Raw genomic sequence first — 114,830 nt, 5'->3', positions numbered from 1 at the left:
ATATCCAAGTCCCTTGCTGCCGCCTAGCCATTCGCCAATCGTTGCCCCGATCACGCAGTAGACCATCGACAGCTTGAGGCCGGAGAAGTAAGAGGGCAGAGCCAGCGGAATCCGTGTCTTGAGCAGGATTTGGCGGGTGCTGGCGCCCATGGTGCGGAGCAGGTCCTCATAAGCGTGATTCTTCTGCTGTAACCCATCATAAGCGCCAACCACCACTGGGAAAAAAGCGGTCAGGAATACGACAGCCACCTTACTCCATAGCGTGTATCCGAACCACATAATAAAGACAGGAGAAAGCGCGATGAGCGGAATAGTCTGGCTGATGATAATGAAGGGATAGAGTGCCTTTTCCAGCGGACGCCACGTGTGCATGCCAAGTCCCAGCAAGGTGCCGCAGGTAACTGACAAGACGTAGCCAAGCAGTACTTCTTGCAACGTAGCGGGTAAATGCAGCCCGAACAATATTTTCCTGTTCTCAACCAGAGCGGCCCCTATCGACAGAGGACCTGGGAGAATGAAAGGTGGAAGGACTCCTATCCGCGCCAGCATCTCCCATAGACCGAGAATAAACAGCAGCAGAACAAGGAAAGGTCCGTAATTCTGCAAGTTTTTTCTAAACAGCCGGGTTATCATACAATTTGCGCTCCAGTTCAGCCCGCAGCTCTATAAACCGCGGTTCATAATTCATTTTGCTATGCCGGGGCCTAGGGAGATCCACGAGTATTTCCTCTACACTTCCTCCAGCGCGTCCAGGTAAGAGATAGATGCGGTCACTAAGCAGCACAGCCTCCTCCAGATCATGCGTAATGAAGAGAATTGTCTTGTCCAGCTCATCCAAAATCTCCAGCAACCAGCTATGCATTTCCCGTTTGGTCATGTGATCGAGTGCCCCAAAAGGTTCGTCTAGCAGCAACAGGTCGCCCCCCGTAATGAGCGTTCGGAGAAAAGCTACCCGCTGCCGCATTCCGCCTGATAGTTCATCGGGGAACGAGTTTTCAATACCGGCCAGACCTAAACGCTCCAGCAATTCAATTACCTGACTAGTAACCTCGGCTTTGCTACGGCTCCGCTTGATTTCCCAAGGAAGCAGGCAATTCTCCAGAACCGTCCTCCAGGGTAGCAGCAGATCCTGCTGAGGCATATAAGCGACCTGACCCAACCGCTTGGCGGTCGCCGAAACACCGTGAAGACGCAGATCCCCGCTGCTTGGCTCAAGCAATCCGGCAATAATTTTGAAAAGCGTGCTTTTTCCGCATCCGCTGGTTCCAACAACAGAAACGAACTCACCTTGGTGAACCGCTAAGGATATATCTGACAGTACCGGTGCATCTGCGGATTTGGCATAGGCGTAGGATAAATTGTGTACAGAGATGATTTCCGTAATCCGCGTAACCTCCTTAGCACGATAAAAAGACCCCTTCATCTCCCGGCGGAAATAAAGGGGCCTAAAATTTAAGTTTGCAAAAAGAAGTGCCATGCAATACCCGAATTTCAGTTCCACTTCCCTCCGCTGGTATGATCCAGATCAGGTTCCAAGGGTCCGAAGCTTACCGCTTTCGTCTCAGCCAATTCAGGCTCCCCTAGTGAAAAAATACTTTTATCGCTATCAAGTTTCATAATTCGGTTATAAATATACCATATTTTATAGTATTGTAAATAGCAGGGCATATTAAATTCATTTAACTAGGGTGATCTCATTGGAACTAGACAAAGCAATCTGTAGCAGTATCGGGAATTATGAACATGCGCTGACTAAGGGGAAGAAATATAAAATATTAGATGAAAAAGAAGAAATGATCAGAATCGTCGGAGACCACGGTAGGAGAGTTTGGATCAATAAGTATTACTTTTATTTTAATGACGAAGAAGTGCTTATATTGACTGACTGGAAATTCGATGATGATGTTGAAACATTGGAGTTCATTGAAATTACATTAACATTTAATGATCGGGTAAAACGTTGGTGCATCATTACGACACCTGATAAATTAAAGCAGCATTTTGCTAGACTAGCAGCACCAGAATTACCAGGGATTCATATAGGACACATGATAATAGTGCAAAGGATAGATGTTGATACTGTGAATGGATTTTTGCGACAAATGGACAACCAAGACGAATTACTTAAAGCATCATTACCACTAGGTGAAGGATCAGAAGACGAAGATATTTCCGGCTCTCTTTAAACTGTTAGTCGTGTCTGATAACAACGCTGTAATGAAAGGAGCGTCAAGATGAAAGAAAGGACTGCGAAGTCAACTTTAAAAGTATTTTTGTTTATCTCGATAGTGTTTATCATAACTTCATCGATACAGTTGTTGCTAAATATTGTGCAAGAGAGCCCAGCTTGGGTGTTAACTTTAGTGTCACTACCCATACCAATGTTTGTGTTTCTTGCGGTTGTGATAATCTTAGATTTAGCGAAGCAGGACTTTATGATATTAAAAGGTCGATTGACCACTGTAAATGGTAATAAAGTTGTTTTAAAAATATCAAATGGTAGGGTAAAAAAGTTTAATATAACTAGCAAACAAATGAGAGAACTTGAGAAGGATAAAGATATTGAAATAACGTACTATAAGAGAACAAAAACAGTAATAAATGTAACAAATGTTTAGAGGGAATAAGAGGTGTTTGACCTTCAAAAGGAGTAATAAAGTGCAAAGAGCATCTGAAGCGGAAAAGTTAAATATCCTTGATTTATTCGGAAGATTGGATGTTGAAGAGTACAAAAATTCTGGTTCTATTTTTAGATATATAGGATTATTAGATGTACACGCTAAGCGCCTATCTGAAGAGGAAGCAGCATCGATATTAAGCTCGGAGCTTATTAGCAGGAATGAAAATAAATTTGAAAATTACTTTCGGCGATGTGTACAAAGCATCCCAGGCCGGATATTTGTTAAGAAATGTCCAATTATTGGAGGACGGGATAGCCATGAGAACATTTTCAAAATAGAAGAAAGTGATGAATTGATGGATATTATAAAACAGATAGCTCGAGAAGAATGCTTTTATAATATCTATTTTGTTGAAGCGATGACAGTAGTCGTTGGAAACTTTGATTTATCATGGCCGATCTATAGTTTTTCAGAAGACTACAGAACATTTAATCAAATAGCAAGAGAGGTAAACTTATACATAAGAAATAATTAGAGCAGCAAGAAGGACTAATAACCCTAGAAAAGCTGAGCAAACTGGAAATAATGATCGTACGTCGACAAAAAAAGATGCTTGTATAAGCAATATTCTTGATGTTTTAAGATGAATACCCGGTGATACTGTAATAAACCTCCAGCTTCGCGCACATGCGCGGAACCGGAGGTTTTTTCAGCATTAGCGCTTCTGATTCAGCAGTTGCGGCTTCGCAGAACTTCAGGAGATTAAAAAAGCTGCTTACATAGAACGCATTAAAGTAACACACAAAGCTCAGAAATTATTACCGATGTGCAATTAACGGCATTTTTGTACCCTAAATCTTCCTCAGCTATAGGGTCTGCGGTAATTAAGGGCAATTTTGTATGTTAATTCTTCCACAATACGCCGTTAAGTGTGCTTTTTTTAAAAATAAGGTACAAAAATGCTCTTATGTCCCTAATTTACCTTTATTCAAGAAAAATAAGGTACAAAAATGCTGTTAGTTGAGGAGGCAGATCCATTTTTCTTTGTTAAGAAGTATGGTGCAGAGAATAGGAGAGTTGCGACCTAAACTAAGCCTTAATTTCACTAGAATAACGCCTGATCCCCAGTTTGAATCTTAATTTCACTTCATAGATCACCTTTTTTTTCTGACAAGCCCGTCAATGAACAAGGTGAGTATCCCCTGAGTAATATCCTCTTTGGTAGATTGGTGTGCCTTCTGCTGATAGAGATAAAGATCGGGGCTCAGCACGGACAGGAGCGCAGTCACGGTAAAATGCGGGTTAATATCTACGATTTCACCATTCTCGGCAGCTTGCGATAGCAATTCTGTGAAAATAACATTTACCCGCCGGAAAAAAGGGTGCTCGAATTGGGTGAGCTGCTTCTTGCCCACAAACTCAGATTTGATCAGGTGCAGTAGCTCCGCATGCTGATCAATGAAATCGACCACCTGCTCGATGCTGTTCTGAAGACGCTGAAGTGCCGGAACGTCTGCGTCAGAGCTCTGTGCTTCCCGCTCCAGTTCGGTCAAGAAACGACCCGTGCTGTCCCGCAGAAGGGCCGAGCAAATCTCACCTTTGTCAGTAAAACGGCGGTAAAGGGAGCCTTGGCCGATGCCGGCCTGCTTGGCAATGCTGTACATGCTGACATTTTCCAGGCCTGACGCTTTGAAAAGCTCTCGGGCTGCATTCAATATGCGTTCATGATAAGGATCAATTGTTTGTAGGTTTGCAGGGTCTATTGGGGCAAGCGAAGCTTTCTCTGTTTTTTTCATACGGGGCTCCTTTTGGTTGCAGCGTATATTTCTTGAAAAATAAAAGTAGGGAATTGACAATGCGGACAATTGTCCGTAGACTAATTAATGCCAATACGGACAATTGTCCGTTCACTAATTATAATTTAGTTCCATTTCAAAGGTCAATGATTCCTGAGATGGCGATAGAGGAGGAAGAGAGAATGGAACATACGGTACAACCGGATCGTGAATTTCGCATATCTGGGATCCTGATCCCTTTGATTGCGATTATTGCCGGGGTATTCATGGTAGCGCTAGACTCCACGGCTATGAACGTTGCATTACCCACACTTTTGAAGGACTTCGATACAAATCTGACTACACTGCAATGGGTAGTTACCGGCTATATGCTGGCGCAGGCTTCAGTCATCCCGCTGTCTGGCTGGCTTTCCGACCGCTTCGGGGCTAAGAGAGTGTTCTTAAGTGCTGTTGTTTTGTTTACTATAGGGTCCATTCTGTGCGCGCTGCCCAATAGTGCGGAGTGGCTGATTACCTTTCGGGTCATTCAGGGACTTGGGGGAGGTAGCGTAATTCCGATAGCCATGGCGTACGTTTACCGACTTAGCCCACCTGGCAAGGTTGGCGTTGTGATGGGTCTTATGGGCATTCCTGTTCTGTTTGCCCCGGCAATTGGCCCTGTACTGTCTGGCTGGCTTGTTGAATTCCATTCCTGGCGTTGGATTTTTCTAATCAATATACCGATTGGCATCATCTGCTTGTTGATCGGCATGCGAAAGTTACCCAAAGTGGAGCGAACTCAGGTCCCGGGGATGGATAAGTTGGGTATGATTCTTGGGCCGCTGGCTTTTGCCGCATTAACTTACGGAGTTAGCCAGGGAGCTGAGAGCTGGACGTCCAGCAAAACGCTATTCGGTCTGGGTCTTGGTGCCGTTGCCCTGATCCTGTTTGTTATCGTGGAATTAAGAGCACAAACACCGCTATTAGAACTGCGTGTGATGGGTTCCATAGACTTCAGTTTAGGCATCATCGTCCAGTGGATCGGGCAGTTCGGGCTGTACGGCGCGTTGTTCCTGATGCCGCAATTCTTGCAGCAGGCCCGTGGTTTCGGTGCTTTTGATACCGGCTTGACGATGCTACCACAGGCCATTGCTTCAGGATTGGTGATGCCGATTGCCGGGATGTTGTTCGATAAAATCGGAGTACGTTGGCTCATCGTTGGCGGTCTCGGTTTGATCTCCGGCGCGCTGTATCAGTACTCCCACGTGGATTTGACCATAACATCACGGGATGTAATCTTGCCGCTGCTGATGTGTGGTGCAGGTATGGGGCTGATGATCATGCCGATGAATACGCATCTCCTTAATAAAGCGCCACGCCATCTGGTGAACCGGGTGACTTCGTTGACCAATTCCATGCAGCAGGTGATCAATTCCCTGGCGATCTCGACACTTGTGACGATTCTGACCTCCAGAACAGCAACGCATGCACTTGAAATGAAGGAGGCGGCAGCTGCCGCGGGAGTCAGTTCTTCAGCAACTTCGCCGGAAGCGGTGAAGCTGGCAACACAGAATCTACTCGTAAAAGGCTTTGACGACACCTTCCATATTATGATGTTCGTCGCCATTGGTGGCGCAGTACTGGGTCTTCTGCTCCGCAGAGGCAGCAAAAAGGCGGAGGAAGCGCCGCATACCGAGATGATGCACGGCTAAAGGATCGAGGGAGGAGAAGCTCAAAATGACTATCGCATTATGGATTGTCCAGATTTTATTAGCACTTGTCTTTTTTTGGGCTGGTGGCCTGAAATTGTTTCAAGAGAACAAGGCAATGGAAATGATGGTCTGGGCTAGAGAGGCTTCAAGAAGCTTTTTAATATTTGTTGGAGTGGCTGAAATATTAGGCGGAATCGGTTTAATTTTACCTGGAGCACTAGGGATTTTACCAGTCTTAACCCTTCTTGCAGCCATTGGCACAGCCATTATTCTGATTTTAGCAGCATTATTACATGCAAGAAGAAAAGAAAAAGGCGTGGGGATTAATATTGTATTTTTATTATTAGCTTTATTTGTGGTCATTGGCCATATCCTTATCAAGTAGACAAATAACGAAGAACCTCTAGCTTCGCATATACCGCGAAAATAGAGGTTCTTTTTCATTATAGAAAGGGAAATACTGCGAATATTGAGCTGATTATTCAGCAGCAGCGGCTTCGCGGGACTTCAGGAAGTCGACTGCGTTGTAGACCATGATGGCGGCTTCGGCACGGGTGATTTCAGCTTTTGGATTGAACTTACCGTTGCTGTCCAGTGTGTTGATCTTGTAGACAAGCGAGCGTTGAACGGCACCTTGGTAGGAAGGGTCAAGCTGGCTGTCATCCGCGATGTCGGCAGGCTTGATATTGATCATTGGCAGATTGCCGATGGCTTCCACACCCTGAACCAGCATGCTGGTGAATTGCTCTCTGGTCAAAATTTGGGAAGGCTTCACATCTTTCGGTATGTCCACCCGATTGTAGTGCGCATTAATGAATGCTTCTGCGTACCAGGCATTGTCCTTCACGTTGGTGAACAGGCCGCTGGCTGTAGGGGCAATATTGAAATCAATCGCGGCCAGGCTGAGCTGAAGTCCTCCAGCAATGAATTGTACGCCTTGGGCTACCGTCACTTTCGAAGCAGGCAGGAAGGAGGTCTCTGTAATTCCCTTGATCAGGCCCTGATCTTTAAGGGAAATAATCTTTTCTTTGCCAGCTACGGAATCTAGATCCTTGAAGCTAGTCTCTGCGGCAAAAACTTGACTCCCGAGGGAGAAGGAGAGAAGAGTTACTGTAGCCATCGCAGCAAATGCGCTTTTTTTCAAATTCATGTTCATTCCACCTTGTCATTGGATTGGCCGCTTGGCCATTGCTTGTTCCCTTTGACGAGGCAATGATTGGAAAGGTTGCAGATCATCTAATAGGATTCACGAAAAAGCAGATTGCGGTAAGGATACTTACTAAATGGCGTCTTGAATAAGAGGGCTATACCGCTGTCTTCGATGATTACAGAGCTCAGGGCAGCACTTGTCACGAACTTTCGAACCAAACACTTCACCGTTCTCTGATCTTTACGGCGGATTGCGTAAGCCAAAGCCTTGGCATAACGGCAGCTCGTGGCCAGCTTTCGATAGAATGGCAGTAAGGCACGGGCAATGTAACGGTGGGCTTTAGTATTAAAAGTAAATTGGACCAGACCCGGTGGGATCGTAGTTCCATTCGTATAGTAGCCGACAGGCGGCGTGAAGGGAAAAGAAATAAAGTAGCCGATGGCATTCGTTCCATAATTCTGATTTCCGACCAGTGAAGGAATTCTTGCCAAGAGCTCGCCCATAAGGTTGAGATTCGCTGTAACCACCGCTTTTGACCACTGGCGGGCGAACTTTTCGTCCTTGGCGATTTTTGTATAGAACGGCAGCATGGCTCTGGCAGTTTTGCGCAAAACAAAAGCGGTGACATGAGGCCGGGATTTCTTTCGTACCAATTGCGACATCTTCACCATCCTCCTTCATATAGATTACACCCGTCTATATAAAGTATGGGGGCTGGGCTTATATCTGATTGGGCGCTTGCTCCATATGCGGAAAATTATTTTTGAACTGGATGACGTTTTGGAACACTGGACAAGGGTGTTATAATAGATTTAGACTCTTTTCAAGTGATGGTAAATTTGTTATGCTCATATCGTAACGATTACTATTTAAGGGTTGATTGTTTGGAACAGTATCGTCGTGAGAAAGTACAGGTGCTGATTCGTTTCGGAAAGGCGGGAGACTTATGAATCCAATTGAAAATATTAGCCAGCAGTTTGCAGCACACAAGTATAAATTAACGCGTCAACGCGAAGCCATAGTTCAGGTCTTGCTGGATAACGAGAAGGAACATCTCAGTGTGGAGGAAGTGTACATGCTGGTCAAGAACAGCTATCCGCATTTGGGGCTGGCAACGGTATATCGTACGCTGGAACTGTTGTCGGAGCTGCATATCGTTGAGAAAATGAACTTCGGTGACGGCGTGGCCCGTTACGATCTGCGTGATGACACGCATGCCCATATGCACCATCATATGATCTGTCATGTCTGCGGAAGGCTCGAAGAGATCAAGGACGATTGGCTCTTGGATCTGGAGAAGAGGCTGGAGCGTGAATACGGATTCACCGTTACCGATCATCGTCTGGATTTCAAGGGTACGTATGGTACCTGCAAGCATACGGGCTGCAAGCGGGACAAAGAAAAGAAGGCAGTTTAAGACAAACTTAAAGCCAGTCCAGCCTGGGTGAATCCAGACAACAACTGGCTTGATAAGTCAGGAGCGGGGGCGACCCCGCTTTTTTATGTGGATAAAAGAATAGACCTAAATGTCCTTTTTGAGATAATAATGGGTGTGTCTGCCTGCATTTTCAAGGGTGCCGAACACTTCAAATCCTAGTTTTTTGTAAAAATCTAAGGCTTGAAAGCTCAAGGTATCTACTTTTAGGAACTCGCAGTTATTCTCTTTGGCGATTCTTTCGGCTTCTAACATTAGTGTCTTGCCATAACCCGATTTTCTAAGCTCCTCGTTAACAAAAAGATATTCGATCTCCAGCCAATTCCAGCAGATTTCCCCAACCAGTCCCCCATAGATTTGATCATCTTCATCCTTCAGGAATAGACTGACCACTTGATATCTGCCTTTTAAGTCATCGGGAAAATGTAACATATTGAATTCGAACATTTTATTCTCAATATAAGACTGGTGCTCTCTATTCGTTTCACTGTGAATATGAAGATTCATTTAGCTGTCACTCCTGTTTAGTTGTTTTAAGGTGTTCTGGAGATGTTCAACTATATTTTATCCGTCATACAAGGTAGATAGAGTGAAGAAAATAACTATAATTAAAATATACTTGAAGGGACAAACTAGGCAAATGGATTTTGGAGACAAGCAGCGATTTGGTTTAAATTCTTATTTTGTAAACACAATATTATGATGATAAAGGGTGTTACTTGATGACAACTAGTAGTACGAATCCTAAGGTAGATGAATTTTTAGGTAAGGCTAAGAAGTGGAAAGAAGAATATGAGAAGCTGAGAAATATCGTTCTTGACTGCGGATTGACCGAAGAATATAAGTGGATGCATCCATGTTATACGCATGAGAATAAAAACATAGTTTTAATACATGGATTCAAAGATTACTGTGCACTGCTCTTTCATAAAGGAGCTTTGTTAAAGGATGCTAATGGCATTCTAATCCAACAAACAGAGAATGTACAAGCGGCGCGCCAGATTCGGTTCACCAATATTCAAGAAATAGTTGAACTGGAAGCGATCTTGAAAGCCTATATCAATGAAGCCATTGAAGTTGAAAAGTCTGGTCTGGAAGTGGAGTTGAAAAAGAACACGGAATACACTATTCCTGAAGAGTTGCAAAATAAATTCGATGAAATCCCTGGCTTAAAGGATGCTTTTGAAGCATTGACGCCTGGACGGCAAAGAGCATACATTCTGTATTTCTCTGATGCCAAACAAGCGAAGACCCGAACGGCTCGGGTTGAAAAATATATGCAGCACATTCTTGATGGTAAGGGATTGAATGACTAGGAAGGTGCGCCGGTAAAATAGGTTGCGCTGGGATACAGAGTGAACCGGGGAGTTGATCTTTAAAAGCAGACTGGACGGGGATGTTGACCCTGGTCAATATTGAAAATAACGACATTTTTGTACCTTAAATTCATCGGTTTACGTTGAGAAAGCAAATTAAGTGCAGAATTGTACCTTATTTTCCTGATTTCACCCCAAAAGAAGCTCTACTGGAAGAATTAACATACAAAAATGTCCTTAATTTCCTTCTTACCCTACTCTCGGCCAAATTAAGGTACAAAAATGCTCTTATTTCCGTATTCGCAAGGCGGGAGCAGACCGGTACAGAGCCAGAGAATCCTCATGTTACTCCAGGGGGGAACATGGGCACGCGGCTGCAACCGGCTTCGGTCAAGCGCTGCTGCGTAGGATGGTTCGTCTGTAAAATAGGTTAGGCTGATTTTATTTTTAGACCAATGACTCCGGTTATAGGGGTTCATTGGTCTATTTCTTAAAGTCTGTCCCAATAATACGAGACATTACAAAGTCAGAATCGAACTTCGTGATCTTTTTACCCGATTCTATATTAAAGTTATAAAACTCCACGGCACGCTCCTCTTTTTTGTTTAGTCTATCCATTAGAAGTTCTTATCCACGTTGCCTTTGGCTTGCTTTGGCCAGAGTGTATAGCTGAAGCTGATGGCAAAATCTATGATCAGCACCATCGCCCAAAAGCGGATTGTGTCTGACAGACTTTCGGTTCGGGCTGGATCACCTACGAAGAGGATCATGAGATATAGGGCTGCACAGCCAATTACGAAAGCGAGCAGGTGCTTGAACCAGCCTTTGCGTTCATTGAGGGCATGCGCGGCTCCGTGTTTTGGTTTTGATATGGGCTTTGGACCGCCCGCAAAGCGGTGGGCGAATCGGCTGTCCGCCCAGGCGATCATTGAATGCCCGAAGGCGATGGAAGTCCCGATATATACAGCGGCGAGACTATGTGCGAAGGTGGCAGTGGACCCGGACCGCAGGTCAAGAATCGTAGCCAGGATCAACGCCAGATCCACGATGGGAGTACAAATAAGGAGCGCAGCACCTATTTTTTTCTGCTTTAACACATAACGAAAGACTAAACCGGCCAGCACAAATACCCAAAATGCGATCTCGCTGCCGATGATAAAAGCAGTGATCAATCCCTACTCCTCCTTTTATAATACAAATGTACTAAATTGTGAGTAGAGTTTACCATGTTTTTGTTATTTAATACAACTGTGTTATAATCGGGTCATGCCCAAAATAGTGAATCATGATGAACGTCGGAGGCTGCTTGCAGAAGCTGCCTGGCGGATTATACGCCGGGAAGGTCTAGAAGCCGTGTCTGTGCGGAATGTTGCCAAAGAATCTGGAATGTCGCTGGGGTCGTTGCGGCATTATTTTGTCACCCAGGACGAGCTGTTGGCCTTTTCCATGAGGCTGGTGTCGGAGCGGGCAGGCGAGCGTATTCGGAGTATGACTTTTTCAGGTGATCCCCGGTGTAACGCAGAGCTGTTGATTGGTGAACTGTTGCCACTGGATGAGGAGCGGCGTGCGGAAGCAGAGGTCTGGCTTGCTTTTGTAGGCGGGTCTGTAGCGGCATCTGCCCGGGAACTGAAACTGAAGGTACACAACGAGTTATATGAGTGTTTTCGGGGACTGGTTCATTATCTCTCCGAGCATAACCTGCTGAAGAAGGGAGTAGACTTGGAGCTGGAGAGCAAACGACTCCATGCTATGGTAGATGGCTTAGTAGTCCACCATATTCTTCATCCGGAAGAATTGACCCCGGAGGAGATGATGCGGCTGGTTACGTATCATCTAGACACCCTGCTGGTTTAAGAAAAAGCTGCCATGATTTCATGACAGCTTTTTGTGTTGCTTTATATTCAGAACATTAACCCCGGGTAGGTACAAAAGATTTGATCCAGTTTCCAAAGCTGCCGGGATTCCGGCTCTGTACGAAAATCACGCCTTCTCCGCGGAAGCGGCAGACGAAGGCCTCCCCGCTGGTGATGCTGTTCAGCCAGCCGGACGCGGCTTTTTCAATTTTGTAATCCATATAATCCGGCCAGGCCACGAGGTGTCCGTTGTCTATGATTATTTCTTCGCCAGGTCCCAGATGGATGGGATGAATGGCGCCGAAGGAAGAGAGGAAGACGGTGCCCCTGCCGCTGATTTCAACGATAAAAAAGCCTTCACCGGAAAAGAGGCCCCGGGTCAGATTTTGCATCTTGGTGCTGACTTGAATACCTTGTGTCCCGGCCAGGAATCCATCCTTTTGCACGAGCAGCCGGTATGAGCCATCCAGTTCAAAGGCCTGCACATTCCCGATAGACCTTGGCGAGAGCAGCACTTCACTGTGTCCCCGTGTGGCCGTCAGCTCCTGAAAGAAGAACTTTTCTCCGCTCAGCATTCGCCCCAGCCCTTTCATAAGGCCGCCATCCACGGTCCCCCGCAGCTCCACGTTCGGTGACATCGCCACCATCGCGCCCATCTCTGCCTTGACACTTTCACCCGGGTCCAGATCCACCTTCAGCATAGCGAATGCACCTTCATGCACAACCTCGTATTTCATCTTTGTTCCTCCGATTCTATGGATTAATTGCTGCTTGCCATTTGTTCTAAGTATACCGGAAATCCTGCTGGCACTTATGGCCGCCTACGACAAAGGCTCCCAATACTCAACGTTCTTGCCCTGCCGTATGGCGTATTCTATTTCTTTCTGCGTGCTTAAACCAATATAACCCCCATGATTTATAACAAGAATACCGTAAGACATGTCTATTTTTTGAAAATGAAGATTTTCGAATAGCTTTATTTGTTCGTCTGTAAGCGTGATTCCTTCACTTTGCTCGAAAAATCCAACACTAAGCACAATATAGCCTTTCAAGGTAAGCGCTGCATTTGCTTCTTCAAATTGACGTTTGAATTTGGTGGAACCGCATAGAGTTATGATTCTAGGAGGGTCTGTATTTTTTATAGTAATTCTCTCCTCAATTTGGTATAAAATCCAATTCTAAATACTATAATATACTAAGCCGCAGTCACGAGAAAGCTGTCCCTTCGTTTGAAAAATAGCTATTACGGTTATATGAAAGATACAGTGCACTGAAATTCCTGTTCATCCAAGCTTACAATACGCCATACAGAAGAGGTGCAGCTATGAATCCAAAGAATATTAAGAAGTTTGCCGGAAGCAAGCGCAGTTCAAAACATATTGTGGCAATCCCGTTGATACTGTTTACCCTGCTTGTGACCTTGTTAGGTCAATCCGTCTATGCTCATCCGGTTCAGGGTAGCGCATTAGTAAACAGCCAGGAGAAGAGCGCTGCGCGTGAGCGGACGCCTTTGATTAAAAAGACTGTACATGCCATCTATGAAGGGCAGGCAGACGGTCATACGGTTGAAGTTTCGGTATACGGCGAGCCGATAGCTTTGCAGTTCAAGCAAGGTCTGGAGGCGAAGATTAGCTCGCTTGAGTCCGGAGATGCTGTGGTCATCACCTACACCGTACAGAAATTTGTTGATGATCCGGTGGTTCTGCTGTGCAATCTGCTGTCCATCCGGAAGCTTGAGTCCGGTGGGGTTAAGTATACAACTTTTTAAACTATTTATTACCATATTTGTAATCGGCTAGCCTGCTGTGTATTCCCTAACAGTGTGTTAAACTTAAGGAGTACAGGAAATCACATGATTATATTGAACAGGAGAGTGGCGCCGCATGGCACGCACAAAAACAAAAAAAGCATTATTGAAAGCAGAGCGCTCGGGAATCTGGACCAATGTCAACCAACGCAGAACCAATGAAGATTACAGCGCCATTTCACAGCACGAACGGGTGACCCCGACCAAACGTCAGCAATTGAACAAAATAAAACACAAGGAGCGGATCTTCCATGATGGCGCTCCTTTTTTGTTGGGTATATATGCATGAAATTTAAGAACCCTTATAGAACCAGTGTTCTACAAGGGTTTTAAGTGTTTGATCACATAAAAAGATCACGGAAAAATCACATTCCTTGCAATTATAGGTCATTTAGTATCTTTCCAAAGTGTGTTTTGATGCTCTGGTTGAAATTGCTTTCATAGTCTGAACTAACACAGCCGCTAATTCTTTTGGGATGGTTTCGGAACGAAAAAATCTCCCAGCACCTTGGAGGTGGCGCTTATCAGGGAAACATTATTTATTCGTATGCCATCGCCATTCCCCGCATTCCCCGTATTGATCTTCCGGGCGTATAACCTTATACGGGACAAAGAGGTCAAGAAGGTTATAAATGCTCGTTTTATTCAGGGTCACAGCCGACGTGATGAATATAAAACAGGGAATTATGAAGACCGCTTGAGGATTTTTTCTCGCTATATTGGTAATATGGAAAACAGGCGAGAGTGACACGCACGGCTGCAGTAATGCAGCATTAACCGGGGCGGACCTACTCTAGCTTTTTTTTGTATTCAGTTATCAGGAGTTTTCTTACACAATATGACGGAATTATAAGCTGGAAAAAGCCAACAACTTAGATTTAATAAATTATTAAAGTTCAATTATGGCTACATCTATTTACGCAATAGTGAAATTAATGTAGATATAAGTAACTATTCTTAAAAAAAGTAATTATGTGTTATTTTAAAAACATTAAAAGAAGAGGGGCTGTAGATCTGAAAAAACTTGTTGCTGTGACTCTTATTGTGGCTAATGTTATCAGTGTTCCTATTATTGCATCAGCTAAAGAAGAAAATATTAATAACGTGACTGATACTGTTTATCAAGAAAGTTCTCCTAATCATGCTATGAACTCTAATTTTGACTTTAGAAGTGAAGCTATAAACTCAAATGCATTGAAAGCTATGGAAGAGTATAAAGCTTTATATAGTGATATAGTACTGAAGAATTACTCTGAATTAAAGCCAGAGGAAATTGATCAGATGTCGGTACATCTTAATAAGTTGCTTGGTATTATGGATTCAATTAGTGATAATGGGACTCTAATTCAAGCCAAGGGGTATGATGAAAGCAATTTGTCGAAAGGGATTGAACTTGTATACAACGTAAATCTTTCAGGTCTCTCTACTTTACATGTTTTAGAGGGGGCAAATGCAGCAACACCAGCTCGTAAGGCTGGAGAAGCATACGCTTTAGCTAATGGATGGGGTGGTACAGTTTGGGATAACCCAGCGGATGCATTGAGACATTTTTCGTGGAATTTTTTGATGGGACAAAGAATTGGGTTGCTTCCGCGAGAAGTATAGCAGATACTCATGAAGCGGCACTTGTAGCAGCAAAAAGAGCTTATGCCGCGATGCCCGGTTTATCATTGACTGAACAATCAATGTATGGTGCTGGATTGATAAATGATATAATTTATTCTACTAGAGCATCGTACAGTACGTTTAACTCCACTTTTGATAATTCGTCAATTATGGATATAAACAATAATTCAGCAGGACGGAGATATTCTTTACGCTCTTATGCTAAAGATGATTATATGACGGCATTTAATGACGCTTATTGGGTTGATATTGAATGGTACGATACAGGTGTAGGAAGTGGTGACAGGGAGCGTGCATGGAGTAATTGGCAATAAATTGATGAAGAAGATAATCTTTATTGTTTCTGATGGCTGCTTGCTTGGTTTATACACATATTTAACTTCGTTGTGGGTTCAAATGAGTAGAGCGGATGCATCTTCCTCATATCCTGGTGATCTCTCTGATAGTGAGAAATTGACGTCCCTAATTATTTATCCGTTAATTTTGCTGTTATTAACAGTAGTACTCTCAACTATGTTAGAGAAGAGTAGTAATCGTTTTAAATGGTCTCTTACAATAGTAATATTGAATCTGGTAGTGTACATTTCAATACTAAATAATGCTCTTTATTCATAAAATTTTTCTGAATAAGTGAATGAAAGAGGATATTAGAAATTTTGTGGGCAGCGTATTGGCTGCGGATGCGTAGCGGACGCCACCGATCTGGTCCGGCTCCCCATAAGGTAACTATATACATACTCCAAGGTCGCTCATTATTGGGCGGCTTTTTTATTATGCAGAAAGGGTTATCCACATGGAGATAGCAGCAGAGCTTAAAGATCTCGAAATAACCTGTGAAGAGGTACCAACATCTTTGGCAAAACCTATAGACTCCTCAAGAAGGAACAGCCCTGCTCACTTATCTGCTGGATGACAGTAAGTGCTAGAATATCGGCGATTTCTGTAAGGCGCTTAAGACTACAGCCCGGACACTGATTGTCTAAGCGTGAAGTAAGCCAATGGATACGGATGTTTTCGAGAGAGGAGGATGTTTGTAGTGAACAAGAAGAACAGAGTCCGAACTCCACTTAAATATCCGCCTCAGCAGTCACAGAAGTGTAAAGGTTGTATTTGGGGTTGGAGTAACACAGGTCCGTAAGTGGAAGTCCCAAGATAAATGGGCAGCCGCATTGAAGAGTAACGTTACCAATGATTCGAAAGGTAACGTTACTAATCGTGGTGCACCCAAAGGTAACAAGAACGGCGTCGGCAACCGAGGCCGTGTTCATTCGCCAACACCATGTAACATGCATAAGATCATTTGGTGTTTTAATATCCAAGAGCAACTTTTTTGGCGTTATAAAACATTAAAAAACATCACGAAAAGCATGATCTTTATAGTTGGGTAAAATCCGCATACGAACCTGCCAAGACGCCGTCACCGCATCTAAATCTGAGATCTGCTGTGAGCCCGGTACTCTTTCGGTGACATGCCGAATCGGCTCCGGAAAATCCGGTGAAAATAAGTATAGTTGGCAAAACCACAGGTCTCCGCCACATGCTCCAGTGGCATTGGACTGAACGTAATGCGCTCCCGCGCCATTTCCAGTCTGACGTCGTTCAGGTATTTGACAATACTCGTCCCGAAGGCTTCCTTGAACAGGTGGACGGCCCTGGAGACGGAGATATCGACATGACTGGCTACATCTTCTAGTTTGAACGGCAAGGCGGCATGCTCTTCTACATATTGCTTCATACGGTACGCCAGAAACCCCTTGGGGCTAACGGCCGGCTGCTCGGTTGTCAGCCTATCAATTTCCATACATACGATTTGCAGATAGCAAGATGAAATTTCCGGTGAAAAATCCGATTGGCGGCGTTGCTCCAGCACGAGCTGGCGGAATAACCCCAGGAAGTTGTCGCTCAGCGGCACACTGACCTTATCCGGACGTTTTCTGCTGTACCACCATTCCTCAATCCAACTCCCTCCGCAATAAATGTGATAATCTCCACTTTCGATACGCGGTTTGCCCGGAGAAAATTCCTCTTCGTCGATGATGAGATTGTAGGGAGCGGTAGGCGTGAACAGCATAATATCGCCCGGCTCCACCGGAGAGATTACTCCATCGATCAAAGCACGGCACCGGCCTTCGCTCTGAAGACGAATAAGGTAATACTGAATCCCCTGGCTTAACGACATACGAAACGGTTTACGGTGAAAAGAAAATCCCGCGGATAGTACATGACAGTCAGCTGCTTGTATCATTAGTCCTCCAATGTTTTTTAAATGATAACCAAATTGTTCATGTTCAAATCATATTATTCATTTTATTATAAACGCTCTCATATTACCATGTAGCTAGGTTCAAGAGAAAGAAATTGAACACAGAAGGCTGAATTAGGGCGCTGTAGCCTGAAAAAGGGCATTTCGTATTTTTAGTTCAAAAATATGGAAATAATGTCCTCATTTTATACATGACCCTATTGTTCATGTCGTTAATTCGGATGCTCTCCATAATTTGGTATCCTGAATGAAGATTGCAGCAGAAGTTAACCCTAACCCAATTGGAGTGATTAGACTATGTTGAAGATTGGTCTTCAGCTGTACACGCTGAGAGAAGAACTGGAGCAGGATTTCGAAGGTACCGTTCGTAAAGTGGCAGCCCTGGGCTACCGTGGCGTGGAGTTTTACAATTACTTTGGACGTACGGCTGAACAAGTGAAGCAACTGCTGGATGAGACCGGACTGGTTGCATTAGGGGCACATCGCCCATACGATGCCATGATTAAGGATGCTAAAGAGGAAGTAGCTTTCAATCTGCATATCGGTAATCCGAACCTCATTGTTCCGTACCTTAATGAAGAAGACCGGAAGTGGGAAGATGTTGCGGCTAACCTGCGGGTGATCGGTGAGCAATGTAAAGAACACGGCGCTGTTCTTTCTTATCATAACCATGATTTTGAATTTACCGAGCAAGTGGGAGGCCGTACGGCTTGGGATTATCTATTTGATGAAGTTCCGGCTGATCTGCTTCAGGCTGAACTCGATACTTGTTGGGTGCATTTTGCCGGCTACGATCCGGTAGAGTACATTAACAAATATGCAGGTCGTCTGCCGATCATCCATCTCAAGGATGTGAAGAAACGTGAAGACGGTTCACCGGAAACGGTTGTACTGGGCGAAGGCGAAGTGAACCTGACTGCGATCTTGAAAGCAGCAGAGCAAGCGGGTGTGGAATGGGCCGTTGTAGAACAGGATTACTGCAGCCGTCCAGCGTTTGAAAGTGTAACTGACAGTTTGAACTGGGTAAAAGCATACGCAAATCAAGGGGGAAATATAAATGTCTAACAAGTTGAAAATTGCAATTATCGGGTGCGGAGGCATCTCGAACGGTAAACATATGCCAAGCTTGTCGCGTCAGGCTGACGCTGAAATGGTAGCTTTTTGCGATATTATTGAAGAACGTGCTCAGGAAGCTGCTACCAAGTACGGTGCTGAAGGTGCTGCTGTTTATACAGATTTCCGTGAAATGCTGAAGGACGGCGGGTTCGATGTTGTTCATGTTTGTACACCAAATGATAGCCACTCCGAAATTACGGTAGCTGCCCTGGAAGCTGGCAACCATGTTATGTGTGAAAAGCCTATGGCCAAGACTACTGCCCAAGCGCAGGAAATGCTGGATGCAGCCAAACGTACAGGCAAGAAGCTGTCTATCGCTTACCAGAATCGTTACCGCTCTGATAGCGAATATCTGAAGGCGATGTGTGAGAACGGTGAACTGGGCGATATTTATTTCGCCAAAGCGATCGCGCTGCGTCGTCGTGCGGTTCCAACATGGGGCGTATTCCTTGATGAAGAGAAACAAGGTGGCGGACCTCTTATTGACATCGGTACCCATGCCCTTGACCTTACGCTATGGATGATGGATAACTACAAACCACGCAGCGTAGTTGGCTCTACCTTCCATAAGCTGGGTGACCGTAAGAATGCCGGGAACGCTTTTGGCGAGTGGGACCCTGAAGAATTCAAGGTTGAAGACTCTGCCTTTGGTTTCATTACGATGGAGAATGGTGCAACCATTGTGCTGGAGTCCAGCTGGGCACTGAATGTTGCCGAGTACGGAGAGGCTAAGACTTTGCTGGCCGGTACAGAAGCTGGTGCGGATATGACGAATGGATTGCGTATCAATGGTGACCGTGGCGGACGTCTGTACGAGACCAAGGTAGACTTGTCCTCTGGCGGCGTTGCCTTTTACAGTGGTGGCCAAGAGGATGCATCCGATCGTGAAGCGCGTCTGTGGCTGGAAGCGATTAGAGAAGATAAAGAGCCAGTGGTGAAACCAGAGCAGGCATTTGTAGTTACGCAAATCCTGGAGGCTGTTTATGAATCGGCCCGTACTGGCCGTGCGGTATATTTTGACGGAACATCCGATAACTAATAAATATTAAAAGTAACACTACTTCAAATAAAAGCAGGTGGAAACGATGAGCGCAAACAAACATTCTCTGGTTATTGTTGGCTTCGGGGGCATGGGCAGTTATCATAGTAAATTGATCAAGGACAATAGCCGTCTGGAAGTTACGGGAACTTTCGATCTGCTGGAAGATCGCCGCAAAGCCTCCGTTGAAGCAGGCTATACCTCTTATTCGAGCTTTGATCAAGTACTGGCCGATCCGTCGGTTGAGGTGATCTTGATTGCTACACCTAACGACGTACACAAAGACATTGCTATCTCTGCATTGCGGGCAGGCAAGCATGTCATCTGTGAGAAGCCGGTGGCGATGAACAGTCAGGAATTTGAGGAAATGATCGCGGTTTCCAAGGAAACCGGACGTACACTGATGGTGAATCAGAACAGACGCTGGGATGAAGACTTCCTGGTTATTAAGGAAATGCATGCCAAGGGCACAATTGGGGAGCTGTTCCAGATCGAATCCCGTGTTCATGGAGCCAACGGTATTCCGGGCGACTGGCGTCATCTGGAAGCTCACGGCGGTGGAATGCTGCTGGACTGGGGTGTGCATTTGCTGGACCAGCTGCTCTATCTTATCGATAGTAAAATCAGTAGTGTATCCAGCCGCTTGAGCTTTATCCTCGGCGACGAGGTGGATGATGGCTTTGAAGCGTACCTGCATTTCGAGAACGGCGTAACTGCAACGGTAGAAGTGGGGACGACGAACTTCATCCAGCTGCCAAGATGGTATGTTAAAGGAATTGAAGGAACCGCCATCATCGAGGATTGGTCATTGGCTGGAAAAGTCGTGACCAGAAACCATGATTCGGTTAAAGTTGAACCTAAGCCTATTAAGGCAGGCGTAGGTCTGACCAAGACGATGGCACCTCCTTCCGAGGGTGCGACCATAACCGAAGCATTGCCGGCACCATACAAGATGTCATCTGGCTTCTACGATAACTTTGCAGATGTTATTGAAGGAACTGCAGAGCCAATCGTCACGAATACGGAAGCACTGCGTGTGTTGAAGCTGATTGAAGCGATTTTTGAATCCAGCCGGAGCAAGCAAGCGGTGACGGATTTTGATACGTATGAATCTTTGGTACTAAACTAAAATTTCTCCCAAATAGAGAGGTGGCATATCATGAAACTTGGCGTATTTATGGTTCTTTTCGGCGGCCGTAAGCTGGAAGACGCATTGGATTACGTAGCATCCAAAGGATTAAAGGCTGTGGAAATTGGTACCGGGGGTAACCCGGGTAAAAGCCACTGCGATCCGGCACTGCTGCTTGAGAACGAGACAGCTTTAAAAGAATTTAAGCACGCGGTAGAGTCACGCGGACTGACGTTCAGCGCTCTGAGCTGTCACGGCAACCCGCTGCACCCGCAAAAAGAACTGGCTCGTAAGGATCACGAGGATTTCGTGAACTCTGTGAAGCTGGCTCAAAAGCTGGGCGTTCCAGTGGTTAACACCTTCTCCGGCTGTCCTGGCGACCATGAGGATGCAAAATATCCGAACTGGCCGGTAGCACCATGGCCGAACGACTATCAGGAGATTCTGACTTGGCAGTGGGAGAACAAAGTAATCCCTTACTGGAAAGAAACGGGCGCTTTTGCTGCTCAGCATGATGTGAAGATCGGTCTGGAGCTGCACGGCGGATTCTCCGTACATACTCCGGCTACACTGCTTCGTCTTAGAGAAGCGGCAGGCGAAGTCATCGGAGCCAATCTGGACCCAAGCCATATGTGGTGGCAGGGCATCGACCCTGTACAAGCGATTCACATTCTTGGACGTCAAGGGGCGATTCATCATTTCCACGCTAAGGATACTGTCATTGATCCGGTGAACGTGAATATGCACGGACTAACCGACATGCAGCCATACACCAATATGCTTGACCGCGCTTGGCAATTCCGTTCCGTTGGATTCGGTCATGATGTGAAGACTTGGGCGGATATCATCAGCGCGCTGCGTCTTGTAGGTTACGATTATGTCGTGAGTATTGAACACGAAGACGGTCTGATGTCAGTAGAAGAAGGCTTCTCTAAAGCCGTTGACAACCTTCGTCAAGTTCTGATTGAGGAACCATTGGCTGATATGTGGTGGGTATAATCACCAATAACTGTAGTATATAGAAAGCTGTAGTATATAAAAGATAGCAAGTTTCCTTCAAGAAGCCGCCAGCTGCTGGCGGCTTTCTGCTGTAGCCGAAAGCATTTTTCCGTAGATGTCTGCAGTGTGATCGATAATAAGGGTGGTTATTTCATGGAGAGTGTAATCAAGCCTAAATTAAGTGATGTGCAGCTGGATCTGCTCGTCAAGTCAGCATTTGGTACGACGATAGTAATCACCCGGTGTACAGAGCTGACCGCAGGTATGTTCAATACAGGATATGATCTGGAATTAAACGACGGCAGAACCGTTATTCTGAAGGTTGCGCCTGCGGCAGAAGTAGAGACTTTAAGTTGTGAAAAAGATATTATGCGCACCGAAGTTGAAGCCCTCAGGCTGATCCGTGCCACTGGACTTGTGCCAGTGCCTGAGGTGTTCAGCTATGATCTGAGTCTGAATCTTATCCCTTATCCTTATTTTTTTATGGAGAAGGTTGAAGGTCATCCTTACAATGAGATCAAGGAAGGTCTCTCTCCGCAGGAGAGGGAGGCGATAGAAACACAGATTGGGCGATATAACAGACTCATTAACGAGGTCAAGGGAGAACACTTTGGCTATTTTCATCAGGAGAAGAGCAGTCTGACATCCTCATGGCGTGCAACTTTTGGAGTGATGATGGAGAATCTGCTGCAAGATGGCGAGCGAATAGGGGTGGGGCTGCCGGTTGCTTACGCAGAGATTTGGGAGAGAATAGATACACAGCTTCCGGCTCTTGATGAAGTAACTCAGCCCAGGCTCGTGCACTGGGATCTGTGGAACGGCAATGTCTTCGTAAAAGACGGGATGATTACAGCGATCATTGACTGGGAGCGGGCATTGTGGGGGGATGAACTGATGGAGTACTACTTCAGACATCACGAGAATTCTCCAGCCTTTTATCAAGGATATGGGATGACAACGGATAGTCTAAACCAACGGGCACGCAAAAAGCTCTATGATCTCTACTTTGATCTCATTATGGTCATCGAATGCTATTCACGGAAATATGAGGATCAAGGCCATGTGAAATGGACACATGATAATTTCATTCAGGGTTGGGGAAGGTTTTGCGGTGAAGATTAGGCGGATTCAGTGGTCTAGGGCGCATAGTAGTATATGGTGACCCCAGATAAGCCGGAACCCTCAGAGGTGAGGATTCCGGCCTGTTTGATGTGTTTTAAAGGGAACTTGTGCAAAGATTAGCGGACATTGGGAACACTGACAATAGGATTAGATTCAGCTTCATAATCTATGCCCTCTGTCTCGAAACCGAACAACTGGAAGAATTCACGCCGGTACCCTTGAAGATCTGACAGTTCGTAGATATTCTCTGTAGTGATCTCGTCCCAGAGCTTGGCTATGGTCTCCTGGACCGCAGGAAGCATCTCCAGGTCGTCCAAGCGGATACGGCCTTCTGTATCCACTGGTGTACCTTCCGGAGCATACAGACGTTCTGAGAGCAGTCGATACGCCTGCTGAATGCAGCCTTCGTGTAGGCCTTGTTCTTTCATAACCTTATAAAGTAAGGAAATGTACAGCGGGACGATTGGAATTGCGGAGCTGGACTGAGTGACCAATGCTTTAGTAATGGCTACATAAGCTCTTCCACCGCGCGTAGATAGACGGGCATTCAGTTCTTTGGCTGTCGCTTCCAGGTGATCCTTGGCTTTTCCGATAGAGCCGGCGCGGTAAATTTCCGGGGTCAGCTCTGATCCAATGGAAGAAAAAGCAACCGTAACGGTATGGTCTGCCAGCACGCCAGCTTCGTCAAGGGCATCGATCCACAGCTTCCAATCCTCGCCGCCCATCACTTTTACAGTAGCGTCAATTTCTTCCTCAGTAGCGGGGTCTAAGGTAACATAGTTGACTTCTCCGGTGTGAAAATTGACTGTTTTGTTGGTATATACATTGCCAATAGGTTTGATAACGGAAGTATAGCTGATACCAGTTGCCGGATCAGTTCGGCGTGCCGTGGCTACACTATATACGACAAGATCAACCTCACCCAGTTCGCTGCGGATCAGCTCGATCGTACGAGCCTTTGTCTCATCGGTAAAGGCATCCCCGGTAATACTATAGGATTGCAGGCCCGCTTCTGTGGCAAGTTTCTCAAAAGCTGCGGAGTTATACCAGCCGGTGGATGCTGTGCGGCTATCACTGGCCGTGCTGGGGCGGTAGACGCCGATTGTAGCTGCTTGTGACCCGAAAGCTGCAGCAATGCGTGAAGCAAGCCCGTATCCGGCTGAGGCTCCAATCACAAGGACTTTTTTCGGGCCGCTGATCGGCGGCTGTGAGGTGATATATTCCACTTGCTCCGCCACCTGGGCGGCGCAGCCTTCGGGATGGGCCGTTGTACAAATAAAGCCGCGCGTTCTCGGTTTGATCATCATTATGACGTTACCTCATTTCAATGATAGAATTGGGGAATAGCTATTGACATAGCTCGTTCTTATCTTAACAAGGACTTCTCCAAAGGAGAAGCTGAAATAAAAATTGAACACCTGTTAATTTCAGAAAACGCTTGACGTAGAGCTATAAAACTAGATAAAATTATACTTATTGCTCATCGTGGAATGAGATTTTTTATTATAATTTTCGGGAAATTGAGAGGGTGACGTGATAAGATGGAGCGCCTATTAGAGGTTAAAGACTTAGCGATTTCATTCAACACACGTGGTGGAGAAGTACAAGCCATCCGGGGTGTTAGCTTCCATGTAGATAAAGGTGAGACACTTGCGATTGTTGGTGAATCCGGTTCCGGTAAGAGTGTAACTTCACAAGCGGTAATGAAGCTCGTACCTGAACCACAAGGTACTTATAAGCGCGGACAAATTCTGTTTGAAGGACAGGATTTAATCGGCAAGACTCAGAAGCAAATGCAGAAGATTCGTGGTAAGGAGATCGGTATGATCTTCCAGGACCCGATGACCTCGCTGAACCCGATGATGAAGGTCGGTAAGCAGATTACAGAAGTGCTGTTCAAGCACGAGGAGATCACCAAGGAAGCCGCCGTCAAACGTGGTATTGAACTGCTCTCACTTGTGGGAATTCCTTCTCCTGAGAAACGGTTCCAGCAGTATCCACATGAATTCAGTGGCGGGATGCGTCAACGTGTCGTTATTGCGATGGCACTGGCAGCTAACCCGAAATTGCTGATTGCGGACGAGCCAACGACTGCACTCGACGTAACGATCCAGGCGCAAATTCTGGATTTGATGAAGGATTTGCAGAAGAAGATCGGTACTTCGATTATCTTTATCACCCATGATCTCGGGGTTGTTGCCAGAATGGCTGACCGGGTTGCCGTAATGTATGCTGGACAGATTGTTGAGACCGGTACTGCGGAAGAGATTTTCTATGATCCGAGACATCCGTACACTTGGGGTCTGTTGGCTTCCATGCCAAGTCTGGAGAGCAAAGGCTCCCTGCTTACCGCAATTCCAGGAACGCCTCCCGATTTGATCAAACCGCCTAAGGGCGATGCATTTGCCCTGCGTAGTACGTATGCTATGCAGATTGACATGGAGAAAGAGCCACCACTTTACAAAGTATCAGATACGCATTTCGTGAAGTCCTGGCTGCTGCACCCGATGGCGCCTGCTGTAGAACCGCCTGAAGTGGTAAAGAAGAGACAACGCGTTCTAAAGAACACGTATGAGCAGCCTGTCTTGGTCGAAGGCGTAGTCCTGTAACAATAGATGTACAAGTTAACTTTAATAGCAATGCTTAAGTCCTGCAAGGGGCTTATATAGTAATCGGGTCGCAGCAGCGGCCCGGTTTTTTTGTGTTTTATAGAAAATTATCTCAACATCAAAATCAGTGCTTGCCAAAAGGATATTGTCAAACCTGCTTCATGAAAACAATACTTTTAGCAGGTTGAAATTCAATAATAGGAGCTAACGGACTGTATATCCGTTATTTCAAATATGAAGTTGTCCTGTGATAAGGAGCGGAGTCAGATGACGTTATTTTCTACCAACAAAGGTTTCATGAGTCCGCTACTTGACGGAGCAAGCACTGATTTTGAGGTAGGCCCATCAAAATTTTATGTTTTTAGAATGAAATTCTGTGTGGTTAAGGATGCAGTTAGCTTTAGTCCTGTAGTTCTCTATAGTGGCAGCCTGTGGTACACTTTATTTATAAAATTTTTCCAATAGAATTTATTCTAGGTGAGGTGATTCTTTGAAGATTGATCACTTGGTCGTGAATGTAGACGCTTACATACAAGAAGATAAAGAGAGAATAGCCGATATCGAGTCTATAGGATTGCCTTACATGCCCAAATGGGGCAAGGGGACAAAAGGGTTCAAAGTATCCAATCTCTGGATTGGGCAGGAATACTTCGAGTTCGTCAGAATTAAAGCTAAGGACGGTGGGGGATGGGTTCAGGAATGGACTACAAAATATCTTGCCGGGCATAGAGGGCTGATTGGTTTCGCCTTGGAAGTCGAGAACATTGAAGACATCTATCATAAACTCCGCAGCCAGAGCGTTGATGCAACCCCGCCAGAGCCGCTTAGGTTCCGCTGGTTCTTCAATCTTTTAACCAAGACGATGCCTTGGCGTAACGCATACCTGCCTGAATTCACCGGCGTGCCTTTTCAATTCTTTCTCCAGCAGATGAATGATGAGAAAGCTCGAAAGTTTATGGAGCAATATATGGTGCCGAACAGTCGGGATCAAGGGGTTGAGGGGATTGCAGAGGTAATCATTCACGGTGAACTAACTGAAGATGACATTCGGATCATATGCGCATTATTCGATGATTACGAGCAGAAGGATGGTAGCATAACCATTCATTTGGGTGCGCAGCGGATTTGTTTTGTAAATGCAGGTGACTATAAAGTAGAAGTTCTTCTCGCATGCAACAATCCGTTTTATGCCGGCAAGGAGATAGATATGCATAATCTCCATATACGCAACACTTAGACACTTTAGAAAAACGTACAAATTGGGCAATTCAGGACAGCCGTGCTACAATGGCTTGTGAAGGAGAGTGGTACCATGTCTATTCAAATCAATGTTCAGAACACACCTAATCCCAATGCGGTCAAAATCAACACCAACCAAACTATCTTTGAGGGACCCTCAAGCACATCCCTAAAAAGCGGAGATGCGACAGAGCATCCTTTGGCGCAAGCGCTGCTGGCCATTGAAGGTATCGATAACATCTTTGGTATCCGTGATTTCGTAACGGTGAGTAAACTCCCGGATGCGGAGTGGGATCAAATCTTGCCTCAAGTGGAGCAAGCCTTTACAACAGTATACGAATAGGACAACAACAGCAAAACCCCCAGTTATCGCGAGTACGCGAATCTGGGGGTTTTTTATATAAGACGAATTTAAGATTCTCCCATTTAAGGCTCGCTCGTCTCTACGATCAAAGGTTCATCTGACCAGTTACTCTTCGTACTTACGAACCACAATGACGGCGTTGTGACCGCCAAATCCGAAGGAGTTCGAGATTCCGATGTTAAGATCCGCCTTGCGGGCTGTATTTGGTACACAATCTAAATCGCACACTTCATCAGGTGTTTCCTGATTAATGGTGGGAGGGATGATTCCATCCTGAAGGCTCTTGATCAGAGCGATCGCTTCCAGGCCACCCGCGGCCCCCAGAGCATGTCCAGTCATGGATTTGTTTGCCGTGATCGGGATACGGTAAGCGGCCTCGCCGAACAGCTTCTTGATCGCCATGGTCTCGGAGCGGTCGCCGACAAGGGTGCTGGTGGCATGTGCGCTAATCACGTCCACCTCCTCCGGCTGTACCCCTGCTTCGGTAAGGGCCAGCTTCATGGCTTGGTAGGCGCCGATGCCTTCTGGATGGGTCGCGACCATATGATAGGCATCCGAGCTAGCACCGTAGCCAATGACCTCGCCGTAGATGACGGCGTTTCTGCGCAGGGCGTGCGAGAGAGATTCCAGAATGACTATCGCTCCGCCTTCACCGATGACAAAGCCATCCCGGCTGCCATCAAAGGGGCGACTGGCCTTGGCCGGTTCGTCATTACGCGTGGATAGCGAAGTGGCGTTACCGAAGCTGGCAAGCGCGATTTCTGTAATAGCAGCCTCGGAGCCTCCAGAAATTACGACATCGGCGCCGCCGTAACGGATCAGGCGGAACGCCTCTCCGATCGCGGTATTGCCGATAGAGCATGCTGTGACCGGGGATAATGTAGGTCCCAGTGCCCCTAGCTTGATGCTGATCGTTGCTGCCGCCATATTAGAGATCAGCATCGGAATCAGTGTTGGGCTGACCTTTTGCGGGCCGCGTGTTTTCAGCACAGCTTCCTGCTCCATCAGGGTCTGGATGCCTCCGACCCCAGAACCGACATACACGCCGAGCCGTTCGCGGTCAATCTCTTCAAGATTAAGACCGGAATGCTTCCAGGCATCCTCTGCGGCGGCCAGCGCAAATTGAGTGAATCGATCCATTCGCCGGGCTTCCTTGCGGCCGAATCTGGCTTCTGCATCGAAGTCATGTACCACCCCCGCGATTTTGCTCTTAAATGCTGATGTATCAAAAGAAGTAATCTGCGTGATGCCAGATTGCCCCTGAACCAATCCATTCCAGAATTCCTCCACCGAATTTCCCAGGGGCGAGATTAATCCCATGCCTGTTATAACTACGCGTTCCATAATGCAACCTCCCAAATAAGTGTAGGTTTATTTTTTCATTTTCAATATCCTATTACAAGTTGTAGTTTATCCTAGTATAATCAGTGATATAATAAATTCAGCGTTAAGGAGGGGAGTAACAGTATGTCCAATCAGACGAGACTTCAGGCGCTGTCCGATTTTCTAAAGGCACGCCGGGCGGCCATTTCGCCGTCTTCCGTGGGATTACCAGAGGGATCAAGGCGGCGTACGCCGGGCCTGCGGAGAGAAGAGGTCGCGCAACTGGCAGGCGTCAGCAGTACCTGGTATACCTGGCTGGAGCAAGGGAGGGATATCAAGGTCTCTTCGTCCGTCCTGGACTGTATAGCGGCAGCACTACAGATGACCAAGGATGAACGAAAGTATCTGTTCGCGCTGGCTTTGGAGACGGGCGCCGGAAACCCGGTGCTTCCGCAAGAGGAGCCTTCGGCCATCAGCCCGTCCCTACAGAAGATTCTGCAGGAGCTGAAGTATTGCCCGACGATTATTTCGGACCGGCGTTGCGGGATTGTCGGCTGGAATGAGGCAGCGGCGCATGTATTTCTCAATTTTTCCAAGCTGCCTGTTAAAGAAAGAAACATGATCCGACTGTTGTTTGTACGCAAGGAGTTCCAGCGTCTCGCTGTGAATTGGGAGCAATTCGTGAGCGGTTACTTGTCCATTTTCCGTGCCTATTACGGTCAGTACGTTGAGGACCAATGGTACGATGATTTTATTGCGGAGATGAGAGGAACCCATCCTGATTTTAATGAGCTTTGGGAGCAGAGCCGTGTCAGCACAGCGCCGGATGTGGTGCTTGAATTCAGGCATGCCAAGGCCGGGAAAATGCTTTTTCATCTCACCTCGCTTCAAGTGCACGGCACTACGGATCTACGTTGCAGTATCTATACGCCAGCAGGAGATTCTAATACAGAAGCGAAGCTGAAGCAATTACTAGAGCAGCACGAGTTGAATTAGAGGGGATAGCCCGGATTGTTAGAGGATCAGATCCTCATACTTAAAAGCATCACCAACCAAAGTGCGGTCAGTGATGCCAAGAAGGGGAATTAAATGGGTGAGTATGGGCGGATACTCAGTAAATGCGTTAGAAATCGGAGGTAGCGATTTCAATCGTGCCGGATACGGCTCCGGCCAGATTCTCGTAATAGGATTTGCCGAAGACAGGTTGCAGAAAAAAAGATTGCTGCGGTAATAAGATTGCTATTCCGATGACCTCCTTTTCGCTTTGATAGAATATGATATGCTGGAAATCTATCAATGCCTTCTTAAATGACTTAGGAGATCAGCACATTTTAATAGGGCTAAGCGAAAGTGTCTCGTCTTCAGCTACGCAGCATCTTCTCCCCGGAGAGGCCGCTTACCGTACACCCGGTACAGCAGGAATCCAACGGTCATGCCCAGGAAGGACATGATGGAAATCGTCAAGTATAGCGTTTGACCGCCAAAGCTATTGTACATGGCTCCGCCTGCATAAGAGGCGAGAATACCCGATACGCCGAAGAACAGCAGGGCAAGTACGGTCTGACCTGTAGCCCGCCATTCCACGGGGACAATTCGGTATAGATATTGGATCGCGGCAGAATAGAAAACCGGGAATGTCAGGAGCTGTAGAATTTGCAGGTAGGCCAGCCAGTGCGGATCGGTAATCCACGCTGAGAGAAGAAAGCGAACACAATAAAAAGCAGCCGAGAAGGTGATAATAATCAGTTCCTTCCCCTTGCGCAGCCACCAGAAGCTGAGGGCGAACACCGCGATTTCACTGGATGCCGCCAAGAACCATGCCTGTCCAACCAACTCCGGGCTACCTCCCAGTTCTTTGATGTATACGCCCAGGAAGATGTCGTTCATTCGAGCGGGAACGGAGCAGATGAAGACCAGCACCAGGAACAGCAAAGTCTCTTTATTGCTTAGGAATTGCTTGAGACTGCTCAGCGTGACAGGCTTGCTGGCGACTGGCGCATCAGGCATAATCCAGCTTATAGCAAAGCTGGCTACGCCAATGGCTGCAAACAGCCAGGCGATGCTGTGCGCCCCCCAATAAGACATCACATATCCGGTAACCAGAGCGGTCACTCCATATCCCAGCGCACCATATGTACGGATGGACCCGTAACTGACCCCGGAAGCCTCAGCGATGCTGAAATTAAGGCTTTCAGTCAGCGGGTCAATCGGCATGAGGAAGAAGTATAATAACATAGCGAACAAGACAAGCAGGATGTAGCTGGTAGAATCGTATAGCAGATATCCGATAATGCTTGAGAACAGCAGCAGAAGCAGCAGCACCTTGCGGATTGTTTTTGTTTTATCGCTGATCATCCCCCACAACGGTTGAGCGATAAGCGTGACGAAGCCCCCGGTTCCGACTATAAATCCGATCTGGGCCGGGTTCAGCCCCTGTTCGCCCAAATAGACGGGAAGAAAGGGAATAAACATCGCCAGTAATGCAAAATACAAAAAATTAAAGCCTCTTAAAAGTCTTGGTGCGTTCATAGAAGTTCTGATCCCTCACGTATTCCATAGATTATGTTGACTCGTCCTTATATTGTAACATGATTTTCCAGTAGGTTATGAGTAAAACGAAAATAATGAATCTATATAAACCGAACAAAAAAAGAAACTAAAAGGGAGAAGGAACGAAGGGGGAAGTTTGGAACTGTAGGAGCGAAAGCGACCGCCTGAAAGCTTTCCGCAGGAAAGCTCGCATCGGAAGCATAGACTGTCTCCAGATTTCACCGCAACCAACGGAAAAATTGAAAGAAATCTGGAGACAACAGCGGCCGGAAGTCCAAACATTCCACCGTAGTGACGACCGAGTCTTAAGTTCGGATCTTAAGTTCGGCTTATATAAGTTAGAATCAGTGGTTGAACCCAAAACAACAGAGATGGAGAAAATAAAATTATGAAGCTAGTATCATGGAATGTGAATGGCCTGAGAGCCTGTGTGACCAAAGGTTTTAATGATTTCTTTAAAGAGATGGATGCCGATATCTTCTGTATCCAGGAAACCAAGCTGCAGGCGGGGCAAATCTCGTTGGAACAGCATGAGGAATATCACCAATATTGGAATTATGCGCAGAAGAAGGGCTATTCGGGGACGGCGGTATTCAGCAAGGTCGAGCCGCTTAGCGTGCGATATGGACTGGAGAGCGATGAAGAGGCAGAAGGGCGGATCCTTACCCTGGAATACGGGGGCTTTTATCTGGTAAATGTATATACGCCTAACGCCAAGCGAGACCTTGCCCGGATGGATTACCGGTTAGAGTGGGAGGATCGCTTCCGCAGCTATTTGCAGGGACTGGATGCCATTAAGCCGGTCATTGTGTGCGGAGACCTCAATGTCGCTCATGAGGATATCGATCTTAAAAATGCTAAGGCTAATCGGGGTAATTCCGGGTTCACGGATGAGGAACGAGGCAAGATGACAGAACTGCTAGACGCCGGTTTTATAGACACGTTCAGAACCTTTTATCCTGAGCTTGAGGGGGCTTACACCTGGTGGTCCTATATGCCAAAAGTAAGAGAACGGAATGTCGGCTGGCGCATCGACTACTTCCTGGCTTCGTCCAGATTGGCCCCACAGCTGGTATCCGCAGGCATTGAATGTCATGTGCTGGGCAGTGATCATTGTCCGATTACACTGGTTGTTGAGGAGTTATAACAAAAAGGGCGTTCCGGCAGCCATGTGCAATGGTGCGGAGCGCCCTATGTATAATTAGAAGAGTGGGGTTGGTGAACTATATTCTTCCGATTATGGCATCACGGTTATCTGTATCAGGAACCACGTTAACTTTTTCCTTCAGCGCAATGGTTTGTCCATCCACTTTTACTTCCACTGTGATGAGGACAGCTGTTTCAATAAACCGGATCGTGTATTCAAACGTATCTGCGTCTTTCCAGGTGAAGGAACTGACTACTTTAAGATCTTTTTCCTCTATTAAACTGCTTCTTCCCGCCAGCCAAGCACTCCGGCCGGCTCTAGTAATATATGAATTTTCCTTGTGGATCATTGTAATCACGGCTTCATTCCCGGTGAAGGTTACAGAAAATGATTGCCAGCCATGTGGATCCTCCAGTTTATAAATTTGTCCGTTCATCACTTCCTCATTTTCCGAACAATCGAGACCATGGGGCGGAAGAATCGCCAGCTCCCTTAATTGAACAGCAACCCGTTCTGCTTCGGCCTCATTTGAAGCTAAGGGCTCAGGTTCCATCGCTGGGAGCAGATGATCCCAGATCGTGTTCAGAACAATCTGCATATCGCCTTGAGCGCCTGTAATGGCGATTACGGCTTGTTGCTCCGGCATAACCAGACAAAACTGGCCGAAGAAGCCGTCACCACGGTAAGCTTGATGGCGACACTGCCAGAATTGATAGCCATAACCTTGGTTCCAGTCGCTATCTGGGTTATCACCATTGTCAATTTGCTTCGTGGATGCAGCTTGTATCCATTCTTTGTCCAGAAGGCGTTCTCCGTTCCATACTCCTTGTTGCAGGTATAGCAGTCCCAGCTTAGCGATGTCTTCTGTTATCAGACTAAGGCCAAATGCACCTGCACTGATTCCACGTGGACAAGTGTCCCAAACCGGGTTAACAATGCCGAGCGGAGCGAACAGTCTGGGCTTCAGATAGTCCAGCAGACTCTGACCGCTCACCTTCTGGATAATGGCGGACAATATATAGGTAGCTCCGTTATTATAAAGAAAATGAGTGCCAGGTTCTTTCTCCAAAGGGACCCCGAAAAAAGCTTTGGCCCAGTTACCATCAGGCTGTTGGCTCATGGTCTCCGTAATGTCTTGCGTATGTCCGGAGGCCATCATGAGTAAGTGCTTGATCGCCAGTCGTTCCAAATAAGGGGAGACCTCCTCTGGCAAGTCTTCCGGGAAGAATGAAATAACGAGATCATCTATCGTAAGAAGCTTCTCTTTTACAGCAAAACCTACAGCCGTTGAGGTGAAGCTCTTACTGACCGAATACAGGGCGTGTGGAAGATCTGCACTGTAGGGATTCCACCAACCCTCGGCGGCAACCTGGCCGTGCCGGAGCAACATAAAGCTATGTAGTTCCACTCCGTTGCTGCTTATAGCGGCAAGAAAACGTTCAATCGCCCTAGAGTCTATACCAAGTGCTTCAGGAAGACTTCTTGGCAGGCTTACATTTATGCTAGATGTCATTCTATTCTCTCCTCTGCTCTGATTACGTTGCTTCTTCTATTGTAATCAATTTCCATTGCTATGAACAATCCCTAATTCACAGAAACTGGGGGTATATCCTCTGTTTGGGCCCCTATTTTCTCCGGCCAGGAAATGGCATGTATGGTTCCACTGATGTTCTCATAGAACAGCATGGAGTCTTTCTTGAAGACCCTGATTATGAGATGAATAAAGAATAGAAGGTCGACCAGCAGGAACAATCCTTGTAACCGTAAATACCATGCAGAAGATAAGAGATCTACTACCTTCGGTTCAAGGAGCAGCACTTGCAGACCAAAGAATGCCCAATAAAGTACCCCGTATCGCTTAAGTAGCCCCCAGAGGGAGATTTTTGCTCCATTTAATCCTTGCAGATGAATTCGTACAACCCATTTGCCAACGGTTCGCCCGTTAGTCAGCCACGGCAGCAGGATATAGTAGAGCCCTGTTGCAATCCAATAGGCACCTGGTACGTAAAGGAAGCGAAGTGCCAGATAGAAAAGAAAGACTATGCAAATGTCCATCATAAACGCAATACTGCGCCGTAGGGAAGTCACCCGTTTATCTACAAGATTGGCCTGCGCATCCAGCTGTTCAATCTTTGGAAGCAAACCGGCTATCCAGGAGGCTGCCCGGAAGCCTAGGATCCCGCCCAGCGTATTGGCCATGAGATCATCCACATCAAAGACACGGTAAGGGTGGTCGTAGATCCCATAAATCCCTGTAATTTGTGTGACCTCGAAGAAGAGGGACAGGCTAAAGGACAACATGAGACATACCACCCAGCGGGTACGGAAATAATAATTCAAGAACATGCCGAAGGGTACGGTCAGAAGAACATTGAACAGAACCTGAAGAATGGCTGGTTCACTCAGTATGGACCAGTAGGACTTCGGAGCATCCGCAGATCCCGCACGGAAAGCTTGCATGATATCCTGAATAAACTGGAAGGGAATACTCTGGATCGAGTTGCCGGTCGGCGGCAGATTATGCCGGGAAGCCGGAAGTGGGAGGAGGACCAGATAGAAGGCATTCATCAAATAGAGCAGAAGCAGGTACAGCATTAATGCCCTAACCTTATGGATATAGCCATGTCTGCGATATTGGACGATCATAAACGGCAGCGTAAAGAATAGTGCTGCAATTGGAAACGTCATAAAAGCATAAGAAATAGGAAAGAGATACGATTGAAACATGATACACCTACCGTTTGATTATTTTGCATACTTATTTAATTGGCTCTTCAGGCATAGATATGTCATAGAGGAGCGTGATGCAATGGAGAAGAAGGTACAGCAGTACTATAAACTCAAGCAGAAGCAGAAAGAGATTGAGAAGGAACTGGCCGGACTTCGGGAAGAGATAATCGCCTATTGTAGCAGCCAGGATTCCAGTGATGCCGAGCTTGGGAGTTATAAGGTCAAGCTTGTTGTGCAGAACCGTAAGGAATATGATGATGCCAAACTCTATGAGACGCTGTCTGACCCCGAGGTGTGGCGTTTGCTGTCCAGAGCAGACCCGGCCAAAGTGGCAAGTCTTGTGAAGCTGAACGTGATCTCAGATGAGCGTATCCATCATACCTATACGTTAAAGACAGTAACTTTGCTTCAAGTGGATAAAAAATAGCTTCGAAAGGTCGCAGACTGCTGCGGCCTTTTTTCATATACTTTTCTCATATTTTTCCCACAGAAATGCCGTAACCGCCTGCTAAGATGAAGATACTTTAAAGAAAGAGGTGTTCAAGATGAACAAATGGACAAAAAAAGTAATCTCGGTGATGGCAGTAGTGAGTGTACTGGGTGGAGCGACTAGCGCGTTTGCAGCAGCAGGACCAGTTAAACCGGCTACCCCAATTGTAAAAACTGTAACGCCTGCAACAACTTCTACCAAGCCAGTTTCAAGTGTTAAAGTCACTCCGCCCCAAACGACTGCTGTCAAACCAGAAACTACCAAGACTGCTACTGCACCAAAAACCACTACACCTGAGAAATCTACACCAGCAACAACACCTGTCAAAGCTACACCAGCCAAAACTACAACAACTAAAGCAACGCCTGCAAAAGCAACAACAACTAAAGCGACTCCAGCAAAAACTACAACTGCAAAAGCAACGCCTGCAAAAGCTAAGACAACTAAAGCAGCTCCAGCTAAGGCTAAAGCAAAGACTGTGAAAACAGCTGCTGCAAAATCTAAAACTACCAAAAAAGCTCCTGTGAAGAAAACTGTTGCTAAAAAACCAGTAGCTAAGAAACCAGTAGTGAAAAAAACAGTGGCCAAAAAACCAATAGTGAAAAAACCAGTGGCGAAAGCTCCGGTAAAAAGCACACCTAAAAAGGAAACTGCTGCGAATCCGGTAATTGTTCAACCTAAAAAGAAATAAGATTAGCAACTAGGTCACAGTTGTAAAATAAATAATAGTGCAATATTAGGCAATAGACGGGACCGTAAAAGGGATACCCGTCTATTGCCATTTATGATAACCTGAAAGAACAGATTTTTGAACAACGAACGGTGAAGGGGCTAGGTATTATGAGCAAAATAGTAGTCGTGGACGACGATCTTTTCATTCTGCAATTGCTCTCCGAATATTTACGTAAGGAAACCTACGATGTAACCTCCTTTTCCAGCGGCCACAATTTGGTGGAGCATGTCCGTGCCAACACCCCGGACTGTCTCATTCTGGATATTATGATGCCTGGAATTAACGGGCTAAGTCTGTTAACGGAACTACGCAGCTTTACCGAAATGCCGATTATTATGATCTCGGCGCGGGGTGAAGAGAATGATCGTATTCAGGGGCTGGAGCTAGGTTGCAGTGATTTTCTAAGCAAGCCCTTCAATCCCCGCGAATTGGTAGGTCGTGTCAAAGCGATGCTTCGTCTGGCCAAGTCAGGAGGGTCAGGGGGCATTGCTGCTGCAGAGGAAGCTTCTGTACATGAGAATAGTGAAAGTATTTACAAATTCGGTAATGTTGAGATTCAACCGGAGTTTCGCAAAATAACTGTGGGTAACATCTCACTTAGCCTGACATCGCGGGAGTTCGAGCTGCTGATGTTTCTGGCTATGCATATTGAACGTCCCTTTGAACGTGAGCATCTGATTCAACAGGTGTGGAAATATGATTTTTTTGGCGATGTAAGAGTGGTGGATGATCTAGTGAAGCGAATCCGCAAAAAGCTGGGTGAGCTGGATTCCATGTTACAGATCGATACAGTATGGGGCTTTGGTTACAAAGCCATTGTACGGAAGGTGTAGCATGAGGACGATCCGGGCTAAAATGCTGCTCTCTCTCTTCATTGCCATGCTGGTTACAGTCGGGATCACCGTGTTACTGTTTGTACGCCTGATTGATGATATTCTAGTGAACCAGGTGAAGTCCCAATTGCATATTCAAGCACTGAAGGCAGCCAGGATTCTGCACGAAGGGGATATTGATGGCCTGAGCAGCACTGAATTTCGCTTTGTCGTGAAGGGCCTGATGATGAATGCCGACTATCTTCTGCTCGACAGTCATAACAAGATTATCGACGCCAGCGATACCAGACAGGAAGGGAATACGCTACATGATTCGGTGGCGGCCAGCGAAGGAATCACTACACTCCACGGCAAAAAAGTGCTTTACAATGAGGAATCGGTAAGAGGGCTGCCTTATCGTATTTTTGTTTATTCTCCGCTCTCTTCGCTAAGAGCTTTGTATGGATCGCTGATGCGGACCACGCTGCTGTCGATTGCCGCGAGCTTTTTTGGTATACTGGTCATCGGACTTCTGACCGTATCACGGGTCGTTCGTCCGTTGAACCGCTTGAAAGAGGCGGTAAGAAGCTATGAGCCGAATCGCGCCCAGATCCAGGATTTCCCTGAAGGAGATCGGACCGAGATTGGCGAACTGATCACAACCTTTCATTCCATGTCCGGTCGTATCCGGCTGCATCAACGCAACCAGATTGAATTTTTGCAGAATGTGTCCCATGAACTGAAGACACCGCTGATGTCCATTCACGGCTTTGTATATGCTATTCAAGATCAGGTCGTCTCCCAGGAAGAGGGTCTGAACATCATTACCGTGCAGTCCCAACGGCTCATGGATATGGTCGATAAGCTGCTTCAGCTCTCGCGGCTGGAAGCAGTCGACGAGCACTGGCCCGCCGAAGCACTGGACCTTAGAAGCATTGCGGAGGAAGCGGTACAGCTTCTCCTGCCTGCTGCTGCAGAGCGGAATGTCAGGCTGGAACTCGAAGGGGCTGGACTACAGGTAATGATTCCCGGCGAGCAGCTATTCCGCATTCTGCTCAACCTGCTGCAGAATGCCGTCAGACATACGTCGAGTCGGGTTAAAGTGCGGATTGAAGGTCCTGGAATTGGAACCGCCTGGGCTATCCATGTTGAAGATGACGGCCCTGGTTTGAACGACGAGGAGCAAGAAGTTGTTTTTCAACGCTTTTATACCGGTTCCAATGGTGTGACTGGACTGGGGCTGGCGATAAGCCGGGGAATCGCGGCTAGATTAAACGGGGAATTGAGCTATACCCGTTCGTCACTTGGAGGGGCTCGCTTTAGCTTTTTAAAATATGAGGATGAGTTTCCTAAGAGCGGATAGATTCGGCATAGCATTTGACAGTTAGAGTTAGAAGATTAGAGAGATGGAGGAAAATACGATGGATAACTTTGAGCACATGCTAAACAAATATGCAGAGCTAGTAGTAAAGGTTGGGGTAAATGTACAGCCCGGACAGGTGCTGATGGTGCATGCTCCAATGGAAACGGTAGAGCTGACCCGCCTGATTGTAGGCAAGGCCTATGAAGCAGGAGCGAAATATGTAATTGTGGATTGGGAAGATGAGGCAACAACACGTATCCGTTACGAGAAAGCGTCAGAGGATTCCTTCGATTATTATCCGCAGTGGCAGGCCGATATGATGGAGAAGTTTGCTGAAGAGAACGGCGCCATTTTACATATTAAAGTGCCTGATCCGGAATTGTTCAACGGAATTGATTCTTCCAAGGTATCCAGAGCTGTTAAAGCAGCTGCTGTTGCACGTAAGAACTATTCTAAATATACACGTAACAGTAAGATTAGCTGGTCACTTGTTAAAGCTCCAACCCGTGCTTGGGCAAATAAAGTATTTGCTGATCTCCCTGAAGAAGAGCGGATTAATGCAATGTGGGAAGCCGTATTCCAGATGACTCGCGTGGGCAGCGATGATCCTGTAGCAGCATGGAGAGAGCATATTGCTGGGTTGAAAGAAAGTCAGGACAGAATGAATGCTAAACGTTATAAAAGCCTGCACTACCGCGCTCCGGGAACGGATCTGCGTGTAGAGCTTCCAGAAGGGCATCTGTGGCGTGGAGGTGGCGGTGAGAACGATAATGGCGTATATTTTGTTGCGAATATGCCAACCGAAGAGATTTATTCCATGCCGCATCGTACAGGAGTAAATGGTACGGTTGCTAGTACACTTCCTTTGAATCTGAATGGGCGTTTGGTTGAAGGACTTTCGTTCACTTTTAAGGATGGTAAGGTTGTGGCCTATGAAGCTCAATCAGGTCGTGAGCATTTGACGTCATTGCTTGAGACAGATGAAGGTGCGTCTTATCTTGGAGAAGTGGCACTGGTGCAGCATGATTCTCCAATTTCTCGATTGAACCGAATCTTCTATAATACAGGGATTGATGAAAATGCCTCATGTCATTTTGCGCTCGGAAGCGCCTATCCGGTGAATATCGAAGGGGGCACGAAGCTTAGCAACGAAGAACTGCTGGCTAGAGGCGCGAACGTCAGCTTGACGCATGTCGACTTCATGATCGGCTCCGCAGAGCTGGACATTGATGGTGAACTAGCGGATGGAACAGTTGAACCTGTATTCCGTAAAGGGAATTGGGTACTGTAGCTGCTTTGAAAATAAACGTTGAAAAAGATAAGGCCGTAAACCTCACCAGTGAAGTGGGTTTACGGCCTTTTTGCTGTTGAGCAGGGCATGCATACCATCCAGCTGCCATTCCAGGGCAATAGTTTGGGATTAAAGTGTGGCGCCATGTCTATGGATTAACGGTGACGGTCATTCCTTTTATCGGATCTAGATTATTTTTCCATTGAATATTGATGGCTTGGGATTTGAAAAGATCTGCGCCGTCCGATACCTGGAAGTGCAGATGAGGTTCACTGGAATTGCCTGAGTTGCCGAGCAGTCCGATGACATCACCTGTTTTGACCTTGTCGCCGGGCTTTACGGTAGCTGAGCCCTTTTTGAGATGGGCCAAATAACTGTATTCGCCACCGTGATCAATGACTACCACATTGCCTTCAGGATGCTTTTCGTTCATTACTCCGACAGGTACATTGTCGGCGATATCATTCACTACGGAGACTACAGTTCCGTCGGCTGGCGCCAGTACATTTTGTCCAAAAGCGTGGTAGCTTTCATTCTTCAACGGATCGCCTTGGAAGGAGTAATGGTCAACTGCCCGGATAATGTCATAGGCGTAACGCTGGGCGGCAAAGGAGTAGTGTGCATTCTCCATTTCATTGTTCCCGCCCCAGAAGATGTACCAGTCCCCGTGCAGGGGCAACTCATAGGCAATCTTGGTTTTGATCTTGTCGGTATCCGGATGAGTCTCCAGGTGGGTGATGGCCATCTGAAAGATAGTCCCGTTTGGATCGAAAAGGGCCGTAATTCCTTTGTCTCCGGCATCGCTTTTCCAGAAGCGCTGATCTCCGCCATTTAGAAGGCTAACGTAGCCGGGAGTGAAGGACTTAACGCCTGCTATGAAGGAGGCGGACATCTCGCTGAATTCTTTTTCCGTAATATCTTCTTTAAAAGGGTCGCTGAAACGCTGGTAGATACCGCTGAAATTACCATTCAACATTTCCTGTGCCAGTGCCTCGGGTTGAACCTTGGATGTGGCTGTACTTCCTGGCTGCTGCTCTGCAGAAGTGTTCGTATTCGCCGTTGCCTGTGGTTGACCCGTTGCAGTTGTTGTCTCCTTATTCTCCACTGCCTTTCCTCCTCCACAAGCGGTGAGCAGAACGGCTAACGCTGCTGTTCCCGCTATCATTTTGGTATACCCTATCGTTCGCCTGCCATATGTCTTGTGCTTTTTGTTCATTTCTGTTCCTCCTTGGCTTGTTGCTTGCCATCTGTTCTTCTCACATCTTTATTGTAACAACGTAACTTTTCGGCTTATGTAACGGGGGCTTAGCAGTAGCTTAATTTTTAGCAGAGTAGGCCTAGAAGAATTAAGCTTCTGTTAAGGTGCGAGTCAACACTTCTATGTAATGAATTCATGTTAAGATGAGGGAAGACAAGAAGTGCGGAGGAGGACCCGGGATGAAAGATGCTTCCATTCTGCTCGTGGATGATGAGGATTCCATTATAGAGCTGATGAAGACCGTATTACGTAAGGAAGGATATACCCACGTTGATTCTGCCGGAAGCGGAGAAGAGGCCATTGCGGCCTGTTCCGTGACTACATATGATTTGATCGTGCTGGATGTGATGCTGCCGGGACGAAGCGGGATTGAGATCTGTCCTTTTCTTAGGCAAAAGACGAATGCACCGATCTTATTCCTATCAGCCCGCGTATCCGACTTTGACAAGCTGACCGGCTTCGCAGTTGGGGGCGATGATTACATAACAAAACCATTCAATCCGTTGGAACTGGTCGCGAGGATCAGATCGCAATTGCGTCGTTATCTGGAGAAAGAAGCCACTACCGGTAGACCAATAGAGCCAGGCAAGGACAGCAACAGCCAGTCGGCCAATGTGTATGATTTCGGAAGATTTCAGGTTGATGAGGTCGCCGGGGAGCTGAGGGTAGAGGGGCAAACGGTTGCCTGTCCCGCGTTAGTGTTTCAACTATTGCTGTTTATGTGCAAGCATCCCAACCGGTTATTCACCAAAACGGAGCTGTACGAAAGTGTATGGGGCGAGGAAGCCTTTTGCGATGACAATACGGTTATGGTTCATATCCACAGAATCAGAGAACGCATTGAACGGGAGCCATCCAACCCGGTCTTTCTGGTGAATGTAAGAGGAATGGGATACAAGCTCGTACAGGAAAACCAGAGGAGATCTTTGTAGACATGAACATCAAGCGACAATTAACATTGAGATTCGTTCTGCATGCCGTCATTGCTGGCCTGGTCGTGCTTTTGATCGCCGCTTGCACCATTTGGTGGGTGATGGGGCGCATGAATGATGTTAGACTGCAGAACAATTTTTACTCAGTAGGGCTGGAGCGACTTGTGGAGTCTTCCCAGTTCGGGGAGGATGGTGTTATCTTCGATCCCGAACTGCTGGAGCAGGTGAAGAAGAATCACGGCTGGCTGCAAAGCCTCAACGAAGAGGGAGAGGTAGAGAAATCCTACAATACGCCAAGCGATGTGCCCAAACAATATGCGCCGGGAGAGCTGATTGCTTACTGGCAAGGACAAAAGGAGTTTCCTTATGGCCTGTATTTGTGGATTCAGGAGAAAAACGGTGTTCTCTACACATTGCTGTATGGCGTTCCCAAAACCTTGGAGCCTTTGCTGAAAACGCTCACGGAAAGCAGTCCATCATATTCAGGTGGAAAGCTGTTGCTCCCGGAAGGCGTAGCCGATCGTATGTATGCCAAAAAAGGATATGTGCAGCTAATTGATAGTTCAGGCGCGGAACTAGCATCCTTCAACCGTCCCTCATCGGTCCCGGACCATTATAATGTTCAAGAACTAGCGCTGCGCTCAGAGTATGGTGACAGATACGGTTATGACATCTCATCTGCTTATGATGAAGATACTAGCTTGACCTGGGTGATTGGATTACCCCTTAACGCCAACATTTATTCGGCACAAGAGTTTTTTATTTCGGCAGAGACTCGCATCATTTGGACAGGCGCAGCAATTATGCTTATCGCAACCCTGATCATCTTTGCTCTACTTTCCCTTCTGAACGCTCATCGATTTGGCGGCCCTATGCTGCATATGCTGGCCTGGCTGGATTCGCTCGGCAAATCGTCCTTTAAAGAACCGGCTGACCGGAAAGGGCAGCCGCGCAGCCGGATGAAGTCAGGCAAATGGAGACGACGTTATCGCGTGTTCGGAGATGTCATGTTATCTATCGATAAATTGTCGGACAGCCTGCAGCGCGAGCAGGAGACCCGCCGCCAGACGGAAATCTTGCGTGAGGAATGGATCAGCGGGATTACCCATGATTTGAAGACGCCACTGTCCTCTATCAAGGGTTACGCCCATTTGCTGGCGGAAGAGGAATATGAATGGTCACCACTTGAAGTACGCAAGTTCTCCGCGATAATGCTGGAGAAATCTGCGCATATAGATACATTGATCAGTGATCTGGCGATCTCCTACCGTATCCGAAATGGCATCACGCCGCCGCTGACTGAAGAGATCGAGCTGAACGGCTGGTTGGCCAATGCGCTGGATCAAGCCGCAGCGAATCCCGCATACGGCGAGGGAAGGATCATCTATAAAGCTGCATCCAAAGAGATTAGGGTACATCTATATACGCCTTGGCTGGAGCGGATTGTCAATAATCTGACAGCCAATGCTTTGCTCCACAATTCTCCCGACACGAAGCTTACAGTTACCCTTACCGGTGATATGGGAAAGGGAATGATGATACATTTTAGCGACAATGGGCAGGGGATGGATCAGCGAACGGTCAGCAATCTGTTCGAGCGTTACTACCGTGGAGGCAATACCAGTGCTTCAACCGATGGATCTGGGCTGGGATTAGCCGTCTCCAAAGGACTCACTGAGGCGATGGGCGGCCGGATTGTTGTGCAGTCTCATCTTGGTAAAGGGACGTCGATTTGGTTAATTTGGAGTTGAAGGTGAGAACGATTATCACTTATAATGAAGCAGGCATGAATGGGAATTTACTATTAGGGGCAATTATAGGGGATTTTGAATAACTAGGTCGAATAGAGACTCTTCATTAAAGAGCGAAAAGGGCTGGAATGGAGATGATTGCGTATTGAATCTGGATGAGCATATTACGCTATGGAACCAAGCTGCTGTGAAAATATTGGACATCAGGCATAACGTGATGAATCCTAGCGAGCTGTTGGAAGCCTATTTGCTACCTGCAAGCGGGTTCCTTTATAGCATCCGCGGCTCAGCCAGCCTAAAGCTGGATGGTATGGTGCATGAAGTGAGGCAATTTCATGTGCTGCACGGGGGGAAGGGGATGCGCCTGGATATAGTAGTGAAGGAGGAGTTTGAATATTACTTATTGTTCTACAGGGCAGTAAATGCTCTTCCAAGGGGGAAAAAGCTTGCACTGCTTATGGAGCTGAACAAGCCGTTCTCGCTTCAATATGGCTTTAAACCGCAGGAACCATTGTCACTGCTTCGCTACCTCACAGGGATGGAGAAGGTATGGGTGCATGCGAGAGAGCTGGAGCGCTTTAAGGTCAAGGGACTCTTTTACCAATTCGTCCACGAGCTACTGTGGCAGTTGGATTCGCAGGGTGTAGAGACACACAAGCCGAATCTCGTCTCCCAGGCGATTCGTTATATCCAACAGCATTATCAGGAAAGCATATCACTGGATTCCATCGCAGAACAGCTGAACTACAGTCCCCGCCATCTATCGATGACTTTCAAGGCGCAGACTGGGGCAAGCCCGATTGACTATTTAATTCAAGTCAGGTTGAGCCATGCTAAGGAACTATTGCTCAGAACTGACGCAACCTTACGGGATATTGCGGCAGAAGTAGGATATTCGGATGTGTATTATTTTAGTCGAGTATTCAAAAAGTACACCAGTCTATCACCAGTTCGTTTCCGGACGATGGGAAGGCAGCGCGGCTTAGCAGAAGATCGTCCATTTATTTTATCGGGATTATCTATTGGAACCGGTAGGCGACCACGTTATATTGTTAATGATGATGATAATCATTATCGATTAAAACGTGGAGGGTCTATACAAATGAAAAGAAATTCTAAATCAAGCATGGCCTTGGTCTTGTTGTTCACCTTGACGCTGTTGCTGAGCGCGTGCTCGACAGGTGCAGGGAATACAGTGGTTGGAGGAGCTGGTTCACCATCAGGAAATACAGGATCGACCACGTCCTCTAATGCGACTGACAACAGTGGTACAGTGGCCAAGACGAGAACGGTATCAACGATCAATGGAGAGATTGAAATTCCGGCTGAGTCCAAGCGTATTATAGTTGATTTGTATTTGGGAAGCATGATTGCTCTCGGAATAACGCCGGTCGGGACGCCGGAATTGAATTTGAAAAATCCCTATTACAAAGAATTTCTTCAAGGTGTAGAGAATATTGGGGAATATGAAGCTATCTCGCTAGAGAAAGTACTGGCATTGGATCCGGATCTGATTATTACTGGCAATGATCAACTGTACGAGTCATTTAGCAAGATTGCCCCTACGGTCGTTGTTCCATTCGGAGAGTTAAAGAATGCGCATGAAGAAATCACTTATTTTGGTAAGGCGCTTGGTAAAGAGGCTGAGGCGAAAAAGTGGCTTGATGAGTATGATCGGCGCATTTCAAGTGCCAAAGAACGTGTAGCTAAGGCGATTCCTGCCAACAGTGAATTTTCAATTATGCAATACAATAAAAAAGGCACATTGGCTTTTGGAGACAATTTTGGCCGCGGAGGACAAGCTGTCTACACTGCGCTTGGACTGAAGCCTCCTGCAGCTAAGAAAGATCTGCTCATGAAGGAGCAGCTGGTGGAGATATCAGAGGAGGCGCTGCCTGATTTTGCAGGAGATTATATTGTAATTACAACGAATGAGCGTACTATAGAAGATTTCAAGGCTGATCCTGTATGGGGCTCACTGGAAGCGGTTAAAAATGATCGAATATATGTCTGGAGTCAGGATAAATCCTGGTACTTTGATCCCATCGCAACGCTCTCTCAGACGGAGGAGCTAGCTGACTGGTTAGCGGGTAAAGATTCCAACTAAATGAGGTTCTTATCTGTAAATGCCTCGATTAAATTGTCCGCCTGATATAACAACATCGGTTGGAGGGTTATCCATGAGTCTAAGCCACAAATTGAATCAGATTAGAGGCGTGAACCCATCAACCACGAAACAAAAGGTTGTTTCAATAGTAACTGCAATAATTATCGGAGCTATCTTGGGCCTAGCAGCAAAACTTGTGGATACACCGAATATGAACCCCATCTTTGACAATATCGGTGGGCGGCTTGGAATCTGGGTGTTTGTGGCCACACTGTTGTCGGTGTTTAGTTCCTCGCCCAAGTTAGCCTCTGTCAAAATATTTTCTTTTTTTGCTTCAATGCTTGCCGTTTATTATGTGTATACAGTGCTTGTTCTGCACTTTTTCCCGCGGAAAGAAATTATGTTTTGGGGGATATGTGCGCTGGTGTCTCCGGTTTGTGCCTATTGGATGTGGTATGCGCGTGGAAAAGGATGGTTGTCTTCTTTTATTATGGCTCTACCAATCACAGCCTTGCTGATAGAAGGGGTCCAATTGCGTCATGCGTTCTTACCTATTCACACGCATTATTACCTAATTCCATATCTAATGGGGATTTATCTAGGCATGATCCTTATTTTGCTATTTAACATTCCGAAAAAGAAAATGAAATTTATATACGTTCTGCCGATAGCCCTAATACTGTCAATTATCATGAGCTATTTTAATGTCTTTGGACTGATTTTTGGTGGAATGAACGGTTTTTTGTAGGAGCACTTCAACGTGAGTTGAGTGCTCCTTTTTCTCTGTTCGACGAAAAATTTTAGCCGGAAGTATGACGCTGCCTGGCTGCTTTGACGCAGAATCTGTTACCTATGATCTTTGGGAACGAGGCCACAGCAATACAGGCACAAGCAGCAGGGCAAGAATTCCCCCAGCTAAGGAAAGGATGCTATAGCTGGAGTGGGCTACTACCATTCCGGATAAGGCTCCGCCAGAGGCACCAGCCAGGGCGATTAAGACATCCACAGAACCTTGGACTTTGGCCCGGTTGGATGGAGTGGTGGCATCAACTACGAAAGCTGTTCCGCTGATTAAGCCGAAGTTCCAGCCCAGTCCAAGCAAGGCTAGAGCAATGATCAGTAAGATCATAGATTGTGCTGGTGCTATAGCTGCCAAGATCCCGGATAGAAGCAGGGTAACACCCGCGGCAATCGCCATTACCCTGCGACCAATTTTATCGACTAGCAAGCCTGTTACGAGCGAAGGCAGGTACATAGCTCCTACATGAATGCCAATAACAAGTCCTATTTGCCCTAACGCATGCCCATGATGCTTCATATGTACAGGCGTCATGGTCATAACCGCAACCATCACGATTTGCGTTAGGATCATGATGATTGCCCCAATAGCGATCCCGTTTTTATTTACGGATGTAGCACTCAGCTTTTCTTGAGACTGCTGCAGCTTATTTACACTTTGATGCTCAGCAATGGCTTTGGCTACCAGTAAAGGATCAGGACGCAGGAATATTAAAAATACCAATCCGGCTACAATATAAGCCGCAGCAGCAAGAATGAACGGACCAGAGAGAGCAGGGACTCCCAGCATTGCAGCAAACCGGCCCATAGGTTCAACCAGGTTGGGACCTGCAACCGCACCAAAGGTGGTAGCGACCATGGCTATACTAACCGCTGTAGCCCGTTTCTTGGAATCGGCCAAATCGGTCCCTGCATAGCGAGCCTGCAAATTCGTAGCTGTTCCGGCACCATAGATGAATAAGGAAATAAAAAGTAGTGGAAGATTAGTGGTTAGAGCTGCCAGCACAACGCCAATGGCACCCAGTCCGCCAGTCAGAAAACCTGCAGCCAGTCCGAGCCGCCGTCCAAAGCGTTGCGAAAGTCTGCCAACGATCCAAGCCGCAGCGGCAGAACCGAATGTAAAGAGAGCCGTAGGGACGCCTGTGAAGCTATCTGCACCCAGCATTTCCTGCGCCAGCAGTGCTCCGACGGTAATACCAGCAGCGAGCCCCGCGCCCCCGAACATTTGTGATAGTACTACAACGAACAATGACCTTCGATATAATCGTTGCTGCTCTTCCGGAGACTGAACATATTGTTCCAGCCTGGATGAGGTTCCTTTAGTTGATGCGTTAGCATCTATTTCTGTATTCATTGTAACGCTTTCCCCCTGCATCTAATGGAATAGAGAATCACTATCTTTGAATATTCAATTAAATAATTGAATTAAAATCATTATAGGATTGACACTTTTTGTTGTCAATTTATTTTCCTCTATTTTCATCCTTCATTATAGTTTAAAATCGCTATAGGATCTTGCGGGACAAAACATACTAAGGTAGTTGGGGTGACCATGGACATTGAAAAGCAACGTTTGAGCATACAAGCAGCGAGACTCTATTATCAGTCTGACTATAGCCAGCAGCAGATTGCCGTCAAAATGGGCTTATCCCGCCCGACTGTCTCCAGACTGCTGCAATATGCCAAGGACCAGGGCTACGTGAATATTACGATCATTGATCCCAGTGAGGATCTGGACCTTCTCGCCAGCGATTTGAAACGAAAATATGGACTGGATACCGTTGTTTTGTGCAATTCGCCCACCAATGACGCGGAAGAGATCAAGAAGCATATCAGTAAAAAAGCAGCGGACTATATCCACGAGACTGTGCAGGACGGCGATATTATCGGTGTAACCTGGGGCACCACAATGCATGCGGTAGCGCTTCAACTGCAATCCAAGCCCGTAAAGGGTGTGGAAGTGGTTCAACTGAAGGGTGGCGTTAGCCATTCTCAAGTTAATACTTATGCGGCGGAGATTGTCAATCTGTTTGCGGAAGCTTTTCGGACCATTGCGCGTTATTTGCCGTTGCCTGTGATATTTGACAGTGTTGCGGTGAAGACCATGGTGGAAGAGGACCGGCATATTCGGCGGATTATCGAGCTTGGCCGGCAAGCGAACATCGCAGCCTTTACAGTAGGAACGGTGGAGGAGGATACGCTGCTGTTTCGCCTTGGGTATTTCAATAAGGAAGAGCAGGAATTGCTGCGCCGGACAGGAGCGGGGGACATTTGCTCACGCTTTTTCGATAAAGATGGGACCATTTGCAGTGAAGAGTTAAACAATCGCACGGTTGGCATTGATCTTGCTGAATTGGGCAAAAAAGAGAAGTCCATTCTGGTCGCCGGCGGTCAGAGGAAAACCGAAGCGATACGCGCTGCGCTCAAGGGCAGATATGCTAATATTCTGATCACGGACCAGTTCACCGCACAAGCGTTATTGCGTTAAGGGGACTTTGTTTTTTTAGCAAAAGGATAAAGGGACTATACTTTACATGTACGTGTAAACCGACTCGTGAACGTAATTTCATACGTGTGTTTACAAGTGTTCAAGTGCATGATATGGTAGCATAGACTCAAGAATTGTTCACGAGAAAGGTGATGGCATAAATGTTGAATTTAGCAGGAATGATTGATCATACGCTTCTGCGTGCAGACGCAACGAAAGCGGAGATTTCGAAGTTGATAGAGGAAGCTAAGAAATATGAATTTGCATCTGTGTGTGTTAACCCTACATGGGTAAGCTATGCTGCTGAAGGGTTGGCTGGTACCAAAGTCAAAGTCTGTACTGTAATCGGATTCCCGCTGGGAGCGAGCACTAGCGCCACGAAGGCTTTTGAAGCGCAAAATGCGATTGCTGCCGGAGCCACTGAGGTGGATATGGTCATCAATATCGGTGCATTGAAAGATGGCGACCATGCTTATGTGGAGCAGGACATCAAGGCTGTAGTCGATGCAGCAGCTGGCAAAGCTATTGTAAAGGTTATTATTGAAACCAGCCTGCTGACGAATGAAGAAAAAGTGATCGCTTCTCAATTGTCAGTTAAGGCAGGCGCAGATTTCGTGAAGACATCGACTGGCTTCTCTACTGGTGGTGCTACTGCAGAGGACGTTGCGTTGATGCGTAAAACTGTCGGCGAGAATGTTGGTGTTAAGGCATCCGGCGGTGTACGTAACCTTCAGGACATGCAGAACATGATCGAAGCGGGCGCTTCCAGAATCGGAGCCAGCTCCGGCGTGAAAATCATGGAAGGCGAGCAGTCCAACTCTTCCTACTAAAACGTTGTAATCTCAGGTCTGTTCCTACAAGGGACAGGCCTTCTCAGGAGGGAATCATGATGAAAGAACAGTTAATCAAGGAAGCCATAGAAGCACGGAATGCTGCCTATGTACCCTATTCTAAATTTGCAGTCGGAGCGGCGATACTCACCGGGGGCAAGAAGATTTACAAAGGGTGCAATATTGAGAACGCATCCTATGGGCTGACCAATTGTGCTGAACGCACTGCCATCTTTAAAGCGGTCTCCGAAGGAGAGCATGTAATTGAAGCCATTGCTGTCGTAGCGGACACTGAAGGACCAGTGTCGCCATGTGGGGCCTGTCGTCAAGTGCTGGCCGAATTCTGCGACGAGAATACCAAGATTTATCTGACCAATCTAACCGGAAATACCGAGGAGTGGACTATGGCCAAACTGTTGCCGGGTGCTTTCCAAGCGGATGATATGAGTAAATAGAGAAGGGGTCTTCACGAATGAAGCCATTTGAACGAATCCATCTAATTGTTATGGACTCTGTAGGGATAGGAGAGGCGCCTGACGCTGCCGAGTTTGATGATTACGATGTAGATACACTGGGACATATTGCCCGTGAACGCGGGGGGCTGAACATGCCGAATCTCGCAGCACTCGGTTTATCCAACATCGAAGAAATTCAGGGCGTACCTGTTGCTGACCAGCCATTGGCCTATTATACGAAAATGCAGGAGGCTTCACGCGGTAAGGATACAATGACCGGTCACTGGGAAGTCATGGGGCTGTATATTGATACGCCTTTCCGTGTCTTTGAGCATGGCTTCCCGGAGGCGCTGATTACCCAAATCGAGCAAAAGACCGGGCGCAAAATCATCGGCAACAAGCCGGCTAGCGGAACAGAAATTATAGACGAGCTGGGTGAGGAGCATGTGAAGACAGGGGCGCTCATCGTATACACCTCTGCGGATTCCGTGCTGCAAATCGCAGCCCATGAGGACATTGTGCCGTTAAAAGAGCTGTATGAGATTTGTGAATACTGCCGGGAAATTACACTCGAAGATCCTTACATGCTGGGTAGAATTATTGCCAGACCGTTCGTTGGTGAGGCGGGTAACTTCAAACGTACCGCGAACCGTCATGATTATGCGCTGAAGCCATTCAGCCCAACGGTGATGAATGCCTTAAAGCACGCTAACTATGATGTTATTGCCTTGGGGAAAATATCGGATATTTATGATGGTGAAGGTGTTACACAGAGTATCCGTACAGTGTCCAATTCGGATGGGATGGATAAAATCATTGCCACGCTGGATGAACCTTTCCATGGACTCAGCTTCTTAAATCTGGTAGACTTTGATGCGTTGTACGGCCACCGCCGGGACCCGCAGGGCTATGCCGATGCTCTGGAGGATTTCGATACCAGGCTGCCTGAAGTGTTCGCCAAAATGACCAGTGACGATCTTCTGATCATCACCGCGGATCACGGAAATGATCCAACCTACCGCGGAACGGATCACACCCGTGAGTATGTGCCGCTTCTGGTCTATTCGCCGCGCTTTGCGGGAGGCGGACAAGCCTTGCCAATCCGGAAAACCTTTGCAGATATCGGAGCAACCGTGGCTGAGAACTTTAACGTCACCATGCCGGAGTATGGTAAGAGCTTTTTAGCGGATCTGAAATAATTAACCAGCCTAAAGGAGAAATGACCATGAGTGTTCATATTGGAGCCAAAGCAGGCGAGATTGCCGAAACGGTACTATTGCCGGGAGATCCGCTTCGTGCGAAGTTTATCGCCGAGACTTATCTTGAGGATGTTACCTGCTATAACCAGGTCCGCGGTATGCTCGGATTTACCGGAACCTATAAAGGCCAGAAGATTTCTGTACAAGGTACAGGAATGGGTGTACCTTCCATCAGTATCTATGTTAATGAATTGATCCGCGAGTATGGCGTGAAGAACCTGGTTCGCGTCGGTACCTGTGGTGCCATGCAGGAAAGTGTTCGTGTTCGCGAGGTCATTCTCGCCCAAGCTTCCTGTACGGATTCCAGTGTGAACCGTCACGTATTCGGGGGGTATGACTTCTCGCCGATCGCGAATTTCCAAATGCTAAAGTCTGCCTATGAGCGTGGTACTGCTAAAGGTCTGAAAATGCATGTCGGTAACGTCTTCTGTTCGGACACGTTCTACCGTGATGACAAAGCCATTGTGCAAAAGCTGATGGATCATGGTGTGCTGGGTGTAGAGATGGAGAGCACTGCTCTTTACACACTGGCTGCAAAATACGGCGTGAACGCTCTTACGATCCTGACTGTAAGCGACCATCTATTGACTGGAGAAGAAACAACCTCCGAAGAACGTCAAAGCACGTTCAACGACATGATGGAAGTAGCACTGGATACAGTGTATTCCCTGTAATGGCATAAGCAAGTAAAGACATCCTTGTACCGGAAACGGTCGGCAGGGATGTCTTTTTTTTATTTAATGAATAACAGCAATCGCTGAGAATTTCTCTACAAGTGGCTCGACATGCTCCTGCTGCCTTGTGCACATCACTATGGTGTTCTTCAACTTCACACCAGTGACGTTGACTTTAGCCAGCTCCCCGCGCGCCACGTATGGCTTAGCCACCAGTGATGAGATGAAGCTTGCTCCATAACCGGCACGAACGGCATGAATAGCCCCGCTCATTCCGTTAAATTGCAGTTCTATAGCAGGGGGTGTGAGCTGTTGCTCCCTGCATAATTCAATAAGCCGTTCCCGGGCTACGCTGCCTGCTTCCCGCATAATGAAGGGCTCTCCAAGCATGTCGACCAACGTGATTACCTCGTTGGCATACTTATGCTCTGGAGACACCACGAACCAGAACTCGTCATCATACAATTCTGTCCAGTGGAGCCCTTGCGCAATTGGCAGGGGCATGTCCCCGAGGCCGTAGATCGCGACATCTGCTTCGAAATTCATTAATTTCTCAAGGGCTTCCCGGGAATTGGCTGTGCTGATCTGCACCTCCACCTCCGCGTACTTCTTCTTGAACAAAGCGGCCCAGGACGGAATCAGAATACTGGTAGCCAGGTAATTGCCGACAATACGCAGCTTGCCCTTGGGATGTTTGTGATGTTCTTCGATGCGTAGCTGCACTTGTTCTTCAAGTGCAAAAAGCTTTTGCAGCGGCTGAATCAACTGCTCTCCAAGAGGTGTAAGTACAAGCTGTCTGCCCTGTATCTCAAATAATAGGATGTTGTGTTCCTTCTCAAACTTATGGATTTGGGCCGAAATGGCAGGTTGGCTGATATTCAGCTTCTGCGAGGCCCGAGTTACGCTGCCTGTAGTGGCAACTGTGTAGAACAGCCTCAAGACATGAAGATTTAACATAGATTACGCCGCACCTCTTTATATACTGAAGTTATATATTATAGATATTATATAATTTTAATCTATAGATATACTTAGTATACTCCAATTACATTCACAGTGAGGGAGAGATACAGCATGACTGAGACTACATTGTATTTGACGAGACATGGCCAGACCGAGTGGAATTTGCAGGGGCGGATGCAGGGACATCAGGATTCTCCGTTAACCATTACAGGGAAAGAGCAGGCGAAGTGGCTTCAAGAACGATTGCAGAAAGTGCCATTTGAGGCCATCTACAGCAGTACTAGTCCAAGGGCGATAAGCACGGCCCATATTATTCAGGGCGACAGACCTGGGGAACTGCGGACCAAAGCTGAGTTAAGAGAGATCAACATGGGTCTGTGGGAAGGACAGTTTATTGAAGACATTCAGGAGAAAGATGCGGAGCAGTTTCATAGTTTCTGGGAGGCTCCACACCTGTATCAGCCATCCGGCAAGGGAGAGAGCTACGCGGCACTGCTGGAACGGGTGATTCCTGCTGTGGAGGATATCATGGGCAGACATACTGGAGGCAATGTACTTTTGGTGACGCACCGTATTACCTTGAAGGTCATTATGGGATATTATCTGGGCAAAAAGCTGCACGAGCTAAGAGAGCTGCCCGACATTTTGTCGACCAGCCTTAGCAAAATCGTACTGTGCAACGGTGATGTTCACGTAGAACTCTATGGTGACACCTCACATTATAAAGAATAGGAATTACTCCCAATAGGGTGTTCCGGTAAACAGGAAGGACTCTTCATTGATATAGTGTCTGAATTCTCTATGTGCTAACTTGCTAATATGATCGGGGAACCATTCCATTACATCGGGCAGTCCGAGCCAGAAATTCATGGTTTCAAGCTGTGTAGCGACGAAAAAGCCTTCTAGTAGTAGGTTATGATCCTCGGGTAGTGGAAAATGCTTCGCATAGGCCGCAATCATTGGCTGTCTGAACGCCGGATGAATATAAGAGAACGCCCAGCCAAGGTCGCTCAGGAAATATCCATACCCGCATGCTCCAAAGTCGATCGGGCAGGCTTCACCGTTATTAAATATAAAATTACTTGGGATCAGGTCGGCGTGAATCATCCCCCAGTTGTCCTTATTTCTCTCTAAACGATCCTTCATCAGTATTGCCTTATTGCCTGCTTCAAGCAACACAGCCGTGTCTGCTGGATCGAGTGTACCACTTGCCGCCAAAGTTTTGATTTTATCAAGAGCTTGCAAAATACGGTTTCGGTCGAAAGAGGGACGTGTGAATGAGGCAGGAACGTTCCATGCTGCTGACTGCTTATGCAGCCTACCGATCATATGCCCAACCTGTTCAGCATCTTCTACGGTAGGGATAAAAGGCTTTTGTTCACCTTCTATCCAGCTGATTAATGTACAACTGATACCATTCACATCGGATACGAAATGTCCCTGTGTATTCCTGTACGGCCTTGGAGTGATTAGATCTTCCTTTTCAGCTAGAGCTTCCAGCCATACCATTTCTGATGCGAGGACATTCGGTTCAGTCCAGATATCCTCCATAGTCGCACTATTGGACTGGTGAAATCGCAGGCTATAGCTATTATTATGAATATCAGTAACCTTATAAATCAAATTTGCACTTTGACCGATAAGCTGAACGGAATCTGCCTGAATATGATATTGCTGTAGTGCTGAAGCGGCTTTACCTAAGATCTGATCCAAAATCATGCCCCCATCAATGAATTATTTGTTCCATTGTATCAAAGGAGTAGCGGGGAGCTTAAGTGAAAAATTGGTTATAAACGAATTATGCCGGAATACAGGGTTGTTGTACGCAGACTGGCTTTCCGAGTAATCACCCTGCTGGATGAACATATATCTTCGTGCGCTCACCATTGAAAATAAAACCCTCAGATAAATAGCTCCAGCCATATTTCTCGTAATAGTGCTCAAGATCGGTACAGAGATAGAGAGAATTATGTCCCATTTTATGCGTCTCATCAAGAGCATGCTGAAGTAACACTGCGCCGAAGCTATTGCCTCTGAACTCAGGAGCAACATACAAGCAGGCAAGCCAAGGGAATAGATCCTGACGGCTAATAAGGTCATTTCTGAGTAAAGCATATGTACCCACTATGGATGAATCTTGTTGCAGCGCCAAATAAAATTTCGGCAGACTCTGATCCGGCTGACAAGAGTGCTTCATGCAATCATAATAAAATGGGTAATTGGTCTCACTGCCCCATTCTTCCCAGAACAACGTTACAGCTTGTTCAAATAAATCCATTCGTTCATTTAACGCTACAATTTCATACAAAATACTCTCTCCATTCCATAAACTATTGTGTTTCCGCGCATGCCCAAGCAAGAGGCGAATGAACTACATATGTTGTGGTGTATTCAATTATGAGGGTTCATAACGAAGGAGGAAGAAAATTATGAGTGACAAAGTCGCAGGAGCAGCGTGGGGCCACCATCATCACCCTCACGTAGGTTTTACATCCACAGGTGCCATTCTTGTACTGTACATCTTGTTGGTCATTATTCTTAGTGCATGCTTTATCTAGATAATACTTTATTTTGTAAAGGAATATAAGTATTCCAGTGATGACCTCCGCTTGTTGGGGGTCATCTTTCATTGATTTTTCATTGAAAAGGGTTATTTATTTTTGTTTTATTTCTCATTCACCCAAGCGGAAAGGTCAGATATGCATATTCTAAGCTGTACTCAAAAATAAAGGAGGAATTACAAATGAGTGAAGTTGGCGGAGTTGGCGGAGTTGGCGGATACGGTGGTTTTACATCTACAACAGCAATTCTTGTTTTGTTTATTTTGCTGGTCATCATCTCTAAAGCATTCGTTATCTAATCTCTAATTTTTTCTTGTTTTAGGCTTTGCACCCATGTGACACATCGCCAGTATTCGTACTGGCGATTTTTGATGTACATACAACCCTTTAGGGAATCAAATGCTCTGAGGCTTAAGAAAGATTGACAATCCGGTGACGCTTGATGTAACCTACCTAAACCCATACAGCCGAAGGCTGAAGCGTTAAAGTATCATTTGATCTTATGGATAAGAGTGAAGACAGAGGGGAAGAGATGCTTTTGAAATGGCCAGGCTCTATCTATCGATGGCTGTCAGAGCCGTTTAAACGGACGATTCGCAGCAAGCTTATCTTGATTATGCTTTGTATTTCGGTCATTCCAATAATTGTGGTGACATGGCTGGCGACTGAGAATACCCGAAAAGTAATGGAACAAGAGGTAATCCAGTCTAATCTCTCCAAAATCGCCTGGTCTGGTGAAGCGGTAGATAAGAATTTTACCCAACTCAACAATATGATTTACACGATCCTTATCAGCCCGACACTAAATGAGTACACGAAGGAAGAGGACGGAAGTGTGTCAGACCAATTTACCGTCCAGCGCAATGTTATTAATAACATTACGTCGATCTTCTACTCCGGTTATAACAGTCTCGTGGAGATTCAGCTATATCTCAAGGAGAAGAACAAGCTGTTTACCATTAACGATATGCGGGACACTATTCAGTCTCCTGTAGTGGATACTCCAATCTGGCGTGATATTGTGGAGCAGCAAGCGGATTATATTATTAAAGATAGCGACGGGTCATCAGCGAACTTTAACCTGATCCGGAGCATCAATCGTTTTGAGAATAAAGACAAGCTGGGAAGCATCAGGTTCGAAGTAAAATGGAAAATGATGGATAATGCGTTGGGCCTATTGAACTCAGAGCAGGAAGCAGGGGTATATATCGTTAACTCCGGCGGGAAGGTGATGTATCAGCTCAAAGAAGGCACCATGCCAGCTACGAAAGACGTAGATTGGTCCGCTCAGGGAACTGGATATGTGCGTACTCCTGACCACTATATCTTTTATAATTATTTGGAGCCGTGGGGGCTGACGGTAGTTAAGGTGCTGCCTGTAAGCTATGTTATGCAAAGTGGCTCTGTCACTCAAACTTATGGTTTGATTATCGGAGTTATATCTGCTTTATTATCGGCATTGATTGCCGCATTTGTAGCCTACAGAGTGTCGGGGCCTATTATCCGTCTGGCCAGATCCATGAGCGGATTGAATTGGCTTAAGGGTGAGGGAGTTCCCCATTCCAACCGTGAAGACGAAATCGGGATGCTGGAGAAGAGATTCCAGACCATGTCCAGCCGGATTCGTGAGCATATTCGCAACGAATATACCATCAATCTGGAGAGGCAGACAGCCCAATTGAAAGCGCTGCAAGCACAGATCAATCCGCATTTTCTGCAAAACACACTGCAGATGATCGGTAGTATGGCCTATTCCAAGAAACCGAGTGATATCTACAGCATCATTCAATCACTCAGTGATATGTTCCGCTATACGATACGTGATCCAGGAGAGCTGACTACCCTGGGTATGGAAATCAAACATCTGAACAATTATATGAACATTCAACAGCAGCGTTATGCCGATAAGCTGAATTATGAAGTGGAGATACCTCCGCTGTGGGAGGATATTCTCGTTCCGAAGCTGTCGCTTCATCCCTTGGTGGAGAATGCGTTCATGCACGGTTTTGATCGTAAAAAAGGGGTATGGAAGCTCAGCCTCCGTCTGGTCCCACATCATAACGGTTTGCTGATTCAGGTCGAGGATAATGGGATGGGGATCTCTCCGGCCCGATTAGAAGAAGTTCGTGCCCGGTTGGCTGAGCCGCTCGACCCTTACTGGACCAGCGGGAATTCGATAGGTCTGTATAATGTAAGTGCCCGGATCAAGCTCTATTTTGGCGAAAAGTACGGAGTGATAATTAACAATCAACCTGATGGCGGTGCCCGGGTGAGTATGTATATCCCTATAGTGAAGGTTGGTGATCAGCATGAATATTAACGCCATGATCGTGGATGATGAGCAATGGAACCGAGAAATTATTAAAACCTTTGGAAATTGGGAACAGTATGGTATACACCTTGCAGCTGAAGCAGAGGATGGAGAGGAAGCGATCAAGGCAATAGAGACGGGAGATATTCATATCGTCATCACAGACATGAACATGCCCGGTGTAGATGGAGTCAGGCTGCTGCAGTATTTGAATGATCACCATCCAGACATTCGGATCATTGTGATCAGCGGGTATGATGATTTCATGTATACACGCCAAGCGATTCGCTGCAGAGCGGACGAATATTTGTTGAAGCCCGTCGATCCCCAGGAACTGAATCAGGTGCTGCTGCAGTGCCGGCAAAAGGCGGAAGATACGCTGCTTAAGAAGTCTGGTGATGGTATGGGTCTAAGATTGGATCTCCTTCAGGCTATCCTAACATTCAGGCCAGCATTGGCCGCTCATTATAATGACTTGAATGCGGAGAGTCTGCAGGACAGTCTGAATGAGCTGAAGGACAAGCTGATCCTGCTGGGGGTCACGCCTTCGACGCTCGCACGTATTGGAGAAGAGCTGCTGCTGCTGCTGCGGGATTTGATGCACAGTAATTCTCAAGAGATCGCGAATGAATATGCAGAGGAGAATCTGGCAGCACTCCATACGGTGGATGAGCTGATGCAGCAAGTGTCAGGGATGTATCTTTCTGCGTTGAAGGAACTTGTGCAGCATAGAAAAAATAAGAACCGCTTGAATTTGGAAGAAATTAAGCGTTTTGTGGATCAGAATTTTACAGAGAATATTAAACTGGAAGCCCTGGCGAGATCCTTTTTTGTCAGCAAGGAGTATTTGAGCAAGGTGTTTAAACAGGAATTTGGGCTGAATCTGACGGATTATATGACCAAATTGCGGATGGAGCGTGCACGGCATCTGCTGCTTCATGATCATCTCTCCATCAAGTCTGTGGCTGAGCTGTGCGGCTATGAGGAGCTGGGTTATTTTTACAGAGTGTTCAAGAAGCAATTTGGCCTGGCACCCGGTGAAATGCGAAAAGGAGAAGGTGAGGTTCAAAATAGTACAAGCTAAGAGACTAATTTCGTCTAATTAACCGCTTTCATTTTGGATGTACAATGAAAGCGTAAACAAGAACGAGACAACATTTGAGGGGGTTTACAGAATGAAGAAGTCATGGAAAGTAACAGCAAGCGCAATGATGACAGTATTGCTTCTGGCTGGTTGTGGTTCTAACAGTGGTGCGGGCAACGGAAGCAGTAATGCCGAAACTGGTGGAAAAGGCTCGGAAAAAACAGTTACGCTTAAAATGTTCATCGGGTTGCCGCGTTTTAAGGATCAGTTTGATCAATACATCGATAAATTTGTTGCCAAAGAAAAAGCAGAGAAAAACATAGATGTGAAAGTCCAATTGGAAATGCCTAACTCGGACAACGCATCCCAGATCCTTAAAACAAGACTTGCATCCAACGACGCGCCGGACATTTTCTCCATTCACGCGATCAACGAAATTCCATCTTTCTACAAAGCAGGCTATCTTGAAGACCTCACCAGCCAGCCATTTGTAGGCAAGCTGCTGGAAAGCGTGAAGCCTTCGGTAACCATCGACAACAAAGTCGTAGCAGTGCCGCTGGAAAGCGTATCTTGGGGTTACTTGTACAATAAGAAAATTTTCTCTGACCTCAAAGTAACGCCGCCAACTACACTGTCTGAAATGAAGACGCTTGTAGAAACACTGAAGAAAAACAACATCACACCGTTTGAACTTGCTTATAAAGAATCATGGATTCCGCAGTTGTTCCTGCCATTGTCAGTAGGGGCACAAATTGAGACAGGAAATAAAGACTTCATCGAACGGATGAACAAAAACGAAGGTTCCTTCGCAGAAATGAAATCCATGTTCGATATCATTGACCTGGTTAACGCCAACGGCACGAACAAAGCGCTTGAAGTCGGCGGTGACGACGGTGCGGCTGCCTTTGCGAACGGTAAAGCAGCAATGTGGGTACAAGGTCCATGGTATGCTGAAACCATTCAAAAAGCTAACCCGGACATCGACTTTGGCGTAGCACCACTGCCACTCAGCGACAACCCTGCTCAGACACTGATTAACCTGGGTGCTTCCACTTCCCTGGTTGTATCGCCTACAAGCAAGAACAAAGATGTTGCTCTTGATTTCATCAACTTCGTACTGGATGACAAAGAGTCCAGCGGATTCTACGAAAGCATGAAGTTTAACCCTGTAGCAAGTATTCATAACTATAAGAGCTACCCATGGGTTGACGACGCTACAGTGTATGTAAAAGAAGGAAAAGCTTACCGCGATCCATCCATCCCGCAAGCTGTAAAAGATGAAGTGGGTAAAGGGCTGCAAAGCTACTTCTCGAAACAATTGTCACAGGATGATGTTATTAAGGCACTCGACAAAGCTTGGAAAGACTACAATAAAGTAAACAAATAAAGACTAAAAATAATGGATAGGGAGGGCGGAAAGGCCATTTCAACCGAAATTGCCTTTCTCCCTCTGGTATTTTAAACCTAAAGAGGTGAGTGCCATCATGTTAAAGAAATCCCGCAACCTGCGCTCGATGTTATACTTCGTGGGCCCAGCCTTACTGTTCTACACTCTGTTTATGCTCATTCCAACCATTGGCGGGATGTTCTACAGTATTACAGACTGGAACGGGCTGAACCGAAATTATAGTTTTGTCGGCTTTGCCAACTTTGTCGAAGCTCTGACTGATGACCCTGATTTTATCAATGCTTTACTGTTTACCCTGAAGTACGTTGTAGTAATGGTAATTCTGCAAAACGTGCTGGCTTTGCTGCTAGCTGTGTTTATTGAATCACGGACACGTTTCAAAGGCTTCTTCCGAACCATCTTCTTCATGCCAAACATGATCAGTTTGATCATTAGTGCATTCATGTGGACGTTCGTCTTCACTCAGGTGCTCCCACAGCTCGCTGAAAAAACAGCCTTGCTGTTCCTGGATCAATCCTGGATCGGCGATCCTAAATTCTCCTTCTTCTCGATTGTCATCGTGTCGTTATGGAATGGTGTAGGATACATGATGATCATTTACTTAGCCGGCCTGCAAGGTGTTCCACAAAGCTTGAAGGAAGCGGCAGTTATTGACGGTGCCAATCCGGTGCAAACCTTTAGACATATTACACTGCCAATGATTTCTCATGCGATTACAATCTGTTTCTTCCTCACCCTAAACGGTGCGTTTAAAGTATTTGAAGTTGTATTCGGTTTGACAGGCGGCGGTCCTGGCCGTAGCACACAGGTTATTACGATGAATATTTATGAAGAAGCATTCTCCAATAACTTCCGTTATGGATATGCGAGTGCGAAATCGGTCATTCTGTTCATCATTATCCTGCTTGTCACCTTGATCCAAATTCGTGTAACGAAAAGAAATGAGGTGGAGGCATAATGAAAAGCAGCAAACTGTCCTCTACAATCATCCTGATTGTCCTGATCATCGGAGCTGCGCTAGCGTTTTTCCCGATCTATATGGCGATCATCAACTCCTTCAAGACGCAAGGAGAGATCTTCAAAAACATTTTGTCCTTACCTACCCAGCTTCATTTTGAGAACTACAGTCAGGCCTTCGCCAAGATTCACCTGTTCAATAGCGTGAAAAACTCTGTAATCGTCTCGATTGTCGGTATTGGGGGCATCCTGTTGTTCGCTTCCATGGCCGGATACAAGCTGTCCAGAACACCAGGCAAGCTGAGCAGTGCGTTGTTCTTCCTGTTCATCGCTTCGATGCTGGTACCATTCCACTCGATCATGATCTCGTTGTCCCGTGTCACCAGAACGCTGGATGTACAAGGTAGCGTGTTTGGTCTGGGACTGATCTATATCGGACTTGGCGTGAACATGGCCGTGTTCCTCTATCATGGATTTGTAAAAGGAATTCCTAAGGAGCTTGAAGAGTCGGCTCACATGGACGGATGTGGTGAGTTCCAGACCTTTTTCCGGATCATTCTGCCGCTGCTGCTTCCGATCACTGTTACCATTGGTATTCTTGACTTCCTGTGGATATGGAATGACTTCCTGCTTCCACTGCTTATGCTGACAGACGTGAACAAGTACACCTTGATCTTGTCCACAAACATGCTGTTCGGCGAGTACAACAAAGAATGGTCGCTGATTCTGGCCGCTCTGGTACTGACCGCGATTCCAGTTGTTATCATCTACGCTTTCTTCCAACGCTTTATCATGGAAGGAATCACAGAAGGTGCGGTTAAGGGTTAATACGAGTTATACTGAAGCAACAACTATACTTAATGGAAAACAAGCCGGCAAACACTCGAAAGAGAGGTTGCCGGCTTGTTCTTTATTTGAATAAGGTATCATTAATTGAACAAATTACAGAGGTGGACAATTGCTTGGTTCAGCACCGGTTTGCTTCCATCCGCGTGGATACGGAAATAAGCGCATTTTTGTACCTTAATTCCGCGGCAACGAAGGAGGAATGGTGATTAAGCGCATTTTTGTATGTTAATTCCTTGGGAAGGTCGTATTTTTTAGGATATGTAGGAAAATAAGGTGCAATAATGCTCTTAATTCCCTTTTTCACGCTAAAATCATCAATTTAAGGTACAAAAATGCCTTTATATAAACACTGAGTAGATTTTGGGAAACTATGCAGACCGGAGAACTCTAAGTGAAAGAGCCCCAGTCTGTTTTTTTAGTGGTCGGAATCATTTCTAAGGAACAGTAATGGATTTCAGGGCTTCGTTCCTTTCGATTTTAGGTAGATCAAAGCTCCAGTCCACATCGGTATACCGTTTGTCTGTGATGGTGCGTACCAGTGTCAGCTCCTCTGGCAAGGTAGTAAGTCCTTTGGCGATTAAATAAGAAGGACTATTGTCACTACCCTCTTTACTAATGACGGCCTGCTCTCCAAGACCAACCGCTCCTCTAAAAACAGTCTTATATTCTGTACCATCTTGATCATAGGCGGCCCACTGATCGGCCGAGAACTGGTTGGCAAAGCTTCCACTGACGGTCATCCAGCCGGAAACACCGGGTTCATCTTTTGTTTCAGTTATTTTTAAATCATGGATTTCCAGATGATCGCCTTGTTTATCGAAAATGGCCGGTCCCTGCTTCAGCTCTCCGGGTTGGAATGTAATACTATCATTGGATTTCACGGGAAGGGTATAGCCATCCAGTACAAAACGGATGTTCATGGTATCATACGGGAGTGACTGGAAGTAATAGGTCCAATGCAGGGTGCTGGAGCCATCTTTTTCCTTCCAAATGTAGGTGAAAGAAGTATTGTTAGCACCCCCATCCTTATAACTGTTAATTCTGGACAGCTCCTGTCCTTTCGCGTCCTCCAAATGGAACATCACCGTCAGCTTATTTCTCAGCTCCATTGGAGTGAGGGCAGCCGCAGCTTCGGAGAGCGAGGTCGTGAACTTTAGCTGCACACCTGCAGGCGTGTGGACAAGCTGATCCATCTTTACATGAAGTCCTTCCGGGGTAGTGTAGGACTCGTTCAGATCTGACGTCACGACTAGACTGTTCGCCTTTTCCATGTCAGCAGTGTAGCTGAAATTCCAGTTTCCCTTCAGCGATTTCTTTCCGTCTTTGCTAGTCTTTAGTTCGTTCACATTGCTCTGTATGAGAACTTTGTCTTTGGGCTGCTTATCTGGGAAAATGTAGATTAACATAACATACTTCTGTTTGGAATGGTCCGAACCAATGCGGGTTTCCATAGGCATAATTCCCCGAAGCTGTCCGATATCTTCGCCTTGCTGATCTTTGAGATGCAGTTGTTCAAAATCAAAACGGTCCATCGCCAGTTCTGCTGGCTGTCCCTTCTCGTCAACAATCTGCAAAGATAAGACCATTCGAGTAGGGTCTGCCACGACATCACGTAGCATAAGTGTATAGCCCTTGTCAGTAGCCTGAACATCAGCCTGTTGTACCACCCCAAGCGCTTGAGCCTCCATGAGACCGATATCGAAATCCGGTTTGTTCTCACCAAACATCAGGCTGGGCAGTGGTGCTGAGTAAGTGTAAGTCTGAACGATTTGTAGAGAATTTCGTACATAAGCCGAGTAAGATGCGACCAGCACAAAGGCCATAAAGGCCGTTCCGATGGTGACAGCACTGCCCCATTGCAGCTTTTTAATGACTCTGTTTCTGCGCATTCCGGATAATTTCCTTAAGTTCATTCCGGTTGGGGCATCCATTTCTGTGTGACGTACTTGTTCCATGACCTGTTCTGTGAAAAAATCAGGAAGCGTTGCCGGTATGCGCTGCATTTGGCGTGACATCAGCTCATCCGCATCACGATCATCGCGATTGGTAAAGCTCCATTTGCTCACTGGAATCCTCCTTTGCTTGAGACCATTGTTTCTTCAACTTCTGCCGGGAACGATGAAGACGGTTCTTGACCTGATGCATGGACAATCCTGTAATCTCGCAAATTTCCTCGTAGGTTAATTCATTGGCATAACGAAGCAGGAGGATGATGCGATAACGCTCCGGCAGCCTGACTAATCTTCCCTGCCATTCCAGTTCCTCTTCCTTACGCATATACTGTTCCTCTGGTGTAAGGGGGGGACTTGCCTCTCTCAGCAAGGGGAGAGCTGCAAGGCTGACTTTTTTGCGCCGCTTCAAATCTCTTAAACGATTGATCGCAATCGCGTATAACCAGGCGGCAAAGCTGCTCTGGCTGTTGTGGTCCGGGAGCTTCTGGTAGGCTTTAATAAAAGATTCCTGTGCCAGATCCTGCGCATCTTGAGCATTCGCGCCCATGCCTAGCAGCAGGCGGTATAAACCGGATTTGTATTTGTCCACCAGTAGCGCAAAGGCTTCCCGATTTCCGTCCAGTACCTCCCTGATCACCAGCTTGTCGTCTATCCCTTCATTCACTTGGATGCCTCCAGACAAAATCGATTTATATATAAGACGTTGCAGACCTGAAAACTTCTCACTTTATGGAAATAATAAAAGCCTGCGACATGCGCAGACCAAGAGAGGGAGAGTATTTTACTTGTATAATCTCTTTCTATGTACATTTAGATTTGTTTACTGCTGTCTGCTTTGAGGTTGCCTTCTCATGAATTTACCGTCTTCCTTCTCGAATCCGTACTGACTATACAGTCCATGAGCGTCTCGTGTAGCAAGGATACCAGACATCCATTCAAGATCAGGTGCATTCGTGATGACTTCGATCAGTTTCTTCGAGATGCCTTGCCCGCGGTAATCTTCCAGCACGAACACATCACACAAATAATAGGTTGTAGCCCCATCCGTGATCAGTCTTGCGAAAGCAATCATTTGATCCCCATCATACACACCATAGCAGACAGAGTTTTGAATCGATTTCTTGATCTTCTCAGGAGAGCGTTTATTGGCCCAGTAGCTGGTAGCCAAAAAATCGATTACTGTGGGGACGTGAACACGCTCTTGATCATCACTAATTACATATTCTTTGAATGGATACTCCATAAGACACCTCCGGCACACTATCTGCAGTTCTTATTTGTATTATTGAGGTATCTGGTATAAAAATCAATAACGGATGGAGGAAGTATATTCTCTTTTTCCTTTACGATGAGAATGGTTATCAATATAATGATAGGACAGAGTCGTCATAGTGTTGGGAGGATTGAAAAGGGCGATGAAGCTATACGATCACATTGCGTTATGGAATCATGCTTCCCTAAAAGTGCTGGATATCCGCCATGGCCTGCTGGAGACAGGCATGGAGATGCAGAGCTACCGTCTGCCGGTCAGTGCTTTTTTGTATGTTCAACGTGGGAATGCAAGCGTACGGATGGACGATGTGCTGCACACTATGAGCCGTAACCATGTACTGCATGGTGGTCGCGGTGCGCGTCTGAATATTTTAGCAGAGGAAGCCTTTGAATATTATCTGGTCTTGTACAAGGCTGTTCTGATGCTGCCTGCATCTAAGAAATTAATGCTGCAATTGGAGAGAGATAATCCGTTTCTTTATCAATATAGCTTCGTTCCGCTGTATCCACTTCCTCTGCGGCGGAAGCTGGAGGAGATGATGGCGAATTGGATGGGGCAGGATCCGCTGAATTCTTTTCATGCACGGTCGTTGTTGTATCAATTTGTTCATGAGCTGTTAAGTCAGATCAACACCCAAGGGATTCACCCTGTTCATCCAGATCTGCTGGCACAGGTTGTTCGTTACATTCAGGATCACTACATGGAGCCTATAACACTGGACATTTTGGCCGAAGAGTTTGACTGCAGTGTTAGTTACTTAAGCAAGCTTTTTAAACAGCGAATGAACGAAAGTCCGATCCGGTTTCTGACACGTATTCGTATGGAGCGGACTGTGAATGATCTGCTTCAAACTGACCTCTCACTACAAGAGATTGCCGAACGGGTCGGATATCCAGATGCCCATACGTTAAGCCGCAGCTTTAAGAAAATCTATGGATTACCTCCAATGCAATTCAAAACGAGAGTCCAAGCAGGGTCTCCTGTACCGGAAATGCCCGTGTCTAATACGAAATCTGCCCTTGTTGCTGTTGAGTCCCGATGCTATAGTTTCAATGGCTACGAGAATGATTATCATTTAGACAAAAGAGGGGGATATCCATTGCACAAAGTCACCAAGTCAACTTCTATGGCTACAGCGGCGCTGTTGTTATGCTTCATGCTGTTCATTAGTGCTTGCTCCAGCACATCAAATACCGTAAATAACAATACCGCTGCAAATCGTGCGCAATCCACAGCGACAAGCCAGGAAACAACCAAAGAGAATTCGAGTACAGGGAATGCAGTTGCAACAACAAAAACTTATACGGATGCTAAGGGGACAGTTACGATCCCCACTGATCCGAAACGGATTGTGGACTTAACTGGAAGTGCGATTGGTAATTTACTGACGCTGGGCGTTAAGCCTGTGGCTGCGACCCAAGATTCGTTAGCTAACCCTTATCACGAAGGAAAGCTGGACGGTATCATTAATATAGGTGAAGAGCCTAATATAGAGGCAATCCTCGCATTGGAACCGGACCTTATTATTGCATTTGATTACATTGAAGAAGCGCAATATGAACAACTCGCACAAGTTGCCCCGGTGATAAGACTTAAATATGGAGCGGGAACCCCGTCAGAACTCTTGATGGAGTTCGGGAAAATCACGGGCAAGGAAGATCTAGCGCAGGAATGGGCAGAGAAATGGAAAGCCAAAATTGCTGAGGTGAAGCCGAAGATTACGGAAGTTGTTGGAGACAAAACGGTATCGATCCTCCAGCCGTTCGCCAAAGGCATCTACGCTTGGGGAAATAAGGGCGGCCGAGGCGGCGAGATTCTATATGATGACCTTGGTCTAAAAGCTCCGGAAGTGATCCAGAAAGCGCTCATCGACGGTCCTGAATTCGGAACGGATTTATCACTTGAATTACTGCCCCAGTATGCTGGCGACTACATTTTTACAAGCAATTGGGGGTGGGACGACGGTAATGCGAATGTTGTGTACGACAGCAAACTGTGGAAATCACTCCCTGCGGTGAAGAATAGCCAGGTATATTTTATTAGTGAAAAGGGTTCCTATTACAACGATCCGATCTCATTGGAAGCGCAGCTGGATTTGATTGTTACGAGCTTTTTGGGCAAATAAGGGAGGGGCGGTATCCATTCCGTTCTCTAATCGAATAGGATAGACAAACAGGGCTACCTTGTACAGGTAGCCTTTTTCTATATGAGCCCCTTCTCCCTAAGGAGCAAACCAAACATTCTGAATAATATACCTAACCACAAAGAAAGCTATGATGATCGAAAAGGCTGTTCCGAGCAGGACCGAAACAATAGCTTTATCAGAGCGTGTAGATTTACTCATATCATCACCTCATGGATTTTCCTAAATTATACAATAAAGAATGGGATTTGTTCATCGGTAAAAGTAAATAAAACGGAAGTAACCTAAAGAAGTGAAGAAAATGCTTGACCCTCCAGTTAAATGGAGGGTTATTATTTTCTCTATACCATTGTAAATACATCGGAATAGGATTTATTTACTTAAGAGAGCTATTGGAGAGGAATGATTCTATATGAAATCAAGTTTATTCACCATACTGGGTATTACCGCTTTGTCGGCCACGCTCTTGTCTGGATGTGCGAGTAGTGGAAAAGAGCAAGCACAAGGTACCAAGCTGGAACCTACCAGCGTTATTCTGGACTGGACGCCCAATACGAATCATACAGGTTTATATGTTGCTTTAGAGAAGGGCTATTACAAGGATGAAGGATTAGACGTACAAATTGTGCAGCCGTCAGAAGGAACGGCTTCGACTTTGATCGCTGCTGGAAAAGGTGACTTTGGCGTCAGCTACCAGGAGGATGTAACTTATGCGCTAACCGGCAAGGAACCGCTGCCGATCAAGGCAGTCGCTACGATCATCCAGCATAATACCTCAGGGTTTGCAGCACCGAAGAGCAAGAACATTCAAGGTGTGAAGGATTTTGAGGGAAAAGTATATGGCGGCTGGGGTTCCCCGTCGGAGGAAGCGATTCTTCAAGCGGTTATGGAGAAGAATGGAGCCGACTTCAACAAGCTGAAGCTTGTGGATATCGGTAATGATGATTTCTTCGCGGCTACCCAGAAAAACGTTGATTTTGCCTGGATTTTTGAAGGCTGGACCGGCGTACAAGCCAAACTCAAAGGTGTTGAACTGAATTATATTCCGGCAAGAGAACTTGATCCGGCTTTGGATTATTACACACCGATTCTGATCACTGGAACCAAAACGATCGCCGAGAATCCTGACAAGGTACGCAAGTTCTTAAAGGCAACCGAAGAGGGCTACCAATATGCCATCGATCATCCAGAGGAAAGTGCGGAGCTTTTATTGAAGCATGCACCGGAAATTGATAAAACGCTCGCTGTGGAAAGTCAGAAATTTTTGGCGACTCAATATATTGCTGACGCACCGGCATGGGGGCAGATGAAGACCGAGATATGGAGCGGTTATGCGAAATTTCTCAAGGATAAAGGGCTAATTCCAACCGATTTGAAACCGGAAGAAGCTTTTACTAACGAATTCCTCCCGAAAAAATAATGAAAAGGATGTTGACTCCATGAAACACTTAAAGGTTATGCTTGAATATTTCTACCCTTGGACTAATTCAGCCGGGTTCTATTATGCGCGTGAGCAGGGTTGGTATAAGGATGCCGGACTCGATGTGGAGTTTACGGTGTACGATCCGCAGCGGGGCGACACCTTAGCCTATCTGGCGAGAGGAGAAGCGGATTTTGGTATTTTCCCTAGTAATCGGCTATTGGTACAAAGGGAGACACAGCCGGTGGTTGTGGGCGTAGCAGCCATTAACCATAGGGGAATGGAAACTGTACAGACGGTGCGAAGTACCGGAATTCGTCGCCCGGCAGATCTCAGTGGTAAGCGGGTGGCCTTGAATCCTACTCCACGGGGAATGGCTATGATTCGGCAGCTGGTTAGCGCGGATGGTGGGGACCCGGATGACATTATCGTTGTAGATAGTGGTTCAAGAGAGTTAACCCCGGATGATATTGCCGCCGGTGAGGCAGATGCAACCTTCGGAAGCTATTGGGCCTGGGAGATCCTTATGGACACCACAGTTCCGGAAGAAGAGCGAATCGTATGGCCTGTGGATGAGATCGGTGCGCCGCCTTATCACAGTTATCTACTAGGGACACAGGTGGAAAAGACTATTCAAGATCCTGAGACTGTCCGCGCTTTTTTGGCGGCTACGGAGAGAGGTTACCAGGCCTTGGTTGCTGATCCGCTGCTGGCCGCGCCAATCTATGAACGGATTATTCCATTTTTCCCTGCCCGCCTTGTGGAGCGTTCATTGCCGCTGATTGCTGGCACCTGGCTGCATAACGGAATTTGGGGCGTACAACGTACGGAATTGATCGAACCTTATTCCGAGTGGCTTGCTGATCATGGCATTTTGCAGGATCGGAATGGCTGGAAGACGGCTTACAGCAATGATTTTCTCCCTAAGGAGAATGAACGATGAACCGGGAAGGCAACGGTCCGGATCTACTGTCACATGGCATGGGAACAACCCTTGTCCGGCCGGATTGGGCACCGATTACCCTTGAGGAAGTCAATCAATTGTTAAGCTACTATCCAGAGTTAGAGGAAGCTTCGGAGCTGACTTGGCACAGCCCAAGGCCATTCTCCAGTGCGACGATTGTGATCACCGCTACGGAGCGCCTGTTTGTTAAAAGGCATCATCATACGGTACGTGATGTAGCGGGGCTTCTGGAGGAGCATCGTTTTATCCGCCACTTGCGAACCCAGGGAATTCCGGTGAGTAATATCGTCGCAGGGAGTGATGATCTAACAGCCTTTGCGCTCCAAGAATGGACGTATGAGGTGCATCGCTTGGCAAAAGGGGACGATTTGTACCGCGACGCAGTCTCGTGGAGTCCTTTTCTGACAGAGGATCACGCCTATGCGGCAGGTGAAGCGCTGGCCCTACTACATGATGCGGCGGAGGGCTTTGAAGCCCCGGCAAGACCAGTACGTGCCCTGGTATCAAGCTTCTCGATCTTTGCTTCAGCTGACCCACGCAAGGAAATGGCAGCTTATATTGCACCACGCGAAGCCTTGGGCAAGTATCTGGATAGCCGATCCTGGGAGCAGGATTTGGAAACGGTCTTCATGCCTTTTTACGCCAAACTTGCGCCTCTACTCGACGTGTTGAACCCGCTCTGGACACATAATGACTGGCATGCCTCCAATTTACTGTGGAATGACAGTGATGAACGGTCGGGTGTCGAGTCGATTCTGGATTTCGGCCTCGCAGACCGTACGAATGCTATCTATGATCTGGCTACGGCAATTGAGCGCAATGCGATAGAATGGCTGGCTTTAGATGATCAAGAAAAGGATGATATTGTACATTACGCCCAACTTGAGGCCTTGCTGTCAGGATATGAGTCGATTCGGCCCTTGAGCAGTAAGGAGACCGCTGCACTTGTGGCCATCCTTCCCCTAGTTCATGCGGAGTTTGCACTGAGCGAGATGGATTATTTTATGGGGATTGTGAAGTCCAAGTCCAACACAGATTTGGCCTACGACAGCTTCTGGCTTGGTCATGCGAAGTGGTTTCAAGGACAGCAGGGCCAAGATTTACTGACCTATCTGGAACAGAGGGCTACTGAGTGACCGGGTGGTACTGTATATAGAAGTCTAGAAGTCTAGAAGTGTAATTAGTGGCATTTTTGTACCTTAAATTCTCTGCAAAGAGGAGTTAGTGGAGATTAAGTGCAAAATTGTACCTTAAATCTTCCAGAATATCCGTACAGCGTGCTTTTTCGAAAATTAAGATACAAAAATGCTCTTATTTCCTTCATTTACCTATATTAAAGAAATATAAGGTACAAAAATGCTGTTAGTTGAGAAGGAGGCCCTTTTTCTCACTTCAAGACGACTGGTGAAGGGGAATATACCGCTTCTAGTGACATCGCTTCGCTAGTTTGAACAGCCTTGAATTATAGGTCTTGCTGTCGATAGTCTATATTCCAGTGAAAGCATTCCTATGGAAAGCCTTCAGGCGAGCGCTTTGCGGCTACAAAGCTCAAACGTCCCGTTCGCTCATCTTCGCTTTTTGTTAATTTCTTTTGTCGGCTTATATAGTTAAAGTTTAACATTGACAGAATGTTATGTGGTTGTTAATTTATAATATACACATAGGAATTATATGAATTTAAAAAATAGCGATAAAGGACCATATTGCCCATGATCCCGGGATATGGTCTCTTTACTAATCGCGGGAGATAACTACCATGGACAAACTTAAAAAGATAGACGAACGGATCTATCCGATTGCTACTCTGCTCATTGCCATTATTGTGTGGCAGCTAATCGTGACATTAAATCACGTACCACTTTATATTCTACCCTCGCCTCTGGCTACGGTCAGTGCCTTGATCAGCGACTTTGGCACCATTGCGGGTCATGTCGGAACAACGCTGTATGAATCTGTGCTCGGATTTGCATTATCGATCGCATTAGCTTTCGTTCTCGGGATATTGATGGACAGTTTTGTCGTTATCAAGAAATCGCTGTATCCCATCCTGATCGTCTCACAAACCATTCCGACCATTGCGCTAACACCGTTGTTAATCGTCTGGTTCGGTTTTGGCATACTGCCGAAAATCCTCATTATTGTGATGGTCTGCTTTTTCCCCATTTGTATTAGTCTGGTGGACGGGTTTGAGAAGGTGGACAAAGATTATTTGAACCTTTTCCATTCCTACAAGGCATCCAAACTGCAAACCTTCATCCATTTGAAGCTGCCGTATGCAATGGTGAATTTTTTCTCCGGACTCAAAATTGCAGCGACGTATATGATTATGGCGGCGATTATCGGGGAATGGCAAGGCGGGACGAAGGGGATCGGGGTGTATATGGTTCGCACCAAGAATGCTTATGCGCTTGATAAAGTGTTTGCCTCGATTCTGGTTATCGTGATCATCAGTGTGGGCTTTATTTACCTTATCAATTATATATCTAAAAAAACGACGCATTGGAAATAGTGGAGGTTACGATGCAAAATAAAGCACTATTGGAGAAGACTGTCCCTAATTCCGGCGAGAACAATACCTTAATTACACTTGATGGTATCAGCAAATCATATGGTTCTGCGGAGATATTGAAAGATGTCTCTCTGCATATCCGCAAGGGTGAATTCGTATCCATCCTGGGACCGAGCGGTTCCGGAAAAAGCACCTTGTTTAACATCATTACCGGCCTATTGCCGGCAGATAGAGGAACGCTGGACGTTCATGGAGAGATCGGCTATATGCAGCAGAAGGACCTGCTTTTGCCGTGGAAGACGGTTCTGGACAATATTGTTTTGCCGCTGGATCTGAAAGGCTCTAATAAGGAAGCTTCACGTTCAAAGGCGGTATCCTTAATGGACCGGATCGGGTTAAAAGGCTATGAGCATCGCTATCCGAGTGAGCTGTCCGGGGGAATGAAGCAGCGCGCGAGCTTTCTTCGCACTTTTCTGGCCTCTGGAGAGATTATGCTGCTAGACGAGCCCTTTGGTGCTCTGGATTCCATTACAAAAGGCAGTATGCAGGCATGGCTGCTGGAAGTTCAGGAAGCTTTTAACGTTACCATCCTGTTCATTACCCATGACATTGAAGAAGCGATCTTTCTGTCGGACAGGATCTATGTGCTGTCTTCAAGACCAGGAGTAGTGAAAGAAGAACTCACTGTTAGCTTTGACCAGAAGAATAAGAGAGATCGGCTCATTAATCCTGAATTATTAGTATTGAAGGAAACCATTAAAGGTCTTTTGTAATAGTAAGCTCTGAAAAGGGGGAGACGAATTGGAATGGTACACCATTGGAGAAGTGGCAAAGACATGCAATGTTCCGATTCGGACACTTCGTTATTATGACGATATCGGCTTGCTGACACCTGACCGCATCGCTCCTGAAAGTAACTATCGGTATTATTCTGTGGAAAGTATACGGAAGATCCCGCTGATTAAATATTACAAGCAACTGGGCTTTAAGCTCGATGATATTCGTCAGATGCTGGAGCGCTCCAACTTTGAAGTGCTGGAAGACTATATGACTAAAGAACTGCTGATCGTTGAGCAGCAAATGGCGGAGCTGCAGAAGAAACATTTTGCGATTAAGGAATGGCAGCGGCTGCTGAAGCAAGGGGAGACGCTGCTGGCGACACCGCGGAAGGATAAGGATATCGAGATTGCTCCTTTTCCACAATATCGTACGTTGAAGTTCCATTATGAGATTTCAGACCCTCAAGCCGCCAATATTGAAGTGCTTTATAGCAACGTGCTCGTCGGGCTCTGCAACCAGCATAATGTATTCGCGTATGGGCCTTTTATGCTGTTCTTCGAAGATTTTGATCAGCGTATCAATCATACCTTCACATCCGTAGATTGCTACACAGCGGTGATTGAGGATGAAGCCAATGCGGCGTTGACGACAGGGGTGGGAGGATTTCAGGCCATAAGTGTAGTTCACAAAGGAGATTACAGCACCCTCTCTGATACGTACCGGAAAGTGCAGCATTGGGCACAAGAGCAGGACATTCCGCTTCAAGGGGCTTCCTACGAAAGATACATCATTGATCCATGGAGTACCGCGGTCAGCGATAACTATGTAACTGAACTGATTTTGCCTATTGGAGGAACTGATTATGTCTAATTTAATTCATTCATCTGAGGCTGTATTGCGGCTGAATGATCCTAACACGGTATTTGCGGACGTTCGTTTTGTATTGGGTGAGCCATCAGCCGGTTATGAAGCCTATTTGCAGGGGCATATTCCCTGTGCTGTATTCTTTGATCTGAATACTGATCTTTCGGGTCCAAAAGAGATTCATGGAGGCGGCCACCCGCTCCCCGATTCTGCTGTGTTTGCGGAGAAGCTGGGACAAGCCGGGATTGATGAGGAAAAAGAAGTGATTGTGTATGACGATCAGGGAGGCAGTATTGCGTCACGGCTGTGGTGGATGCTAAAGCATGCCGGCCATGAGAAGGTGAAACTACTATCTGACGGTTTTTCTAGCTGGAGCCAAGCAGGTTATCCGGTAACGAATGAGCCGTCACGGCCTGTGCATACCAAGTTTTCATCCCGGATTAACGACAGTCTACAGGTGACGATCACGGAGGTTAAGGCCGGTATCGGTCAGGAACAAAGAGTATTAATTGATTCACGGATACATGATCGCTATACCGGTGAGGATACATCGAAATATCAGAAGGCAGGTCATATCCCTGGTGCCATTAATCATTACTGGGAAGAAGGTTCTCCGAGCGGGGTGTTCCTTGATGGCATACAGCAGCGTGAACGCTTTAAGGCCATCCCGTCCGACCGGGAAATTATCGTGTACTGTGGCGCAGGGGTAACGGCTTGCCCCAACGTGCTGGCATTAACCGAAGCAGGATACACAGATGTGAAGCTGTATGTGGGAAGCTGGAGCGATTGGGTTAGTTATGACGAGAACCCGGTTGCGACTGGGGAAGAGTAAGCATCGAGGGCATATAATAGTATTTTATCGTTGAATACATCGCCAAGCGGTTTGTATATCTTGGTGGTGTATTTTTAATGTCAACACGGAGATAAAATGAAGCAACAAATGAAGTAGGCGCAAACGGGTTTATACGACGAAAAACCGGACTCTTCTTTTCGTAAATAGGTCCGGTTTTTTGCTACAATGTACCAAATAGTAAAAATTGAAGATGTTAGAAAACGATTAGAAGGAGATGAATATGAATAAAAAAATTGGCGAGTTTATTATTTGGGCTACTGAAAACCGTTGGGATATAACCGAAAAATCCGGGTCTCAATTAAATTTGGATAGTAGCATTACATCAAGATTCAAAGAAATCCCAAATGAATATTTAGATTTTTTAAGTATGGTTGAAAAATGTATTACACCAAATGAGAAGACCTGGTTTATTTGTGAGGATGAGTTCAATAATAGCTCAGCTATTGCATTTAAATGGAATGAATATGAATCGCTTAGTTTAGAAGCAGCAATGGATGATTACATTTGGAAATCCGAAATAACGTCCTGGTGGGATAATTACTTGCCAATCGTGATGTCAGTTGATGGTGGATATTCCTTCTATGCGATTGATTTAACGAATGATAAAGGGGTTATTGTGCGTGGATGTGAGCCCGAATTTGAAGAAGTTGAAAAAGTAGCCAATACGCTTGAACAATTTTTTGATTTAATAATGTCAAATTCAGTAGAGTTCAGTGTAACATAAATAGTAAATAACAAAAATACGACCGGAGCGCAGTACACTAAATCGGTCGTATTTTTGTTACAATCATTCAGTTAATGGGCATCATAGTTGAGCTGAGAGAATACTTAAATAAGCGATAGGCATACAAAACAATGTTACTAGTCATTCAACGAAAACAAGGATTAGGCAACTTCCATTATCAAGTGCTGTGGTAATAATTGATATTTTATCGTTTACAACATGTGTTGAAGTTGCGAGTTTTCATATCCCTCCTGAAAATAAAAATGACCCCTCGAAAAGCGGTCTTGGTAATAGTCACAACTATGATGTATTTAAGTGATCATTATAAAAAAGAAACAACCATCCGGCGAAAGATGCCTTAAGACTTGCCTTTACAGATATCGCGGTGGATCATATCCTATGTTATATCTTTAGCACTGTACTCAGGAGTATCGAGGTCAACAGAGAGAACATCCCTAGAGCGGTCCTAAAATCGCGAAAGTCCACAAGGGTCAATGGAAGGCGACGACGTTACCGCCACGGGACAACCTAAAGTTTTGCAAAGTTAGGGTATGCCTGTACCTGCGGTTAATACCAAGACATCCGACTCCAGAAAAATATAGTGAATTAACAATAGGAATGTAGGCACTGTACCCGTTATTTTGTTGTGCTACAATATACAAAAAGTATAGCAACTGGAAATGAAAAAGGAGAGAGGATAACAGCCATGTACGAGCGTTTAGCAGATAAACTGAAGACAACCTCTGCATTGAAATGGTTTTCCGGTCATGGGGCAGAAGAGAGCTGGATAGCGGAAGTAGAAGAGGAATTAGGATTCAGCCTGCCTCCGTCCTACCGCTGGTGGCTGATCCATTACGGTAATGCGCGGTTGAATGGCGGAAATATTCTAACGGTTGGCGATCCAGAACATAGAGATTATGACGATAGTGAGCTGCTCTATATCCATAGACTGAATAAAGCTGAGGAGTGGTGGGTAAGTCGGTTTCCGGACAGACTGGACTTGTTCGTTCCAGATAGTGACGAGCTTTACTTTTTTGATTTATCTTCGCGAAACGAACAGGGTGAGTTTCCGGTTATGTGTTATGATCTAATGAATGATTTGATCGACACGTATGCCTCGACATTTGTGGAATTTCTAGAGCGGTTGATCGATGAGCATTCATAACTAAAAACCAAAAACAGGAATGGGCACCGCCTATTCCTTAGCTTTTGCCTAAGGGGTAACATGAAACAAGTTTCTTTATATTATCCACTGACGTATTTGAGGTCAACCCCATTGCGATGAGGCTAAATAGAGGGGGGATATGTGAAGCTGAATGATCTATGTAGTCGCGCGGTGCCATAATGGCTACAAAGATTTACTCAACTCATTTTGCACGGTATAGTTCTGGAACCCATGATCGTCATTTATTTGTATAGTTAATGAAACAATTCCCTGTCTTGGTGAAGGATGTTTCGGAGGAGAATATGAAACTCTTGTTGTTCATTTATTATAGAGAGTGAGTGAATTAAAATGCACTGTCTCAAGTCTTAGGGCTTGGATGGTGTGTTTTTTGTGTTAACAAAGAGATAAATTGAAGCAACAAATGAAAGTTGTTAAGGGAAGTTCAATATAAATTCAATATCTAGAGTTGAGGATTAATAACGGTGAACCGTATCGGAGATTCGAATGTAAAGTACAGTGGATTTTTTATCACAATTATTTATGATCGATTAAGCTTCTCTTGTGGTATGATTTTACAATATAGTAATTACTTCTAGAGAGAATATTATCAAATAGAACTAAATATTATTAAATAGAGGTGGAAATGATTTGTGAGAAAAGTAATTAAAAGTCTAGGAATCTTTAATATTTTTACTGCTTTAATTATAGGTATATTATGGAGTTGTGTGTTTTTTGTCCAAGGCTTATTTGGTGCTGTCTCATGGGGATTATTAAAGATGTATTTACCTTTTGCAGGCTTACTTGGTTTAATTGTTAGTATTTTAATTGTTATCATTCTATCTATAAAAAAGAAGCGGATTTTTCGTGGCGCGATATCGCTTGCGTTATGCACGGTTTTATTGTTTCCGATTCTTCTTACCTTGAATGTTATAAAATTTGCTTATCCTGCAAGTATCAATAAAACCAACCCATCTGTAACGATAGTATGGCCGATTAAAGAAAAGAGCGTTGTTGGTTGGGGAGGAGATACAGTTGAAAGCAACTTGCCTCATGTCATATGGGCATCTGAACGATGGGCATATGATATATTGATTGAACCCTATAATTCCGATAGTCCAGTGCTTGAGGATTATGGCATATGGAATGTTGAAGTGATATCCCCCGTTTCCGGCGTAGTAGTTGCGGCTTTTGATGATGAAGATGATATTATGCCTAATACAGAGGATTTTATATCAACTGAAGGGAACCATGTTTATATAAAAATAGAAGAAACCGGCACATACTTACTTCTTAACCATTTGAAAAAGGATAGCGTAACGGTAAAAGTGGGTGAACATGTGAATCCTGGCGACTTGATTGGATTTGTAGGTAATAGCGGATCTACCTCTGAACCACATTTGCATATTCATCATCAGCGTCAAGATCCAACCAAAGCTTTAATGCCTATTTTTGCCGAAGGATTACCGTTATACTTTAGAGATATCGACGGAAAGCCTATGCCAGAGAAGGGTGATATTTTAGTTCCCCATACTAAGTAATGGAGCTCTTAACTATATGAATGTGGGGAAAACGATAGGAGAAAATATGAGGAAATTAGAGTGGATTAAAGTAATTTTAGTAGTATCACTAATGGGCAATGTGACTTTATTTATGAATCATAAGCGTGACAACAAAAGACAAGAATTAAAATATGAGTTATTAAATGCAAATATTTACCGAGATCTAACCCAATTAGAAGCAACTATACAGCATCAAATAGATAATAATTGGGATACCGAACCTCTTGTTACTCAAAAATTAGATGATGCGATTGATTCAGTTATCTTACATATGGGAATGGAAAAAGATGATGATAAGGAAGCTATTCTTTGGAAGTTACATGATTACTTGAAAGAGTTCAAGGTTAGTGATGAAACCCTATCGGTTAGCTTAACCGATAAGCAACGAACCAATTACATTTATTTAGGGGAGAAGCTTCGTTCAAGCGGGTGGAACTATAATGTAGGATATGATACTAAATGGGATGTTTTTGAATCAAAAGTAAAGGAGATCATAGCGGAATCATAAAACTCAAAAAATTGAAAAAATATGGATGAGTATTGAAGAACCATATCCTAAGTTATATCTTTACTAGGGTGGTTGGATTTCTTACAGTGAGAACCCGATTGCGACTGGGGTAGAGTAGAAGGCTTAAGCAGGTGTAAAGTGTTTTAATTGGGAGTACATCGCTCATGTGGCGATGTACTCTTTTGTGTTGTGCTCAGGAGTATCGAGGTCAACAGCGGGACATTCCTCAAGTGGTCTTAAAATCGCGAGAGTCGACAATGATCTAATTCACCTCTTGGTTCCCGCTCGATGATTTCACTTGCGGCCAGACGTGCAATCAGGGGCGCCAGCGTAATAGCAGAATGCATCACCGCCAGATAAAGTCCCTTTATGTGATCTTGAAAGCCCACGATCGGGTAGCCGTCTTCAGGCATTGGTCTCATCCCGACCTTTATGCTCTCCAGTTCCAGTTGATTCCCGTCCTTCAGACTGCGACGCAACGTGTCGAACGCCCGCTTACCGACCGCCTCTGGTCCGTTTTCCTCCGACTCGTCGATATAATCTTCCGCAGCCAGTAGCGTATGATCTGTCAGTTGACGCGCTTCAAATTGCGCATTTGAGATTAATGTGCGTATCAGTTTATTCGGTGTTTTCATTTGAATCAGAATGGAAGGCGAAGAGGTTACCGGGACGGGACAACCTAACGGGTTGCAAAGCTCGGGTATGCTTGTACCTGCGGCCAATACCAAGACATCCGATTCCAGAAAACCCTTGGATGTGTGGACGCCAACCAGGCGGGAATCTTCTTGCTGCAGCTGTGTAACGTTGGTATCGAACTGAACCTTTGCTCCGTACTCCCGCGCTTTGCTCAATAACAGCTCCGTAACCCCAATAGGATCCACCGCACCTTCTTCGCTGACAAACATCGCTTCATCCGGATATTCCTGCAGATTCGGCTCCAATGCCTCAAGCTGCTCCCGGTTTAATTTTTGAAAGTGGGGTTGCTCCCTTAGGGGCGGAGTGCCCCAAGTCAGCGCTCCATGCCAATGAATTTTCAGTTCGGGCAGCTCTTGCTGAAGCGCATGATATTCTTCCAAAGCTGCATCGTACAAATGCCAGTATTCGGGAGCCACCTTATGAGTCGTATGTATCCAGGCAAAAGATTTTTCCGTGACTTCACGCGCCGCGGCGGGGTGTCGTTCAATAACGGTTACATCTTGATTTCGTTTAGCTAGATGATAGGCCACGGATGCCCCGACAATCCCTGCGCCCATAATCACGATTTTTTGTTTATCCAATAATGACTCCTCCTTTGCACCCCATTGTAACATAGGCCTTTGAGGAGGGGAGTTAAGCAAGACAGGATTCTTTAGCTTTAATTATTTTCTACGCATGGAGTGAATCTTGATTATGGTATAATTTCCTAATTATTATGTAGAGATTTCTATTGGAGGTAGACATATGTTAGAGATTGCTTTAGACGATATCAAGATTACAACAGATGGCAAAGACACAGATTATGACCAAGTATGTAACAACCTCTATGAATATAATGTTCGTGCGACCAATGGGCTGCTCAAAAATCCGGGTAAGGATATTAATTTATATCTCAAAGATGACTCAGGCGATGTCGTCGGTGGGTTGTTTTGCGAAACCTGGTTATGTGGTCTGTATTTAGATGTTTTTTGGATTGCCGATGAATACCGGAGCAAAGGTTATGGAAAGATCATGGTCACTGAAGCTGAGCGGCTAGGAAAAGAGTTGGGCTGCATATTCGCGCATACTTGCACATTTACTTATCAAGCACCGGAGTTTTATAAGCGGATGGGCTATGAAGTTTTCGCTGTGAATGATGAATACCCGGATGGAATAAAGCAATTTTTCTTAAAGAAGAAATTATAAACCTGCCTGTATCGAAAATAGTTCATTAATTCCACACTACAAAAGACAAGAATGCCATCTAACAGTTTGCTCCTTTCATCTTTTATACTGGGTAAATATTGCGTGAGGAGGTCAGCCATGCCACTGATTCAAGTCAAGCATCTGCGGAAAGAATTCAAACGGCAAAAGCGCAAGGACGGGTTCTGGCCATTGATGAAAAGTCTTGTATACCGGGAGTATGAACAGAAAGTTGCGGTCGAGGACATTTCGTTTACGATTGATCAGGGTGAGATTGTAGGTTACATCGGGCCCAACGGGGCTGGGAAATCGACAACGATCAAAATGATGGTAGGCATCCTCGTCCCGACCAGCGGCAATGTGCTTGTAAACGGACTCGTACCGTTCGAGAACCGCATTGAAAATGCGCGGAGAATCGGTGCTGTATTCGGCCAGAAAAGCCAGCTATGGTGGGATACGCCAGTTATCGAATCACTTAGGCTGACGAAATATATGTATGACATCCCGGAGGATCGTTATCTGCAGAACATGGCCTTATTCAGCGACATCTTAGGACTAGAGGAATTCAAAAATGTTGCTGTTCGTTCGCTAAGCCTTGGTCAGCGGATGCGCGCAGATCTGTGTGCGGCGTTGTTGCATGATCCACAAATCGTCTATCTCGACGAACCCACGATTGGGCTCGATGTTGTGGTAAAGGAACGCATCCGCGAATTCATCCGTCAGATTAACCGGGAAAGAGGAACCACCGTCATCTTAACGACCCATGATATGGCTGATATCGAGAAGCTCTGCAGTCGCGTTATGGTCGTCGATCACGGCCGGCTAATGTATGACGGCAACTTGCATACGCTCAAGAACGATTACGGCAACATGGAGAGCATGGAGCTGGATACGGAAGAGGATTTTGTCATGGATGATGCCCTCTTGCGAATGGGAATTTCGTTCAACCGGACTGAAGAGGCTAGAACCCAGCTTGTTTATGATAAGAATAAAATTAATTCATCCGCGGTGATCAAATGGATTATGGATCGCTATTCCGTTCGTGATTTCAAGGTCAAGGAAACGGAGATCGAAGAGATCATTCGAAATCTGTATGCCGGCTTTAGTCAGGAAGAGCCCAAGCGGCAGGAAGTGACCGTATGAGAATTGCACTTTATCGGGAAATGACGCTGAACGCCTTCCGTTCATTGCTTGCTTTTCGCGCTGAGGTACTGCTCTACCTGTTTGGGCAGCTATTTAAAGTCCTCGTGCAAATCTATATTTGGTACGCTTTGTTTGGAGATAATAATCTGTTGAGCTCACAAGCCGGTACAGTTAGTCTACAGGAAATGATCACCTATGTTGTGGTCAGCTCAGTGATCTCGGTGTTTGCCACAAATGACGTGATTTTTAGTGTAAGCTCGAAAGTATCGTCGGGCGAAATTGCAATGGATCTCATTAAGCCGATGAGCTTTCGCTCCGTCATTTTCTGTCAGGCTTTGGGCACGAACATGTACCGTATCTTATTTGAATTAATACCGTTAGTCATTATCAGCATGTCAATCTTCCACGTACAGCTCCCCTCGCTGGCTAACGGCCTCATCTTTCTAATTCTCGTCTTCAATGGCTTAATTCTTAATTTCCTGATTACGTATACGATTGGGCTTATCGCTTTCTGGTATATTCTCGTTTGGCAGGTGAACACGGTGCTGGGCGGGCTAATCCGGCTATTTTCGGGCGCTTTTATTCCAATCTGGTTTTTCTCGGACTCGCTTGTGCAGATTTCTTACATCCTTCCATTTCGTCTCATCTACTATGAACCAATCTCTGTATACTTGGGAAAAGTCACAGGCTGGTACGATCTGCTTGCCATCGTTCTTCAGCAATTAGCCTGGATGGCCGGTTTTTTGTTGTTGCAAAAATGGATGTGGTCGCGAGCTGTTCACAAGCTTGTCGTCCAGGGAGGCTAAGATGAGATACCTGAAACTCTACGCGCGGTTTATTCCTATTTACTTCAAAAGCAAAACAGAGCACGGCTTCGGCTTTTATATGGACTTTATCGGATTTGCACTTACGCATGTGGTCAGCTATACCGTGATTTGGGCGTTAATGAGCCGGTTTCAGACCATAAACGGTTGGAATATGTATGAGGTCATGATGCTGTACACCCTTAATATGCTCACCTATGCGGTAGCGGCTATCTTTTTCTTTTTTCAAATGAATGATGTTGAAGATGATGTGCATAAAGGCTCTTTTGATAGTCTGCTAGTCAAACCGATCAATCCTTTCATCCATATGATCATTCGCAGTTTTGGTCATTTCTTTCTCGGTGACATTGCCATCGCGGTAATCATGCTGGGTGTCTGCTTCAGCCACCTGAATATCCATCTTCATTGGAGTTCTTATCTTAGCTTTGTCGTCATGCTGCTGGGAGCGGTACTCGTTCAAGCTTCTTTTATTATCATTACTGGTTCGATGTGCTTCTGGATTGTTCGCGCGAGGTCGGTTAAGAATATTGTGATTTTCGGAATTCGCGGCTTTGTCGATTATCCCATTTCAATCTATAACAAGATTATGCGGATCCTATTAACTTTTGTCATTCCTTATGGCTTCGTCAATTTCTATCCATCCCATCTAATCCTGAATAAGGAGGGAGGCTCGCTGTTCGCATCATGGCTTCCGTATACCACTCCGATCATCGGTCTTCTCCTGTTCTTCATCGCTTATCGGGTATGGAATGCGGGGCTGAACCAATATCAGGGCACGGGGAGTTGAGAGGGGCGGATAAATCATGTTAACGTCATTAGAACATGTGCAGATTCCAGTCCGGCAGTTGGACCGGGCCATCCTGTGGTACACTGAAAACTTAGGGTTTCAATTGAGCAGCCGGGACGGGGAACGTATCGCGTTCCTGACCTTGCCGGAAGGGCCACTTCTGATGCTATGGCAGACCGAAGATGATTCAACATTTGCGCACTTTACAGTGGACGGGACAGATTTCCCCGTGTTGTTATATCGAACAACGAAGATTCATGAGCTGCATGAACATTTGGTAACACTCAATACCCGCATCCAGCTATATCAAGATGACGGTTTTGCCTGGGTACTCAAATTTTATGATCCAGAGGGAAATCTATGGGGTGCTTTACAGTATAATTAATAGATTATTAATACGGGGTGTTTGCGAGACAACGAGTGCACAAAAACAAAAAAACGCCACACGAAGGTTGAAACTTATGCCTGGGGCTAACGGACCCTATCGTCGTTATTTGCACAACAAGCAGCTTCTAGAACATGTAACGGACTCAGATGCCGCTATTTCCTCCAAAACAGTGGATTTCACACAGGATTTCTGCTCATAACGTCTCTGGAGTCCGTTACCAGATGCAACAAGAAGCAAGTAATACTGATTTCGAGATAGGTCCATTAATCAAGGGTTAAATGGATTTTCTCGAAACCACTACTTTCTCAACAGTCTGGCGCCACTCCTTCAGAGGAGTGGCGTTATTTGTATGTTGCATCAGACTCATCCGCCAAATCCATGCTATTCTTCAAAAGTAGCAATGAGTAATATCGATTTACATAATGTTACATTTGTAATACGATATGATAATGTTCAGCCTGTTGGTGCTTGTTTCTTTCAGAGAATAGCCAATAAGAGTTCTTTTACATGAGGGGGGTTGATAATGAAACGCTGGACAAAGCGTGGAGTGTTGGCCCTGCTCTTGCTGCTGTTCTTAGGTTCAGCCTATCTTTACTGTCAAAATAATTGGCTACAAGAAACAACGTACACTGTCACTTCTGAGAAAATTCCAGCCGAGTTTGAAGGCTTTCGTATCATCCAGTTGTCTGATTTGCACAGCAAAATGCTCGTCAACCGCGGTCTGGGCAGTACCGAATTTGGCTGGCGGCTTAACAATCGTCCGGAAATCTCAGTAGTGACACTGCGTGCGAAGTAGGCTGGAGCACTTATCAAACTATAATTTATTTTGGAGGGCCAATCTAATGAAAGCTAACGAGCGAAAAGAGATCATAAAAATTACGTATCCTATTCCATTTTACACGCAGCTAGTTGATTTTAATGATGTTAATCTACAAGGATTCAAAAGTAAACAGGATGCTGAACACTGGCAAGTACGTGGTTGCGGAATTGCATCTATCAAAATGATCATCGATGGATTTCAGATCTATCGAGGCAATAAACTAAGTGAGACCTATGGGGAATTCGTATATAGGGGAGTAGAGATCGGAGCGCATTGTGATCGAGGATGGATACATAAAGGATTAGTTGAGCTTGCAAAAGAATATAAAGTATCGGGTCAGGCATTTAGACAAAGCAATGTTAATGATGTGCTTTCTGAGATAGAAAAGAATAGGCCTTGTATTACATCCGTAACTGCCGGTTTTAATGGCGGAAAAATGGACAGTAACGGCGAGATCATCAAAGAGGGCGGTCATTTGATAGTTGTTGTCGGAGCTGTGAGAGAAAATGGGGAGCTGCACGGTTTTATTGTAAATCACCCATCATCTAGTACAGAGCTAAATTGGGAGAATCATTTTATACCCATTGATGATTTTAAAAGATCATTTTCTGGTGCCTTTATGTCCTTTTGGATGAACGAATAATACACAAGAACCGCCCAACCCAAAAGGGAGAGGCGGTTTTTCGCATTTGCTATTTTACAACATAATGAAGCTCAACGAATTCCCCTAGTGATTTCGACCCTTTAAGCAGGAGTTTCTGTTCTGGGTTATCACCTTTGAAGAGTGGAATGCCATTGCCAAGTACAATTGGAGTGATGGTGACTATGAATTCATCCACAAGCTTTTCTTTCATAAGCACATCGAGTACTTCAGCTCCGCCAACGATCCAAATCTTGGCACCGTCCTGTTCTTTTAGCTTGTGCACGAAGCCGGCCATATCTTCATGAATGAAGGTAACATGCGGGCTAGGCGGTTGCTCGGAACGGGAGAATACGTAACATTTTTTATCAGCATAGGGGAATTCATCTGCTAGCTCAAAGGTTTGATCATAGGTTTTTTTGCCAATCAGGACCGTATCAATGGTGTTATAAAAATCGCTATAACCATTGTCGCCTTCCCCCTCGACATCATTGAGCCAATCCACTCCGCCATCTTCTCTCGCAATGTAACCGTCTAGTGAGGCTGCGATGTATAGTACAACTGGTCGTTTCATAAATTTCATTTCTCCCCTCAAACATTAGATTCAACTTCATCATAGCAGTGATATACGTCATCCTCTGTCATATTAAAAAGAGTGAAAGGAGATTAATTGGAAGTATAGTAATTCGCTGTTACGCTGGATTCCCTGACTATGATTCGTGGTTCAAATTCAACACGCTCATATTCCGTCACGCTTGCGGATTGAATCCGCTTCAGCAGCAATTCCGCCGCCAGCCGGCCTACTTCACTCCCCATAATAGAAACCGAGGTGATTTGCGGTGTGGTCACTGTCGCCCACAGGTTATTGTCGATCCCGGCAATGGCCACATCCTCAGGTACTCGAACACCCAACTCTTTGAACCGATTAACAATTCCGATAGCGATCATATCATTGACAGCATAAATCGCATCCGGCATGTGCTTAAGGCTGTAAAAATAATTCGCCGCCATTCTACCTGTCTCAAATGAAAAATCCTCACCAAAATAGACAAGAGAAGCATCCAACTGCGGTAAAGACTGTTCATAGGCAAAATAACGCTCTTCTATTTTGTCCTTCGGTGCGCCGGCGTAAGCAATCCTTGTTCTCCCGATCCCCTTCAAATGCTCCATGACCAGGCGACCTTCCTGACGAGATAGACCAACTACATCAGCCTTCAAGTCTGGACTGAGTTTTTTACTATAATTGATAACGGATATGGGTAGATTGGCATGATTAATTAGGCTCTCCAGCTGTTTAGGATAGGCCAGGGGCATAATGACTAATCCATCTACATGAAGCTTCTTAATCTCGCGCAGCGTCTCTAGCTCCAGTCTTGCATTACCAAGGGTATTAATCTGCACCACCCGGTACCCATGCTGCTTGGCAGCTTGTTCTACGGCCCACGCTATATCCGGAATGATTGCGTTGCGGATATCCGGAACCGCAAGTGCGATCTGAGAGGTCTGACGGATTTTGAGGCTTTGGGCCGAGGTGTTCGGACTAAAACCCATCTCTTTAATGATCTCAAGGATCCGCTCCTTCGTCGCTGCGCTGATTCCTTCCTGATTGTTAAGTGCACGGGAGACGGTGGCAATGCCTACGCCTGCTTTTTTCGCGACATCTGCGATCGTCACTTTTTTTGGATCAGTCATATTATTCCTTCCAACTCGGAATCGTTTCCGAATCTATATTGATTATTTCATTTCTTATTTTTATTATAGCATAGCTGGCAGTACCGAGGATTATGACTTGTATACAGAAATTTCAATTACAGTATAAGACGAATAAAAGAAATTAACAAAAAGGCGACAACAGTGACCGGAAGTCCAAATATCGCCGCAATGATGATCGGTATTTACGTTCGGATCTTTAGTTTGTCTTATATGGATAGGTTGACACTTTGAACAATTTGTGACATGATATTTATCGGAAACGTTTCCGGTTTTGTTAAGAATTTTACTTAACTCATTCATTAAACAAGTGTATAGGAGATGACTCACATGCAAGCGCTCAGATGGCATGGTGTGAAGGACTTACGCGTAGAAACGATTCGTGAGCCCGAGGTTCAGAAAGGTCAAGTTAAAATCAAAGTGGAAGCCTGCGGCATTTGCGGTAGTGATTTGCATGAATACGCGGCAGGGCCGATCTTCATCCCGGAAGGAGCGCCTCATCCGTTAACGAATGAACAAGCTCCAATCGTCATGGGACATGAGTTTTCGGGTCAGATTGTCGAAGTTGGAGAAGGGGTATCATCCTTACAGATCGGTGATCGGGTAGTGGTTGAGCCTATCTTTGCGTGCGGAAAATGTGCTGCCTGCAAACAGGGTAAATACAATCTGTGCGATAAAATGGGATTCCTCGGTCTGGCCGGTGGAGGTGGAGGCTTCTCTGAATACGTGGCTGTTGATGTAAATATGGTGCACAAGATTCCGAGTAGCTTATCCTATGAACAGGGCGCGCTAGTCGAACCTTCTGCTGTTGCGCTGTACGCTGTTCGTTCCAGTCAATTCAAAGTTGGAGATCGTGCAGCCGTATTTGGTACAGGACCAATCGGGCTGCTTGTTATAGAGGCACTTAAAGCATCTGGCGCTTCCGAGATTTATGCCGTTGAGCTGTCGGAAGAACGCCGAAACAAGGCGGAAGAGCTTGGTGCGATAGGTATTAACCCAGCTGAGAAGGATGCTGTTCAGGAAATTATCAAGCTGACTAACGGTGGAGTAGATGTGGCTTATGAGGTTACAGGGGTTCCGGTCGTACTGACACAAGCGATTCAATCTACCGGTATCGGTGGACAAATTATGATTGTCAGTATCTTCGAACGGGAAGCATCCATTCATCCGAACCAGATCGTCATGCAGGAGAGAAACATTGCGGGCATTATCGGATACCGGGATGTATTCCCGGCGGTGATCAGCTTGATGGGCCAAGGCTATTTCCCAGCGGAAAAGCTGATTACCAAACGTATTGCGCTGGGTGATATTGTGGAGGAAGGTTTTGAGACCTTGTTAAAAGAGAAAAACCAAGTGAAAATCATGGTTTCTCCGAGACCTTAACGGAAAGTTATCCTATAACAAAACGCCGCCTTAGTGAGACTAAGGCGGCGTTTTTGCGTGGGCAGCTCGTACTTTGAGAAACGTTGATCCGAAGTGGATAATTCGGGCCACCAATAATTTAAAGGAAAAAAATCTAAATGGATTTTAAATAATGAATATGAAACCACAGGCAGCCAGCCTCTAGTAGGGGTGGGCTGCCTTTTTTATCAATACTTATTTGTTGACAAGGAAACAAAAGTGAAATAAGATATAAATGTTTCCAAGGAATCAAACTCACAACTCCTAAGGGGAGAATTACATGTTCAAATCTAGATCACACAATGAGCAGAATGTAGAACCAACCGTTGATAAACACGCTTTAATATTCGGTCTTATCTCTGTATTTCTTTGTGGGGTAGGCTTCAGTATCATAGCGCCTGTCGTTCCATTCTTAGTGCAACCTTATATTAGTAATCCGGGTCAACAAGCTATAGTTGTTACGCTGCTGACCTCTGCTTACGCATTTTGCGTGTTTTTTGCGGCTCCTGTACTTGGAGCTTTAAGTGATAGATATGGCCGCCGTCCATTACTTTTACTATGCCTATTGGGTTCCGCAATCGGGTACATCGTTTTTGGTATAGGAGGAGCTCTTTGGGTGCTATTTGTCGGGCGCATCATAGAGGGGATAACAGGCGGGAGCATAAGCACGATCTTCGCTTATTTTGCAGACATCATTCCTCCGCAGCAGAGAACCAAATACTTTGGATGGGTGAGTGCGGTTGTAGGTGTAGGTACCGTCATAGGCCCAACGCTAGGTGGCTTTCTGGCCAAGTTGGGTTATTCTGTACCCATGTATTTTGGGGCAGTCATCACTTTATTGAATGTTGCTTATGGATTCTTTTTTATGCCTGAGAGCCTTGATAAGCGTAATAGACTGAAAAAGATAACCTTTGTAAGACTGAATCCATTTGCACAGCTTGCAAACCTGCTTTCCATGAAAAACTTAAACAGACTACTTATCTCAGCGTTTTTACTTTGGATCCCTAACGGATCTCTACAGGCAGTTTTTTCACAATTTTCAATGGATACATTCAGTTGGAAGCCTGCAATAATCGGTCTTATGTTCTCAATTATGGGCGTTCAAGACATCGTTTCACAAGGCCTGGTAATGCCGCAGCTTTTGAAGAAATTTAATGATAAACAGATAGCCATTCTTGGAATGGTTTCGGAGATTATAGGCTACTGTCTAATTGCAGCATCTGCCTTGTTCTCATTCTATCCTCTCTTTATCGTTGGAATGTTTATATTCGGATTTGGTGATTCGATCTTTGGGCCTTCGTTCAATGGGATGCTCTCCAAGTCTGTCGATTCTAGTGAGCAAGGAAGGGTTCAAGGAGGCAGCCAATCTATTCAGGCTTTAGCAAGAATGATTGGGCCGATCATTGGAGGTCAAATCTACGTGTTACTTGGTCATGCCGCACCTGCTTTTATGGGTATCATCCTAATAGCAGCAGCAATACCGGTTTTATATAAGAGAACGCAAGTAAGTGTGTAAACTACCTACTCTGATTGGTGTCTATGCTAAAAGTTCGCGTCTTCCGATGCGGACTTTTTTGATTGTACATCCGCTCCTGAAGGATAAGCCTTCTTCTGATGATGCCATATACTGAAGAAAATTATGATAATACGGTGTCTAAAGGGGTTTCAACCTGTCCATAAGCAGAGGATCTAGATTATAATGGTAAAAACAGACAAGGGGATGAATTCAAGATGAGATGGAAAACCTTGGCGGTCGCTGGTGTGGCTGTTATCGCATTGGGGACGTATCTATTTGCGAGTAATGCCGGGAACAAAAGTAATCATGAAACTGCAGATATTAAGCAAATGGTGCAAGAACTCAGCACGCGCAAAGTAACGGCGACGTCGGCATCAATCACTTCGAAGCAACTGATCGTAACAGGCGAAGACGCTAAGGAAGTAGCCTATGATCTGCCGGATAACGAATTCTTTCTATCGATTGCCCCCTACATAGAACAAACGCATCCTTGTGCGATCCATAGCTTGACCGGCTGCCAAGGTGAATTGACGGATCAAGAGTTCAATGTGACGATCAACGACTCAGAGGGGAATTCAGTGATTGAGAAGACTGCAATGAAATCCCAGTCTAACGGATTTATTGATCTGTGGCTGCCGCGTGATAAATCATACCATATCATCGTGGAGCGTGAGGGGAAGACTGCAGAGTCGGTAATTTCCACATTTGAGAACGATAATACTTGTGTTACAACGCTGCAATTAAGTTAAAGGCGATCATTTTAAAAGCGACATGAACTTTGCTTCATCGAGATAGGTTAATATCTTGCTCAGGACACATTGCGAATACTGCAGTGTGTCTCTTTTTTATTCATATAGTTAAAAATATACAAAATTCACGTATGAATTATTACGTCATTATGTTACTATTGACTACACGAACGCATTAATTCATTAAAGTGGGGGATTTAAGCTTCCTTATTCTTTGTTTTACAAAAAAATAAAGAGTCAAAGTGATGAAAACTCACATTGGAAGCGGTGATTTAAGAGGAGGGGATGTCATGTTTAGTTGGCTGGGATGGAAAACAGGTTTACCGCTATGGTGGTCAAATCGGCTGAACCGGAACTTGGAGTCTGATATTGCCGATATCTTTGAAGGAATTGCAGAAACAAGGAAAGAGATATTACATAATTGGGCTGAATTGTATTGGGGTTACTTAAGCCGGTTGCATGAGCAATTACGGATGCTTCAGGGAGAGTCTCGTTTTCCTGAGGGGCATGACTATTCGACATGGGAATCCTTATTTGTTGCTACGCGTGGCAGAGCGGCAGACTTTTCGGAGATTTTTGTACTGAGCAAAGAGGGTGCGGTAATCTCGACCACTTTTCCCGCACATCGGGGAATGCAGTATGGAGAAGAGAGTGTAATTCGCAAGGGGTTGCAATATGCTTCCGAGGGTGTGGAGGGACAAAAATGCTTATTCGGGCCGTATGCTGATCCAGTTACCCTGCAAGCCGGACCAAGCACCTCATCCTTTTTTGATGAAATGACATTATTATTTATTTTACCAATTGAAAAACAGGGGCAAATCGAAGGTTTCTTGTGTGGACGTGTGCCTAATGATGTGATTGGGGATCTGATTCAGCGGGAGTCGGGACATATTTATCCTGATTCAGGCGACCATTATCTTTTTATGGCCGGGCCGCGCCTGCAAAGTGAGATTAAACCAGGTACTGCGTTATCCCGCAGCCGATTTGAGGACCGCACGTTCACACATGGCGAGAATCTGAAGGATGGTGTGACGACCCGCTGGGGTACAGTCAAGGTGGACAAGCATACGGAGTTGGAGCTGATGTTCACCGATCCTGCTTCAGGCGAGCTTCATCCAGGCGTGGCGAATACGATTGACAGCGGCAGCAATTTATTTGTTTCTTTTCCCGGATATTCGGATTACCGGCACATTCCTGTCATTGGCAAAGGGGTGACGCTCCAGCTTCCTCATTGCCCCGATGTATGGGGGATGATGTGCGAGGCTGACTTTGAGGAGGTCTATCGTACCCGCAGTCTTGGCTGGAATGTCACCAAAACGATGCTGCCACTATTGCTCGGTATGACTGTTCTGGTTGCAGTGATTGCTGGATTTTTGACAGGGAGTACAGAAGTTGGTGCGCTGGGTAGTGCTTCAATAATTGGTGCAGCAGTGCTGGTATATGGGTTGATTAGCTGGCAGATTATTCTCCGAAGAAGCCTTCTTCCGGAAACGGGGCGCATACGACAACTTAATCGCTTCATACGGCGTAGTACTGAAGGCAGCAGTGATCTAACGCAAAGAATCCCGCTGCAAGACTTTGGGAGAGACGAGCTGTTGGATACAGCCAAATGGATTAACAGTATGATTGACTCGCAGGAAGGCATTCTGGTGAAGGTCAAGCATGCGGCAGATGATGTGATGGTGAGCCAGCGGCAGCTGAGCATTTCAACTTCGGAGACAGAACAATCAACTGAACGTGTGAATGAACGGATTGAAATCATGGTGGAAAGCATCCTTCGTCAACTGCAGGATCTTGATGCTGTCAGCGATGCCGTAGGAGATATGCGCGTAACCCTGCAGGTGCTTGAACAACAGGCTGCGGATCAGATCCTTGTTGCCCGCCAAGAGGTGGAGAACATTGGAGATAAAATGGCTAACATCACCCAGCAGGTATCAGCGACACATGAGACCATGGACTCTTTTGTAGGCACAACGCGCAGTATTGAGGATGTTCTGCAGATTATTGAAAGAATATCTTCACAGACGAATCTGCTCGCCTTGAATGCTTCAATTGAAGCGGCAAGAGTAGGAGAGCATGGAAGAGGGTTTGCAGTTGTGGCTTCGGAAATCCGTAAACTGGCGGAGACAACAGGTCAATCTGTAGCGGAGATCCAGGGGACCATCGGTCAAATCTATGCCGGTTCTGAGCGAGCGCAGCAATCCATGGCAGAGGTTACACAGGTCGTGGAGGAGGGCAGTGTCAGGGTTGCGGCAGCAACCGAACTGCTGATTCAGGCTAATGATCGGGAGGCTACCAAATCCGAGGTCGTTGAACGGGTAGTGCGATTGATGGAGGAGATCACGGCCGTCAGCATGGATAACCGGAATATTTCCGCCGAGGTCGAACAGAAGCTGGCAGCCCTAAGGAACGATTATGTACATGTACAGCAAAGCGCTCAATATGTAGAGGTTATCGGTGAATTTTTGCAACAACTCATTGGGCAGTTCAGGTTAAAGGAAATCAGGAGAAATTAGATGATGCAGGGCTTGTAATTTAGGCATTAGCAACTGATTTATAGTATAGTGGTTAGGATGGACAACAAGAAAAGAGGGAACGAATGCCTACTATACTGGTTGCTGACGATGATGCGAACATTCGCGAACTTGTCTGTTTATTTCTTCGTAATGACGGATTTGAAACAGCCGAAGCGGCGGACGGTAAGGAAGCACTGAGTGTCTATGCTTCAGCACCTATCGATCTTGTCGTGCTTGATATTATGATGCCGATTATGGATGGTTGGACGTTATGCAAGGAGCTGCGAAGAGCCAATCCTGACCTTCCGTTACTTATGCTAACTGCGCGTGGTGAAACATGGGAGAAAGTGAAAGGCTTCGAGCTTGGTACGGATGATTATTTGACCAAACCCTTCGATCCGCTAGAGTTGACGGTTCGTGTCAGGTCATTGCTGAAACGATACCGGATTGGTTCCACGCAGACAATCCATTTCGGCGACGTCACCCTTGACAGGCAGACCTATAAGGTGATGAAAGGGTCGGAGGCGCTTGCATTACCGCTCAAGGAGTTCGAATTGCTGTATAAGCTGGCTGGAACACCCGGACAGGTCTATACACGTGAGCAATTGATCGATCAAATCTGGGGTCTTGATTACACTGGCGATGATCGAACGATAGACGTACATATTAAACGCCTGCGTGAACGGTTTGCGACTACGCATGAGTTTCGGATCGAGACGGTACGTGGTCTTGGCTACCGGCTCGAGGTGTATGAATGATCAGATCCATCTATACACGCGTTGTCCTGACATTCCTAGTCTCTGTGGTCGGAGGCTCACTCATTGCTTTGTTGGTGGCAACCTGGGTATTTAGAGGTCAAGTGAACGAAAACGCGCAGATTCCCTTGCGTAACTTTGCGCAGGATATCGTTCGGCTCTACAATACAATTCCGTTGCATGAAGCCGACGTTTTTGTAAGTGGAATGAAGCAACTCGATTCCTATCATATTCGAATTTACGATGACACAGGACAGTTCAAGTCTTACGGAGCGCGTAGCGAACACAATCCTGTCACTGTGACAAGGGAACAAGTGAAAAAAGTGCTCCACGGAGAAGTGATTCAACTTCATTTTTTTGGCGCTACCACTAATCTTTTAGGAATGCCGTTGAAAACGGAAATGGGAACGAAAGCGCTGTTTGTGGAGATGCTCACTCCCTCGACAATTTCTTTTAACAGAAAGCTGATATTAAATTTATTGACCTATGCTTTGATCGCAGGAAGCCTACTGATTCTGGTTGCTGCCATGTTCCTGGTCAGACCGATCAAGAAGCTGACAAAAGCGACCAGGCGTGTAGCAACCGGAGATTTCAACGTGAAGCTGAAGATTAAGCAAACGGATGAGCTGGGTACTTTGGCTCGCAGCTTTGAAGATATGATGCATGATCTACAGCAGCTTGAGCAGATGCGCAGGGAGTTCGTAACGAACGTCTCGCACGAGGTACAATCGCCGCTCACCTCGATATCTGGTTATGCTATTGCACTCAAGCAAGTAGACGTCCCAGAGCATGAGCGTCGCCGGTATCTCGATATTATCATCGCTGAGGCCGCCCGAATGTCCAAAATGAGCGATAGCCTGCTCAAGCTGAGTGTGCTTGAATCGCAGTCACAGCAACTGCGGCTGTCCACGTTCAGTCTGGATGAACAGATCAGAAGGGTCATTGTGGCGATCCAGCCTCAGTGGGCGGCCCGCAACATCACCTTCGATCTTCAATTGAAGGCAGTGAACCTGTCGGCGGACTATGACCTGTTAAATCAGGTATGGACGAACATACTCGGTAATGGCATCAAATTCTCCGAGGATAACGGTGTTATTCATGTCAGTATTCAAACAGATAGCAATAACGTAACCGTCCGAATATCAGACCATGGTATTGGAATTCCACTGGAAGATCAGCAGCGTATATTCGAGCGATTTTTCAAGGCCGATCGTTCGCATAGCCGTAAGTATGACGGTAGCGGCATGGGGCTTGCCATCGTTAAACAGATCGTAACGCTTCATCATGGCGACATCCGGGTAGAAAGCGAACCTGGTCAAGGAACGACATTCATTATAACTTTACCAATCACAACCTCAGAAGATTAGTCAGACTTATAGGGGTGACCAACGTATAGTCTAAATAGGTGGTCTCTAGATCCCTCATGCTACGGCATTATGTGCAAGCTTGCTTGCAGATGACGCTGTAGCATTTTTTTTGTTTGTTCATGCTCCGTTCATAATGCCGTCACGGGGAGTACATTTTCCAAGTATAAAATCCTCTAAGCGGCAGTTTATGACAACGCGGTATAAGCATAACGAGAAGGAGAGAACGCAAATGGAAAATCCAGAAGGACAGAACGCGAAGGAAAGGTCGAAAACAAGAAAAATACTAGTCCTTCTACTTAAAATAATAGGAGCAGTAATTATAGCAATAATCCTTTTTCTTGCCATTGTTTTTACAGTTAATATTATTAGCAACAAATCGGAGCAAGGGAAAATCGTGCCCTATGGCCAGTTAGTTCCAGTAGATGGAAAACATATGAATGCTTTGATCCAAGGGGAAGGTGAAGAAACCGTCGTGCTGCTACCAGGGTTTGGGACAGCATCACCAGTTCTGGATTTTAAATCGCTAATCGAAGAGCTATCGCCTTTCTACAAAGTCGTTGTACTTGAGCCTTTCGGTTATGGATTAAGTGATCAAACTGAAAAGGAACGAAGCACAGCGAATATTGTAAGTGAAATTCATGAAGCTTTACAGCGTCTTCAAATTGACCGTTACATTCTAATGGGTCACTCTATTTCAGGCATTTACGGATTGGATTATGTGAACAAATATCCAAACGAAGTAAGCGCATTTGTCGGGCTTGATAGTAGTGTTCCATCTCTAAGCGAGAAGGAGATTAGCTCATCAACAATAAGTGTTTTAAAGCTGCTCAAAAAATCAGGTGTGATCAGATTGAATAGCAAGCTAGTTGATGACCCTACTGCTGAACTTCCATTTGATGATGCTACAAAAGAACAATTAAGATTGTTTGCGAATAAAAACATGTATAATTCTACCACAATGAATGAAGCCGGAAGTATGTATTCTAATTTTAAGGCAGCTGAAGAATTGACCTTCCCTAAAGAGCTTCCGCTTATTTTCTTTGTACAAGCGCATCATCCGGCAACTGACAGATGGCTCCCGGAGCATGAAAAGCAAGTCAAAGATTCTGTACATGGAAAAGTGATGACATTTGACGGAGGACATTATTTACATCGTATTCATGCTAAAGATATCGTAGAAAATTTAAATGAATTTATGAAAGAAATAAAATAGGAGTTCATATTGTCATAACGGGAAAATTACAGTGAAACAAGGGGAGATAATGAAAATGAAGATGGGTCCGAAAATGAAAAAAGCGCTTAATATTTTTCTTAAAACAGTAGGCGTTATAGCAGTAGCAATTGTGCTTTTTCTAGTTGTTACATCTACAGTTAACGTTATTAGTACAAAGTCGGAGACTGCAAAAATACAATCCTATGGTCAGTTAGTGCCTGTAGACGGGAAAAAGATGAATGTAATGATTCAAGGAGATGGCGAGGAAACAGTTGTACTGCTGCCGGGTTACGGAACAGCATCGCCAGCGCTTGATTTCAAGCTGCTGATCGATGAGCTATCCTCACATTACAGAGTTGTAGCGGTTGAGCCTTTCGGTTATGGATTAAGTGATGGAACTAAAAAAGAGCGGACCACCGAGAACATTATTAGCGAAGTTCATGAAGCGTTGCAGCAGCTTAATATTGACCGCTATGTACTAGGAGGCCATTCTATTGCAGGTATTTACGGGATAGCTTATGTGAACAAGTATCCAAACGAAGTAACTGGATTTGTCGGGGTCGATACCAGTGTTCCAACACAAGCTGGAATGGATGCTAAATTGCCAATTAAAGGGTTCGCATTTCTTGAAAAAGCAGGTCTGGTAAGATTGATCAAGAAAGTAGGCAGTGATCCATATACTGGATTAGCATATGATGAGCAAACCAAAGAACAAATGAGATTGATTTCGAATAAAAACTCGAATAATTCCACTAACTTAGACGAAATGCAGCATATCGCTTCTAACTTTGAAGGAGCTAAGGGTTTAACATTCCCTAAAGAGCTGCCCCTAATCTTCTTTATCGATGCGAATAATACCGCTAACCAAGGCTGGCAACAGCTGCATGAAGATCAAATCAAAGACTCTGTACATGGAAAAGTAGTTCCATTGCCAGGAAGTCATTACTTGCACCATACGAAATATAAGGAAATCGCTGAAGGCTTTAAGGAATTCATGGAACAAGCGAAATAAGCGGAATGAATAGAATATACATCTAGTCAAAAGGGTTCGTGTCCGCACGAATCCTTTTTTGTATAGAATATGTTTATTTATACTATACCTTGATAGCAGATGGGGAATATTCCACAATATTACATGAGGGTGGCTAGATATGATTTTCATGATCCCTACTAGAACTAGAAGGAGTGATGGTGTTTTGAAAACAATGAATCCAACAAAAGAGCCTGTGAGAGGTTATTATTGGTAAAATAAGAACCTCTCGTTAGGCGACGGGAGGCAGATATAATATGATGTTGCTAAAAAATATGGTCCGGGAACAGCAGATGATTCCGTGGCTACACAATTGATTCAGCACTGGGAACATGATATGGGTACGTTGAAGTTTTGGAGAGCAAGCAGCAATTTTATCTATGAGTTTAAAAGAAACGCTGTAACGTATTTTCTTCGTTTCGTCCATGAAGAGGACAACAATATCGATAATATTCAAGCTGAGCTTGATTTTATGAATTACCTAAGATCTGAAGATTACTCGACGGTTGCTCCAATCCTTTCTGTCAACGGCAACTATATCGAAACGATAACGGTAACTGGTGAGGGTAGCTACTTCGGCGTTGTGTTTGAACAAGCGAGCGGAATCCATCTCCCGCTTGAGCAAATGACGAATCAGCAGGTCGAAGAGTGGGGGAGGTCGCTAGCTACTTTGCATATTTTATCGCAATCCTATTCTTCTAAAGAGGTATCCCGGAGAAGCTGGGACGATGCACTGACATTTGTCTCCGCTGTGTTAGAACGTGATCCCGGGGAACAGGCAGCCCTTCAAGAGCTTGAATATTTGCGCCGTCAGCTCTCGGAGCTTCCAACCGATGCAGAACATATGGGATTAATCCATTATGACTTTGAGACGGATAATATCTTCTACGAGGCCGAGAAATCACGGTACTGTGTCATCGACTTTGATGATGCAATGGTGCACTGGTACGCAATGGATATTGTATCGGCCATTTCAGATCTGCTGGATGAAGAAGATGATGATAGTCAGCGGAAAATAGAGCATTTTCTAACTGGCTATCGTTCCATTAAGCCGTTAGAGGATTTTTTTATCCAATCGTTTCCGCTCTTCCAAAGGTTTGCAGATCTTTATAAGTATGCACGGCTCCTCCGCAGTGTAGAGGGAATGGAAGTCCATTCTTCACCAGAGTGGGCAGTAAGTCTTAAGGGGAAGCTAGAGAGGGCGCGCCATGGACTGCGTGACCGATTATACAGTGGAGTGCAACTCAGTCCAATCGATCATAGTAATTGGTATGCCTGCACCCAGCTTGAGGTAACAGCAGAACAGAAGGAAGTGTTTCCAGTACCCGCGGTCTATTGGCTCGCAGAATCAGCTTATTGTGGCTTTACACCGCTGGCTATTTACTCTGACGCACAATTAGTGGGGTTGGCAGTCTATGCTGTCGATCCCGAGGATGGAGCTTATTGGATTATGGCCTATATGATCCATCATAAGTTTCAACACCGGGGGTTGGGAACAGCAGGTATGAGAGCGCTTCTACGAACGATCCAAGAAAAGCACGCTTGTGACAAAATAATTCTGGGTCATCGCGCTGAGAATGAGGTAGCCTCTAGGATGTATGTCTCACTGGGTTTTGCAGAAATAAGCCGTAACGAAGGTGAGGTTATACGTGAATTACGATTTATGGCGGACAGTCGATAGACTGTATTTAGCTTGAGGGTATTGTATATAAAAGAATCCACCGTCCAATGAGGGATCTCATCAAGCGGTGGATTGTTTATTTTTGCATAGAGACATTCTTACTGTTCAGTCACATAGTCGAAACTTATCTCATCATATTGATCGGCAGCATCCTCGAAAACCTCGATCACCGAGGAATAACGTTCACCGTGCTCGGAATCTGCAATCCATATGATCTTCAGGGGGAAGGGGAGATGTCCGGTGACACAATCCCACAACGCATCTAAATTGCGACCGTACCACTCAGGCAGCTCAAGACTTTGCTGTAGCCATTCATGTATGTTCTCGTAACGGTCTCCCTCAGACTGTCGTAGTTCCATAACGTTATTCATTCGGGGACACTGCCTTCCTTGGTAATATCCGTAAACGACTTATAATGATCGGTAGTCATGTAGATCAATCCGTCATTGGAGTAGAGAATACGATCTGCCCCGCGTGAACCCTTCTTATAGTTAATGTCTGCTTCGTACCAAATCCGGTTTTTCGCTTTGGGCAAGAGTCCTTCCCGGTTGCCAAAACGGTCCCCGCCGATGCTTTTACCAGGCGCTATTTGATTCAGATTCCCCTTGGCAGCTACCCAGCCGAGCCCTTCGGCTTCCTTCTTTGTAATAAAATTATCCGGAAGAGCATGATGCTGCCGGATATAATCCGAAACCTCCTTGAAGCCCGTAAGCGGAGCCTGGGACTTGTCCGGTGCCTTGGAAGTATTGGACTCTTTCGGGGCAAGGGTGGATTTGGGCGCTACCGCTTGACTGGATGACGTTGGACTTGGTTCATAGACTGCTGAAGAGTTGTTGTTGCTGGTCTCTCCGCAGCCGGTCAGTGCAATGACCAGAATAACCGCCATCGCGGCGAGCCAGGAACGCGACCAGCGGCTCAGTTGTTGCATTAATCCTTCAAACATGGTGTTACCTCACTTCTATTCATCTTTTTGTCCAAGTGTACCAAATTCATCAGGAATTAAAAAGTGTGGTATCGCTGTTGATTCGGAAGTGATGTTGTTATCTCCAGCAGGACTCCCGTTGACATCACGATATTGAAAAGTTAAAATTAGAATGATCATTCTGTTCAAGATGATGACTGTTTAAATTTCAATGGGGGATATATGCGGTATGTTTGAAAAATATAAGAAATCTAAAAAAGCTGTACTGGAAACAACGCTCAGGCTTCTCAGCAAGCATGATTTACAGGCGACCTCCATGTCCTTGATCTCCAGTGAATCGGGAGTTTCGATGGGCAGCATTTACAACAGCTTTTCGGGAAAAGAAGAGATTATCAACGAGCTGTACACCAGTATCGTGGAATACCAGACGGAATATGTGCTTCAAGGCTTCAATGACAGCGCGGATCTTTTCGAACGTTTCCAAAGAACTTGGCAGAGGGTTGTCCAGTCTAGTGTCGACAATCCCGAGGCGTTTCAGTTCATGGAGCAGTATTCTCTGTCGTCGTACATTTATGATGAATCCAAGAGGTTTGCTTATGAGAAGAACTGGTGCGGCCCATTGGCTGTGATGTATGCCGACGCTATGGAGCAACAAATCTTCAAGCAGAGCGATGCCCGGTTGATGGTTCAGATGCACTGGGGGACGTTTGTATTTCTGGTAAAAGGGCACTTGCAAGGCAACCTGAAGCTTACGTCTGAAGTGTTGGAAATGGCGGTTTCTTCGAGCTGGAACTCTGTAAGTACAGTGAAGGCTTTCTTGCCGTAGATTACGGCAGTTTTTCGGAATAATTAGAATGAATGCTCACTACAGATTAGAGTAATTCAATCGCTATTTCTTGGGCATAATATCCAAGGTCCCCCCGCTTGACAAGAAACAGAGAAGCGCATAATATCTAGAGTGAACGTTCATTCTAATTTTTAATATCAAACCATCGAGGGAGAGATTCAGATGTCAAAGACCATTTTTATCACCGGAACAAGCAGTGGTTTGGGAAAATTAACAGCGATTCATTTTGCGAAATTGGGCTGGAATGTGGCAGCAACGATGCGTTCGCCAGAGAAAGAGACTGAGCTGACGACTTACAGCAACATTAAAATATTCAAGCTGGATGTAACAGATGTGGAGCAAGTGCGTAGCGCAGTTCAGGAGGCAACCGAAGCTTTTGGCAAAATTGATGTAGTTGTCAATAACGCAGGAATGGGGGCTTACGGTGCATTGGAGCTTGCCGATGAAGAGACCATCGACTGGCAGTTCGCAGTGAATGTCCGGGGACCGATCAACGTCATACGCGGATTCCTTCCGCATTTTCGGGAACATGGGGTCGGCAAGTTCATTAACATCAGTTCGCTCATGGGTGTGACCTCAGCTGTACCAATTGGATCGCTGTACAACATGTCTAAGTTTGCTTTGGAGGGGCTGACAGAAGGATTGTACTATGAGTTGAAGCCGCTCAACATTGGGCTGCACTTGATCGAACAAGGCGGTTCGGCAGGTAACAATTTCTTGAACAACATCGTGTGGAGCAAGAGTGAAGACATTCGAGCCTATGATGACATTATCGCTAAAGTAAAACAAAGTTTTGAGCGTTCAGCTGAAAGTCCAGCCGATGATCCGCAAGAAATCGTAAATGCAATTGCCAAGCTGGCGACAGGCGAAAGCAACCAGTTCCGCACACTTGTCGGTAAGTCCACTGAAGATCTGGTAGCCTTCAGAAAGTCTGTTCCGATCGAGCAGTACTTGGAAACAGTGGCATCCAACTATAACTTGTAATCCACGGAAAGATCAATGCACCGTCATTTAGCCGAGAGGCTGTGGCGGTGTATTTTGTGTGATTGCCCTATATATAATTCCTATTAAGGATATAGCTCTTATATATTTCCATAATTAACCTCGTGTCTATAGAATGAAATTGTCATCATTATTTAAGAGAAGGGGTGGAGATTATATGAACGATTTGCTTAAATCACAATTCGATGCGGTAGCTCAAAGTTATGATCTGCAGCGGCGTCAATTGATTCCCTGCTTTGATGATTTCTATGGTGCAGCTGTTTCTTGGATGAACACGGAGATAGACACGCCACGAATACTGGATCTGGGGGCAGGAACGGGACTATTCTCTTCATTTGCGAAACAGCGCTACCCGAACGCTAAGTTTACCTTGGTGGATATAAGCGAAGAGATGCTTAAGGTGGCTCGTCAAAGATTCGGAAATGATCCGAATGTTCAGTACATAGCAGCCGATTACTGTAATTATCCTTTCACGGAGCAATTTGATATTATTCTCTCTTCCTTATCCATTCACCATTTAACTCACCCTGATAAAAGCACTCTTTTTCAAAAGATATTTAATCACCTCGCGAGTGGCGGGATCTTCATTAATGCAGATCAGGCAGCGGGTTCTTCCTCATACTTCAATAATCGGTATAAAGAACAGTGGGAAGAGGACGTGCGCAAGTCAGGATTAGCAGAACAAGCCATTGAAGCTTCCATCTTACGAAGAAAGCAAGACATCAACGCTACCGTAGAAGATCAACTAACATGGCTGCGTGCTGCCGGATTTACAGAGGTGAATGTTGTATATAGCTATAACGAGTTTACGGTATTCTTCGCCTTGAAGTAATTGAATTTCAACTGTGAAGAGGCACAAGGGGACTGCAAAAGGCTCTCCATTAGCAACCTGTCGCAGTCCCCGAAATAACGTCTGATGCATCTTCTTTAGTTCTAGCTTAAGAAATTTAAGGAATCCGTGACACGATCACACGCGAGACGTTAGCGCCACCCATGCCACCGCTCAGCTTAATCACGTTGTTCGTACCTGGTTGGAGATCGATGAGCCGGTTAGTCCGGCCAGTGTAATTACCCCAGCCTCCTGTACCCGGAAGGGAGAGGAAGTAACCATCTCCAGCCGTATCACCGCTGCTGTCTACCTTAAAAGCCGCACCGCTATCGCCGGAAGCATAAAGCACGGTAAGCAATGCCTTGCCGCCGTTCGTCCCCCCATTGATGCCAGACAACTGGAGGTAGGAACCGCTGATATGCATATTTTCAACACTGTTACCGGATAGAACAGCCCCGCCTCCGACGGATACGTTGCTGCTGGTTACCGGATATTCGGACTTCTGAGTGTATTGATCAAAATTTTCGTTAATTAAGTCATAATACTTTACTTCCGTAGCATTGGAACGTGGCCCGACAGCTGGAACACCTTCGGTGGTCTGTACAACCTTTTGGATGGTTCCATCTGAGTTGAAGAATAACTGATCTACACAGACAGAACGGAGCGTACCGTTTGAGGAGATTTTGGAGTTATGGTAGAACAGATACCAATTCCCTTTGTACTCCACGATAGAACCATGCGTTGTTTCACTGCTGGTAACCGGGTCCAGCATCACGCCGCGATTGATCCATGGTCCAAGCGGACTGCTGCTGGTAGCATACCGCATCTTGTTGGCACCGGGATTGTTGTCGGAGTACATTAAGTAATAGATACCGTTCCGTTTGAAGACCCATGAAGCCTCATGGAAGTCTTGCAGCTCAGTGAATTGCTTGACCGGGCCGTCGATCGATACCATATCGGCTCCCAGCTTGACGCCATAGCTTGTCCCACCGCCCCCGGCATAAAGGTAGTAACTGCCATCGTCATCACGGAACACCGCAGGATCGATCAGATTGCTGCCGGGAAGTCCCTGAATATAGCCTTGGACGGTAAAATCTGCGGCCGGTTTATCACTGGTTGCTACACCGATTTTCCAGGAATTGTTCCAATTCGTGTCACTGGGATGAGGGAAGTAGAAGTAGTAAGTTCCGTCTTTGTAAGCCGCATCAGGTGCCCACATAAAACCGCCCTCCGGACGTCCCCATGGCACATCATCAGAACGCAAAATCTCTCCTTCATCCACCCAATCCACCATGTTGTCTGATGAGAAGACGTGATATTTATCCATTAAGTCGCTGCCCCTGGAAGGGAAAATATCATGTGACGCATACACATAAATTCGTCCGTCAGCCCAGACATGGGCAGAGGGATCAGCGGTGAAAATACTAGTGAAAATAGGATTCCCAGATTTGATGTCGGCAGCCGTTGCGGAGGAAGAGGGGCTGAACGCAGGCAAAACGGACAACAGCATGGTTCCTGTCAAAAGCAGACGCAAAAATTTTTTTCTCATAAGTGTTACCTCCTCGTTACATGTATTGGTAATACATTCCCGATCTGCAGATTCGAATACCTACTCTAAGCCTGCTTGGTAACCACAAAACGATAATTTTCTAATCTCCACCCCCTTGGATTTTACATGGGAAATACTGTAAACTATGATTCAACATCAGTTTACAGTATGTGTAAGCGCTTTTATAATGAGAGGATCTTAAACTAATGATGTCATTCTTAGCTTGATGGATGATTATTGAATCTGAAAATTAATTTATGTCCATCCCAAGTATTCCCATGATTTTCCGCGTAATTCCCTAGGGTATAATTCGAAACCGTTCTTCTCCAAAATTTGTGTCCAACTATGTTCCGCTCAGACGGATTGGTAAAAAGCTCCCACTGACCTTTGAAATGGTCAAACACTTGAACTGCGGCATGCTCGGCAATACCGTTTCCTCGGAAGGGTTGCATCAAGAAGAAATCGTTCAAAAAATAGTCCGTTCCTTCAGAACAGTGAGGAGGAGTAGCAATTAGCGCAAATCCAGCGGGGATATTATCGACTTTCATTAAAAAAGGATACAGGCATCCCGGTTTTTCCCACCAGATGTTCTGGACATCGTATTGATCCATTAATGTTCTGAACTCCAGACCATCTTCAAAGATCCCATGTATATTAGGGGTATGCCCCTCAGTCAGACCATAATGTCCCGATAAGTCATATAAGTAGAGAGGATATAAATTTTTGATAATGTAAGCTTCGTCTTGATCTGTCAGGGTAACTTCTATTTTCATCACAAACCCTCCTTCATGTAAGTGTACGAGTAAATCGTTGATGCGCTTCCTCATTTTAAATTATTAAAGCCAATTGGTATGGATACATTTTCGATATAGTTAATCTTTATACCCGCTATTATCTAGCCATATAATGATTAACTACACACAGATTGACAGCGGAAGGTTATTATACTACAATCCGTAGTATGATGGAGCGTGATGATCATGAAGATTAAGAAAATGAATGTGGGCGGGGAGGGGCTGAATCGGTTTTTTGGGCCGCTCGAGGCTAAAATTATGGACATTCTTTGGTCCTCCGAGGGCCTCAAGATCAAGGAAGTACAGTCGATCCTGAATCAGGAAAGTCCCATATCGGTAAACGCGGTGATGACAGTGATGAACCGTTTGGAGAGTAAAGGACATCTGAAGAAAATACTAGTAGGAACCGGCAGAACTCAAGCGGCGCAATACAGTACCGTACAATCGAGAGAACAGTTTCTGTCCGAACAGACGAAAGCTGTATCGCATGGGTTAATCAAAGAATACGGCAGTCTTGTCGTAAGCCACATGATTGATGCACTGGACGAGGTAGATCCTGAGACCATCGCCAAGCTGGAACGCAAATTGGGTGAGCTCAAACGAGGAAAAAAAGAATGAGCTCTCGTGTGAAATTAAGATGGATCTTTACATTAATGGTGGTCTTTATAGCAGTGTTTAGCGTGCAGATGGGGATCTTCATTACCAGACAAGTGGGAGAGAGTGGGCTTAAAGCCTGCATCATGCTGTACTGGGTATTTGATGTGATTGTTGGCTATACGCTTGTCCGGGCGATTTGGCGGATCACTGCGCAAGCGTATTTATCGCGAAAATGGAACAAGCGGTTCGGCTCCATGAAGCACGATAAATTAACTAAGACGCTAAATTACAAATACCGCAGCCTGGAAACAGAAATTTTGGTTGTGCAGGACGAAGCCTTCGTAGCACTTGCGCTGGGTCTTTTTAAACCGAAAATAATCATCTCTACCTATGTCCTCGAACGGTTCAGTGACAAAGAAGTGAAGGCCATTCTACTGCATGAGTGGCATCATTGCTGCAACCGCGATAATGTGAAGCTATTTCTGGTGACCCTGCTGACGGAGGCTTTCGGCTATTGGCCGATCATGAAGCCGATCTTTCGCTATTACGAGACTTTGACTGAGCTGCTCGCCGACCGTTTTGTCATGACCCGGATGGGAACCGAGCTGCATCTGGCAAAAGTTCTGCTGAAGCTATCCAAATGGGGGAAGATTCAGCCTGCTGTAGCCGTACATTTTGCAGCATCCGCTATGAATTATCGTATGATGCAGGTTTTGGAGCCGGATCAGACGGTAAAGGTCAAGATAGCGTTGCTTAGACCATTGCTTGCTTCGATATCAATACTGCTATTGCTCATGTTGAGCGGGGATGCCTAAATCCCCTTTTTTTAATCAATTGTACTACATATTGTAGTTTAATTAACGGGAGGGCAATCTAATGAGAGTTGTCTTATTTACGATCGGAAATTACGAAGTTCATTCTTATGGTGTTATTGTGGCTTTGGCAGTTTTATTGGCACTGGGGATGGCACATTATTTGGCCAAAGGGACCATATACCGTGAGCATATCTTTAATATAGTGCCCTATGTGGCTGTGGGTGCGATTGTGACTGCACGCATTTGGCATGTGTTCTTTTTCCAATGGGGGTATTATTCGCAGCATGTAATGGAGATTTTGTACATTTGGCAGGGCGGCATTGCTATTCAAGGCGCACTAGTCGGCGGTTTTCTCGCTATCATCTATTATACGAAAAAGCATCGGCTATCCTTTTGGGAATTTGCAGATATTCTCGCCCCGGCTATTATTTTAGGACAGGCACTCGGCAGAATCGCTTGCTTCCTTAACGGAGATGCGTATGGTTCACCGACCGGATCGGGCTTTGGACTTGTTTACCCTCCGGGTTCGATGGCGTATGATGCTTATGGTTCACAGCCACTTTGGCCGGCAGAAATATGGGAAGGGCAATGGGATTTGATTGTATTCGTCCTTCTGATTCTGCTGAAGAATAGAAAATGGCCGACGGGCGTATTGTTCCTGGCCTACAATATTCTGTATTCGTTCGGGCGGTTTAACCTGGAATGGCTGCGGGGAGATTCACCAAGGTACATGTTTGATTGGACAGCAGGGCAGTGGACCAGCTTCGGCATGATTATAGTTAGCGTAGGTATGATCTTGTATCTTGTGCTGCGTGACAGGGGTAAAATACATTTTTCCGGTGCAGAGAAGGGAAACTGACGAATAACAAAACAACGAGCACTAGATTAATTCTAGTGGCCCGTTGTTAAAAATCTTTTAAAGAGGATAAACGCCCCTTATTTTACTTCATCCATGAACTTTCTGAAATCTTCAGCAATCACTTTGGACTGGGTGTGATGCAGATAATGATCTCCATCCAGTTTGATCACCTTACCGTGCACGGAATCTTTAATTTGCTCTTCATGCAGAGCCGTCCAGTCTTTCACACCTGTATTATTAGATTGGATAAAGAGGATCAGAGGCAAATCTGGTGGGAAGCTTAACTTGCGGGCATCCACGAAATTCTTATAAAGATTCTTCAATTCATTCAAGGTCGTGTCTTCGTTGCTGTTCCTGTTCGAAAGCAGTTTTAATTGTTCTCTAGTATGTTCATCATAGCCTAAAGAGGCATAAGGATCGCTGCCCACCTTCAATATTAATCTGAGCAGACCAGACTTATTAAGAAGTCTAAATTCTTGTATTGGTAATTTAGCGTCCATTCCGCCTTGTGTAGGTACACTGGTATCAATTCCGGCGAAGGCAGTGACCTCGCCAGGATATTTGTTCACATAGTCCAATCCGTAAATGCCTGTGATAGAGTGCCCCATGAGAATGAAGCGATCAATGCCGAGCTGCTGCAAGGCTTCATGAATTTCACTCACAATATTATCTGTAGTGCGTTCCTTATCCGTCTGGTCACTCAATCCATAACCGAAAGGCTCTACGGCGACTACTTTATAGTATGGGGAGAGTTCAGCAATCAGCGGTTTGAAATCAAGAGCTGGTCCTGCAGTTCCATAGCCGGGAAGCAGCACAATGGTTTCTTTGCCTGTTCCCTCAATGTATACACTCATTTTTTTTCCGTCTACAGGTACTAGCTGGCCATAAGCTTCTATTTTCTTTTCATCTGTTTTACTGCCAATTTTATCTGCAATAAAAGTGATCGCTAGAAAAAGTACGACGGCAGCAATAATCCCGCCTATTACTATAAGTGTGATTCTCCCTATTTTTTTTGCTCTTGATCTATTCTTCGTTTTCACTACCTCTGTCTGTGCCACGGTCATCTTCTCCTGTCCTGATCTGTATATTCAGCTGCTTGTATAGAAGCCATTGCAACAAGTCTAACCAACGAATATGTACTCTTCATGACTCTAATATGAACTGAATATGAACAGGCGAAAAAAAGCTGCGGCACCATATGCAAGCACACCTGCACACGAGCCCCAGCTTAAGGATATAACGATGAGGTTATGATCATCTGACATTTGTTCGAAACTGTGGACCAAGTCCAGAAAGATCAAGCTTCCGCGTATTAAAGAGTAGATGAAAAAGCTTCCGTATAGCGGCTAGCGGGAATGGACAGACCCAGATGCTCACGCAAAGTGTTGCCCTCATATTCGGTACGAACCAGTCCTCTTGCTTGCAGAATCGGAACGACCAGGTTAACAAAATCCTCTAGTCCGTCCGGTAAAGACGGGGCCATTAGCATAAAGCCGTCAGCGGCTTCTTCCTGGAACCATTGTTCCAGCGTATCCGCGATTTTCTCTGGCGTACCGACCAGATCGTTACTGCTGAATGCTCCAGTGAGTAAGGAATACAGCTCCCGCAGCGTCGGATTATCACGGGCGATGATCGGCTGATGCTTTTTGAAATCGGACTTGGATAGCTGAACCGTATGTAGTCCAAGCTCATGAGCTTTTGCAGCCAGAGTGTAGCCGCTAAAGTCTATATTCGGAAAATAATCGGACAAGAAGCGAAGGCCAGCCTCTTCCGTGATGAGTGATTCAAGCTGCCGCCGTTTCTGCTCGGCTTCTTCTTCCGTTTTCCCAATAATAGGTGAGATCCCTTGTAAAATGAATACCTTCTCAGGATCCCGCCCATGCTGCGCCAATTGGCTCTTATAAGAGCGGTAAAATTCCTGTGCATCTTCAAGATGATGTTTGATGGAGAAAATAACTTCAGCCAGCTGGAGAGAGAAGCTCTGTCCTGCATCAGAAGTTCCGGCCTGAACGAGCACCGGATGGCCTTGTGGTGACCGGGCAATATTAAGCGGCCCCTCTACTGAAAAGAACTCCCCTTTGTGATTCAGACGATGAAGCTTGGCCGTGTCAAAAAACTCGCCCTTCTCTTTGTCGTATGCAAAAGCATCATCCTCCCAGGAATCCCACAACCCTTGCACCACTTCCAGAAATTCCGATGCCCGCTTATATCGATGGCTGTGCTCCAAATGTTCTTCTGCACTAAAATTCCGGGCAGTATTGCCGGACAAATCCCGGGTAGTGACAATGTTCCAGCCTGCACGTCCCTTACTGATATGATCAACCGACATCAACAGGCGCGCCAGATTAAACGGCTCGATGTAAGACGTGGAGGCGGTGGCGACAAGCCCGATTTTAGAGGTGGCCCCAGCCAAAGCTGCAATAAGTGTGATCGGTTCAAAACGATTCAATATATTAGGATGAGAGACTTCGTTGATGGCCAGACTGTCCGCCAAAAACGCGATGTCAAATTTGCCGCGCTCTGCGGTCTGAGCCAGTTTCTTATAGTAGTCGATATCAATACTGGAGTTTGCTTGTGCTTGCGGCAATCTCCAGGAGGCTGTATGCATCCCCGTACCGACCAGGTAGGCAGAAAGCTTGATTTGTCGTTTATCGGTCATCTTATTCATCCTCCGTACTAGAGTATAAAATAATTCAATAAGAATAGTTGGATTTAATTTAGCGCTTTATGGATCTCGTGTCAATTTAAACTTTACATAGAATTTTATTTTAAAACTATTGACGTTTGGAAGATGTGATCCTATACTTTGGAAATAAACACACCAAAACACTAGGAATAGTTATCATTGTTCGTAAATGATCGATTGGCTTCGTCTAAGAACTAATGCAGTGTAGGTCCATACCATATGTATTGTTGAGTGACAGCCAAGATTAAGCGAGAGGGAGGTTGAAGCATTGATTACCGTTGAGGGACTTAGCAAGAGTTATAACACGGTGCAAGGCTCTATCCAGGTGCTAGACAATATTCAGTTGAATGTTAGAAAAGGGGATATTTTCGGAATTATCGGATTTAGCGGCGCTGGTAAATCTACGCTGATTCGCTGTCTGAACCGGCTTGAAGAACCCGACACGGGTCGCATCTTGATCGGCGACGAGGAGATCACAGCACTGAAGGGTGCGGCGCTTCGCAAGGCAAGGCAGAAGATCGGGATGATCTTTCAACAGTTCAACCTTCTAGATGCCAAAACAGTCTACCAGAATGTGGCCTTCCCGCTAGAGGTGGGGGGATATGACAAGGCGCATATTCGCACAAGGGTAAGAGAAATTTTGGATCTGGTTCAGCTGTCTGATAAGGAGAATAGTTATCCGTCACAGCTTAGCGGCGGACAGAAGCAGCGTGTCGGAATTGCCCGCGCGCTTGCTAATGACCCTACTGTGCTGCTGAGTGATGAAGCGACTTCGGCGCTTGATCCGGAGACAACCTATTCCATATTGGAACTGCTGAAGGACATTAACCGTCACTTGGGGTTGACGATCTTGCTTATCACACATGAGCTGGATGTGCTGCAGCATATCTGCAATCAGATGGCGGTTATCGAGAAAGGGAGGATCGTCGAGACAGGTACGGTCGATAAGCTCTTCTTCAATCCGGAGAGTCAGACGGCCCAGCGCTTTATAAACATTATCCATCAGTATCAGAGCAGGCGATTCGCCGTGGAGGGGGTAGGGGCAGGCATATGAAGGACGATCTGTATGAGTTGCTATTGGAGGGTCTGGGACAAACGTTATATATGGTGTTCTGGTCTTCGATCTTTGCGATATTATTGGGGCTTGCCTTGGGCATTAGTGTAGTTGTGACGGAAAGAGGAGGAATTTTGCCGGCTCCAGCGGTACATAAAGTCATCGGAACCTTCATTAATACAGTACGATCGTTGCCATTCATCATACTGATTGTTTTACTGCTTCCGTTATCCAGACTTATTGTTGGTACATCGCTTGGACCGACTGCGGCTATTGTCTCGTTGTCCATCGCTGCAGCGCCATTCCTGGCACGAATTATTGAGAATTCTCTCAAGGAGGTTGATACAGGCAAGATTGAAGCAGCCAAAGCGATTGGTGCCTCGCCATTTACGATCATTTTTCGGGTACTTATTCCTGAAGCGCTGCCTGCACTCATACGCGGGCTGACCATCGCTGTCATTGCTATTACAGAGTTTACAGCTGTCGCCGGAGCGATCGGGGCAGGGGGACTGGGAAGTCTGGCCATTCGCTTTGGGTACCAGCGGTTCCGGGAGGACATCTTATTCGCCACCGTCCTCATTATTATCTTACTTGTGCAGAGTATCCAGTGGACCGGGGATTATACGGCCAAGCGGATTGAACGCAAGCGTTTCAAAATGGACTAGAGAACAGTTTTCATGAAATGGACCTATACTTTAAACGAAAGCAGGGATTTATAATGAAAATGAAAAAATCGTATGTAGTGACATCTGCACTTATTCTCTTGTTCACGCTGGCTTTGACCGCTTGCGGTTCTGGCTCAAACAATGGCGGCACTAAGGAGAGCAAAGCTAACACCCCGGCCAAAGCGGAAGAACCAGCTAAGAAGACAGTGCTCAAGATTGGATCGGCTGCTGTACCGCATGCTGAGATCCTGAACTTCATTAAGCCAAAGCTGGCGGAGGAAGGTATTGATCTGGATGTCGTTGTCTTTGATGATGAAGGGCAGCTTAACCCGGCGCTGAAGGAAAAGCAGATTGATGCGAACTTCTTCCAGCATGTACCGTACCTTGATTCCGTGAAGGGCGAGCAAGGCTATGACTTTGCTGTGACAACAAAGGTTCATGTGGAGCCGATCGGATTCTACTCGGAGAAGATCAAATCTATCGATGAACTGAAAGACGGTGCACAAATTGGTATCCCGAACAACCCTTCCAACGAATACCGAACGCTGGTATTGCTTCAGCAAAAAGGTCTGATTAAGCTGAAAGACGGACTTACTACATATGAGGCTACTCCAAAGGATATTGTAGAAAATCCGAAAAACTTGAAGTTTGTTGAGGCTGATGTTCCTACACTTCCGCGAGCGCTGAAGGATTTGGACGGCGCGTTGATTAACACAAATATTGTTCTGGAGTCGGGCCTGGATCCGGCGTCAGCACTTTTCCGTGAAGACGCCGATTCTCCCTATGCCAACGTGATCGTTGTACGCAGTGGCGATGAAAACCGCGATGATATCAAAAAACTCGATGCGGCTCTAACCTCGCCTGAAGTGAAGAAGTTTATTGAAGACAAGTACGGTGTAGCGGTTGTCCCTGCATTCTAATGACAGCTGGCGCTTCGCGCACTCAGTCAAATTAAAAGCCGGTTCGTTCTGCCTGGTGGCAGAGCGGCCGGTGTTTTTTGCGTTGTGGGGAGTTAAGCGAAGATTGATCAAGAACGGATATAAGTATTTTTTACCAATACATATAGTGCACTGATTAGTAAAATTAAGTAATGGATGTTATGAGGGGGATATACTATGGAACAACATTTGGATGCGTTATTTAACGTGTATGCTAAGGAGCATCATTTTGCAGGGGCTGCTTTGATTAAAGGTAGGGGACACACCTTGTTCGCACGTGCGTATGGTTTTGCACATAGAGGCTTCAAAATTCCGAATACAATCAGCACGATGTTCGATACGGCGTCTGTTACGAAGCTGTTCACGGCAGTGGCCATTCTACAGCTTGTGGAGCAGGGGAGGCTGGGGCTTAATGAGCGAATTACGGATATCATCGATTTAACGGGTACTAAAATTCCAACAGATGTTACGATCAGGCATTTGCTTACCCACACTTCTGGCATTGCTGACGACGCAGACGAGGAACTGGGGGAGAGCTACGAAGAGCTCTTCATAGAGAAGCCTAACTATGCGATAAGAGGGTGCGGGGATTTCATCCCGCAGTTCGCGTACAAAGAGCCAAAGTTCAAAGCGGGAACGGACATCAGCTATAACAACTGTGCGTACGTCCTGCTAGGTCTTGCCATCGAAAAAGTAACCAATACGAGCTATCGGGACTTTGTTGAGCAGTACATTTTTCGGGTTTGCGGCATGAAGAATACATCTTTTTCCTCTAAAGATGAGGGCGACAGTGCGGTGGCCGAAGGCTATGCTGCGATTTTTAACAAGAATAACGAAATTACATGGAAAAAGAATATCTATTCATTTCCTCCAATAGGTACCTCTGACGGGGGAGCCTTTACGACCGTAGGTGATCTGGATCTCTTCATGCGAGCATTGGTAAATGGGCAGTTGTTATCTGCTGAGATGACAGAAGAAATCATGAAGCCGCAAACGGAGCACGTACGGAGATATGAATGGGGAAGCATCATCAACGGCTATGGTTTTCATTTTGTTTATGATCAAGCAGGAAAGCTTATGCGCATGTACAAGGACGGTTCTAATGCGGGAGTAGCCGCAATGTTGGCCTACTATCCAGAGACCGAGACGACAAGTGTCATACTGGGGAACCAGACCTGCAATATATGGGAGCTTCATTGGAAAGCGGAACAGGTGATAGGATCGAAATATTTTAAAAAATAAATAGGGGGGTGGACATAGTGAACTGGCAATCATCATCAACGGATATAATGTTCATTTTGTCTTTGTGCAAGGAGCTCAGACCTGGAAGGTCTGGAACAACACTCGTATGGGAAAAGGCTAATAAAAGTGATGAGAGGATCTACTTCGGTGCAAAAGAAAAACACTTGGCCGATATCAAGTCCAGAGAAGCATAACATGGATCAGGAGTATCTGGACAAACTCGATAAAGTATCATCTCCATTCTAATCGGGATCGCGATCGAGAAAGGATTCATACCTTCGCTTCATATGACGTTGGAGAATTATTTTCCGAAAATCTTGGATAAACAGGTAGACACTCGCAAGAAAGATATCACTATTGAGCACCTGCTGCAGATGAGCGTCGGCTTGGACTGGCCGGAATTTGGGGAATGGAATTACATGCCGTCTATGTTTGTCCACGATATCGTAAAGTTTGTATTAGACAGGCCGCTGGTGGATGAACCGGGCAGTCGAATGAATTATAACTCAGGATGTTCTCATGTCCTGTCTGCGATTATTACGAAAGCTACGGGCATGAAAACATCTGCTTTTGCTGAGCGATATTTATTGGGGCCGTTAG

115 protein-coding genes, 1 pseudogene and 1 riboswitch (2 of these 117 cut by a window edge) are annotated in these 114,830 nt (G+C 45.7%); of the genes and pseudogenes, 85 read left to right on the top strand and 31 right to left on the bottom strand.

Translation table 11 applies throughout. The features are described 5' to 3' along the window. Together ACFVU8_RS07910 and ACFVU8_RS07905 are read right to left on the bottom strand one after the other, a co-directional pair. Positions 1–633, bottom strand: the 5' portion of a protein-coding gene (locus ACFVU8_RS07910; RefSeq protein ID WP_387426686.1) for an ABC transporter permease. It extends 144 nt beyond the left edge of the window; 633 of the gene's 777 nt are visible here — the first part of the coding sequence; its start codon is at positions 631–633; the stop codon falls past the left edge of the window. Then, positions 614–1,423: an ABC transporter ATP-binding protein gene (locus ACFVU8_RS07905; protein ID WP_387426684.1), complete on the bottom strand. Its 810-nt coding sequence runs from the start codon at positions 1,421–1,423 to the stop codon at positions 614–616. The genes ACFVU8_RS07910 and ACFVU8_RS07905 overlap by 20 nt, the downstream gene beginning before the upstream one ends. A 62-nt stretch (positions 1,424–1,485) precedes the next feature. Next, positions 1,486–1,592: riboswitch (TPP riboswitch) on the bottom strand. Positions 1,593–1,697: 105 nt separating this feature from the next. Here ACFVU8_RS07905 and ACFVU8_RS07900 point away from each other — a divergent pair. From ACFVU8_RS07900 to ACFVU8_RS07890, 3 genes are read left to right on the top strand one after another with little or no spacing between them, the layout of a single operon-like run. Then, on the top strand, positions 1,698–2,186 hold the full coding sequence (locus tag ACFVU8_RS07900; RefSeq protein WP_387426682.1) for a hypothetical protein: 489 nt from the start codon (positions 1,698–1,700) through the stop codon (positions 2,184–2,186). A 48-nt stretch (positions 2,187–2,234) separates the two neighbouring features. Continuing rightward, positions 2,235–2,618, top strand: coding sequence for a hypothetical protein (locus ACFVU8_RS07895; protein WP_387426680.1), 384 nt, complete (start codon positions 2,235–2,237; stop codon positions 2,616–2,618). A gap of 40 nt (positions 2,619–2,658) precedes the next feature. Beyond that, complete coding sequence (locus ACFVU8_RS07890; RefSeq protein WP_387426679.1) at positions 2,659–3,156, top strand: hypothetical protein; 498 nt, start codon at positions 2,659–2,661, stop codon at positions 3,154–3,156. Positions 3,157–3,775: 619 nt separating this feature from the next. Here ACFVU8_RS07890 and ACFVU8_RS07885 read toward each other — a convergent pair. After that, a complete protein-coding gene (locus ACFVU8_RS07885; protein ID WP_387426678.1) occupies positions 3,776–4,417 on the bottom strand; it encodes a TetR/AcrR family transcriptional regulator in 642 nt (213 codons plus the stop codon). 182 nt (positions 4,418–4,599) lie between these two features. Here ACFVU8_RS07885 and ACFVU8_RS07880 point away from each other — a divergent pair, with 182 nt between their 5' ends. Both ACFVU8_RS07880 and ACFVU8_RS07875 read left to right on the top strand, forming a co-directional pair. Then, complete coding sequence (locus tag ACFVU8_RS07880; protein ID WP_387426677.1) at positions 4,600–6,108, top strand: DHA2 family efflux MFS transporter permease subunit; 1,509 nt, start codon at positions 4,600–4,602, stop codon at positions 6,106–6,108. Between the two features lie 25 nt (positions 6,109–6,133). Further along, positions 6,134–6,493 carry a DoxX family protein gene (locus tag ACFVU8_RS07875; RefSeq protein WP_387426676.1) on the top strand — a complete coding sequence of 120 codons (360 nt, stop codon included), beginning with the start codon at positions 6,134–6,136 and terminating at the stop codon, positions 6,491–6,493. A 93-nt stretch (positions 6,494–6,586) separates the two neighbouring features. Here ACFVU8_RS07875 and ACFVU8_RS07870 read toward each other — a convergent pair whose 3' ends face one another. Then, the gene (locus ACFVU8_RS07870; RefSeq protein WP_379466161.1) at positions 6,587–7,258 is read right to left on the bottom strand and encodes an S-layer homology domain-containing protein; all 672 of its coding nucleotides are present in this window, start codon (positions 7,256–7,258) and stop codon (positions 6,587–6,589) included. A gap of 86 nt (positions 7,259–7,344) precedes the next feature. Beyond that, positions 7,345–7,920, bottom strand: a complete 576-nt coding sequence (locus ACFVU8_RS07865; RefSeq protein ID WP_387426675.1) for a hypothetical protein — start codon at positions 7,918–7,920, stop codon at positions 7,345–7,347. A 284-nt stretch (positions 7,921–8,204) separates the two neighbouring features. On the opposite strand from ACFVU8_RS07865, the gene ACFVU8_RS07860 reads away from it, so the two are divergent. Continuing rightward, complete coding sequence (locus ACFVU8_RS07860) at positions 8,205–8,675, top strand: Fur family transcriptional regulator (protein WP_175374628.1); 471 nt, start codon at positions 8,205–8,207, stop codon at positions 8,673–8,675. A gap of 105 nt (positions 8,676–8,780) precedes the next feature. Here the strand turns inward: ACFVU8_RS07860 and ACFVU8_RS07855 are convergent, their stop codons facing one another. Next, positions 8,781–9,200: a GNAT family N-acetyltransferase gene (locus ACFVU8_RS07855; RefSeq protein ID WP_387426673.1), complete on the bottom strand. Its 420-nt coding sequence runs from the start codon at positions 9,198–9,200 to the stop codon at positions 8,781–8,783. Positions 9,201–9,415: 215 nt separating this feature from the next. Here ACFVU8_RS07855 and ACFVU8_RS07850 point away from each other — a divergent pair, with 215 nt between their 5' ends. Beyond that, positions 9,416–10,009 (top strand): YdeI/OmpD-associated family protein, encoded by a 594-nt coding sequence (locus ACFVU8_RS07850; RefSeq protein WP_387426672.1) that lies wholly within the window; start codon positions 9,416–9,418, stop codon positions 10,007–10,009. A gap of 617 nt (positions 10,010–10,626) precedes the next feature. On the opposite strand, the gene ACFVU8_RS07845 is transcribed toward ACFVU8_RS07850, so the two are convergent. After that, a complete protein-coding gene (locus ACFVU8_RS07845) occupies positions 10,627–11,181 on the bottom strand; it encodes a hypothetical protein (RefSeq protein WP_387426670.1) in 555 nt (184 codons plus the stop codon). A 94-nt stretch (positions 11,182–11,275) separates the two neighbouring features. Between ACFVU8_RS07845 and ACFVU8_RS07840 the strand changes: the two genes are divergently transcribed. Further along, positions 11,276–11,863 (top strand): TetR/AcrR family transcriptional regulator, encoded by a 588-nt coding sequence (locus ACFVU8_RS07840; RefSeq protein WP_379466156.1) that lies wholly within the window; start codon positions 11,276–11,278, stop codon positions 11,861–11,863. Positions 11,864–11,918: 55 nt separating this feature from the next. On the opposite strand, the gene ACFVU8_RS07835 is transcribed toward ACFVU8_RS07840, so the two are convergent. Further along, the gene (locus ACFVU8_RS07835; RefSeq protein ID WP_387426668.1) at positions 11,919–12,599 is read right to left on the bottom strand and encodes a TIGR00266 family protein; all 681 of its coding nucleotides are present in this window, start codon (positions 12,597–12,599) and stop codon (positions 11,919–11,921) included. 587 nt (positions 12,600–13,186) lie between these two features. Here ACFVU8_RS07835 and ACFVU8_RS07830 point away from each other — a divergent pair. The 4 genes from ACFVU8_RS07830 (at position 13,187) to ACFVU8_RS07815 (ending at position 15,609) form a co-directional block, all read left to right on the top strand. Then, positions 13,187–13,630 carry a hypothetical protein gene (locus ACFVU8_RS07830; protein WP_387426667.1) on the top strand — a complete coding sequence of 148 codons (444 nt, stop codon included), beginning with the start codon at positions 13,187–13,189 and terminating at the stop codon, positions 13,628–13,630. A 115-nt stretch (positions 13,631–13,745) separates the two neighbouring features. Beyond that, positions 13,746–13,958 carry a hypothetical protein gene (locus ACFVU8_RS07825; protein WP_379466153.1) on the top strand — a complete coding sequence of 71 codons (213 nt, stop codon included), beginning with the start codon at positions 13,746–13,748 and terminating at the stop codon, positions 13,956–13,958. 683 nt (positions 13,959–14,641) lie between these two features. Then, a complete protein-coding gene (locus tag ACFVU8_RS07820; RefSeq protein WP_387426666.1) occupies positions 14,642–15,274 on the top strand; it encodes a hypothetical protein in 633 nt (210 codons plus the stop codon). Beyond that, positions 15,223–15,609: a hypothetical protein gene (locus ACFVU8_RS07815; RefSeq protein ID WP_387426665.1), complete on the top strand. Its 387-nt coding sequence runs from the start codon at positions 15,223–15,225 to the stop codon at positions 15,607–15,609. Before ACFVU8_RS07820 ends, ACFVU8_RS07815 begins: the two co-directional genes overlap by 52 nt. Before the next feature lie 1,112 nt (positions 15,610–16,721). Here ACFVU8_RS07815 and ACFVU8_RS07810 read toward each other — a convergent pair. Beyond that, positions 16,722–17,540 (bottom strand): helix-turn-helix domain-containing protein, encoded by an 819-nt coding sequence (locus tag ACFVU8_RS07810; RefSeq protein WP_066370369.1) that lies wholly within the window; start codon positions 17,538–17,540, stop codon positions 16,722–16,724. A 315-nt stretch (positions 17,541–17,855) separates the two neighbouring features. Here ACFVU8_RS07810 and ACFVU8_RS07805 point away from each other — a divergent pair, with 315 nt between their 5' ends. From ACFVU8_RS07805 to ACFVU8_RS07785, 5 genes are all read left to right on the top strand, one after another. Continuing rightward, complete coding sequence (locus ACFVU8_RS07805) at positions 17,856–18,623, top strand: sugar phosphate isomerase/epimerase family protein (RefSeq protein ID WP_066370361.1); 768 nt, start codon at positions 17,856–17,858, stop codon at positions 18,621–18,623. Beyond that, positions 18,616–19,713, top strand: coding sequence for a Gfo/Idh/MocA family protein (locus ACFVU8_RS07800; protein WP_066370357.1), 1,098 nt, complete (start codon positions 18,616–18,618; stop codon positions 19,711–19,713). Before ACFVU8_RS07805 ends, ACFVU8_RS07800 begins: the two co-directional genes overlap by 8 nt. A gap of 46 nt (positions 19,714–19,759) precedes the next feature. Then, entirely contained in the window at positions 19,760–20,842 is a 1,083-nt protein-coding gene (locus tag ACFVU8_RS07795) for a Gfo/Idh/MocA family protein (protein ID WP_387426663.1), read from the top strand. Between the two features lie 30 nt (positions 20,843–20,872). Continuing rightward, complete coding sequence (locus ACFVU8_RS07790) at positions 20,873–21,841, top strand: sugar phosphate isomerase/epimerase family protein (RefSeq protein ID WP_387426661.1); 969 nt, start codon at positions 20,873–20,875, stop codon at positions 21,839–21,841. Positions 21,842–21,994: 153 nt separating this feature from the next. Next, positions 21,995–22,963: a phosphotransferase family protein gene (locus tag ACFVU8_RS07785; protein WP_387426659.1), complete on the top strand. Its 969-nt coding sequence runs from the start codon at positions 21,995–21,997 to the stop codon at positions 22,961–22,963. Between the two features lie 116 nt (positions 22,964–23,079). Here ACFVU8_RS07785 and fabV read toward each other — a convergent pair whose 3' ends face one another. Continuing rightward, positions 23,080–24,270 carry an enoyl-ACP reductase FabV gene (gene fabV, locus ACFVU8_RS07780; RefSeq protein ID WP_379466149.1) on the bottom strand — a complete coding sequence of 397 codons (1,191 nt, stop codon included), beginning with the start codon at positions 24,268–24,270 and terminating at the stop codon, positions 23,080–23,082. A gap of 234 nt (positions 24,271–24,504) precedes the next feature. Here fabV and ACFVU8_RS07775 point away from each other — a divergent pair, with 234 nt between their 5' ends. From ACFVU8_RS07775 to ACFVU8_RS07765, 3 genes are all read left to right on the top strand, one after another. Next, positions 24,505–25,572: an ABC transporter ATP-binding protein gene (locus ACFVU8_RS07775; protein WP_066370345.1), complete on the top strand. Its 1,068-nt coding sequence runs from the start codon at positions 24,505–24,507 to the stop codon at positions 25,570–25,572. A 490-nt stretch (positions 25,573–26,062) separates the two neighbouring features. Further along, positions 26,063–26,809 (top strand): VOC family protein, encoded by a 747-nt coding sequence (locus tag ACFVU8_RS07770; RefSeq protein WP_387426657.1) that lies wholly within the window; start codon positions 26,063–26,065, stop codon positions 26,807–26,809. 75 nt (positions 26,810–26,884) lie between these two features. Beyond that, a complete protein-coding gene (locus ACFVU8_RS07765; protein WP_066370325.1) occupies positions 26,885–27,154 on the top strand; it encodes a NifU N-terminal domain-containing protein in 270 nt (89 codons plus the stop codon). A gap of 126 nt (positions 27,155–27,280) precedes the next feature. Here the strand turns inward: ACFVU8_RS07765 and fabF are convergent, their stop codons facing one another. Continuing rightward, positions 27,281–28,519, bottom strand: coding sequence for a beta-ketoacyl-ACP synthase II (gene fabF, locus ACFVU8_RS07760; RefSeq protein WP_387426655.1), 1,239 nt, complete (start codon positions 28,517–28,519; stop codon positions 27,281–27,283). Between the two features lie 123 nt (positions 28,520–28,642). Here fabF and ACFVU8_RS07755 point away from each other — a divergent pair, with 123 nt between their 5' ends. Then, positions 28,643–29,494 (top strand): helix-turn-helix transcriptional regulator, encoded by an 852-nt coding sequence (locus tag ACFVU8_RS07755; RefSeq protein WP_387426653.1) that lies wholly within the window; start codon positions 28,643–28,645, stop codon positions 29,492–29,494. 97 nt (positions 29,495–29,591) lie between these two features. Continuing rightward, positions 29,592–29,729, top strand: a complete 138-nt coding sequence (locus tag ACFVU8_RS07750; protein WP_387426651.1) for a hypothetical protein — start codon at positions 29,592–29,594, stop codon at positions 29,727–29,729. 134 nt (positions 29,730–29,863) lie between these two features. Here the strand turns inward: ACFVU8_RS07750 and ACFVU8_RS07745 are convergent, their stop codons facing one another. Next, positions 29,864–31,027, bottom strand: coding sequence for an MFS transporter (locus tag ACFVU8_RS07745; RefSeq protein WP_379466145.1), 1,164 nt, complete (start codon positions 31,025–31,027; stop codon positions 29,864–29,866). Between the two features lie 409 nt (positions 31,028–31,436). On the opposite strand from ACFVU8_RS07745, the gene ACFVU8_RS07740 reads away from it, so the two are divergent. Next, positions 31,437–32,195: an exodeoxyribonuclease III gene (locus ACFVU8_RS07740; protein ID WP_387426649.1), complete on the top strand. Its 759-nt coding sequence runs from the start codon at positions 31,437–31,439 to the stop codon at positions 32,193–32,195. A gap of 76 nt (positions 32,196–32,271) precedes the next feature. Here ACFVU8_RS07740 and ACFVU8_RS07735 read toward each other — a convergent pair whose 3' ends face one another. After that, positions 32,272–33,708 (bottom strand): serine hydrolase domain-containing protein, encoded by a 1,437-nt coding sequence (locus ACFVU8_RS07735; RefSeq protein ID WP_387426647.1) that lies wholly within the window; start codon positions 33,706–33,708, stop codon positions 32,272–32,274. A gap of 71 nt (positions 33,709–33,779) precedes the next feature. Continuing rightward, complete coding sequence (locus tag ACFVU8_RS07730) at positions 33,780–34,922, bottom strand: VanZ family protein (protein ID WP_387426645.1); 1,143 nt, start codon at positions 34,920–34,922, stop codon at positions 33,780–33,782. Between the two features lie 82 nt (positions 34,923–35,004). Between ACFVU8_RS07730 and ACFVU8_RS07725 the strand changes: the two genes are divergently transcribed. From ACFVU8_RS07725 to ACFVU8_RS07705, 5 genes are all read left to right on the top strand, one after another. Then, a complete protein-coding gene (locus tag ACFVU8_RS07725) occupies positions 35,005–35,352 on the top strand; it encodes a hypothetical protein (RefSeq protein WP_175374654.1) in 348 nt (115 codons plus the stop codon). Positions 35,353–35,470: 118 nt separating this feature from the next. Beyond that, the gene (locus ACFVU8_RS07720; RefSeq protein WP_387426643.1) at positions 35,471–36,106 is read left to right on the top strand and encodes a hypothetical protein; all 636 of its coding nucleotides are present in this window, start codon (positions 35,471–35,473) and stop codon (positions 36,104–36,106) included. Between the two features lie 149 nt (positions 36,107–36,255). After that, entirely contained in the window at positions 36,256–36,981 is a 726-nt protein-coding gene (locus ACFVU8_RS07715) for a response regulator transcription factor (protein WP_379466140.1), read from the top strand. A 1-nt stretch (position 36,982) separates the two neighbouring features. Then, complete coding sequence (locus tag ACFVU8_RS07710; RefSeq protein WP_387426641.1) at positions 36,983–38,323, top strand: sensor histidine kinase; 1,341 nt, start codon at positions 36,983–36,985, stop codon at positions 38,321–38,323. Between the two features lie 58 nt (positions 38,324–38,381). After that, entirely contained in the window at positions 38,382–39,614 is a 1,233-nt protein-coding gene (locus tag ACFVU8_RS07705; RefSeq protein ID WP_387426639.1) for an aminopeptidase, read from the top strand. 148 nt (positions 39,615–39,762) lie between these two features. Here the strand turns inward: ACFVU8_RS07705 and ACFVU8_RS07700 are convergent, their stop codons facing one another. Further along, positions 39,763–40,830 carry a M23 family metallopeptidase gene (locus tag ACFVU8_RS07700; protein ID WP_387426638.1) on the bottom strand — a complete coding sequence of 356 codons (1,068 nt, stop codon included), beginning with the start codon at positions 40,828–40,830 and terminating at the stop codon, positions 39,763–39,765. A 221-nt stretch (positions 40,831–41,051) separates the two neighbouring features. Between ACFVU8_RS07700 and ACFVU8_RS07695 the strand changes: the two genes are divergently transcribed. The 4 genes from ACFVU8_RS07695 to ACFVU8_RS07680 all read left to right on the top strand — a co-directional run bounded on the left by ACFVU8_RS07695 (position 41,052) and on the right by ACFVU8_RS07680 (position 46,410). Continuing rightward, positions 41,052–41,804 (top strand): response regulator transcription factor, encoded by a 753-nt coding sequence (locus ACFVU8_RS07695; RefSeq protein ID WP_379466135.1) that lies wholly within the window; start codon positions 41,052–41,054, stop codon positions 41,802–41,804. A 2-nt stretch (positions 41,805–41,806) separates the two neighbouring features. After that, the gene (locus tag ACFVU8_RS07690; RefSeq protein ID WP_387426637.1) at positions 41,807–43,555 is read left to right on the top strand and encodes a sensor histidine kinase; all 1,749 of its coding nucleotides are present in this window, start codon (positions 41,807–41,809) and stop codon (positions 43,553–43,555) included. A gap of 145 nt (positions 43,556–43,700) precedes the next feature. Continuing rightward, complete coding sequence (locus ACFVU8_RS07685) at positions 43,701–45,662, top strand: ABC transporter substrate-binding protein (RefSeq protein ID WP_387426635.1); 1,962 nt, start codon at positions 43,701–43,703, stop codon at positions 45,660–45,662. A gap of 73 nt (positions 45,663–45,735) precedes the next feature. Next, a complete protein-coding gene (locus ACFVU8_RS07680; protein ID WP_387426633.1) occupies positions 45,736–46,410 on the top strand; it encodes a hypothetical protein in 675 nt (224 codons plus the stop codon). A 102-nt stretch (positions 46,411–46,512) separates the two neighbouring features. Here the strand turns inward: ACFVU8_RS07680 and ACFVU8_RS07675 are convergent, their stop codons facing one another. Further along, positions 46,513–47,814 carry an MFS transporter gene (locus tag ACFVU8_RS07675; protein ID WP_387426632.1) on the bottom strand — a complete coding sequence of 434 codons (1,302 nt, stop codon included), beginning with the start codon at positions 47,812–47,814 and terminating at the stop codon, positions 46,513–46,515. Between the two features lie 198 nt (positions 47,815–48,012). Here ACFVU8_RS07675 and ACFVU8_RS07670 point away from each other — a divergent pair, with 198 nt between their 5' ends. The 5 genes and pseudogenes from ACFVU8_RS07670 to deoD all read left to right on the top strand — a co-directional run bounded on the left by ACFVU8_RS07670 (position 48,013) and on the right by deoD (position 52,166). Beyond that, positions 48,013–48,948, top strand: a complete 936-nt coding sequence (locus ACFVU8_RS07670) for a DNA-binding transcriptional repressor DeoR (RefSeq protein WP_379466130.1) — start codon at positions 48,013–48,015, stop codon at positions 48,946–48,948. A gap of 164 nt (positions 48,949–49,112) precedes the next feature. Next, positions 49,113–49,778 (top strand): deoxyribose-phosphate aldolase, encoded by a 666-nt coding sequence (gene deoC / locus ACFVU8_RS07665; RefSeq protein WP_387427225.1) that lies wholly within the window; start codon positions 49,113–49,115, stop codon positions 49,776–49,778. Positions 49,779–49,828: 50 nt separating this feature from the next. Continuing rightward, positions 49,829–50,233, top strand: a pseudogene (locus tag ACFVU8_RS07660) (cytidine deaminase); the annotation flags it as partial. A gap of 17 nt (positions 50,234–50,250) precedes the next feature. Continuing rightward, on the top strand, positions 50,251–51,432 hold the full coding sequence (gene deoB / locus ACFVU8_RS07655; RefSeq protein WP_387426630.1) for a phosphopentomutase: 1,182 nt from the start codon (positions 50,251–50,253) through the stop codon (positions 51,430–51,432). Positions 51,433–51,458: 26 nt separating this feature from the next. Then, a complete protein-coding gene (gene deoD / locus ACFVU8_RS07650) occupies positions 51,459–52,166 on the top strand; it encodes a purine-nucleoside phosphorylase (RefSeq protein ID WP_387426629.1) in 708 nt (235 codons plus the stop codon). A 63-nt stretch (positions 52,167–52,229) separates the two neighbouring features. Here deoD and ACFVU8_RS07645 read toward each other — a convergent pair whose 3' ends face one another. Further along, on the bottom strand, positions 52,230–53,123 hold the full coding sequence (locus ACFVU8_RS07645; protein WP_387426628.1) for a LysR family transcriptional regulator: 894 nt from the start codon (positions 53,121–53,123) through the stop codon (positions 52,230–52,232). Between the two features lie 117 nt (positions 53,124–53,240). Here ACFVU8_RS07645 and ACFVU8_RS07640 point away from each other — a divergent pair, with 117 nt between their 5' ends. Continuing rightward, positions 53,241–53,861: a histidine phosphatase family protein gene (locus ACFVU8_RS07640; RefSeq protein ID WP_387426627.1), complete on the top strand. Its 621-nt coding sequence runs from the start codon at positions 53,241–53,243 to the stop codon at positions 53,859–53,861. A 3-nt stretch (positions 53,862–53,864) separates the two neighbouring features. Here the strand turns inward: ACFVU8_RS07640 and ACFVU8_RS07635 are convergent, their stop codons facing one another. After that, positions 53,865–54,848, bottom strand: a complete 984-nt coding sequence (locus ACFVU8_RS07635; protein WP_387426626.1) for a phosphotransferase enzyme family protein — start codon at positions 54,846–54,848, stop codon at positions 53,865–53,867. A gap of 127 nt (positions 54,849–54,975) precedes the next feature. Further along, positions 54,976–55,437, bottom strand: a complete 462-nt coding sequence (locus ACFVU8_RS07630; protein ID WP_387426624.1) for a GNAT family N-acetyltransferase — start codon at positions 55,435–55,437, stop codon at positions 54,976–54,978. 121 nt (positions 55,438–55,558) lie between these two features. Between ACFVU8_RS07630 and ACFVU8_RS07625 the strand changes: the two genes are divergently transcribed. From ACFVU8_RS07625 to ACFVU8_RS07595, 7 genes are all read left to right on the top strand, one after another. Beyond that, positions 55,559–55,687 carry a YjcZ family sporulation protein gene (locus ACFVU8_RS07625; RefSeq protein WP_379466124.1) on the top strand — a complete coding sequence of 43 codons (129 nt, stop codon included), beginning with the start codon at positions 55,559–55,561 and terminating at the stop codon, positions 55,685–55,687. Positions 55,688–55,872: 185 nt separating this feature from the next. Then, positions 55,873–55,989, top strand: a complete 117-nt coding sequence (locus tag ACFVU8_RS07620; protein WP_217622566.1) for a YjcZ family sporulation protein — start codon at positions 55,873–55,875, stop codon at positions 55,987–55,989. 233 nt (positions 55,990–56,222) lie between these two features. Further along, positions 56,223–58,010, top strand: coding sequence for a sensor histidine kinase (locus ACFVU8_RS07615; protein WP_379466123.1), 1,788 nt, complete (start codon positions 56,223–56,225; stop codon positions 58,008–58,010). Continuing rightward, on the top strand, positions 58,000–59,085 hold the full coding sequence (locus ACFVU8_RS07610; protein WP_379466122.1) for a response regulator transcription factor: 1,086 nt from the start codon (positions 58,000–58,002) through the stop codon (positions 59,083–59,085). The genes ACFVU8_RS07615 and ACFVU8_RS07610 overlap by 11 nt, the downstream gene beginning before the upstream one ends. 91 nt (positions 59,086–59,176) lie before the next feature. After that, positions 59,177–60,472 (top strand): ABC transporter substrate-binding protein, encoded by a 1,296-nt coding sequence (locus ACFVU8_RS07605; RefSeq protein WP_379466121.1) that lies wholly within the window; start codon positions 59,177–59,179, stop codon positions 60,470–60,472. Between the two features lie 97 nt (positions 60,473–60,569). Continuing rightward, positions 60,570–61,451, top strand: a complete 882-nt coding sequence (locus tag ACFVU8_RS07600; RefSeq protein WP_175374674.1) for a carbohydrate ABC transporter permease — start codon at positions 60,570–60,572, stop codon at positions 61,449–61,451. Beyond that, complete coding sequence (locus ACFVU8_RS07595; protein WP_379466120.1) at positions 61,451–62,278, top strand: carbohydrate ABC transporter permease; 828 nt, start codon at positions 61,451–61,453, stop codon at positions 62,276–62,278. The genes ACFVU8_RS07600 and ACFVU8_RS07595 overlap by 1 nt, the downstream gene beginning before the upstream one ends. 455 nt (positions 62,279–62,733) lie before the next feature. Here ACFVU8_RS07595 and ACFVU8_RS07590 read toward each other — a convergent pair whose 3' ends face one another. The 3 genes from ACFVU8_RS07590 to ACFVU8_RS07580 all read right to left on the bottom strand — a co-directional run bounded on the left by ACFVU8_RS07590 (position 62,734) and on the right by ACFVU8_RS07580 (position 65,494). Continuing rightward, positions 62,734–64,365 carry a DUF4179 domain-containing protein gene (locus ACFVU8_RS07590; protein WP_387426623.1) on the bottom strand — a complete coding sequence of 544 codons (1,632 nt, stop codon included), beginning with the start codon at positions 64,363–64,365 and terminating at the stop codon, positions 62,734–62,736. Then, positions 64,334–64,915 carry an RNA polymerase sigma factor gene (locus tag ACFVU8_RS07585; RefSeq protein WP_379466118.1) on the bottom strand — a complete coding sequence of 194 codons (582 nt, stop codon included), beginning with the start codon at positions 64,913–64,915 and terminating at the stop codon, positions 64,334–64,336. The genes ACFVU8_RS07590 and ACFVU8_RS07585 overlap by 32 nt, the downstream gene beginning before the upstream one ends. 156 nt (positions 64,916–65,071) lie before the next feature. Continuing rightward, on the bottom strand, positions 65,072–65,494 hold the full coding sequence (locus tag ACFVU8_RS07580) for a GNAT family N-acetyltransferase (RefSeq protein ID WP_387426622.1): 423 nt from the start codon (positions 65,492–65,494) through the stop codon (positions 65,072–65,074). A gap of 172 nt (positions 65,495–65,666) precedes the next feature. Here ACFVU8_RS07580 and ACFVU8_RS07575 point away from each other — a divergent pair, with 172 nt between their 5' ends. The 12 genes from ACFVU8_RS07575 (at position 65,667) to ACFVU8_RS07520 (ending at position 79,013) form a co-directional block, all read left to right on the top strand. Next, positions 65,667–67,649: an AraC family transcriptional regulator gene (locus tag ACFVU8_RS07575; RefSeq protein ID WP_387426621.1), complete on the top strand. Its 1,983-nt coding sequence runs from the start codon at positions 65,667–65,669 to the stop codon at positions 67,647–67,649. 430 nt (positions 67,650–68,079) lie between these two features. Beyond that, positions 68,080–69,087 (top strand): ABC transporter substrate-binding protein, encoded by a 1,008-nt coding sequence (locus tag ACFVU8_RS07570; protein ID WP_387426620.1) that lies wholly within the window; start codon positions 68,080–68,082, stop codon positions 69,085–69,087. Between the two features lie 19 nt (positions 69,088–69,106). Continuing rightward, positions 69,107–70,030, top strand: coding sequence for an ABC transporter substrate-binding protein (locus ACFVU8_RS07565; RefSeq protein ID WP_387426618.1), 924 nt, complete (start codon positions 69,107–69,109; stop codon positions 70,028–70,030). Continuing rightward, the gene (locus tag ACFVU8_RS07560) at positions 70,027–71,187 is read left to right on the top strand and encodes a phosphotransferase enzyme family protein (protein WP_387426616.1); all 1,161 of its coding nucleotides are present in this window, start codon (positions 70,027–70,029) and stop codon (positions 71,185–71,187) included. The genes ACFVU8_RS07565 and ACFVU8_RS07560 overlap by 4 nt, the downstream gene beginning before the upstream one ends. A gap of 620 nt (positions 71,188–71,807) precedes the next feature. Beyond that, positions 71,808–72,560 (top strand): ABC transporter permease, encoded by a 753-nt coding sequence (locus ACFVU8_RS07555; RefSeq protein WP_175374683.1) that lies wholly within the window; start codon positions 71,808–71,810, stop codon positions 72,558–72,560. A gap of 11 nt (positions 72,561–72,571) precedes the next feature. Continuing rightward, on the top strand, positions 72,572–73,333 hold the full coding sequence (locus tag ACFVU8_RS07550) for an ABC transporter ATP-binding protein (protein WP_387426615.1): 762 nt from the start codon (positions 72,572–72,574) through the stop codon (positions 73,331–73,333). A gap of 28 nt (positions 73,334–73,361) precedes the next feature. After that, on the top strand, positions 73,362–74,210 hold the full coding sequence (locus ACFVU8_RS07545; protein ID WP_379466111.1) for a MerR family transcriptional regulator: 849 nt from the start codon (positions 73,362–73,364) through the stop codon (positions 74,208–74,210). After that, entirely contained in the window at positions 74,203–75,036 is an 834-nt protein-coding gene (locus tag ACFVU8_RS07540) for a sulfurtransferase (RefSeq protein WP_387426614.1), read from the top strand. Before ACFVU8_RS07545 ends, ACFVU8_RS07540 begins: the two co-directional genes overlap by 8 nt. A gap of 241 nt (positions 75,037–75,277) precedes the next feature. Then, a complete protein-coding gene (locus ACFVU8_RS07535) occupies positions 75,278–75,781 on the top strand; it encodes an SMI1/KNR4 family protein (protein ID WP_387426613.1) in 504 nt (167 codons plus the stop codon). A gap of 706 nt (positions 75,782–76,487) precedes the next feature. Beyond that, positions 76,488–76,946, top strand: coding sequence for an SMI1/KNR4 family protein (locus tag ACFVU8_RS07530; protein WP_387426612.1), 459 nt, complete (start codon positions 76,488–76,490; stop codon positions 76,944–76,946). A gap of 650 nt (positions 76,947–77,596) precedes the next feature. Beyond that, positions 77,597–78,484 carry a M23 family metallopeptidase gene (locus tag ACFVU8_RS07525; RefSeq protein ID WP_387426610.1) on the top strand — a complete coding sequence of 296 codons (888 nt, stop codon included), beginning with the start codon at positions 77,597–77,599 and terminating at the stop codon, positions 78,482–78,484. Positions 78,485–78,500: 16 nt separating this feature from the next. Further along, the gene (locus tag ACFVU8_RS07520) at positions 78,501–79,013 is read left to right on the top strand and encodes a hypothetical protein (RefSeq protein ID WP_387426608.1); all 513 of its coding nucleotides are present in this window, start codon (positions 78,501–78,503) and stop codon (positions 79,011–79,013) included. Between the two features lie 236 nt (positions 79,014–79,249). Here the strand turns inward: ACFVU8_RS07520 and ACFVU8_RS07515 are convergent, their stop codons facing one another. Continuing rightward, the gene (locus tag ACFVU8_RS07515; RefSeq protein WP_387426606.1) at positions 79,250–80,290 is read right to left on the bottom strand and encodes an NAD(P)/FAD-dependent oxidoreductase; all 1,041 of its coding nucleotides are present in this window, start codon (positions 80,288–80,290) and stop codon (positions 79,250–79,252) included. Between the two features lie 163 nt (positions 80,291–80,453). Between ACFVU8_RS07515 and ACFVU8_RS07510 the strand changes: the two genes are divergently transcribed. The 7 genes from ACFVU8_RS07510 to ACFVU8_RS07480 all read left to right on the top strand — a co-directional run bounded on the left by ACFVU8_RS07510 (position 80,454) and on the right by ACFVU8_RS07480 (position 85,496). Then, positions 80,454–80,894, top strand: coding sequence for a GNAT family N-acetyltransferase (locus ACFVU8_RS07510; RefSeq protein WP_387426604.1), 441 nt, complete (start codon positions 80,454–80,456; stop codon positions 80,892–80,894). A gap of 117 nt (positions 80,895–81,011) precedes the next feature. After that, positions 81,012–82,034: an ABC transporter ATP-binding protein gene (locus tag ACFVU8_RS07505; protein ID WP_387426603.1), complete on the top strand. Its 1,023-nt coding sequence runs from the start codon at positions 81,012–81,014 to the stop codon at positions 82,032–82,034. Then, complete coding sequence (locus ACFVU8_RS07500) at positions 82,031–82,840, top strand: ABC transporter permease (protein ID WP_387426601.1); 810 nt, start codon at positions 82,031–82,033, stop codon at positions 82,838–82,840. The genes ACFVU8_RS07505 and ACFVU8_RS07500 overlap by 4 nt, the downstream gene beginning before the upstream one ends. A 1-nt stretch (position 82,841) precedes the next feature. Further along, positions 82,842–83,645 (top strand): ABC transporter permease, encoded by an 804-nt coding sequence (locus ACFVU8_RS07495; RefSeq protein ID WP_387426599.1) that lies wholly within the window; start codon positions 82,842–82,844, stop codon positions 83,643–83,645. Positions 83,646–83,661: 16 nt separating this feature from the next. Then, the gene (locus ACFVU8_RS07490) at positions 83,662–84,030 is read left to right on the top strand and encodes a VOC family protein (protein ID WP_387426598.1); all 369 of its coding nucleotides are present in this window, start codon (positions 83,662–83,664) and stop codon (positions 84,028–84,030) included. A 526-nt stretch (positions 84,031–84,556) separates the two neighbouring features. Next, positions 84,557–84,829, top strand: a complete 273-nt coding sequence (locus ACFVU8_RS07485) for a hypothetical protein (protein WP_387426596.1) — start codon at positions 84,557–84,559, stop codon at positions 84,827–84,829. A 46-nt stretch (positions 84,830–84,875) separates the two neighbouring features. After that, positions 84,876–85,496: a C39 family peptidase gene (locus ACFVU8_RS07480; protein ID WP_387426595.1), complete on the top strand. Its 621-nt coding sequence runs from the start codon at positions 84,876–84,878 to the stop codon at positions 85,494–85,496. Positions 85,497–85,545: 49 nt separating this feature from the next. On the opposite strand, the gene ACFVU8_RS07475 is transcribed toward ACFVU8_RS07480, so the two are convergent. Together ACFVU8_RS07475 and ACFVU8_RS07470 are read right to left on the bottom strand one after the other, a co-directional pair. Further along, positions 85,546–86,067 (bottom strand): dihydrofolate reductase family protein, encoded by a 522-nt coding sequence (locus ACFVU8_RS07475; protein WP_387426593.1) that lies wholly within the window; start codon positions 86,065–86,067, stop codon positions 85,546–85,548. 92 nt (positions 86,068–86,159) lie between these two features. Beyond that, positions 86,160–87,185 (bottom strand): LacI family DNA-binding transcriptional regulator, encoded by a 1,026-nt coding sequence (locus ACFVU8_RS07470; RefSeq protein ID WP_387426591.1) that lies wholly within the window; start codon positions 87,183–87,185, stop codon positions 86,160–86,162. 348 nt (positions 87,186–87,533) lie between these two features. On the opposite strand from ACFVU8_RS07470, the gene ACFVU8_RS07465 reads away from it, so the two are divergent. The 9 genes from ACFVU8_RS07465 (at position 87,534) to ACFVU8_RS07425 (ending at position 99,431) form a co-directional block, all read left to right on the top strand. Next, positions 87,534–88,586, top strand: a complete 1,053-nt coding sequence (locus tag ACFVU8_RS07465) for a 2,3-butanediol dehydrogenase (RefSeq protein ID WP_379466095.1) — start codon at positions 87,534–87,536, stop codon at positions 88,584–88,586. Between the two features lie 298 nt (positions 88,587–88,884). Next, the gene (locus ACFVU8_RS07460) at positions 88,885–90,120 is read left to right on the top strand and encodes an MFS transporter (RefSeq protein ID WP_387426590.1); all 1,236 of its coding nucleotides are present in this window, start codon (positions 88,885–88,887) and stop codon (positions 90,118–90,120) included. A 215-nt stretch (positions 90,121–90,335) separates the two neighbouring features. Further along, positions 90,336–90,869: a CueP family metal-binding protein gene (locus ACFVU8_RS07455; protein ID WP_387426589.1), complete on the top strand. Its 534-nt coding sequence runs from the start codon at positions 90,336–90,338 to the stop codon at positions 90,867–90,869. A 290-nt stretch (positions 90,870–91,159) separates the two neighbouring features. Then, positions 91,160–93,385, top strand: a complete 2,226-nt coding sequence (locus ACFVU8_RS07450) for a methyl-accepting chemotaxis protein (protein ID WP_387426587.1) — start codon at positions 91,160–91,162, stop codon at positions 93,383–93,385. Between the two features lie 83 nt (positions 93,386–93,468). Beyond that, positions 93,469–94,143 carry a response regulator transcription factor gene (locus ACFVU8_RS07445; RefSeq protein WP_387426586.1) on the top strand — a complete coding sequence of 225 codons (675 nt, stop codon included), beginning with the start codon at positions 93,469–93,471 and terminating at the stop codon, positions 94,141–94,143. After that, positions 94,140–95,507, top strand: a complete 1,368-nt coding sequence (locus tag ACFVU8_RS07440) for a sensor histidine kinase (protein ID WP_387426584.1) — start codon at positions 94,140–94,142, stop codon at positions 95,505–95,507. The genes ACFVU8_RS07445 and ACFVU8_RS07440 overlap by 4 nt, the downstream gene beginning before the upstream one ends. A 229-nt stretch (positions 95,508–95,736) precedes the next feature. After that, the gene (locus ACFVU8_RS07435; RefSeq protein ID WP_387426583.1) at positions 95,737–96,720 is read left to right on the top strand and encodes an alpha/beta fold hydrolase; all 984 of its coding nucleotides are present in this window, start codon (positions 95,737–95,739) and stop codon (positions 96,718–96,720) included. Between the two features lie 31 nt (positions 96,721–96,751). Continuing rightward, positions 96,752–97,732, top strand: a complete 981-nt coding sequence (locus ACFVU8_RS07430) for an alpha/beta fold hydrolase (RefSeq protein WP_379466088.1) — start codon at positions 96,752–96,754, stop codon at positions 97,730–97,732. Between the two features lie 319 nt (positions 97,733–98,051). Then, complete coding sequence (locus ACFVU8_RS07425; protein WP_387426582.1) at positions 98,052–99,431, top strand: GNAT family N-acetyltransferase; 1,380 nt, start codon at positions 98,052–98,054, stop codon at positions 99,429–99,431. 98 nt (positions 99,432–99,529) lie between these two features. On the opposite strand, the gene ACFVU8_RS07420 is transcribed toward ACFVU8_RS07425, so the two are convergent. Together ACFVU8_RS07420 and ACFVU8_RS07415 are read right to left on the bottom strand one after the other, a co-directional pair. Continuing rightward, on the bottom strand, positions 99,530–99,802 hold the full coding sequence (locus ACFVU8_RS07420) for a barstar family protein (protein ID WP_387426580.1): 273 nt from the start codon (positions 99,800–99,802) through the stop codon (positions 99,530–99,532). Then, the gene (locus tag ACFVU8_RS07415) at positions 99,799–100,374 is read right to left on the bottom strand and encodes a ribonuclease domain-containing protein (RefSeq protein WP_387426579.1); all 576 of its coding nucleotides are present in this window, start codon (positions 100,372–100,374) and stop codon (positions 99,799–99,801) included. Before ACFVU8_RS07415 ends, ACFVU8_RS07420 begins: the two co-directional genes overlap by 4 nt. Before the next feature lie 208 nt (positions 100,375–100,582). On the opposite strand from ACFVU8_RS07415, the gene ACFVU8_RS07410 reads away from it, so the two are divergent. The 3 genes from ACFVU8_RS07410 to ACFVU8_RS07400 all read left to right on the top strand — a co-directional run bounded on the left by ACFVU8_RS07410 (position 100,583) and on the right by ACFVU8_RS07400 (position 103,034). Further along, complete coding sequence (locus ACFVU8_RS07410; RefSeq protein WP_379466084.1) at positions 100,583–101,179, top strand: TetR/AcrR family transcriptional regulator; 597 nt, start codon at positions 100,583–100,585, stop codon at positions 101,177–101,179. A gap of 183 nt (positions 101,180–101,362) precedes the next feature. Continuing rightward, positions 101,363–102,184 carry an SDR family oxidoreductase gene (locus ACFVU8_RS07405; RefSeq protein ID WP_387426577.1) on the top strand — a complete coding sequence of 274 codons (822 nt, stop codon included), beginning with the start codon at positions 101,363–101,365 and terminating at the stop codon, positions 102,182–102,184. Positions 102,185–102,359: 175 nt separating this feature from the next. Next, positions 102,360–103,034, top strand: a complete 675-nt coding sequence (locus ACFVU8_RS07400; protein WP_387426576.1) for a class I SAM-dependent methyltransferase — start codon at positions 102,360–102,362, stop codon at positions 103,032–103,034. Between the two features lie 115 nt (positions 103,035–103,149). Here the strand turns inward: ACFVU8_RS07400 and ACFVU8_RS07395 are convergent, their stop codons facing one another. Further along, positions 103,150–104,580, bottom strand: coding sequence for a family 43 glycosylhydrolase (locus ACFVU8_RS07395; RefSeq protein ID WP_387426575.1), 1,431 nt, complete (start codon positions 104,578–104,580; stop codon positions 103,150–103,152). Between the two features lie 218 nt (positions 104,581–104,798). After that, the gene (locus tag ACFVU8_RS07390) at positions 104,799–105,353 is read right to left on the bottom strand and encodes a GNAT family N-acetyltransferase (RefSeq protein ID WP_387426573.1); all 555 of its coding nucleotides are present in this window, start codon (positions 105,351–105,353) and stop codon (positions 104,799–104,801) included. Between the two features lie 207 nt (positions 105,354–105,560). Between ACFVU8_RS07390 and ACFVU8_RS07385 the strand changes: the two genes are divergently transcribed. The 3 genes from ACFVU8_RS07385 to lgt all read left to right on the top strand — a co-directional run bounded on the left by ACFVU8_RS07385 (position 105,561) and on the right by lgt (position 107,645). Further along, entirely contained in the window at positions 105,561–105,992 is a 432-nt protein-coding gene (locus ACFVU8_RS07385; protein ID WP_379466079.1) for a BlaI/MecI/CopY family transcriptional regulator, read from the top strand. Positions 105,993–106,000: 8 nt separating this feature from the next. Further along, a complete protein-coding gene (locus tag ACFVU8_RS07380; RefSeq protein WP_387426571.1) occupies positions 106,001–106,786 on the top strand; it encodes a M56 family metallopeptidase in 786 nt (261 codons plus the stop codon). Positions 106,787–106,847: 61 nt separating this feature from the next. Further along, on the top strand, positions 106,848–107,645 hold the full coding sequence (gene lgt, locus ACFVU8_RS07375; protein ID WP_387426569.1) for a prolipoprotein diacylglyceryl transferase: 798 nt from the start codon (positions 106,848–106,850) through the stop codon (positions 107,643–107,645). A 77-nt stretch (positions 107,646–107,722) separates the two neighbouring features. Here lgt and ACFVU8_RS07370 read toward each other — a convergent pair whose 3' ends face one another. Both ACFVU8_RS07370 and ACFVU8_RS07365 read right to left on the bottom strand, forming a co-directional pair. Continuing rightward, positions 107,723–108,703, bottom strand: coding sequence for an alpha/beta hydrolase (locus ACFVU8_RS07370; RefSeq protein ID WP_379466076.1), 981 nt, complete (start codon positions 108,701–108,703; stop codon positions 107,723–107,725). Between the two features lie 254 nt (positions 108,704–108,957). Continuing rightward, on the bottom strand, positions 108,958–110,304 hold the full coding sequence (locus tag ACFVU8_RS07365; RefSeq protein ID WP_387426568.1) for an LLM class flavin-dependent oxidoreductase: 1,347 nt from the start codon (positions 110,302–110,304) through the stop codon (positions 108,958–108,960). Between the two features lie 295 nt (positions 110,305–110,599). Here ACFVU8_RS07365 and ACFVU8_RS07360 point away from each other — a divergent pair, with 295 nt between their 5' ends. The 6 genes from ACFVU8_RS07360 to ACFVU8_RS07335 all read left to right on the top strand — a co-directional run. Next, the gene (locus tag ACFVU8_RS07360) at positions 110,600–111,385 is read left to right on the top strand and encodes a methionine ABC transporter ATP-binding protein (protein WP_387426567.1); all 786 of its coding nucleotides are present in this window, start codon (positions 110,600–110,602) and stop codon (positions 111,383–111,385) included. After that, complete coding sequence (locus ACFVU8_RS07355; protein ID WP_066370004.1) at positions 111,382–112,050, top strand: methionine ABC transporter permease; 669 nt, start codon at positions 111,382–111,384, stop codon at positions 112,048–112,050. Before ACFVU8_RS07360 ends, ACFVU8_RS07355 begins: the two co-directional genes overlap by 4 nt. 53 nt (positions 112,051–112,103) lie before the next feature. Next, a complete protein-coding gene (locus tag ACFVU8_RS07350; RefSeq protein ID WP_175374721.1) occupies positions 112,104–112,970 on the top strand; it encodes a MetQ/NlpA family ABC transporter substrate-binding protein in 867 nt (288 codons plus the stop codon). Positions 112,971–113,165: 195 nt separating this feature from the next. Continuing rightward, positions 113,166–114,230 carry a serine hydrolase domain-containing protein gene (locus ACFVU8_RS07345; protein ID WP_387426565.1) on the top strand — a complete coding sequence of 355 codons (1,065 nt, stop codon included), beginning with the start codon at positions 113,166–113,168 and terminating at the stop codon, positions 114,228–114,230. Positions 114,231–114,247: 17 nt separating this feature from the next. Then, entirely contained in the window at positions 114,248–114,424 is a 177-nt protein-coding gene (locus ACFVU8_RS07340) for a hypothetical protein (protein ID WP_379466072.1), read from the top strand. A 93-nt stretch (positions 114,425–114,517) separates the two neighbouring features. Further along, positions 114,518–114,830: the 5' portion of a serine hydrolase domain-containing protein gene (locus tag ACFVU8_RS07335; protein ID WP_387426564.1), read on the top strand. 182 nt of this gene lie beyond the right edge of the window; 313 of the gene's 495 nt are visible here — the first part of the coding sequence; the start codon lies at positions 114,518–114,520; the stop codon falls past the right edge of the window.

The organism is Paenibacillus sp. NPDC058177 (genome assembly GCF_042883835.1).
Taxonomy (GTDB): Bacteria; Bacillota; Bacilli; order Paenibacillales; family Paenibacillaceae; genus Paenibacillus_AQ; species Paenibacillus_AQ agri.
The sequence above is the reverse complement of the archived record's forward strand: the minus strand, read 5'-3'. Positions and strand labels throughout refer to the sequence as shown.

What these genes read in the sequence shown, in the direction of transcription:
- ACFVU8_RS07905 (WP_387426684.1), bottom strand. Translation starts at nt 1,423, where the DNA reads ATGAAGGGGTCTTTTTATCGTGCTAAGGAGGTTACGCGGATTACGGAA.
- ACFVU8_RS07895 (WP_387426680.1), top strand. Translation starts at nt 2,235, where the DNA reads ATGAAAGAAAGGACTGCGAAGTCAACTTTAAAAGTATTTTTGTTTATC.
- ACFVU8_RS07885 (WP_387426678.1), bottom strand. Translation starts at nt 4,417, where the DNA reads ATGAAAAAAACAGAGAAAGCTTCGCTTGCCCCAATAGACCCTGCAAAC.
- ACFVU8_RS07880 (WP_387426677.1), top strand. Translation starts at nt 4,600, where the DNA reads ATGGAACATACGGTACAACCGGATCGTGAATTTCGCATATCTGGGATC.
- ACFVU8_RS07875 (WP_387426676.1), top strand. Translation starts at nt 6,134, where the DNA reads ATGACTATCGCATTATGGATTGTCCAGATTTTATTAGCACTTGTCTTT.
- ACFVU8_RS07870 (WP_379466161.1), bottom strand. Translation starts at nt 7,258, where the DNA reads ATGAATTTGAAAAAAAGCGCATTTGCTGCGATGGCTACAGTAACTCTT.
- ACFVU8_RS07865 (WP_387426675.1), bottom strand. Translation starts at nt 7,920, where the DNA reads ATGTCGCAATTGGTACGAAAGAAATCCCGGCCTCATGTCACCGCTTTT.
- ACFVU8_RS07860 (WP_175374628.1), top strand. Translation starts at nt 8,205, where the DNA reads ATGAATCCAATTGAAAATATTAGCCAGCAGTTTGCAGCACACAAGTAT.
- ACFVU8_RS07855 (WP_387426673.1), bottom strand. Translation starts at nt 9,200, where the DNA reads ATGAATCTTCATATTCACAGTGAAACGAATAGAGAGCACCAGTCTTAT.
- ACFVU8_RS07850 (WP_387426672.1), top strand. Translation starts at nt 9,416, where the DNA reads ATGACAACTAGTAGTACGAATCCTAAGGTAGATGAATTTTTAGGTAAG.
- ACFVU8_RS07840 (WP_379466156.1), top strand. Translation starts at nt 11,276, where the DNA reads ATGCCCAAAATAGTGAATCATGATGAACGTCGGAGGCTGCTTGCAGAA.
- ACFVU8_RS07835 (WP_387426668.1), bottom strand. Translation starts at nt 12,599, where the DNA reads ATGAAATACGAGGTTGTGCATGAAGGTGCATTCGCTATGCTGAAGGTG.
- ACFVU8_RS07830 (WP_387426667.1), top strand. Translation starts at nt 13,187, where the DNA reads ATGAATCCAAAGAATATTAAGAAGTTTGCCGGAAGCAAGCGCAGTTCA.
- ACFVU8_RS07825 (WP_379466153.1), top strand. Translation starts at nt 13,746, where the DNA reads ATGGCACGCACAAAAACAAAAAAAGCATTATTGAAAGCAGAGCGCTCG.
- ACFVU8_RS07820 (WP_387426666.1), top strand. Translation starts at nt 14,642, where the DNA reads ATGTGTTATTTTAAAAACATTAAAAGAAGAGGGGCTGTAGATCTGAAA.
- ACFVU8_RS07810 (WP_066370369.1), bottom strand. Translation starts at nt 17,540, where the DNA reads ATGATACAAGCAGCTGACTGTCATGTACTATCCGCGGGATTTTCTTTT.
- ACFVU8_RS07805 (WP_066370361.1), top strand. Translation starts at nt 17,856, where the DNA reads ATGTTGAAGATTGGTCTTCAGCTGTACACGCTGAGAGAAGAACTGGAG.
- ACFVU8_RS07800 (WP_066370357.1), top strand. Translation starts at nt 18,616, where the DNA reads ATGTCTAACAAGTTGAAAATTGCAATTATCGGGTGCGGAGGCATCTCG.
- ACFVU8_RS07795 (WP_387426663.1), top strand. Translation starts at nt 19,760, where the DNA reads ATGAGCGCAAACAAACATTCTCTGGTTATTGTTGGCTTCGGGGGCATG.
- ACFVU8_RS07790 (WP_387426661.1), top strand. Translation starts at nt 20,873, where the DNA reads ATGAAACTTGGCGTATTTATGGTTCTTTTCGGCGGCCGTAAGCTGGAA.
- ACFVU8_RS07785 (WP_387426659.1), top strand. Translation starts at nt 21,995, where the DNA reads ATGGAGAGTGTAATCAAGCCTAAATTAAGTGATGTGCAGCTGGATCTG.
- fabV (WP_379466149.1), bottom strand. Translation starts at nt 24,270, where the DNA reads ATGATGATCAAACCGAGAACGCGCGGCTTTATTTGTACAACGGCCCAT.
- ACFVU8_RS07775 (WP_066370345.1), top strand. Translation starts at nt 24,505, where the DNA reads ATGGAGCGCCTATTAGAGGTTAAAGACTTAGCGATTTCATTCAACACA.
- ACFVU8_RS07765 (WP_066370325.1), top strand. Translation starts at nt 26,885, where the DNA reads ATGTCTATTCAAATCAATGTTCAGAACACACCTAATCCCAATGCGGTC.
- fabF (WP_387426655.1), bottom strand. Translation starts at nt 28,519, where the DNA reads ATGGAACGCGTAGTTATAACAGGCATGGGATTAATCTCGCCCCTGGGA.
- ACFVU8_RS07755 (WP_387426653.1), top strand. Translation starts at nt 28,643, where the DNA reads ATGTCCAATCAGACGAGACTTCAGGCGCTGTCCGATTTTCTAAAGGCA.
- ACFVU8_RS07745 (WP_379466145.1), bottom strand. Translation starts at nt 31,027, where the DNA reads ATGAACGCACCAAGACTTTTAAGAGGCTTTAATTTTTTGTATTTTGCA.
- ACFVU8_RS07740 (WP_387426649.1), top strand. Translation starts at nt 31,437, where the DNA reads ATGAAGCTAGTATCATGGAATGTGAATGGCCTGAGAGCCTGTGTGACC.
- ACFVU8_RS07735 (WP_387426647.1), bottom strand. Translation starts at nt 33,708, where the DNA reads ATGACATCTAGCATAAATGTAAGCCTGCCAAGAAGTCTTCCTGAAGCA.
- ACFVU8_RS07730 (WP_387426645.1), bottom strand. Translation starts at nt 34,922, where the DNA reads ATGTTTCAATCGTATCTCTTTCCTATTTCTTATGCTTTTATGACGTTT.
- ACFVU8_RS07725 (WP_175374654.1), top strand. Translation starts at nt 35,005, where the DNA reads ATGGAGAAGAAGGTACAGCAGTACTATAAACTCAAGCAGAAGCAGAAA.
- ACFVU8_RS07720 (WP_387426643.1), top strand. Translation starts at nt 35,471, where the DNA reads ATGAACAAATGGACAAAAAAAGTAATCTCGGTGATGGCAGTAGTGAGT.
- ACFVU8_RS07715 (WP_379466140.1), top strand. Translation starts at nt 36,256, where the DNA reads ATGAGCAAAATAGTAGTCGTGGACGACGATCTTTTCATTCTGCAATTG.
- ACFVU8_RS07710 (WP_387426641.1), top strand. Translation starts at nt 36,983, where the DNA reads ATGAGGACGATCCGGGCTAAAATGCTGCTCTCTCTCTTCATTGCCATG.
- ACFVU8_RS07705 (WP_387426639.1), top strand. Translation starts at nt 38,382, where the DNA reads ATGGATAACTTTGAGCACATGCTAAACAAATATGCAGAGCTAGTAGTA.
- ACFVU8_RS07700 (WP_387426638.1), bottom strand. Translation starts at nt 40,830, where the DNA reads ATGAACAAAAAGCACAAGACATATGGCAGGCGAACGATAGGGTATACC.
- ACFVU8_RS07695 (WP_379466135.1), top strand. Translation starts at nt 41,052, where the DNA reads ATGAAAGATGCTTCCATTCTGCTCGTGGATGATGAGGATTCCATTATA.
- ACFVU8_RS07690 (WP_387426637.1), top strand. Translation starts at nt 41,807, where the DNA reads ATGAACATCAAGCGACAATTAACATTGAGATTCGTTCTGCATGCCGTC.
- ACFVU8_RS07680 (WP_387426633.1), top strand. Translation starts at nt 45,736, where the DNA reads ATGAGTCTAAGCCACAAATTGAATCAGATTAGAGGCGTGAACCCATCA.
- ACFVU8_RS07675 (WP_387426632.1), bottom strand. Translation starts at nt 47,814, where the DNA reads ATGAATACAGAAATAGATGCTAACGCATCAACTAAAGGAACCTCATCC.
- ACFVU8_RS07670 (WP_379466130.1), top strand. Translation starts at nt 48,013, where the DNA reads ATGGACATTGAAAAGCAACGTTTGAGCATACAAGCAGCGAGACTCTAT.
- deoB (WP_387426630.1), top strand. Translation starts at nt 50,251, where the DNA reads ATGAAGCCATTTGAACGAATCCATCTAATTGTTATGGACTCTGTAGGG.
- deoD (WP_387426629.1), top strand. Translation starts at nt 51,459, where the DNA reads ATGAGTGTTCATATTGGAGCCAAAGCAGGCGAGATTGCCGAAACGGTA.
- ACFVU8_RS07645 (WP_387426628.1), bottom strand. Translation starts at nt 53,123, where the DNA reads ATGTTAAATCTTCATGTCTTGAGGCTGTTCTACACAGTTGCCACTACA.
- ACFVU8_RS07640 (WP_387426627.1), top strand. Translation starts at nt 53,241, where the DNA reads ATGACTGAGACTACATTGTATTTGACGAGACATGGCCAGACCGAGTGG.
- ACFVU8_RS07635 (WP_387426626.1), bottom strand. Translation starts at nt 54,848, where the DNA reads ATGATTTTGGATCAGATCTTAGGTAAAGCCGCTTCAGCACTACAGCAA.
- ACFVU8_RS07625 (WP_379466124.1), top strand. Translation starts at nt 55,559, where the DNA reads ATGAGTGACAAAGTCGCAGGAGCAGCGTGGGGCCACCATCATCACCCT.
- ACFVU8_RS07620 (WP_217622566.1), top strand. Translation starts at nt 55,873, where the DNA reads ATGAGTGAAGTTGGCGGAGTTGGCGGAGTTGGCGGATACGGTGGTTTT.
- ACFVU8_RS07615 (WP_379466123.1), top strand. Translation starts at nt 56,223, where the DNA reads ATGCTTTTGAAATGGCCAGGCTCTATCTATCGATGGCTGTCAGAGCCG.
- ACFVU8_RS07610 (WP_379466122.1), top strand. Translation starts at nt 58,000, where the DNA reads ATGAATATTAACGCCATGATCGTGGATGATGAGCAATGGAACCGAGAA.
- ACFVU8_RS07605 (WP_379466121.1), top strand. Translation starts at nt 59,177, where the DNA reads ATGAAGAAGTCATGGAAAGTAACAGCAAGCGCAATGATGACAGTATTG.
- ACFVU8_RS07600 (WP_175374674.1), top strand. Translation starts at nt 60,570, where the DNA reads ATGTTAAAGAAATCCCGCAACCTGCGCTCGATGTTATACTTCGTGGGC.
- ACFVU8_RS07595 (WP_379466120.1), top strand. Translation starts at nt 61,451, where the DNA reads ATGAAAAGCAGCAAACTGTCCTCTACAATCATCCTGATTGTCCTGATC.
- ACFVU8_RS07580 (WP_387426622.1), bottom strand. Translation starts at nt 65,494, where the DNA reads ATGGAGTATCCATTCAAAGAATATGTAATTAGTGATGATCAAGAGCGT.
- ACFVU8_RS07575 (WP_387426621.1), top strand. Translation starts at nt 65,667, where the DNA reads ATGAAGCTATACGATCACATTGCGTTATGGAATCATGCTTCCCTAAAA.
- ACFVU8_RS07570 (WP_387426620.1), top strand. Translation starts at nt 68,080, where the DNA reads ATGAAATCAAGTTTATTCACCATACTGGGTATTACCGCTTTGTCGGCC.
- ACFVU8_RS07565 (WP_387426618.1), top strand. Translation starts at nt 69,107, where the DNA reads ATGAAACACTTAAAGGTTATGCTTGAATATTTCTACCCTTGGACTAAT.
- ACFVU8_RS07560 (WP_387426616.1), top strand. Translation starts at nt 70,027, where the DNA reads ATGAACCGGGAAGGCAACGGTCCGGATCTACTGTCACATGGCATGGGA.
- ACFVU8_RS07555 (WP_175374683.1), top strand. Translation starts at nt 71,808, where the DNA reads ATGGACAAACTTAAAAAGATAGACGAACGGATCTATCCGATTGCTACT.
- ACFVU8_RS07550 (WP_387426615.1), top strand. Translation starts at nt 72,572, where the DNA reads ATGCAAAATAAAGCACTATTGGAGAAGACTGTCCCTAATTCCGGCGAG.
- ACFVU8_RS07540 (WP_387426614.1), top strand. Translation starts at nt 74,203, where the DNA reads ATGTCTAATTTAATTCATTCATCTGAGGCTGTATTGCGGCTGAATGAT.
- ACFVU8_RS07535 (WP_387426613.1), top strand. Translation starts at nt 75,278, where the DNA reads ATGAATAAAAAAATTGGCGAGTTTATTATTTGGGCTACTGAAAACCGT.
- ACFVU8_RS07530 (WP_387426612.1), top strand. Translation starts at nt 76,488, where the DNA reads ATGTACGAGCGTTTAGCAGATAAACTGAAGACAACCTCTGCATTGAAA.
- ACFVU8_RS07520 (WP_387426608.1), top strand. Translation starts at nt 78,501, where the DNA reads ATGAATGTGGGGAAAACGATAGGAGAAAATATGAGGAAATTAGAGTGG.
- ACFVU8_RS07510 (WP_387426604.1), top strand. Translation starts at nt 80,454, where the DNA reads ATGTTAGAGATTGCTTTAGACGATATCAAGATTACAACAGATGGCAAA.
- ACFVU8_RS07505 (WP_387426603.1), top strand. Translation starts at nt 81,012, where the DNA reads ATGCCACTGATTCAAGTCAAGCATCTGCGGAAAGAATTCAAACGGCAA.
- ACFVU8_RS07500 (WP_387426601.1), top strand. Translation starts at nt 82,031, where the DNA reads ATGAGAATTGCACTTTATCGGGAAATGACGCTGAACGCCTTCCGTTCA.
- ACFVU8_RS07495 (WP_387426599.1), top strand. Translation starts at nt 82,842, where the DNA reads ATGAGATACCTGAAACTCTACGCGCGGTTTATTCCTATTTACTTCAAA.
- ACFVU8_RS07490 (WP_387426598.1), top strand. Translation starts at nt 83,662, where the DNA reads ATGTTAACGTCATTAGAACATGTGCAGATTCCAGTCCGGCAGTTGGAC.
- ACFVU8_RS07485 (WP_387426596.1), top strand. Translation starts at nt 84,557, where the DNA reads ATGAAACGCTGGACAAAGCGTGGAGTGTTGGCCCTGCTCTTGCTGCTG.
- ACFVU8_RS07480 (WP_387426595.1), top strand. Translation starts at nt 84,876, where the DNA reads ATGAAAGCTAACGAGCGAAAAGAGATCATAAAAATTACGTATCCTATT.
- ACFVU8_RS07475 (WP_387426593.1), bottom strand. Translation starts at nt 86,067, where the DNA reads ATGAAACGACCAGTTGTACTATACATCGCAGCCTCACTAGACGGTTAC.
- ACFVU8_RS07470 (WP_387426591.1), bottom strand. Translation starts at nt 87,185, where the DNA reads ATGACTGATCCAAAAAAAGTGACGATCGCAGATGTCGCGAAAAAAGCA.
- ACFVU8_RS07465 (WP_379466095.1), top strand. Translation starts at nt 87,534, where the DNA reads ATGCAAGCGCTCAGATGGCATGGTGTGAAGGACTTACGCGTAGAAACG.
- ACFVU8_RS07460 (WP_387426590.1), top strand. Translation starts at nt 88,885, where the DNA reads ATGTTCAAATCTAGATCACACAATGAGCAGAATGTAGAACCAACCGTT.
- ACFVU8_RS07455 (WP_387426589.1), top strand. Translation starts at nt 90,336, where the DNA reads ATGAGATGGAAAACCTTGGCGGTCGCTGGTGTGGCTGTTATCGCATTG.
- ACFVU8_RS07450 (WP_387426587.1), top strand. Translation starts at nt 91,160, where the DNA reads ATGTTTAGTTGGCTGGGATGGAAAACAGGTTTACCGCTATGGTGGTCA.
- ACFVU8_RS07445 (WP_387426586.1), top strand. Translation starts at nt 93,469, where the DNA reads ATGCCTACTATACTGGTTGCTGACGATGATGCGAACATTCGCGAACTT.
- ACFVU8_RS07440 (WP_387426584.1), top strand. Translation starts at nt 94,140, where the DNA reads ATGATCAGATCCATCTATACACGCGTTGTCCTGACATTCCTAGTCTCT.
- ACFVU8_RS07435 (WP_387426583.1), top strand. Translation starts at nt 95,737, where the DNA reads ATGGAAAATCCAGAAGGACAGAACGCGAAGGAAAGGTCGAAAACAAGA.
- ACFVU8_RS07420 (WP_387426580.1), bottom strand. Translation starts at nt 99,802, where the DNA reads ATGAATAACGTTATGGAACTACGACAGTCTGAGGGAGACCGTTACGAG.
- ACFVU8_RS07415 (WP_387426579.1), bottom strand. Translation starts at nt 100,374, where the DNA reads ATGTTTGAAGGATTAATGCAACAACTGAGCCGCTGGTCGCGTTCCTGG.
- ACFVU8_RS07410 (WP_379466084.1), top strand. Translation starts at nt 100,583, where the DNA reads ATGTTTGAAAAATATAAGAAATCTAAAAAAGCTGTACTGGAAACAACG.
- ACFVU8_RS07405 (WP_387426577.1), top strand. Translation starts at nt 101,363, where the DNA reads ATGTCAAAGACCATTTTTATCACCGGAACAAGCAGTGGTTTGGGAAAA.
- ACFVU8_RS07400 (WP_387426576.1), top strand. Translation starts at nt 102,360, where the DNA reads ATGAACGATTTGCTTAAATCACAATTCGATGCGGTAGCTCAAAGTTAT.
- ACFVU8_RS07395 (WP_387426575.1), bottom strand. Translation starts at nt 104,580, where the DNA reads ATGAGAAAAAAATTTTTGCGTCTGCTTTTGACAGGAACCATGCTGTTG.
- ACFVU8_RS07390 (WP_387426573.1), bottom strand. Translation starts at nt 105,353, where the DNA reads ATGAAAATAGAAGTTACCCTGACAGATCAAGACGAAGCTTACATTATC.
- ACFVU8_RS07385 (WP_379466079.1), top strand. Translation starts at nt 105,561, where the DNA reads ATGAAGATTAAGAAAATGAATGTGGGCGGGGAGGGGCTGAATCGGTTT.
- lgt (WP_387426569.1), top strand. Translation starts at nt 106,848, where the DNA reads ATGAGAGTTGTCTTATTTACGATCGGAAATTACGAAGTTCATTCTTAT.
- ACFVU8_RS07365 (WP_387426568.1), bottom strand. Translation starts at nt 110,304, where the DNA reads ATGACCGATAAACGACAAATCAAGCTTTCTGCCTACCTGGTCGGTACG.
- ACFVU8_RS07355 (WP_066370004.1), top strand. Translation starts at nt 111,382, where the DNA reads ATGAAGGACGATCTGTATGAGTTGCTATTGGAGGGTCTGGGACAAACG.
- ACFVU8_RS07350 (WP_175374721.1), top strand. Translation starts at nt 112,104, where the DNA reads ATGAAAATGAAAAAATCGTATGTAGTGACATCTGCACTTATTCTCTTG.
- ACFVU8_RS07345 (WP_387426565.1), top strand. Translation starts at nt 113,166, where the DNA reads ATGGAACAACATTTGGATGCGTTATTTAACGTGTATGCTAAGGAGCAT.